This window comes from Pseudonocardia hierapolitana (assembly GCF_007994075.1).
Taxonomy (GTDB): Bacteria; Actinomycetota; Actinomycetes; order Mycobacteriales; family Pseudonocardiaceae; genus Pseudonocardia; species Pseudonocardia hierapolitana.
Genome location: NZ_VIWU01000001.1, coordinates 2,766,242 through 2,875,899, shown reverse-complemented (window position 1 = coordinate 2,875,899; position 109,658 = coordinate 2,766,242). Strand labels below are relative to the sequence as shown.

Genomic DNA, 109,658 nt, shown 5'->3' with positions numbered 1-109,658 from the left:
ACATCGCCCGGTTCATCGGGATCGACAGGATCAGCCAGTTGAAGTGCTCCGCCGCGAGCAGCGGGTCGGGTACGTGCAGCAGCCCGCGCTCCGCGAGCGCGCTGAACCAGTCCGCGAACGTGGCGTGCGCGCGTTCGGGACCCCGCGCGTACCAGGTGGCGGCCAGTTCCGGGAACCGGTCCGCCTCCCCGATGAGGATGCGCCGCATCCGCACCAGGTGCGGCTGCATGACCTCGACGACGTGCCTGCGGGCGAACTCGCGGAGGTCCCGCTCCAGGTCTCGGGTCCGGGGCAACGCGTCCACCAGGGACTGCGTGAGCGCCTCGGTCTCCGAGATGTCACCCGTGATGATCGCGGTGAACAGGCGTTCCTTGTCCACGAAGTGCTTGTAGACCGTCTGCTTCGACACCGCGGCGCGGGCGGCCACGTCGTCCATGCTCGTGCCCGCGTACCCGTTGCGCAGGAACAGCTCGCGGGCGGCGTCCAGGATCGCCTGGCGCTTGCGGGCCGAGCGTCCGAGCTCGGCTGTCTCCGTCACGCCGAAACCATACTGGACGGCTCAGTACTCGGCCCAGTACTGTACCGTCCAGTACTAGCGCGGGGAGGACGAGATGAGGGTGACGTCGAGCGACGGAACCGCGATCGCCTACGAGCGCGCCGGTGCCGGTCCGGCGCTCGTGCTGGTCGATCCGGCACTCGGCTACCGCGGGTTCGACAACGTCCGAGGCCTCGGGGAGCGGCTCAGCGCCGACTTCACGGTGTACGGCTACGAGCGCCGCGGCCGCGGGGACAGCGGCGACACCCCGCCCTACGCGGTCGAGCGCGAGGTCGAGGACCTCGCCGCCGTCATCGCCGAAGCAGGCGGGCGGGCCTGCGTCTACGGCTTCTCATCGGGGGCGCTGCTCGCTCTGCAGGCCGCGGCCGCGGGCGTCCCGATCCGGAAGCTGGTGCTGATGGAACCGCCGATCGGCACCGACGACGACCCGGCCGACGCCGCGTTCACCGCCGAGATGACCGAGCTCGTGGCCACCGGCCGTCGCAGGGAGGCCGTGGAGCGTTTCCTGGCAGGCGTCGGCGTCCCGGCCGAGGTGCTCGCCGGGATGGCGCCGTCGATGCCGGCGCTCGACGCCGTCGCGCACACGATCGTCTACGACTGCCTGATCTCCGACGCGACCACGACCGACCTGCTGGCGAAGGTGCCCACACCCACCCTGGTCCTCGACAGCCAGGGCAGTGGCGACGACCTGACGGGCTGGGCCGCGAGCGTCGCCGCAGCCCTGCCCGACGCCCGGCACCGCAGCCTGCCGGGTGGATGGCACGGCGTGCCGGTCGAGGTCCTCGCACCCGTCGTGGCGGAGTTCTGCCGCTCCTAGCTGGGGAACATGCCGCTGGTGACGTTCACGAACGTGCCGGTGATCGCCCCGGCACCGTCCGACGCCAGGAACGCGGCCGTTGCGGAGAGCTGGGCGAGGGTGGGGGAGCGGCGGGTCATCCGCATCCCGTCCAGGTGCTGGAGGAGACCCTGGAATGCCGCGTCGTCCATCGCGGGCCCGCCGGTGACCGCGGCGAGCTTCTCCGGGGAGAGCGTCTCCGGGAGCCCAGCCGTCCAGATCCCGACGACGCGGACGCCCCTCGGCCCGATCTCCGCGGCCAGGTTCCGGACGAGCGTGTCGGTGGCCGCGTCGGCCGGGCCGGTGCCGCCCATCATCGGGCTGCCGACCGCGGAGCCGCTGTCCAGCGCGAGGATGACCCCCGAGCCCTGCTCCACCATGTGCCGGGCGGCCGCCCGTGTCGAGATGAAGTTCGCGGTGGCCCGCGTGACGATCGGGCGGCTGAAGTCGGCCGTGGTCATGTCGATCAGCGGGATCCCCTGGACGTCTCCCGCTCCGACCAGGTTGAACGAGATGTCGATGCTGCCCGCCGTCTCCACGACCGAGCGGGCGTGGTCGTCGACGGCCTGCTCGTCGAGTGCGTCGAGCACGGAGACGTCGGCCCGCCCGCCCGCCCCGGTGATCTCCTTCGCGACCCGCTCCAGGCTCTCCCGGGTGCGTCCCACGAGGAAGACGCGGGCGCCCTCCCGGGCGAACCCGGCGGCGACGGCCGACCCGATCGACCCTCCGGCCCCGTAGACGACGGCGTTGCGGTTCTCCAGCAGCATGATGCGGTCCCTTCGGTTCGTGATGAGCGGAACGCTAGGGATCGGCGCGCGTCCGGGAATCCGCATCGGCATCAGTACTCGTCACGCCGGTGGCTGCGTGCCGGGGAGCCAACCCTGGCCGTCGCAGGTCTCGCACTTCCGCAACTGGGTGAGCGTTCCTGCGCCGGCCACGCCCAGGTACGCGCGCCCGCAGCAGGTGGCGCCGTGACCCGAGCAGCCCGGGCAGACGGTCCGGCCCGACTGCAGGATCCCGATCACGCGCCGGGCGCTCTCCTCGTCGGGGGCCTGCCCGTACGCGAAGCCGCCACCGGGCACCTCGGCCTGCCAGAACACGCCCTCGCTGCCCCACGGCGTGCGGGGTCCGCGGCGGCGGTCGACGCCCAGGTAGCGGGGCCACGCGGTGCGGCCCGGCGGCTCGGCGCACGGAGGCTCGGCGCTACGGGTGTGCACCCAGGCGGCCTTCGGCCGGTCCTCGTCGTACCTGATCGACTCCCCGCAGTACTCGCAGTCCATACCGCTCCTCCTTGAGACCGTCAATCCCGCCAAGCCCGACAATACACTGGATGCCGCCAGTCCCGTCTAGCCCGCCATAGCCGTCAGCACCCCTCAATCCCGTCTGACCAGGGCTTACGTTGGCGGGGTGAACGACGAGCCGCGCCTGGTGCCAACGTCGGTCCTCGCGCGTGTGCTCGGGCTCTCCGATCGGACGATCCAGCGATACCGCCAGCTCGGAGTGCTGAAGCCGGACGTGGTGTCGCCCGGCGGGCACGCGAGGTGGAACGTCGAGAAGGTGCGCCAGAAGCTGCGGGAGCTCGCCGAGCAGGGCCGCGACGAAGCGTGACCCCGCGCAAGGTCGGTGCGAGCAGCACGAGGCCGCTCCACCGGCGACACGGGCGTGCTTCTCGCAGGAGCTGATACGCGAGCCGGCCGCCGCGGTGCGCTTCCCGGAATGATCTGAGGGCCGTCAGGGCTAGGGTGCGGGCATGCTGCGGGGGCGGCGCGCCGAGCAGGAGCGCATCGACGCCCTCCTGGCCGCGGCGCGAGACGGGATCAGCGGCGCGCTGGTGGTCAGGGGAGAGCCGGGGATCGGCAAGACGGCCCTGCTGGAGCACGCGGCACAGCGGGCCGAGGGCATGCGGCTGCTGCACGGCTCCGGGATCGAGTCCGAGGCCGAGCTGCCCTTCGCCGGCCTGCACCTGCTCCTGCGCCCCGCCGCCGACGCGCTCGAGGCGCTCCCCGGCCCGCAGGGTCGGGCACTCGCCGGTGTGTTCGGCCTCGGAGAGGCGGGCGGTGGCGACCGGTTCCTGATCGGCGCCGCCGTGCTGTCCCTGCTGGCCCACCTGGCCGAGGAACGGCCCCTGCTGTGCCTCGTGGACGACGCCCAGTGGCTGGACCGGCCGTCGGCGGAGGCGCTGCTGTTCGCCGCGCGGCGGCTGGACCGCGAGGGTGTGGTCGTGCTCTTCGCGGTGCGCGAGCACTCCGGCGAGTTCGCGCCGGCCGGTGTCCCCGAGCTCCCGCTCGCCGGGCTCGACCCGGACAGCGCCGGGGAGCTGCTCGACGACCTCGGCGCGGCGCTGCCGGTCGACCAGCGGGAACGGCTCATCGCCGAGACCCACGGCAACCCGCTCGCGCTGCGGGAGCTGCCCCCGTTGATCGCGGCGCGGGGCGCCCACCTCGGCGTGATCCCGCTGACGAGCCGCGTGCTCGACGCCTTCCACCACCAGGTCAGGGCGCTCCCGGCGGCGAGCGGGCAGATGCTGCTCGTCGCCGCGGCCGACGACACCGGGGACGTGCCCACCCTCCTGCGGGCGGCAGGCGGCCTCGCTCTCGGCGTCGCGGACCTGCAGCCGGCCGAGACCAGCGGGCTCGTGTCCGTCACGGCCGAGGGGCTGGCGTTCCGGCACCCCCTGATCCGCGCGGCCGTCTACCACGGCGCCCCGCTGGCCCAGCGGGTCGCGGTGCACGCCGCGCTCGCGGAGGCGCACGCCGACGACGCCGACCGGCGGGCATGGCACCTCGCGCTGGCCGCCACCGGCGCGGACGAGCGGGTGGCCGCCGACCTCGAACGCGCGGCGGATCGCGCGCAGGCCCGCGGTGGCCACGGTGCCGCTGCCGTCACCTTCGAGCGCGCGGCGGCGTTGAGCGCCGACCGGGACGCCGCGACGCGGCGGATCGTGCTGGCCTGCGAGGCAGGCGTGCACGGCGGCCGGTCGGAGTGGGCACGGGGCCGGGCGGAGCGCGCCGCCCGGGACGTCGCGGATCCGATCGTCCTCGCCCGGCTGGCGGCGGTGCGGGCGAGCGCCGACTTCGCGCAGGGGGAGCTGCGCCGCGCGCACGGGCTGCTCACCGACGCCGCGCTGCGGATCGCGGCGGACGACCCCGAGCGCGCGTTCTGGATGCTCATGCAGGCGCTGCACGCGGCGTGGGCGGCGCCCACCGACGAGGAGCTGATCGCCGCGACCGTCGACCGGTTCGACGCACCGGGCCTCGATCCCGAGGGCCCGCTGATGGGTGTGGCGTGGCTCGCGAGGTGGGCCACCGCGCTCGTGCTGGACCGTGATCCGGCCGGCTTCCCGGCCCTGGACACCGTGCTCTCCCGCGCCCGGGAAGCGGGTGCGGCGGCTGGTCCGCGCGCCCTCCTGGAGGTGGCCAGCCGGGCGTTCGTCGCGGCACGCGACGAGGAGTGCGCCGACATCGCGACCACGCTCGTGACGCGGGCGCGCGAGCGCGGCACGGTGCACGCGTTGCCGGGCGGGCTGGGCATCGCCACCCTCGCGCAGGTCGTGCTCGGTCGCCACCGCGAGGCGTGGATCAGCGGCACCGAGGCCATGGCGATCGCCAGGGACACCGGCCAGCCGCTCTGGACGAGCTACGCCGCGGGCGCTCTGGCCTATTTGGCGGCGGTGGAGGGGAACGAGCAGCGGTGCCGCGAGCACGCCGAGCTCGCGGCTCTCGGCGGCGGCACGTCCGCGAGCGCGATGTCGGGAGTGGCGTGGGCGGAGGCGGGGCTGGCGCTGCTCGACCTCGGGAGCGGCCGCGTCCAGGGCTGCCTCGACCGGCTGCAGGCGATGGCGCACGGCCCGAGCCGGCATCTCGCCGCGGTCGTCCGGAGCGTGCCGACCGAGATCGAGGCCGCCGTCCGCTTGGGCCGGCCCGCCGACGCGGTGGAGCCGCTGGAGCTGTTCACCCGCTGGGCCGCCATCCTGCGGCGGCCGTGGATCGACGCGCTGCTCGCCCGGTGCCATGCCCTGACGGCGCCGGACACCGATGCCGAACAGCACTTCGAGCGTGCGCTGGCCCTGCACACCACCGCGAGCAGGCCGTTCGAGCACGCGCGCACCGCGCTGCTCTACGGCGAGTGGCTGCGGCGGGCCAAGCGCAAGACCGACGCCCGCGTGCAGCTCGCGGCCGCACTCGCGGCGTTCGAGGAGATCGGGTCGCAGCCGTGGGCGGCGCGGGCACGGGCGGAGCTGGGCGCGTCCGGGGCGCGCACGCCGCAGGCAGCGCCGTCGCCTGCCTTCGGCGGGCTCACGCCCCAGGAGCTGCAGATCACCCAGCTCGCCGCGCAGGGGCTGTCCAACCGCGACATCGCCGCGCAGCTCATCCTCAGCCCGCGCACGGTGGCCTACCACCTCTACAAGGCCTATCCGAAGCTCGGGATCAGCTCCAGGGTAGAGCTCGCGCATCTCGCACGCTGAACTGTATGAGGCCTCCGAAGGAGGCTTGCGGGCCGCCGCCGTCTTGCGGGGGAGGCGCGCAGGGAGCGAGGAACGAGCGACCGAGCACCGGAGGAGCAAGATGGTGGCTAGAGGGCCCGCAAGCCCGCCGGAGCGAAGCGGAGGCAATCGAGCACAGCTGACCCGCACCAGCGCGAAGGCAGGCCTCTTCACGGAGTCGGTGATCCGGGAGACGTTCCGGCTGGCCGCCCAGCACGGCGCGATCAACCTGGGGCAGGGCTACCCCGACTTCCCGTGCCCGCAGGAGCTCAAGGACGCGGCGTGCGCCGCGATCCTCGCCGACGACAACCAGTACCCGATGACGTTCGGCACGCCCCCGCTGCGCGCGGCCATCTCCGAGAAGACCGCGCGGACCTACCCGGGCTGGACGATCGACCCCGAGACGGAGCTGTGCGTGACCTGCGGGGCCACCGAGGCGCTGGTGGCGGTGGCGTTCGCGCTGCTCGACCCCGGGGACGAGGTGGTCATGTTCGAGCCGTGGTACGAGAACTACCAGCCGGACGCCATCCTCGCCGGTGCCGTGCCGCGCACCGTGCGGGTGCACGCGCCCGATTGGACCTTCGACGAAGCCGAGCTGCGCGCGGCGTTCGGCCCGCGCACGAAGGCGGTGTTCCTCTGCCACCCCAACAACCCGACCGGCAAGGTCTACTCGGCCGAGGAACTCGCGCTGCTGGCGGAGCTGTGCCAGCGCTGGGACGCCGTGCTCGTCGTCGACTCGATCTACGAGCACATCCCCTCGGCGCGGGCGGGTACCTGCCGCCCGCGCTCGTACCGGGGCTGGAGGATCGCACGGTCACGGTCAACGCGCTGTCGAAGACCTACGCCGTCACCGGCTGGCGCGTCGGCTGGACCGTGGCGCCGCCCGACCTCACCGCGGCGATCCGCAAGGTGCACGACTTCCTCACGATCGCCGCGCCTGCGCCGATGCAGGCCGCGGGCGTCGCGGCGTTGGGGCTGCCCGACGGCTACTACGCCGATCTCGCCGCCCGCTACCTGGCGCGGCGTGACCTGCTGTGCGAGGCGCTGGAGAGCATCGGGTTCGGCCTGCGCCGCCCGGACGGGTCGTACTACGTGCTGTGCGACATGTCCCCGCTCGATCCGGGCGGCGACGGTGTGGCCTTCGCCCGCCGGCTCATCACCGAGGTCGGGGTGTCGTGCGTGCCCGCGGTGTCGTTCTGGCGGCCGGAGAACGCGGCCGCCGGGCGCAGCATGATCCGCTTCGCCTTCCCGAAGCGGCCCGAGACCTTGCACGCCGCGGTCGATCGCTTGAAAAGTCTCAAATAGTGGTTCAATGACACGATTGAAGGTATGGATGCCCGTTCCGTGACCAGGTACATCTGCGAGGAGTTCGACCACGTCGTCGCCGTCGAGAACGAGGGCGACACCTTCTTCACCTACGACCCGAGCGGCCGCCCGCCCGAGGGGACGTGGCAGCCTTTCGCCACGGTCGTCACGAGCGACCGCCACGACCGGGTCTCGAAGCTGGACCGCGACGGGGCGTTCCGGCTCAACGTCGGGCTCCGGAAGGCGACCTACACGAGCCTGTTCGGCGCCCCGCCCCGCAGGCGGGATGACGACTGGGTGCTCGACACCGGGTTCGACTACGCCACTGAGGACCGGTTGATGCCGCACCCGCACTACGGATCCCAGTACTGGGTGTGCATCGTGAACCCCAGCGAGGCGGGCCTCGAGGAGGTCAAGCCCTTGCTGGCGGAGGCCCACGCCTTCGCCGCACGCAAGGCGAAGGGACGATGAGCCCTATCCGCGTCCGCGCGGCATCGCCTTGCGCAGCAGCTCGACCGTCGCGGAGAAGGTGTCCCGCACGGCCGCGGCGGTCGTCGCCGGATCCCCGCCCGCGTCGATCGTCACCGGCCCGTTCGGGATCGCGGTGCGGGTGGTCGGGAGGTCCGGCACACCGCCGACGAGGTGGCCCGCCCCCGGGAAGTCGAGCAGCGCCGAGCCGTAGGGGTTGCCGGCCTTGGTGATCGACTCGAGGGCGCGCTGCGCCTGCGTCGTGGACGGCCACACCCCGTCGGCGTCCCCCGAGGTGAAGAGCACCGGGGCGGTGATCTGCTCGACGGGGATGCGGGCGACCGCCAGCCGCCAGCGCGAGGCCGCGGCGACGGCCCGCTCGTACGCGTCCGCTGAGCGGACGGGATGGCTCGGATCCGCGGACGAGGCGCCGCGGGCGGGCGACGCGCGCAGGAAGGGCACGTCGGCGCCGGCCCGGGTCCACGAGGACATCTGCGTGCCGGTGGTGCCGTTCCCGGGCCAGACCAGGTCCGACGGCACGTGCGCCACCACCGCCGCGAACCGGGACGGCTCCGTCGAGGCGAGCACGAGCGCGTACTCGGCGCCCTTGGCCGTGCCGACCAGGCCGACCCGGTCCCCGGCCACCTCCGGCCGTTCGGCGAGCCACCGGGCGGCGGTGAGCCCGTACTCGAGCGGGATGCGGTTGAGCGTGTCCGGCAGGCCCGGCACGCCGAAGTAGGCGAGCCCGAACACCACGTAGCCCTCCGACGCGAGCAGCGCGGCGTACGCCGGGTCGGGCCGTCCGCCCTCGGCGCCGCCGAGCAGCAGCACCCCGGGCCACACCCCCGCTCCCGGCGGCAGGTAGAGGTCACCCACCAGTCCCGCCTCGGCGACGGGCAGCACCCGGCCGGACGGCTCGCGCACCACGCGGCGCAACGTCGTGCGCGCCACGGTGGCCCCCGCCCGGTCGACGCCGAGCAGGACGACCACGTCGTCGGCGTCCATCAGCGGGTACGGCGCCTGCTTCTGATCCGGCAGGCGCATCGACCAGAACAGCCCGTGCGGGTCCACGCCCGTATAGGTGCCGCCCGTCGATGCCGCGGTCGAGACGTCGACCTGGCCCACGCCGTCGGTGACGAACTCGCCGGACGACTCCCACAGCTGGCCCTGCCGGTCGTAGGTCCGTGCCCAGATGCGGACCTGATCGCCTGCGGGCAGCCCGTCGACCGTCACCTGAACAGGTATCCCTATGCTGACGCCGTCGGGTCTTGCGGTGATCTGCGGGCCGGTCTCGGTAACGTCCGCGGAGCAGCCGGCAGTCAGCAGCGCGACTGCGCATGCCATGCCGATCCATGTCCGCATGCCTCGGATGCTAGGAGCGAAGATCCGATTCCACCGGGAAGCTCCCCCGGTCGGGCGACATGCCTACGGCGACGGCTGCGGGATCGTGCACTCGATGGTCGGGTTGAGTCCGACGTAGTTCAGCGGCCCCGTGACGATCGTGACGAGCACCGTGCCGAGCTCGGCGCAGTTGACCTGCTCGTCGCCGGAAAAGTAGCCGCGCTGATACGCGGCGAACGCTCCGATGACCAGCCAGATGACGACGATGACCGAGCTGATCCGCATGGTGTCCCTCTCGCCGTGGGATCCGGACTCTATGTGAGTTGGATCTCGTCGTAATCACGATCGTGTGTCCCTCGGACGTTTGCTAGCGTCGCGATCACTCCGCCGGTGGTCCCGACGGAACGACGCCGCAGAACGGGACCACTCGCCGACCCGGCGAGGAGGGGCGGCTGACGATCACGCCTACCCTCCGTCGGAGTTCTCATGAAGATCGGTATCGGCCTGCCCGTCGACGACCCGGACGTGCTGCACGAGTGGGCCGTCCACGCCGACGCCGGCCCGTTCAGCACGCTCGGCCTGCTCGACCGACTGGTCTGGCACAACCCCGAGCCCCTCGTCACGCTGGCCGCTCTCGCCGGCGTCACGAGCCGCATCCGGTTGCAGACCGAGGTGCTGCTCGCCCCGCTGCGCGGCACGGCGCTGCTGGCGAAGCAGGTCGCCACGCTGGACCGCCTGAGCCGCGGTCGCTTCACGCTCGGCCTCGGCATCGGCGGACGCGCCGACGATCATGCTGCCGCGGGCGTCGACCTGCGCAACCGTGGCCGCCGGCTCGACGAGCAGCTCGTGCGGATGCGGGAGCTGTGGACCGGGGCGACGCCCATCGGCCCGGCCCTCGCCTCGCCGGGTGGTCCGGAGCTGCTGTTCGGCGCGTTCCGCCCGGCCGCGCTCGCCCGCGTGGCCCGGTTCGGGGACGGCCTGCTCTGTGCCGCCCCGCCTTCATTGGCCGGTGACCTGTTCCGCGCGGTCGAGCGCGACTGGGCCGAACACGGGAGGCCCGGCCGGCCGCGGCTCGTCGCCCAGGTGAACGTCGCGCTGGGACCGGACTGCGTCGCCGACGACGCCCGCACCGCCATGGGCGCCTACTACGGCTTCACCGGCACCGCCGATCGCATGCTGGCCGGCCTGCTGACCACGCCGGAGCGGGTGCGCGACGAGGTGCGCGCCTACGCCGACCTCGGGGCCGACGAGGTCGTCCTCTACTGCTGGGCGACCGACGTCACGCAGGTCGACCGGATGGCGGATCTGGTGTCCTGATCACGGGAGCGGCGTGCGATCCTTGACGGGCACGTGGTCGCTTCCCCCGGCCGCGATTTCGGTCGCTGGAAGGGGAAGCCGTGTACAAGCCGTGGTCGTCGAGCGTGAGCACGCCGCCTCCGCCGCTGGACCGGCCGGTGTGGGTCCACCTCGACCGCCTCTACGGCCCTCCCGATTCACCCGGCCCGATCGCCGACCCCGTCCCCGGTGGTCTCCTCGTCGCCACCGGGAGGGTGCCCGGGCTGCTCAAGCGGTGGGCCCGCGCGGCCGACGGTCGCTGGTTCGGCAGGGTCAACTTCGCCGTCTGCGACGCCTACGGCGCCGTGGTGGCCGAGCACCTTGCCGTGCTCGTGCCCGCCTCGGCCCTCTCCCCGCGCGAAGGGGAGCAGCGCCGGTGAGGGCCTCGTCCCAGTACGACGGTGATCAAGGGGAGATGGTCGCGGTTCGATCTTCGGGAGCAGCCATCTGCCCTTGATCGACGTCGACAACCGCGTTGTCTCACCGGGCTTGGCGAGCCCCGGCTCAGGGCCCGGTGTCACCGCGCCGCCGCCCGGCGCTCGATCGCCGCACCGACCTTACGCATCAAATCCGAGAAGTCTCGGTACACGTCGAGGTCGGTCGCGTAGAACATCGCCCAGCCGTCGTCCTGCAGGAAGTTGTGGCGACGGCGGTCGGCGCGCAGGTTCTCCGGCCCGGCATGCCCTTCCTCGCCGTCGTACTCGAGGCCGACCTTGACCTCCTCCCAGGCCAGGTCCAGCCAGCGGCGCGCGCGGCCGCCGGGGCCGAGGACAGGGAACTGAGGTGTGGGCGGTGGCAGCCCGGCGTCGTGGCAGCGCAGGCGCAGCCGCGACTCCTGCGGCGACTCCGGGGCAGGATCGGCCAGCGGCACGAGCTCCCGCGCCTGTTGGACGCCCCGGAGCCCGGAATGCCGCTCCAGCTCCGCGGACAGCGAGCCCTGCGTGCACACACCTGCGGCGATGGCGGCATCGAGCACGGGTAGGACGTCGATGCGCGGAAGGGTCCGCGCCAAGTCGATCGCCGTGCGATCGGCCGTGGTCGCGAGCGCACCGCACCTGAGTCGCATGACATCGCCCACCGCGAGGGCGAGCTGGTGTGGCCAGAGGTTAGTCCGGCGCGCACGCCTCGTCCGGTCGGACGGCAACGTGGGTGGCGGTGTCGTCGAGCACGCCGAAACCGTGCAGCTCGGCGGCCGTGTGCAGGCAGGCCGGCACCTCGCGCCCGATGCTGAGCCCGGCCGCCGAAAGCCGGAGTATCGGGCTCGGCCGCCCCGACTTCACGCGGTACGTGCCCGTGAACACTGCCTCCCAGCGACCCGAACTGACCAACGCCCGCAACTCGCCGCGGCTGTAACAGCTCATGGCCTGCGCGGTGCTGAACGCCCCGTGCTGCGCTGCGGCGATGTCGCGAAGCGGTTGGCGCACACCCCGAGCCTGAGCCCTCGGCCGCGCGAATTCCCCGGACCTTCACGATCTGTGGACAACGAGCGGCCGAGGTGGACAACTGCGCGCTGTCAAACGTCGATCAAGGGGAGATGGTGGCTCCGGAAGATCGAAACGCCACCATTTGCCCTTGATCACGCTCGTCGGTCCTCGTCGGTCAGGAGTGCATCCAGCCGCCGTCCACCACCCAGTGCTGCCCGGTGCACGAGCGGCTGTCGTCAGCGGCGAGCCACAGCACGAGCCGTGCGACGTCGGCAGGCTCGAGCCGCTGCGGAACGGCCTGGGCCGTTGCCCGGTGGGCGTCGGCCTCCGCGGTCAGCCAGTTCTCCACCTGCCGGGGCGTCATGATCCACCCGGGCAGCACGCAGTTGACCCGGACGCCGTCGGGCCCGAACTCGCGCGACAGCGACCGGGTGAGCCCTTCGACGCCCGCCTTCGCGGTCATGTAGACGGTGAGGTCGAGCAGGTCCACGTGGGCGCTGATCGAACCCATGTTGATGATCGAGCCGCGCCCGGCGGCCCGCATCGCGGGCGCGACCGCCTGCGCCGCGAAGAACTGGTGGTCGAGGTTCACGCGCATGCGCTCGTCCCAGTAGGACGGCTCGATGTCGCCGACGGGGTGGCGGGTGTCGCTGCCGGCGTTGTTCACGAGCACCTGCACGTCGCCCAGCTCGGCGGCGATCTCGGCGATCACCCGGCGGTAGGCGTCGAGGTCGCGGATGTCGCACTCGCGGAAGAGCGGCCGGGGGTGGCCGCGCTCCGCCACGGCAGCCACGAGCTTCTCGCCCGCGTCGACCGCCACGTCGACGAACCCGACGCGCGCGCCCTGGGCGGCGAACTGGGTGACGAACTCGGCGCCGAGGCCGCTCGCGCCACCGCTGATCAGCACGACCGCGTCGCGCAGGCTGGGGTAGGTGGCGTAATGGGACTCGCTGGTCATGAGGGCAGTACTACCGCGCGGCCGGTGGAGCCCGCACGGAGGGCGCGATAGGCGTCGTCGACGCCGTCGAGGGTGTAGCGCTCGCCGAGCAGCACGTCCAGCGGCAGCCGGCCCGCCCGGTACAGGCCCAGGATCCGGGGGAGGTCCACGGGCGGGTTCGCCGACCCGTACAGGCTCCCGATCAGGCGCTTCTGCTGCTGCACCAGCTCGTTGATCGGTATCGAGGCCGTGGCGTCCACCGCGCCGAGGCCGACCGCGATGACGGTGCCGCCGGGGCGCAGCACGGCGAACGCCTGGCGCACCGTCTGCGGCAGGCCCACCGCGTCGACGGCCACCTCGGCACCGCCACCGGTCAGGTCCTGGACCGTGGCCACCACCTCGTCGGGCGACAGGCCGGAGGCGTCGATCGTGTGGGCGGCGCCGAGGCGGCGGGCTAGCTCCAGCTTGTCCGCGGCGACGTCGACCACCACCGGGACCGCGCCGACGAGTACGGCACCCATCAGCGCGGACAGACCCACCCCGCCGGCACCGACCACGACCAGCGGCTTCCCCGCGACCTGGCCCGCCACGTTGACGACCGCGCCGACACCCGTGATGACGGCGCAACCGGTCACGGCGGCGATCGCGGGCTCGATGCCCTCGGGCACCTTGACGACCGCGCGTTGCGACACCACCGCGCGCTCCGCGAAGCAGGAGACGCCGAGGAAGTGGTGCAGCGGGCCGCCGTCGAGGCGCAGCCGGGACGTGCCGTCGAGCAGTCCACCGCTGCGCGCCTGCACCCGCCCGAACACGCACATCACCGGGCGTCCGGTGGCGCAGTACTCGCAGTGCCCGCACCGCGGGCGCCAGGTGAACGCCACCCGATCACCCACCGCCACGGCGTCGACGCCGTCCCCGACCTCTTCGACCACGCCGCTGCCCTCGTGGCCGAGGACGATCGGCAGCGGGCAGGGGATGGCGCCGTCCATGTAGTGCAGCTCGGTGTGGCAGACCCCGGCGGCCTCGACCCGTACGAGAACCTCGCCCGCGTGCGGGGCCTCCAGGTCGACGGACTCCACGCGCAGTCCCTCACCCGGCGTCCGCAGCACCGCGGCCCGTACCTGTGGCATCAGGCCCACACCTCCTTCGAGACGCGCGCGTCCTGCCCGGTGCGGGCGCTCTCGCCGATGGCGAGCGAGATGGCGTGGTCCTGGCACCCCTGCGCGAGCGGGTACGGCGGCGGGCCCTCGCCGCGGGCCCACGCACCGGTGGCCTCGAGGATGGCGGCGACGCCGATGTCGTCCTCCGACAGGCGCGTTCCGCGGAACGGGTTGCGGTACAGCACGCGGCCGTCGAGGGAGACGTGGTCGAGCTCGTTGCCCTCGAGGTTGAGGTCGATCCCCGTGCGCCGGTGGACGAGGTGCGACTCGACCGGCGTCGCCGGCTCGACCAGCCGCACGAGGCGGTCGTCCACCAGCTCGCCGTTGGTCCCGCGCACCGCGATGCGCCGGGCGAGCAGCGGGTTCCACCACTGGTTCTCGGTGAAGTCGTAGAGACCGTGGCGCCCGCCGAAGTCGAGGGTGGCGATCGTTCTCGTCCGCGGTTCCGGGGCGGCGTCGGGCCGCCACCCGTCGAACCCGAGCGGGTCGGCCAGCGGCGCGGTGAAGTCGCGCGCGGAGACGACGACGTCGTCCATGTCGATGCCCAGCAACCCCCGCACGAGCGAGACGGCGTGGTAGAGGTGCGTGGAGCAGACGTGCACGGCCGTCGGCTCCCCGATCGCTCCGGCGCGCACCGCGGCCAGGCGGGCCGCGTGGCCGGGCATCAGCAGGTACTGCTCGGCCACCTGCACGAGACCGCTGCCGCCCACGTCGGACCACAGCGCCCGCAGACCGTCGAGGTCGGGGGCGGGCGGCGTCTCGACCAGCACCGGCACCCCGAGCGCCACCGCCGCGCGGGCGACGTCGGGCATCTGGGGCCACGGCACGGCCGCGGCCACGAAGTCGGGGCGCTCGCCTGCGAGGAGCTCGTCCAGCGTGCGGAAGGCGCGGACCCCGGGTTCGACCCGCTCCGGATCGCGGCTGACGATGCCGACCGCGCGCAGGCGGTCGGGCGCCGCCGCGGCGATCCGGAGAAAGAAGCGGCATCGCCGGCCACTTCCCACCACTGCGAACGTCGTCGGCGCCATGCATCAACAGTCGTTCATGATCCGGCGGGCGCGCAAGGCTCGATCGTGAGCGCGAGGTCACCACAGTGGAGGAAGTGCGCTCACCTTCTGTTGTGATCTGCGCAACAGAAGGTAGTCGGACAACTTGGAGTAACCCGGACGGCGCAGCCTCGTTTGATCAATTACGCGGACCGTGACCGAATGACTCCGTTGTCATCCGGTCTGGGCCGTCCCTGTCGGATCAGCTCTGTTTGGGTGACATGTCACAGCCAACCGCGCCGCCAGAAGCGGCGCCGTCCCGAGGCGCGGGCCCCGGTCCGTCCCGGCGCGGGATCCTCTTCGGGGCGATCGCCGGGGTCGTCGTCGCGATCGCCGTCGCGTTGGGCTTCACCTTCTTCGGCGGCGATGGGTCCAGTACCGACCCCTCCTCCGTCGCCGCGGGTGAAGTTCCTGCCGGCGAGATCCCCGTGAGCAGTACGTACACCGAACTGACCGGCGCGCCGGCCGACCCCGACCCGATGGGGACCACCAACGGCCTGGTCGTGCACCCGATCCGGGAGACGCCGGTGCGCGACGCTCCCGACGGGCGCCCGATCGCGCGCATGGAGACCACGCAGTTCGGCGACACATGGCTCCCCGTGATCGCCGAGCAGCCCGGCTGGGTGCAGGTGCTCCTGCCCTCCAAGCCCTCCAGCACGACCGGCTGGATCCGGGCCGACGACCTGGAACGGGCCGTCACGCCCTACGTCATCCGGGTGCACCTGGGCGCCAAGAAGCTCCAGCTCGTGCAGGACGACAAGGTCGTGGACGAGTGGTCGGTGGGGATCGGGACTCCCGAGACCCCCACGCCGACCGGCCGCACGTTCCTGCTGGGCGCATTCACCAACCCGAACGAGACCTACTCGTCGGTGTTCCTCCCGCTCGGGGTGCACAGCCCCACGCTCGACAGCTTCGGTGGCGGCCCGGGAACGGTCGCCATCCACGCATGGCCCGATGCGAGCTCCTTCGGCAACGCCGTCAGCAACGGCTGCATCCGGGTCCCGAACGACGCTTTGCAGAAGCTCGCCAAGGTCCCGCTTGGCACGCTCGTGATCATCGATGAGGAATGAGGGGTTAGCACCACAGTGAAGACGAAGAAGCTCGCCGGTGCGGCAGCGGTCGGGGCCGTCACCGCGGTGACGACCCTGCTGCTCGGCGCGACGCCCGCATTCGCGCAGGACTCGGACTCGAAGGGCGACAGCGCGTTCGCCCTCTCGGCGTCGGGCCTTCTGGACATCAACCCGATCTCGCAGGTGAAGTCCGTGGACGGCAAGCTGGTCCACGACGAGCTCCTGTCGATCGGTGACGTCGCCGGGGAGTACGAGGACGACCTCGCCCTCGGGCTGCTGACCTCGGAGGCGGAGTCCCACCGCGCTGAGACCGTGGTCAAGGAGGTCAACCTCCTCAACATCCTGAAGGCCGACGTGATCCGCACCTGGTGCGACAACGGCGAGGGTGGCCTTCAGATCATCAACGGCTCGGTCCTGGGCCAGAAGCTCCCCGACACCTCGGTGCCCGGCAAGGACCTCGATGTCTCGCCGCTGGTGAAGCTGTCGCTGAACGACCAGAAGCGCAACACCGACGGCTCGCTCTCGGTCACGGGCATCAAGCTGACCGTGCTCCCCGCCCCCGAGGTCGCGGACAAGGAGGAGAAGCTCTCCACCCAGGAGAAGGCTGCCCTCCCGATCCTCGGTGACCTGCTGGGCAAGGAGCTGCCCGTCAACACCGACACCGTCGGCGGCCTCGTCGGCGAGCTGGGCGGCCTCGCCACCGGCGGTGACCTCCAGACGATCACCGTCGGCAACGCGACCTGCCAGGAGGGCGGCGCCGCCTCCGGCAGCGACGACAGCGCCGACGACGGCAAGTCCTCGAACGACGACGACGCCAACGGCGACGACGACGGCAAGAGCGACAACGGCGACGACAACGACGGCAAGGGTGGCAAGGACGACGACTCGGACGTCAAGAGCGCCGGCGCGGCTCCGGCCCCGTCCGTCGTGAAGGCGGCCCTGCCGGTCACCGGCTGACACGCACCACCTGGAACATCCCCGCGACGGGCGGGAGCCGATCAGGCTCCCGCCCGTTGTCGTTTGTTGGTCCTACTCCCCTTGCAGGAGGGCACGCCGGTGCGGGGTAGGGGATGGGTGAAGTGACGGCGTCTCGCCTCGCCGGGCCGCAGGCCTAGGTGCTGCCTTCGGGGAGCCGCCACCGCATCGCGATGCACGTGCCCGCGGGCAGACGCTGCACGTCGACGTGCTCCGCCAGGCCCGCGATGAGCACCAGGCCGCGCCCGCGCCAGCCGGGATCGCGCGGCGCCTTCCAGCTCCCGTGATCGCGCACGACGACCCGGATCTCGCCGTGTTCGCAGGCCGCGTCGAGTTCGGCGTCACCGTCGCCGTCCGGGTATGCGTGATCGGCGATGTTCGCCAGCGCCTCGTGCGTGGCCAGCACGATGTCGTCGACGGCGTCGGCGGGCATGCCGAGCCGCCCGGCCCAACTCGCCACCTGTGCGCGAACATCCCGCAGGCATTGCGGAAGTGACAGCGCCGGGAGCCTCAGTCTCAGCGGCCCCGGGCCGCGGGCGAGCGCAGGCATCCCATACTCCCCGATCGCAGTTCTGCAGGCAGATGGCGTGGAGGTACCCCCTGTGGCGGGGGGCGAATCCGGACGGACCGGACCGGATCGGGTATGGATCCGAACATCGCTGCGTTGGTGGGTGGTGTGGATCGACGTGGGAGCGTCCCCGACCGGACGTGGCTGATCGCCATAGCGGCCGCCATGTGGGGCACCGACGGGTTGTTGCGGCAACCGCTCGCAGGCCAGCTGCCGGCCGCCACCGTGGTGTTCTGGGAGCACCTGCTGATCGTCGTGGTCCTGCTGCCGTTCGTGCCGTCGGCGGTGCGGGCGTTCCGGGCGGCCGGCGCACGGGAGCGCGTGGCGCTCGTGCTGATCGGCGCAGGCGCCTCGGCGGTGGCGACGGCGCTGTTCACCCAGGCGTTCCGCTACGGCGACCCGGTCACCCCGCTCGTCCTGCAGAAGCTCCAGCCGGTCATCGCCGTCGTCGCGGCCGCGCTGCTGCTGGGCGAGCGCATGCGCCGCGGCTACTGGCTGTTCGCCGTGCCCGCGCTCGCCGGGGCGTGGCTGATGGCCTTCCCGAACCCCCTCTCGGCGGCGCCGCAGGCGGTCACCGCTGCACTGCTCGCCGTGGCCGCGGCTGCGCTGTGGGCCGTCGGCACCGTGCTCGGGCGCATGGTCAGCGTGCGGATCGCCAGCCGTGACGTCACGGTGCTGCGGTTCGCCATCGGCCTCCCGGCCAGTGCTGTCGTGCTGCTGGCGCAGGGTGCTCCGGTCGCGGTGACGGGGGCACAGCTCGGCCCGCTCGTGCTGCTCGCGCTGGTGCCCGGCCTCCTCGGGCTCACCCTCTACTACATCGGGCTGCGGTCCACCGCCGCCGCTCGTGCGACGCTCGCCGAGCTCGCGTTCCCGGTGACGGCCGCGCTGATCGGCGTGGGGTTGCTCGGCACGCACCTGGAGCCCAGCCAGTGGTTCGGGTTGCTCGTCGTGGTGGCCTCCGTCACGGCTCTGGGCCTGCGGGAGCGCTCCCCGAAGCCCGTTGTTCGGGTGGACGTCGCCGCGGCCTGAGTCTCAGACGCCTCCGGTGCGGAACGCGTCGAGGACGCGGCGCTCCCGCTTCGTCGGCCGCCCCGCACCCCGGTCGCGGCGGGCCACCGGCACCATGGCCTCCGGCGGGGGAGCCGGGGTCCGGTCGATGTAGCAGGTGGCCGCGTCGGCGGCGCCGACCCGTTTCTGGATCACGCGCACGACCTCGACCACCCGGGTCCGGTCGTGGACCCGGGCCCGCACCTCGTCGCCCGGGTGCACCGGCGTGGCCGGTTTCGCGGGGCGGTCGTTCACGCGCACGTGTCCGCCCCGGCACGCCGCCGCGGCGTCCGGCCGGGTCTTGGTCAGCCGGACCGCCCACAGCCAGCGGTCCAGTCGCGTCGACTCCACGCCCTCGATGATGGCCTATCCCGTGACGCTGAACGCCACCCGCCGAGCTCCTCCGCCCCGCCCCCGGTGAGCGCTGGGATGCGTACGGAGAACCGTGCCGTCCCGGGTCGAGGATGTGGTTGCCGCCTTTCGCGGCTCGATGACCGGGGTCAGTGGGCTGCTTTGAAGGCCTCCAGCACCGACGTCGAGATCCGGCCGCGTTCGGAGACCTTCAGCCCCTGCTTCTGCGCCCAGTCCCGGATCGCCTGGTTCTGCTCCCGGTCGGTTCGGGGAGCCGGTCGGGCTGCGGTGTCGGGTGCGGGGCTGTTGCGGCGGCGCCCGCCGGTGCGCCGGCCCGCTGAGATGTAGGGGGCGAACACCTCGCGCAGCTCCCTGCTGTTCGAGGCCGACAGGTCGATCGCGTACGACTTCCCGTCGACGGTGAACTCCACCTGCTCATCGGCGTTGCCGCCGTCCAAGTCGTCCACGAGGGTCACGGTCGTCTGCGTTGCCATTGCGTCCTCCAAGGGCGAATCGTTCTGATTCCGGCCACACCGCCGTGAATATCCGACAGTAGTCGCGGTGTTCACCCCGGCCGCGCCCGCCACCACATCACGTCGCCATCGTCGATGCGGCCACGACGGGTTTCTTGCCGACGCGCCATTGCCCGACGTCTGCCCGCGAGCTCCCCCGATCGGCGCGTGCACGGATCGGGCCGCACGATCGGGGCCGGGACGCCGTTGATCGCCCCGCCATCGTGGTCGGCCGTGAACAGCTCCAGCTGCTTGCTCGACTCCGTGGTGACCCAGGTCCAGAACGTACGTCGAGGAACGGCCGACTCGTGCGAGGTCGGTCGCACCCGGCCCGGTCCAGCGATGGCCGCGATACGGAAGTGCGCCCTGGAAACATTTTCCTCGTCGGTGCTCGGCAGTGGGTACGCGCGAACGGCTTGTCCATCGGCTGGCTGTGTCCGGCGCTTCGAGTGAATCGGTCGGAACAAAGGAGAACCATGAAGAGCGCACGGACCCGGATCGCGTCGCGTTGGTCGCTGCGGCGATCGTCCTGGGCATGACGAGCGGCATGGCAGCGGCGGGCGAGCCCTCGAGCACGGAAGACAAGATCTGGGGCGTGGCCGTCGATCCCTCGGTGAACTGGCCCGAGTAGCGAGGAGGATTATCCGCGGGCAGGTGCACCTGGTCCTGTGTCGTCGGCGACCGCCTTCGGCGCGAGCCCTGGCTCGGTGTTGGCCCCGCTGACGACGACGGCGACGCGTTCGCCGGGCGCGATGCGGTAGGCGCCGGTGCGGACTGCCGCGACCGCGACCGCGGCGGCCGGCTCGGCGACCAGCCGGAGCTCGTCCCAGAGTGCCCGCTGGGCGTCCCTGATCGACTCGTCATCGACGAGGACGACGTCGTGGACGTGCGCCTGGGTGATGGGGAAGACCAGCTCGCCGATGCGCCGCGGCGCCAGCGCGTCGGCGGCGATGCTGCCGGTCGGGGCATCGACCGGGGCGCCGTGGGCGCGGGCCCGGGTCAGCGTGGGCGCGCCGGTCGGCTCGACACCGACCACGCGGACCGTGCCGGCGAGGTATGCGGCGATGCCGGCGATCAGGCCGCCTCCGCCGACCGGCACCAGCACGGTGTCGACAGCGGGTGCCTGCTCGGCGAGCTCCAGCCCGAGGGTGGCCTGGCCCAGGATCGTCTCGCGCTGGTCGAATGCGTGGACCGGCAGAGCGCCGGACCGGGACGCGCTCTCCTCGGCTGCGGCGAGTGCGTCGGAGTAGCGCTCGCCGGTGACCACGAGCTCCGCGCCGAGCTGCCGGATCCGTGCGATCTTCGCCGGGGCGGAGACGGTCGGCACGAAGATCTGTGCGGGAACGCCCAGCTCGTGGGCCGCGAAGGCGACCGCGACGCCGTGGTTGCCGCCGGACGCGGCGACCACTCCCGCCGACGGCACGTCACGGGCCAGTAGGTTCGCGAACGCGCCGCGTGCCTTGAACGAGCCCGAGCGCTGGAGCTGCTCGAGCTTGAGCGTCACCGGTGCGCCCCCTGACTGGGCGACGGCGGCGAGTGCCTGCAGGTCCACCTGCACCACGGGTGTCCGGCGCACGTGGGGCCTGATGATCTCGTGGACCCGCCGGACGTCGGCTGGGCTGATGGCGACGGCGGTGGCCCCGTGCGTCATGACGGCCCGTCGGTGCGGAGCACGGCCACGGCTTCGACCTCGACCGCCGACCCGGCGGGCAGAGCGCTGACCCCCACCGCCGCACGGGCGTGGGCTCCCGCGGCACCGAGCACGTCGGCGAAGAGCCGCGATGCACCGTCGGCGACCTGCGGCTGCTCGGTGAAACCCGGTGTGCATGCGATGAACACGGTGACCTTGACCAGCCTCTGGACGGCGTCCAGGCTGCCGGCGGCCGATCGGAGCTGGGCGAGCACGTTCATCCCGCACAGTCGCGCGGCCTCCTGGCCGGCGGCCACGTCGACGTCGTCCCCGAGCCGGCCGGTGACGACGAGACCGTCGCGGGTGGCGATCTGGCCGCTGACGTACACCGTGGTCCCGATCCGGACGACCGGTTCGAACGCGGCCACCGCAGCTGGTGGGGCAGGCAGCTCCAGCCCGAGCCGGGCCAATCGACCCTCCGCTGTTGCGGGCGCACTCATCCGTTGTCTCCTCGTGTTCGGTCCCAGGCGGGGACGGTGATGGTGATCTGCTCGATGCGTGGCGCCGCGATGCGGACGTCATCCCTCGTGCCCGAGGCGATGGCCTGGCGGCGGTCCTCGGCCGGCGCCTTGATCGGGTCCACGTCGATCACGAAGCCACTATGGCAATTAACTAACTGCCTGTCTAGCGTGCCTTCTCGCTCGGCTCAATCGGTGCGGCCGGCGATCAGCCGATCGGCGGCCCAGCGTCCGTTGAAGGCGGCCGAGTCGGACCACGGGAGGCCGAGGTAGTCGCCGGCCAACAGCACGGGGCTGCCGAAGGGCAGCCGATCCCGGTAGTGCTGTACCGCCGTGGCGTGCCCGACTTCGATGTAGGGCAGGGCCTCCTGCCAGCGGGACACGTGGCTTTCGGTGACGCGGCCGGCCAACCCGGGCAGCAAGGGTGTCGCGGCGTCAACGGCCGCGGTGCGGATCGCCGCGTCGTCGGCCGCCATCAGCCGCCGCGCGGCGTCCTGCCCGAACATGACGGTGAGCACCTCGCCGGCGGCCGTGGCGTCAGCCCGCGAGTAGACGGCGATCGCCGCCAGCGGGGACGACGAGTTCGGCGTGACCAGGGCACCGTAGGCTCCGCCCAGTTCGTCGTCCGCCAGCGGTTCTTCCAAGGCCAGCCCGACCAGCAACTCGCAGCTGTAGGGGGTGCGCAGGACCGCGGTCTCGTCCGGCGTCGGGTCGACCAGCATGCTGGTGGCCGGGCGCGCCGGGGTTGCGATCACGGCTGCGGCCGCCTCCCGGGGACCGCGGGAGGTGGCGAGGGCGACGTTGCTGCCGGGGGAACCCGAACGCTCGACGCGCTCGACGCGGATGTCGTACTCGACGTCCAGCGTCGCCGCCAGGGCCGTGGTCAGAGAACCCAACCCGCCGCGCAGGGTGAAGGCCTTGGGGCCGAGGGCTGAGTACGCCAGAAAGCTCCCGAGCAGAACGGCGCTGTTGTCGGCCAGATCCTGGAAGAAGAGGCCGTTGACCGCTGGGAGCAGCAGCCGACGGGTCAGGCCGGAGCCGAAACGCGCCCGCGCCCAGTGCAGCCCGCTGAGGGCGTCCAGATCGCTCCACCGGACGAGGTCGTTCTTGGGGCGGGCGGCCAGCTCGCGGGTGGACCACAGCCCCCGCGCCACCGGGGCGATATCCCGGACGCGCACCACGCCTCCCGTCAGGAAGGACCACGGACGGTCGGTGTCGAACAGCCACGACCGACCGTCAGCCACCACCATGGACCGCCCGGAGACCTTGACGACCTGCCGGGACAGCCCGGCTGCTTCCACCAGCTCGGGAATGATCTCGTAGCCGGTGGACAGGAACTGCGCTCCCTGCTCCATCAGGCCCCCGCCCACCGGTCGGGTGAGCATCCGCCCACCCGGTTCGCTCGCGGCCTCGAGCACCCTCACCTGGACCCCGGCGGCGGCCAGCCGGTGCGCTGCGGTCAGGCCGGCGATACCCGCACCGACAACGATCACCTCGTCGGAACGACTTCTCATACTTCCAGTCGATCAGAAACGAAGGCCTGCGCCGCGTCCCAGCCGTGCACGGCGATCTCCACCACTCCGATGTCGGCGAGCACCGTGCCGCACACCGGATCGACGCCCACGGCGACCGGCCGGTCGCCGTGCCGCTCGTCCCACGCCGCCAGCAGCAGCCCTCTGCACGTCGAACGTCTGCAGCACGTCGGCGTCGCTCGGACCGGCCGGGGCCGGCTCGGGGAAACGCAACCGTGGTCGACCGCCTCGCGCAGGGTGGCCGCCCGGCCTATCCCGCGAAGCTGAACGCCACCTCGCCGAGCTCCCCGAAGTCGGCGCGCACCTCGTCCCCCGGCCCGACGGGCACGGGGGCCGTGGTCGTGCCGGTGGTCACGAGCTCGCCCGCGCGCAACCCGCGGCCGTGCCGGCGCAGGTCCTCGGCGATCCAGACGAGCGCGTTGCGCGGATCGCCCAGCACGTTGCCGCCGCTGCCCGTCGCGGCCCGCTCGCCGTTGATCCACACGGCCGTTCCCCATCTGGACAGGTCGTGCTCGGCCCACCCGGGCACCTCGGGGCCGAGCACGAACCGGCCCGCGCAGGCGCAGTCGGCCAGCAGCTGCGGGGCGCCGACCGTCTCGTAGCGCTCGAACCGCGAGTCGGGTATCTCGACGGCCAGGTGCAGGCCGTCGACCGCGGCGAGGACCTCGTCGCGCCCGGCGCCGGGCGCGACGTCGGCGCCCATGAGGTAGGCGAACTCGGCCTCGACCACACGCATGTGCATGTCGTCGCTGGACAGCAGGTCGCCGGGGTCGTGGCGGAACCGCTCGAACAGCGGGCCGGGCAACGGGCCGCTCACGCCGATGTGGGCCTGTCCCGCAGCGGTGGTCGCCGCGATCTTCCAGCCGTAGGACCGCCCGGCGCGCCCGCCGATCGCGAGCTGCGTGGCGAACCCCTCCGCGTCGTCCCGTGGCCGGATCTCGTCGGGGAGCGCGGCGATCCGCACGCCTGAGGTCCAGGCCCTCCACAGGACGTCGGCTGCGCGACCGGCGCGGTTCTCATCGGACATGTCAGTCATCCTGCCCGCCCCGCCGGAGGCGTAGCTGGTCCACCACGACGCGCACCCGCGGGTCGTCGCGCAGCTCCTCGAGCGTGACGGGCAGGGGGAGCCGCCAGTTCGGGTACTCGTCGATCGTGCCCGGCAGGTTCGGCTGGCGCACCTCGCCGACCACGTCGTAGGGGGAGACGAGCACGAGCCGCGAACGGCTGCGCGCCAGCAGCGCGTGCAGGGCGACGACGAGCTGGTCCTCGCCGGGATCCGGCCCGTCGACCAGGCCCTGCTCGCGGAGCAGCTCGATCAGCTCCAGGCGGTCGACGGTCGCCTTCGCCTCCTCTGCCGGCACGTCGTCGAGCAGTCCCAGCTCGGCGCGCGCCCTGACGTGCTCGCCGCGCAGGAATCCGGTGGCGGTGGGGAGGTCGTGGGTCGAGACGGTCGCCACCGACTCCTCCGGCCACTCCTGCGGGGCAAGCAGCGGCCGGCCGGGCGCGTCCAGGTCCCGGGTGAACCACAGCACCGACGAGCCCAGCATGTTCCGCTCCGCGAGGCCCTCGGTGACCTCCGGCTCGACGGTGCCGAGGTCCTCGCCGATCACGAGTGCCCCGGCGAGATGGGCTTCGAGGGTCAGCACGGCGAGCATGACGTCGGCGTCGTAGTGCACGTAGGTGCCCCGGTCCGGCCCTTCGCCCGGCGGTACCCACCACAGCCGCCACAGCCCCGCGACGTGGTCGATGCGCAGCCCGTCGGCCTGGCGGAGCAGGGCGCGCAGGAGGTCGCGGTAGGCGGCGTAGCCGGTTGCGTCGAGCCGGTCGGGGCGCCACGGCGGCAGACCCCAGTCCTGGCCCTGCTGGCTGAACGCGTCCGGTGGGGCGCCCACCCGCACCCCCTGTGCGAGCACGTCCTGCAGCGCCCAGCCGTCGGCGCCCTCCGGATCGCACCCGACGGCGAGGTCGTGCACCACCCGCACGCCGACGGCCCTTGCCGCGTCGCGGGCTGCCGCGAGCTGGTCCTGCACCTGCAGCTGCACCCACGCGTGGAACGCGACCCGCGGGGCCAGCTCCGCCTTCGCGGCCGCGACGTCCGGGCCGTCGGGCCTGCGCAGGCCATGGGGCCACCGGCTCCAGCGCGCGCCGTACCGCTCGGCGAGGGCGCAGTAGGTCGCGAACTCCTCCAGATCGGCTCCGATGCCGCGAGGCTCCGGCCTGCCCTCGGAGCGCCACAGCAGCTCGAGTGCCGCGCGCTTCGCGGCCCACACGCGGTCGTGCTCGATCAGCCCGCCCGCGAGCTCCGGCCGGAGCGCGTCGACCTCCGCGCGGGTCACCGCGTCGGCGCGGGCGTATGCCGTGAGGTCGGTGATCCGCAGCGCGAGCGGTGTGCCGAACCGCCTGCTCGACGGGGTGTAGGGCGACGGCTGCACCGGAGGCACGGGGGTGATCGCGTGCAGCGGGTTGAGCAGCACCGCTCCGGCACCGTGCTCGGCGCCGGTCCAGGCCGTGAACTCGCGCAGGTCGCGGAGGTCCCCGATGCCCCACGAACCCGCCGACCGCAACGCGTAGAGCTGCAGCATCCAGCCCCAGCCGCGCGACGGTTCCGGGAGCGCAGGCGGCGCCACGACGACGGTCACCTCCTGCTCGCCCAGCTCGAGGCGGTACCAGCCCGGCTCGAGCCCCGCCGGGATCTCGGTGACCTCGCGCCGCCCGCCGCCGGTGTCGACCAGCACACCGGGCTCGGGAAGGGGGCGGGACCGGTCCGTGCGGGCCGCGATGGTGCCGGGCAGGCGCCCGCCCGCCGCCCGTTCCCGCACGGCGGCCAGCGCGCCGCGTCGCGCTTCCGGGCTGCCGGCGTCGACGTCGAGCAGGCCCAGCACCCGGACCACGACCTCCGGATCCACCCGGACCGGGCGGCGGTCGCCGTCCCGATAGCTCGTGGCGACACCGTGCGCGGCCGCCAGTTCCATCAGCTCGCTGTCCACATCGCTTCCCTTCCCCGGGTACCGCCAAGCATGCCGGGATCTGCCGACGATCACGCTGTGGCCCGTGACCTGCGGCAACACGCTCCCTTACGCTCACTACCCAGATCAGGAACAGGTGCTAGGTTCCCTGCGGCGGGCTCCCGCAGAGCAGGGCGGTTCACCGCCGTCCCAGCTGCTGGACACCCGCAACCGGGCGAAGGCGGATGCGGAGCGGAGAGCGCCGGGACATGACAGAGCGTGCGGGCGGATCAACCACGCGGCATCCCGCGGGCGGGGGAGTCCGATGAACACGCTCGTTCTGATCGGGCTGGCGCTGGTCGTCGCAGGGTTCGCCCTGCTCGCCGTGCGGTTCGCGCCGAGGGTGCGCAGGCAGATCGCCGCGTCGGCCGCGCAGCCACGCACGGTGGCCGATCTCGTCCGGCTCCGGGAGCAGGCGACCGTCCGGCCCGCGCGGCCCACTCCACGTGCCACAGCGTCACCGCGAGCGGCCGCTGCCCCGGTCACGCCCCCGCAGGAGGCCCGGCCCGTTGCCCCTGCGCCTCGGGTCGCGCCGGTTGCTGCGGCAGCACCGGCCCCGCGTGCGCCTGCCCCGCGTTCGCCGGAGCCGCGTGCGCCGGAGCCGCAGGCCCCCGCGTTCGTGCCGCCGCCACCGAGGCCCACACCCGTTGCGGGCAGGGTCCGGCGGGAGTCGGCTGAGCCGCCCGCGCCCTCTCTCGACGGCGACAACACGCCGTGGCAGCGCGGCGCCCGCATGGCCGTCGGGCTCGGAGGCGGCCAGCCCTGGCGGGAGCCACCTGCGCCGCCTGCGCCGCTGCGGATCGTCCCGGCCGCGGAGCCGCCTGCGCCGGAGCCGCCCGCCGAGCCGGAGTCGGCCACACCGGTGCAGATCGTCCCGGCCGAGGCCGAATCGCAGGTGGACGTCCCGGAGGAGCCGAGCGAGGCGCCTGCCGAGGACACCTCGGCCGACGACGCGCCGGTCCGGCTCGTGCCGAGGGAGGCCGGTTCGGTGGAACAGGAGGCTCCGCACGAGCCCAGCGAGCCGGTTGCGCAGCCGCATGCCGGTCGGATCGAGCCGGGAGTGGACGACGCCGCGGGCACGCCCCGTTCCGGGGAAGCTGCCGAGACCGGGGCGGCGTCGGCCGAGGAAGTGCGCGCCCAGTCCGTGCCGGTGTCGCCCGAGCCTGCCCCTCGGCCGGAGGCCGTCTGGATCGAGCCGGGAGCGGGCACGCCCCGTTCCGGGGAAGCTGCCGAGATCGGTACGTCGGGCGAGGAGACGCCCGTCGAATCCGTGCCGGCGGAGGTGAGCCCCGGGGAACAGCCGGTGGCACCGGAGCCGGTCGCGCAGCCGCAGGCCGTCTGGATCGAGCCGGGAGCGACCGGTGCCTCCGAGCGTGAGACCGCCGAGCCCGCCGAGTCGGCGCCCACCGAGGGGGAGATCCCGCTCCCGGACGGATGGGACGACGTGGAAGGCGAGGATCTGCCGGCAGGCGCCGTGCCGGACCGGTTCGCCGAGGAGCGAACCTCCGCTCCGGAGGCGCAGGTGGAGCGCCGCCGCAGCAGGCAGACGCCCGACGAACGGGCCGCCGAGCAGGCCGCCGCCGATCTCGCCCTGTTGCGGACCTTCGGGTTCGCCGATCCGGGCCTGCGCCCGGACAGCGCCCCCGTGGTCGAGATGGAACGTCCCGACGAGGAGGAGCCGCGGGTCGCGGCAGGTGACGCGCAGCCCGTGCGCTACCGGGTGGTCCGCCGCGACGGCTCGGTGGTCGGCGGCGCCACGGTCACGCTGCTCGACGACCGTGGCGGCGATGTGGCCGCCGGTGCGGCCGACGCCGAGGGGCGGGGCGAGCTGGTGGCTCCGTCGCCGGGCGGTTACGTGCTGGTCTCGACCGCGGCGGGGCACCAGCCGGGCGCCGTGGCGATCACGGTGAACGGCTCGGTGACCGAGACCGACATCCTCGTCGCGCGCTCGTCCTCCGTGTCGGGGTCCGTCGTCGGCGAGGACGGCCCGATCGTCGGCGCTCGGGTCACGCTCGTGCAGGACGGGGAGGCTGTCGACGCGGTCGACACCGGTGCCGACGGCACGTACCGGATCAGCGACATCGGTGCGGGCGAGTACGGACTGTCGGTGGCGGCAGCCGGGTGCGAGCCGGTGGCAACGCTGCTCGACGTGGCGGATGAGGCCGACGTGCGGCACGACGTCGTGCTCGAGCCGGCGAGCCCGGTGGCCGACAGCAACCTGGTCGAGGACGACGCCATGAGCGGCCTGCGCTGACGGGCCACCCGGCGGGAGCGGGGCGCGCGGTGGTGCACGTCGAGGGCCGGCTGCCCGGCGTCGGTGGTGTGGAGCTGTTCTGGCAGGGCTGGCTCCCCGCGGGCGATCCGCGCGGCGTGGTGCTGCTCTGCCACGGTCTCGGCGAGCACACGGGGCGTTACGGCAACGTGGTCGATGCGCTCGTCCCAGCGGGCTGGGCGGTGTACGGCGTGGACCACCGGGGTCACGGACGCTCCGGCGGCCGGCGCGCCCACCTGCGCCGCTACGCCGACTGGCTGGCCGACCTCGACGCCTTCCGCCGCACGGTCGTCGCCCGTCACGCCGGCCTGCCCGTGTTCCTGCTCGGCCACAGCATGGGCGGGCAGATCGCGCTGGCCTACGCGCTCGACCACCAGGGCGACCTCGCCGGGCTCGTCCTGTCCGCGCCCGCGCTCGCCAACAGCACGGTGCCGCGGGCTGCGGTCGGCGTGCTGCGGGCCGTCGCGAAGGTCGCGCCGATGCTCCGTCCGGCCGGCATCGACGCCTCGAAGATCAGCAAGGACCCTGCCGTGTACGCGGCGTACCGGACCGATCCGCTGGTGCACCACGGCCGCCCGACCCTCGGCCTCTCCGCGGCGATCGTCGGGCAGTTCGAGGTGCTGCCCGAGCGGGCGCGCGACCTGCGGCTGCCCGTGCTCATGCAGCACGGCGTGCTGGACGCGATCGTCGACCCGTCCGGGTTCCGTCGACTGGAGGCCGCCTGCGGGTCCCCCGACCTCACCGTCCGCTGGTACGAGGGGCTCTGGCACGAGATCTACAACGAACCCGAGCGCGACGGCCCGCTCGGCGACCTGCGGGACTGGCTGGCCGCGCACATCTGACGAACGAGAATGATCACGTGCCGGCTTGCCCGGACATTACGGAGCCGATCCCGCGCGCTGGGAGCGCACTGGAAGTCCCCGCGCGCGATGTGTTCATATACGCGCATGCCGCCCGCCGCAGTCCTCGGAGAGATCTGGGGTTCACGTCGCGCGGACGCCTTCGACCAGTGCTGTTGCGCGAGCTGACCTTCCCCGTCCGCTCGAAGCCGCCATCACTGGAGTACTCCCGTGCTGCTGCACGCCCCCACCCCGCTCGCCCTCGGTGATCTCACCGCCCTGACCCGCGACGTCGCCGCCGAGGTGCGCGCAGGGCGCCATCCCGTCCAGGTCGACCCGGAGCGCCGCTGGTACCGCCTGCTGCGCACCGACGACTACGTGGACGTGTGGCTGATCAGCTGGGCCACCGAGCAGACCGCCGAGCTCCACGACCACGCAGGCTCGCTCGGGGCACTCACGGTCGTGTCCGGCAGCCTCGTCGAGCAGCGGTGGGTGGGGCACGGCCTGCGTGAACGGCGGGTGAGCGCCGGGCGCAGCCTCGGATTCCCGCTCGGGCACGTGCACGACGTCGGCAACACCGAGCCGACACCCGCGGTGTCGGTGCACGCGTACTCTCCTCCGCTGACCGCGATGTCGTACTACACCGTCGAGCCGGGTGCGCGGTTGCGCCGGACGCGCAGCGTGCTCGTGGAGCCCGGTTCGTCGGAGGGAGTGGGATGACCACCGTGAACGACCTGCTCGCGGCGGCGCGAGCCCGGCTCGACCGGCCGGACCCGCAACGCGCGGCGGAGATGGTGCGGGACGGTGCGATCCTCGTCGACACGCGGCCCGGCTGGCAGCGCGAGCAGGAGGGCGAGCTGCCGGGGGCGTTGGTGATCGAGCGCAACCACCTCGAGTGGCGGCTCGACCCGGCCTCCGACGCCCGCATCCCGGAGGCGGTGGACCACGACGTCACGTGGATCGTCGTGTGCTCCGAGGGCTACAGCTCCAGCCTCGCCGCCGCCTCCCTCCAGGATCTCGGGCTGCGCAACGCCACGGACCTCGACGGCGGGTTCCGCGCCTGGAAGGCGTCCTTCGGCCGGTAGCAGGTCCGAACCGGCCTGGAGGATCCTTGCGTTCCGTACCCGACCACGAGCTCGAGGCGGACATGAGCGGGGCCTGCCCGAGAGCGAACCGGGTTCTGCATGATCAGGTCGACCCCATGCGTGCATCGGGTTCGCTCCGGGACGCCTCGTCGCCAGCCACCGGCTGGACTCCGGTGGTCCGCTGTATCGGTTGGCTATGGCTGTGGTGACAGCCGTGGGCAACCGACACGTGCGATCTTGGCGCTGATGATCTGCGGTGGCGGGTGCTCATTGTGGTGGGAGCAGCCATGGGCAACCGACAGTTCGGATCATGGGCACCCCCGGCCAACGAGGCCGTGGCCCAGCCCGGCCGCTTCGCCGGGCCTGAGCGCGGTCATCCCATCGGTCCCATCGAGTCGGCCCCGTCAGGCAAAGGTTCCGGTGGGCGCGCCGTCCCCGGCCCGGGCCACGCGGCGCTCGCCCACCATCTGGGTCTCTCGCGTGGTCCCGCGGTTCGCGTCGCACCCCTCACCTGTGCGGGGTGGCCGGGTTGGGTTCACCACCGACCTCCGGGGTTGCGTGGGCTGCCGTCCCCGGCCTGGGGGCACGCCCGTTCACGACGAGATCGTCACTGCCGGGTGTCACGCAACCGGCGGTGGTCCCGATCCCTCCCGTCCAGCCCTCCCCTGCAGCGGCACGGTGAGGTCACCGCCGGATCCGGGCCGCGGCCCAGCCCTCGTGAGCAGCGGAAACGGGACATCGGCTGCACCGGGAGGCTGTTGCCTGATCGGCGCGAGGAGCCTTCAGCGATCAAGGCGAGATGGTGGCTAGTTGATCTTCGGGAGCGACCATTTGCCCTTGATCCCCACTCTCCGACCCGGCTGACCCCTGGTTTCGGTTGCTATGGTCGTCAGTGCAGCCAGGGGAACCGGTGAGGCGGACCATCGCGACCAGGTGCCCGGGGTCGAGCGCAGTTCGATATCGCAACACCTCAAGGCGCAGCTCACGTCCCGATCCGGCCGGTCTTGCCCCCGTCGTCCTGGGAATCCCGGTGGTGGGAACGGGACCACCGCCAGTCGCGTGGCACTCGACCGCAGCGGTCTCGTCCCCGATCGGGCGTGCCCCCGGGTCGGGAACGGCCGCCCGCGCAACCCCGGGGTCAGTAGTGAATCCAACCCGACCACCCGCACAGGTGAGGGCTCGAGGCGAACCGGATCGACACGACAGCAGCCCCGGGCCGGGTACGTGAGGGCCATCTGGCCCGAGCCGGGAACGGCGCGCCCACGAGACGGATCAGTCACACCGCGGGAGCGGAACGCACCCGCACCCGGCCGTGATCAGCGGTTCGGCGCGCAACCGGGGTCAGATCCGGCGACCGCGCACCGATCGGCCGATCACGACGATGCCCGCCGAGGCGGGAAGCCCTCCACGCGCACAACGATCGACAGCCGGAGCACCGCTCAGGCCCGGAACAGCTCGACGAGCCGGCCGAGCTCGGGGACGCTCCCGGCGGCGTCGAGCGCCTCCTTGAGGGTGGCGTCGTGCACCGGGCGGGCACGTTCGAGCAGCTCCCGGCCCTGCTCGGTGATCTGGCTGTAGATCCCGCGCCGGTCGTCCGCGCACAGGTAGCGGCTGAGCAGGCCGCGGTTCTCCAGGCGGTTGACCAGCCGCGTGGTGGCGCTGTGGGAGAGCGCGGCGGCGCGCGCGAGCTGCTGCATCCTCATGTGCCACCCGTCCTGGCGGGCGAGCGTGTCGAGCACCGTGTACTCGACCACGGAGAGGCCGAACTCGGCCTGCAGCGCCTTCTCGAGCGCCTCCTCCAGCCGGCCGTGCAGCGCGGCGAGCGTGCGCCAGCCCTGCGCACGCACCTCGACGGCGTCGTCGGCGATCGGCATCCCGGCACCTCCTCATGCGCGGCCCAGCATACCTGCTTGCCGCAATAGGCGGCGTGTGCAACTGTTGTAGACGCGCTCTATCGGCGTGCGCTCAAATCAGGAGGACCGTCCATGCCCCTCGCTCTGCTGGCACTCGCCATCAGCGCCTTCGCCATCGGGACCACGGAGTTCGTCCCGACCGGCCTGCTCCCCGAGATCGCCGCCGAGTTCGGTGTCGACATCCCCGCCGCGGGCCTGCTGATCTCCGGCTACGCGCTCGGGGTCTTCGTGGGGGCGCCGCTGCTCACCGCTGCGGCGACCCCGCTGCGGCGCAAGCCCGTCCTGCTCGCCCTGCTCGCGTTGTTCGTCATCGGCAACATCGGTTCCGCGCTCGCCCCCGACTACGGGCTGATGATGGTCAGCCGGATCGTCGCCTCGCTGTGCCACGGCGCGTTCTTCGGCGTCGGGTCCGTGGTGGCCGCCGGGCTCGTCGCCCCGAACCGCCGCGCGGCCGCGATCGCGGCCATGTTCACCGGCCTGACCGTGTCGAACGTGCTCGGCGTGCCGCTCGGCACGCTGCTGGGCCAGTCGTTCGGCTGGCGCAGCACGTTCTGGGTCGTGGCAGCGCTCGGCGTGGTCGGGGCGCTCGGCGTGCTCGCCCTCGTGCCCGACAACCCCGCCGACCCGGCCGCGAACCTGCGGGCCGAGCTCTCGGCGTTCCGCCGGCCCCAGGTGTGGTTGGCCCTGGGGATGACCGCGCTCGGTTTCGGCGGCGTGTTCGCCTCGTTCACCTACGTCGCGCCGCTGATGGTCGACGTCGCGGGCTTCCCGTCGAGCGCGCTCACCTGGCTCGTGCTCCTGTTCGGGGCCGGGCTCGTTGTCGGCAACATCGTCGGCGCCCGGATCGCCGACCGTGCCCTGATGCCGTCGATCATCGGGACGATCGGGGCGCTCGCCGTCGTCCTCGCGCTGTTCACCGTGACCGTGCACTCGCCGATCCCCGCCGCGATCACCCTGTTCCTCGTGGGCGCCAGCGCGTTCGCGACGGTGCCGGGGCTGCAGGCGAGGGTGCTCGACGCCGCCGGCACCGCGGGCACCATGGCGTCCGCCGCCAACATCGGCGCCTTCAACCTCGGAAACGCCGTCGGGGCCTGGCTCGGCGGCGTGGTCATCGACGCCGGGTTCGGGTTCCCCGCCGCCAACGCCGTCGGCGCTGCGATGGCCGCCGCAGGCCTCGCCGTCGCCATCGCCGCCGTGACGCTCGACCGTCGCCGCACCCCCGTCACCGTCTAGGAGGACTCCCATGTCCAGAACCGCACTCGTGGTCGGCGCCCGCGGCGTCATCGGCGGCACGCTCGCCGAGCACCTCGCAGGCCTGCCCGACTGGAACGTCGTCGGCCTGTCCCGGCGCGGCGGACCCGCGGACGGTCCGGTGCGCCACGTGGCCGCCGACCTGTTCGACCCGGCCTCAGTCCGGGACGCCCTGCGGGCCCATCCCGGCATCACCCACGTCTTCTACGCCGCCTACCAGGACCGGCCGACGTGGTCGGAACTCGTGGAACCCAACGTCGCGATGCTGCGCACCGTGCTGGACGTCGCCGCCGACATGGCCCCCGACCTGCAGCACGTCAGCCTGATGCAGGGCTACAAGGTCTACGGCGCCCACCTGGGACCGTTCTCCACCCCGGCCAAGGAGAGCGACCCGCCGCACATGCCGCCGGAGTTCAACGTCGACCAGCAGCACCTCGTGGAGGAGCGCGCGGCCGCCGGTGGCTGGACGTGGTCGGCGATCCGGCCATCCGTGGTGGTGGGGTTCGGGCTCGGCAACCCGATGAACCTCGGCGTCGTCCTCGCGGTGTACGCGTCGATCAGCAAGGAGCTGGGCGTGCCGCTGCGGTTCCCCGGCAAGCCGGGCGCGTACGACGCGCTGCTGGAGCTGACCGACGCCGGGCTGCTCGCCGAGGCCACGGTGTGGGCGGCCACCGACCCGCGCTGCGCGAACGAGGCGTTCAACATCGCCAACGGGGACCTCTTCCGCTGGAACCGGATGTGGCCGGTGGTCGCGGACGCGTTCGGGCTGGAGGTGGCCCCGCCGCTGCCGATGTCCCTGCAGGACGTGATGGCGGACAAGGAGCCGGTGTGGGACGCGATGGTCGCGCGTCACGGGCTCGCCCCCACCCCATACGCGGACGTGTCGTCGTGGGCGTTCGGCGACTTCGTCCTGTCCTGGGACTACGACATGTTCGCCGACACGTCGAAATCCCGCCGGTTCGGCTTCCACCGCTACGTCGACACCGAGGCCATGCTGCTCGGCCTCTTCGACGATCTGCGGAAGCGGCGGATCATCCCGGGGTAGCGTGCGCCCCCGGGACGACCAGGGGAGGACGCAGATGGGTGATCAGGATGTGTCGGTCGCCGGCAGCATCGCGACGGACAGCAGCCTCGCGGTGGCGGGGAGCGTGGCCACCGCGGGCAGTGTGGCCGTGGCCGGGAGCGTCGCCACGGCGGGGAGCGTCGCGGTCGCCGGAAGCGTGGCGACGTCCGGGAGCGCCGCCGTGGCGGGGAGCGTGGCCACGGCGGGCAGCGTCGGGATCATGGGCTCCGTGCTGACGCTGCTGAGCGTGGCGCTCGTGGCGTGCATCGCGTGCCTGGGCTGCGTCGGATGCCGTCGCTGTGTGGCGTGCATCGGGTGCGTCGACTGCGTCGGCTGTATCGGCTGCGTCGGGTGCGTCGGGCTCCGCGGCGCGGTGGGGCAGGTAGGCGTGCGCGCCTAGGAGGACGCCGGCTCGCCGCCGAGGAGCGCCAGCAGCCGTTCGGTCAGCACGACGTCGTGCGGCAGGCGCCTCAGGTCCCGGGCGTCGACCGCGACACCGTGCTCCTCGAGGATCCGGGCGAGGTGGGCCCAGTGCCCGGTCTGCTCCTGCTCCCAGGTGCGGCCCTCGGGGGGCTCGTCCGGTCCGACGACGACGCGCGCCGTCTCCTCGACGTCCTCGGCCGATGCGGCGCTCCACCGTTGGGTCGAGCCCCAGCCCCGGTCGTCCAGCAGCAGGAGCCGGCGGCCGTCCGTGAGGACGGCTTCATGACGCGCCCGCACCGACACGTGTTCGTCCGGAGCCCGGTCGTCGACGTACGCGGTCGTGAGGAGCCGTTCCACGGCAGTCATCGCGGCCATTCTGCAGCGCTCACCGAGGGGTGCGCGCCGGGGCGAGCGAGCCGAGCCGGTCGAGCACGTCCTGCAGGACGGCCGCGCCGGTGGCGAAGTTCAACCGCAGGTAGCGGCGGCCCTCCTCGCCGAACCGCGGTCCTCCGGCGAGCAGCACGCGGGCGCGGGTGAGCACCTCGTCGACCGGGTCGTCGCCCAGCCCGAGCGCGTCGGCGGCGAACCAGTACAGGTAGGTGGCCTCCGGCATCGGATCCGGGTCCGACGTCCACGACGCGATAGCCCCGGCCACCGTCCGCCGGTTGCGGTCGAGCACGCGCCGGAGGCGCTCCTGCCAGTCCCTGCCGTGCCGCCACGCGGCGACGGCGGCCACCACGGCGAGGGTCGAGACCGCGCCGTACAGCTCGGTCGGCTCCGCGTCGCGCAGGGCGAGCAGCCGGCGCGGCCCGAAGTGGGCCACCGAGCAGCGCAGGCCGGCCAGGTTGAAGGCCTTGCTCGCCGAGGTGAGCGTCACCGTGCGGGCCGCCGCGTCGGCGTCGAGCGAGGCGAACGGTACGTGCTCGTGCCGCGGGAAGGCGAGCTCGGCGTGGATCTCGTCGCTGACGACGAGCAGGTCGTGGCGGCGGGCGATCGCGGCGATCTCGCCGAGCTCGTCGCGGGTGAGCACCCTGCCGGTCGGGTTGTGCGGGTTGACCAGCAGCAGCGCCCGGCAGTCGTGCGCGGCGACGGCGTCGGCCAGGCCCGCGGTGTTCACCGCCCAGCCCGCAGGCCTGCGCAGGAGCGGCACGTCCACCCGCTTGCGGCCCATCGCACCCACGCTGTGGTGGAACGGCGGGTAGGTCGGGGTGTGCACGGCGACCGCGTCGCCGGGCGCCGTGGCGAGGTGCAGCAGCACCTGCACGGCCTGCACGACGTCGGTGTGCTCGCGCAGGTCGGCGACGTCGACCCGCCATCCGTAGCGCTCGCGCATCCGGTCGGCGAACGCGACGCGCAGCGGGTGCACGTCCTCCCACTGCGGGTAGCCGAGGTCTCCGCGGCGCACCGTGCGCTCGATGGCGTCTGCGATCACCGGCGCGACCGGGTAGTCCATGTCGGCCACCCCACGCCGGGAGGACGTCGGGGTCCACGCGCCACTTCGCCCCCGGCCGCTGCCGCAGTTCCTCGATGCTCAGCTCGTCGAACAGCGGGTCGAGCATGACGCCAATCTAATGCCCGTGCACCACTGCCGCGCTTCGTGATCATGGCGCGCGGCCCGCTGGGCGGGGGCTGCGCGCATGATCCGCGGTATCGGTTGTCCGTGGTTGTGGCCACAGCAATGGACGCCCGCTGGTTCGGATCATGCCGCTGGCGCCGGGTCGGTCTGGTGGGGTGGGGCTGCGGTGGGACGCGCCGTTCCCGGCTCTGGCCACCTGGTGCTCGCTCGCCGTCCAGGCTTCTGTCGTGTTCGGGCCTGTTCTCCTCGGCCCCGACACGTGGGTGGGAGGTCGGTGGTGAACCCGACCCCGCCACCCCGCACACCTGAGGTGCGGGGCGAACCGGATCGGCACGACAGCCCCAGGCCGGCGTGAGGCTGGGCGGCCCGAGTCGGGAACGGCGCGCCCACGAAAGGGTTCGTCCCGAGCGGCACGCCGTCGCGTTCCGCTGAACGCACCCGAGCCGGCCGTGATCAGGGTTCGGCGCGAATGCGGCCGGATTCCGCCGCTGCCCACCCGACCTGCCGATCACGAGACCACCAGAGGCCGGGGCGGGAGGCCAAGGATCCACAGCTCGGGGTGCCCGGCGCGGCTACTGCACGGCAGAAGCGATCGCGTCGGCGTTCCGGTCGTACCACGCGATGGCCCGTTCCTGGCGCTCCTGCGCCTCGGGCGTCCAGTACTCCGCGAAGCCGGGGACGCCCCGTTCGGCGCCGTCCCGCACGATCTCGCGCATCCACGCGTGCGAGTCGCGCAGCGCGGGGAGGAACGCCGCCCGGCCGGCGTCGTCCAGGCCGTACGCGTCCAGGAGGATCCGGGTGCGCTCCAGCTCGCGGCCGCGGCGGGTGTCGGTGGTGTCGACCGGGTCGCGCAGCGGCGCCCAGAGCCGGGCCGCGGCCGCGACGTCCCAGACGGGGGAGCCCGGCCCCGCCAGGTCGAAGTCGATGAGCGCGACGGCTCGGCCGTCCCGGAAGACCACGTTGTCGAGGTTCGGGTCGTTGTGGGCGATGCCGCGGCCGTCGAACGGGGCCGGTGCCGGGTGCGACCAGCGGTACGGCGCCGGGTCGAAGGCAGCCGTCGCGTCGTGGAAGCGGCGCAGCAGCCGGCCGACGCTGCGCAGGGCGTCATCGGTGAGCCCCCAGGCCGGGGCCGGTGCGGTGACGGCCCGGCCGGGCACGTAGCTGAGCACCTCCCGGCCGGAGTCGTCGATGCCGAGCACGCGCGGGGCGCCGTCGAACCCGACGTCCTCGAGATGGCGCAGCAGCGCGTGGGTGGCGCTGCTCGTGGGGCGCAGCGGCCGCCGGACGGTGTCGCCGACCCGGTGCACCTGACCGCGGTTGGCCGTGCCGCCCAGCAGCGGCACCTCCACCGTCAGGACCCCGCTCTCATGTCGCAGCCGCGGCGATCAGCGACTCGGCCAGCGTCGAGTGCGTCACCAGGCTGTTCACCATCCCACCCCGCACCGCGGCGAGCACGGCTCGCACCTTGGCCCCTCCATACACGATCGCGATCACCTCGGGCACGGCCTGCATCTGGTCGGCCGTGATGCCGATCATCCGCTCGGTGAGCTCGGAGCGCACGGGGTTGCCATCGGCGTCGACGAGCACGCCGGAGATCTCGGCGCACACCCCGCGGCGGGCGAGCTCCTGCCGTTCGGTCTCGCCGGTGGCGTCGTAGAGCGTGGACTGTTCCGGCTCCCACGCCCCGACCCCCGCGACGGCGCAGGTGACCGACCCGATGCGGGAGAACGCCTGTGCGACCTCGGGCTGGCGGCGCAGGGCCTGGGCGGTGGCGGCGTCGGGCACCGCCATCGGGGCGTAGAAGAAGTAGGCAGGGCCGCCGGCCACGCGGGCGACGTCGCGGACCACCTCGATCGAGCTGTCGTCGACGCCCGGCCGGGCGAGCGCCCCGGTGAGCTGCACGACGGGCACGGGGGCGAGCCGCTGCAACGCGTTGGCCATGGCGCTCACCGAACGGGCCCACGACAGGCCGAGCACGTCGTCCGGTGTGACGATCTCGGTGAGCAGCTCGGCTGCGGCGGCCCCCAGGTGGGCGCGCATGGTGGCCGGCACGTCGTCGGGGGTGTCGGTGACGACGCAGTGCTGCAGGCCGAGCGCCGACATGAGCCGGTCGGACAGCTCCACGTCGACCGAGCCCGGGTGACCGATCTCGATGCGGACGAGCCCGCTGTTGCGCGCGTCGTCCAGCAGCCGGGCGACCTTGAACCGGCTGAGCGCGAACTCCTGGGCGATCTCGACCTTGGACCGGCCGTCGAGGTAGTACCGGCGCGCGACCGACGCCGTCAGCACGAGCTGGGCCGGCCCGCGCGGGCTGCCGTCGATCGCCACTGCCGCCTCCTCGCTCATATGAGCGGAACTTCGCCCATTCTTCCACAGGCCATTGAGTTGAGGTTGGGTCGTTGCCACACTTCTGATCGTGTGATCGCGGTTGTGCTCATCTGAGCACCGATGCCGGAGGGACGCAATGAGGCGAAAGAGCATGCGGACCGTGCTGCTCTCCCTCGTCGTGCTGCTGACGAGCACCGCCTGCGCGGGGTGGGGCGGCAGCGTCGGGGGCGGTGGGGCGAACAGCATCAACGTGCTCATGGTCAACAACCCGCAGATGGTGGACCTGCAGCGGTTGACGGCCGAGCACTTCACGAGAGCGACCGGCATCGCCGTCAACTTCACGGTGCTGCCCGAGAACGACGTGCGCGACAAGATCAGCCAGGAGTTCTCCAGCCAGGCCGGTCAGTACGACGTCGCGTCGCTGTCCAACTTCGAGATCCCGATCTACGCCCGCAGCGGCTGGATCGCGCCGATGGACTCCTACATCGCGGCCGACCCGGCCTTCGACCAGGCGGACATCCTCCCGCCGATGACCGAGTCCCTGAAGGGCCCGGACGGCCAGATCTACGGCCAGCCCTTCTACGGCGAGTCCTCGTTCCTCATGTACCGCGCCGACGTGCTGCAGGCCGCTGGGATCCCGATGCCGGAGCAGCCCACGTGGCAGCAGGTGGCCGACATCGCCGCCCGCCTCGACGGCGTCCAGCCCGGCATGGCCGGGATCTGCCTGCGCGGCCAGCCCGGCTGGGGCCAGGTCTTCGCACCGCTGACGACGGTGGTCAACACGTTCGGCGGCACCTGGTTCACCATCGACTGGCAGGCGGGCGTGAACTCGCCCGAGTTCACGAAGGCGGTGCAGTTCTACGTCGACCTGGTGCGCGAGCACGGCGAGGCGGGCGCACCGCAGGCCGGCTTCACGGAGTGCCTGAACAACATGGTCCAGGGCAACGCCGCCATGTGGTACGACGCCACGTCCGCGGCGGGCTCGCTGGAGGCCGCCGACTCGCCGGTCCGCGGCAAGATCGGCTACGCGCCCGCGCCGGTGGTCGAGACCGACAGCTCGGGGTGGCTGTACGCCTGGTCCTGGGGGATCCAGGCGGCCAGCGAGAAGAAGGACGCCGCGTGGAAGTTCGTCTCGTGGGCGTCGAGCAAGGAGTACGAGCAGCTGGTCGGCGAGCAGGTCGGCTGGTCGGACGTGCCGGCGGGCAAGCGGGCGTCCACCTACGAGAACCCGCAGTACGTCGCCGAGGCGGGTGCCTTCGCCGAGCAGACGAAGCACGCCATCGAGACCGCCGACCCGCGCAACCCCGGCGTGCAGCCGAGGCCCGCGATCGGCATCCAGTTCGTCGGGATCCCGGAGTTCCCCGACCTCGGGACGCAGGTGTCGCAGGAAGTGAGCTCGGCGATCGCCGGGCTGGTGACGGTCGATCAGGCGCTGGAGCGGGGCCAGCAGCTGGCCGACGACGTGGCGGAGCGGTACCGGTCTCGGGCGGAGGGCAACTCATGAGCACCGAAGTGCAGCCGCGCACGGGCCCCGCGTGGGATCGCTCGGCGGAGGAGAAGGCGGCGTTGCGCCGCGCGGGCGACTGGGCCCGCCGCGCCCCGCTGCTGCCCGCGCTGATCTTCCTGATCATCGTGACCCAGCTGCCGTTCGTGATCACGTTGGTCATCTCGTTCATGAACTGGAACGCCTACTACCCCGACGAGCGCGGTTTCACCGGGTTCGACAACTACCGGCGCGTGCTCACCGACGTCAACACCCGGGACTCGATCATCACGACGATCCAGCTCACCGTGTCGGTGGTGCTGGTCAGCCTCGTGCTCGGCCTGCTCATCGCCCTGCTGCTGGACCGCGCGTTCCGCGGCCGCGGGGTCGTCCGCACGATGATGATCACCCCGTTCCTCGTGGTGCCGGTGGCCGCGGCGCTGGTGTGGAAGCACGCGCTCTACAACCCGGAGTACGGCCTGTTCAACGGCGTGCTCACGTGGATCTTCGGGGAGAACGCCCCGCAGCCGGACTGGATCTCGACGATGCCGCTCACCGCGATCGTCGTCTCACTGGTCTGGCAGTGGACGCCGTTCATGATGCTGATCATCCTCGCCGGGCTGCAGAGCAAGCCGCTGGACGTGATCGAGGCAGCCAGGATCGACGGCTGTTCCAGCTGGCAGATCTTCCGGTACATGACCCTGCCGCACCTGCGCCAGTACCTGGAGCTCGGAGCGCTCCTCGGATCGATCTACATCGTGCAGAACTTCGACGCCGTGTTCACGATCACCTCGGGTGGTCTGGGTACGGCGAACCTGCCGTACACGATCTACCAGATCTTCTACAACGCGCAGGACTACGGCCGGGCCTCCGCGGCGGGCGTGGTCGTCGTGATCGGCACGATCATCATCGCCACGTTCGCGCTGCGCACCGTGTCGTCGCTGTTCCGTGAGGAGGGGGCCCGATGACCACCACACTCGAGGCGCCGCCGCGTACCGCGCCGCCGGCGGCGTCGGCACCGCGACCCAACCGGACGGGAACGCTGCTCAGCGTCCTGGCCTGGCTCGTCGGCATCCTGTTCATCATCCCGGTGCTGTGGATGCTGCTCACGTCGTTCCACAGCGAGGCCGACGCCGCCACGAACCCGCCGTCGTTGTTCGCGCCGCTCACGCTGGAGGGCTACGCGAACTTCTTCGGCGCGCAGACCGGCGCGAGCCCGTGGCCGCCGTTGCTCAACTCGCTGACCGCGAGCGTGCTGTCCACGGCACTGGTGCTGCTGCTCTCGATCCCCGCGGCGTACGCGCTGTCGATCCGGCCGGTGCGCAAGTGGACCGACGTGCTGTTCTTCTTCCTGTCCACGAAGATGCTGCCGGTGGTGGCGGGCCTGCTGCCCGTCTACCTGATCGCGCAGGGCATCGGGATGCTCGACAACATCTGGTTGCTGATCATCCTGTACACGTCGATGAACCTGCCGATCGCGGTGTGGATGATGCGCTCGTTCCTCGCCGAGGTGCCGGTGGAGGTGCTCGAGGCGGCGTCGATCGACGGCTGCAACCTCACCCGCACCCTGCGCACGGTGGTCGCGCCGATGGTGCTGCCCGGCATCGCGGCCACGTCGCTGATCTGCTTCATCTTCAGCTGGAACGAGCTGCTGTTCGCGCGCGTGCTCACCGCGACCGTCGCGCAGACCGCGCCCGTGTTCCTCACCGGATTCGTCACCAGTCAGGGCCTGTTCCTGGCCACGGTGTGCGCGGCATCGGTGGTGGTGTCGCTCCCGGTGCTGATCGCCGGGTTCGCGGCGCAGGACAAGCTCGTGCAAGGGCTCTCGCTGGGGGCCATCAAGTGAGAGTGCGGTGATCGTGCCGGGTCCGTCGGGGGGTGACGGGCCCGGCGCGATCCGCGCGGTCACGCCGCCGTGCGCCGGGCTCACTCGTCGTCGGCAGGGGGGTCGGGCATCCGCCAGGCCACCACCAGCGACGGGAGCGCCGCCACCGTGGTCATGAGCGCGGCGGTCAGCAGCGTCAGGGCGGCGCTCGGGATCCCGGCGTGCTGCTCCGGCAGGGCCGACACGACGGCGAAGTAGACGGCGAAGAGCAGCATCAGCGTCAGCCGGTGCGCCCTGGCGTGGGCGTGGAGCCGTTCCTTCGCCTGCCGCTCGTCCAGCAGGTGTTCGGGCAGCCCGACGGTGCCGCGCGTGCTCACCGACAGCGTGCCCCAGATCCACGCGCCGGCGAGGCCGACGACGGCGAGGATCACGAAGCACGTGACCATCGCGGTGGTGCTGGGCGCCAGCAGCCAGGACACCGCCGTGTTCACCCACAGCAGCCCCAGCGCGCAGGCGCCTGCGACGACCAGCCGCCGCCTGCCGCGCTGGTCGGCGTACTTGGCCGGGACCTCTCCGTGGACCCTGGCCAGCATCTTCACGTCTCGCTGGTTGCGAGGCTCCATGGCGTGCTCCTCCTAGCTGTTCGTGCTGCCCAGGCGGGGGAACGGCGCCAGCGAGAACACGACCTCGACCGGCACCTCGAAGTAGGCGGCGATGCGCAGCGCCAGGTGCAGGCTGGGTCGGTACTCACCGCGCTCCAGGTAGCCGACGGTCTGGTAGTGGACGCCGAGCGCCTCGGCCAGCTCGCGCCGCGACACCCCCCGCTCGGCCCGAAGCACGGCGATGCGGTTGTGGACGAACTCCTTCTCGGTCGTCACCCTGCTCCCCTCTGCGGTACCTCTGCGATTGAAAATAGCAGATCTATTACATCTCGCTAGAGGGCTGCGATGTGATCGCTCTAACTGGACACGACGTCCAGATAAGGGTAGAACTGGACACATCGTCCACTTCTACTTCTGGAGGCTGCCGTGCCCGGCCTGCTGCACCTCGACGCCAGCGCCCGCTCCACCTCGTTCTCCCGCCGGCTCGGCGCCCGCTTCGCCGACGGCTGGCGCGCTGCCCACCCCGGCGCGCCCTACGTCCACCGCGACCTCGCGGCCGACCCCGTCCCGTTCATCGACGAGGCGTGGACCGAGCTGTGCGACGAGCTGATGCGACGGCGGATCACCGACCCGCACCGCTACCACGAGGTCGTCGAGACCCCGGCGCAGAAGGCGGCCTGGGCGGTGCTGGCGCCGCTGCTCGACGAGCTGCTCGCCGCGGACGTCGTCCTCGTCGCGACGCCGATGTACAACTTCTCGGTCCCCGCGGCGCTCAAGGCATGGATCGACCAGGTGACGTTCCCGCGGATGTCGCTGGCCGGCACGCGGTTCGTCGTGGTCTGCGCGCGCGGCGGCACCTACCTGCCCGGCACGCCGCGCGCGGCCGTCGAGCACGCCACCAGCTACCTGCGCGACTTCTTCGACGGCCACTTCGCCGTCACCGACGTGGACGTCGTGGCCGCCGAACTGGTCAACTCCCTCGTCGACCCGGTGCTCGCGGACCGCAGGTCCGAGCACGAGGCGTCGGTGGCGTCAGCGGAGGCCGAGGTCGACCGGCTCGTCGCGGCGTTCGCCGCGGCGGCGGCGTGAGGCGGGCATGGCCACCCTGGAACGCACCGCGGAAGGACGGAAACGCGTGAACGGCTGGCTGTGGCTGCTCGCCGCCGGGGTCGTCGAGATCGCGTGGGCGCAGAGCATCCCGCCCACGAAGGGGCTCACCCGGTTCTGGCCGAGCGTGGTGTGCATCGCGTTGTGCGTCGCGATCATCTGGCTGCTCGCGCGTGCCACGCTCGCCGGCGTGCCGGTCAGCACGGCGTACATCGTGTTCACCGGGATGGGGGCGGCCGGCGCGGTGCTGCTCGGTCTCGCCGTGCACCACGACCCCGTCACGCCGGTGCGCCTCGGCGCCCTCGTACTGATCACGGGCGGCGTGCTGCTGGCCCATGCGGCTCACTAACCTTGGCCGATGGCAGCCGTCGACCCGCCGCGTGTGGGCGCCCCGCCCGCTGAGCGCGCCGACGCCGCCCGCAACCGGGCCCGGGTGCTCGCCGCAGCCGCGGAGCTCTTCCGCAGCCGGGAGGATCCGCGCGCCGTCACGATGGACGACGTCGCCCGCGCCGCCGGGGTCGGGCGAGCCACGCTCTACCGCCGCTATCCGGACGTCGGCTCGATCGCGGAGGCGTTGCTCGGCGAGCACGAGCGGGAGTTGCAGGAGCAGCTGCTGCGCGGCGTCCCTCCGCTCGGTCCCGGCGCCCCGCCCGCCGAGCGGCTGGCGGCGTTCTACGCCGCGATGGTCGAGCACCTCGACCGGCACCTCCCGCTGCTGCTCGCGATCGACGCGGGGGCGGCGCGGTTCGCGGTGGGTTCCTACGGGTTCTGGCGGGCACACGTGCGGTCGCTGCTCGTGGAGGCGTGCACCCCGGACCCGGATGCGCTGGTGGACGTGCTCCTCGCGCCGCTCGCGGCCGAGGTGTTCCGCTACCAGCGCGCGAGCGGGGTGACGCCCGCGCAGGTCGCGGACGCCCTCGGCCGCCTCGCCCGCCAGGTGCTGGCGGACCCCTGACCCGGTCGGCTCCAGGCTCAACCCCGTGCGGTGACCAGCGGGAGGCCCGGGCCGGAGAGCTCGGCGAAGGCGTCCCGCCGGCCGCAGACCGCGAGCAGCAACGAGATCGCGGGACCTTCCACCACCGGACCGGCGCCGAGGGTGAAGTCGGCGTCGGTGGCGCGGATCTCGACCCCGGCCACCCGCGCCTTGCCGCCGCCGAAGGCCGCGTCGGTGCGCGCCTGCAGGGTGATCGCGCGAACGACCTCGGCGACCGGGTACTCGCGACGCAACCCCAGCGGGCGGCGGATGTCCTCGCCGTGGACGAACGCCTCCACCAGCCGGGACTCGAGGGGTGCGGGCGGGGTGGACGTGCGGCCGATCACCGCGCGGAACGAGGTGAGGGTATCGGCGGGGTCCTCGGCCCGTTTCTCCCGAACGCCGTTGGCGGTGAACGCGTGGAAGTCGAACCGGGCCGCCACGAACTTGCGCAGGAACCGCCACCTCGTCGTCTTCGCGGTCGCGACCAGGTGGGCCAGCACGTCGTGAACGCTCCACTCCGAGCACAGCGACCGGGTGGCCCACTGCGCAGGCGTGAGCCGCGCGAGGTCGTCGGCGAGTGCGGCGCGTTCAGCGTGGACGGTCGACCAGACGTCGGTCATGTGGCCTCCTTCTCTTGATGCGAGAGGTGGGGCGCCGCGACCACGGGCGGATTCACCGGGGTGTGACGCAGATCGCAGGGCCCGGTTGCGCGGGCGCGCCGTTGCCGAGGTCGTCGCAGCGGCCGCCCGAGGCGACCAGGCGTGCGCGGCCACCGCATGCCTCGGACCGACAGTGCGGCCGGCCGGCCTCCGATCGCGGAAGCACTAGCCTCCGCTCGTGACGATCCTGGAACTGCGGCAGTACACCCTGCACCCCGGCCGCCGTGACGAGCTGATCGAGCTGTTCGAGCGGGAGTTCGTCGAGTCCCAGGAAGAGCTGGGCGCCCAGATCGTCGGCACGTTCCGCGACGTGCGCGACCCGGACCGGTTCGTGTGGGTCCGCGGGTTCTCCGACATGCCGGCCCGCAGGGCGGCGCTCGCCGGGTTCTACGGCGGGCCGGTGTGGAAGCGGCACCGCGACGCGGCGAACGCCACGATGGTCGACTTCGACGACGTGTTGCTGCTGGAGCCGGTGGGTTCGGGGTTCCCGGATGCCCCGCGGGTGGCCGTCGGAGCGGGCCGGGCCGGCCCCTCGCGCGTCCTCGTCGTGGTCCGCACGGGCGACGGCGTGGAAGCGGCCGCCGACGACGCCGAGTCGCTGCTCGGTGTGCGGCCCGTGGTCGCGCGCACCGCCCCGTACGCCAACGACTTCCCGGCGCTGCCGGTCCGCGACGAGCAGGCGGTGGTCTGGTTCGCGTCGTTCCCCGCCGCCGATGCGCTCGGGGCTGCGCGGGAGCGGCTCGACACCGACCCGTCCTGGCAGGCGGCCGCGAAGTCGGTGCAGGTGCTCGAGCTGGAGCCCACGGCGCGCTCGGCGCTCCGCTGAGTGCGCGCTACTCGCCCACCCGCACGTCGACCCCCGGCCCGAGCGGGATGCCGAACGCGTAGAAGATAGTGAGCACCAGCACCCACGCCACCCAGAACGGCACGACGAACGGCACCATCTTCGCGATCACCGTGCCCAGTCCCGCGGCAGGCTCGTAGCGCCGCACGAACGTCAGCAGCACGATCATGTACGGGTTGAGGGGCGTCATGACCTGCGTGGCCGCGTCGCCCACCCGGAAGGCACCCTGCACGAAGGCGGGCTCGTAGCCCAGCAGCAGGAACATCGGTACGAACACGCTCGCCATCAGCGTCCAGAGGCTGGATCCGGACACGATGAACAGGTTCAGCAGCGACGCGAGCACCACGAACCCGAGGATCGCCGGGTAGCCGGTGAGCCCGATCGCCTCCAGCAGCTGCGCGCCGGAGATGGCCAGCCAGGCGCCGATGTTGGTCCAGGCGAAGAGCGCGATGAACTGGCCGAGGACGAACGCCAGGACGATGAACCCGGAGAGGTCCCTCAGCGCGCGGGCCATCAGCAGCGGCACGTCCGCCCCGCGCCGGATCGTGCCGGCGAACATGCCGTAGAAGAGCGCGGGCACGAAGAACGCCAGGAACACCAGCGTGACCACCGAGTCCAGCAGCGGCGACTTCGGCAGGTAGCCGCCGGTCTCGTTCCGCAGCGGGGAGTCCGGTACGAGCACCAGCGCGAGCACCGCCACCACGAGCACGAGCAGCGCGACGCCCGCGGCGCGCAGCCCGCGGCGCTCGGCGGTGGTGACGGTGGCACTCGTCGGCTCGGCGGTCGGGTCGTTCTCGTCGCCCCTGGCCGGAGCGTCGTCGCGCTCCACCTCCCTGTCCGGGAAGCCGGAGCGCACCAGCCCCGGCTCCACCACCCGGTCGATGATCAGGCCCGCCAGCAGGCTCAGGACGATCGAGGAGACCGCGTTGTAGAAGTAGTTCGAGATCGGGGTGACGGGCGTGCCGGTGACGGGCAGGGTCGCGGCCACCCCGTTGGTGATCCCGGCGAGCAGCGCGTCCAGGCTGGTCACCAGCAGCGATGTCGAGTAGCCCGCGCCGACGGCGGCGAAGCCGCCGATCAGCCCGGCCACCGGGTGCCGGCCGGCCGCCTTGAACACGATCGCGGCGAGCGGCGGGATGATGATGAACGCCGAGTCGGCCATGACGCTGCCGCTGACGCCGATGAACCCGAGCGCGTAGGGCAGCAGCCAATGCGGTGCGCGCGAGAACGCGAGCCGGATGAGCGCCGCGAGCATCCCGCACCGCTCCGCGAGCCCGACCGCCAGCATGATCGTCACGACCGTGCGCAGCGGTGGGAAACCGATGAAGTTCTCCGCCAGGCCAGTGAAGAAGAACTCCAGCCCTGCGCCGCTGAACGCGCCGCGCACCGGCGTGACCTCGTCCTCGCCGGGGATCGTGACGGCCACCCCGAACGCCGCCATCACCGAGGACAGCACCGCGACCACGAGCGTGAGCAGCACGAACAGCATGAACGGCTCGGGCAGCCGGTTGCCGGCGCGTTCGATCCGGTCCAGGAAGCGGTCGAGGCGGCCGGGTGGGGCGGACTGGCTGGCGGTGGTCACGCGGCCTCCTCGAAGCTGGCTCAGTCGAAGAACGTCGGTACGTCCAGTGGGCCGCCTGCCGCGGCGAACTCGGCGTGGACGGCCTCGCGCAGGGAGGGGTCGGCCAGGTAGTCGACGGCCGTGAGCGCGAGGCCGACGGCGCCGTCGCGTACGGCGAGGTCACCCGCGGGCCCGCCTGCGGCCTCCGCGAAGGCCGTGGTGTGCAGGGCGACGGTCGGGTCGGACACGGCGATCATCGGGTGGATGGCGGGCATCCGGTAGCTGAGGTTGCCCAGGTCGGTGGAGCCGGTGAGGAAGTCGGGCACCACACCGGGCGGCAGGGACCTGCGTCCCACCGGCTCCTGGTTCACCGCCCACCGCGCGGCCAGCGCGTGGTTGAAGCGGATCGGCAGGTACGGCGGCAGCGGGTCCCAATGCAACTCGACGCCGCAGCCGGTCATCGCCGCCGCGCCGTGCGCGATCTCCGTCATCCGGACGGCCAGGTCCCGCAGCGTCTCGGGCGCCGCCGAGCGGACGTAGTACAGCAGCGCCGCGCGTTCGGGAACCACGTTGGGTCGTGCGCCGCCGTCGGTGAAGATCCCGTGCAGCCGGTCGCTGCTGGGCAGGTGCTGGCGCAGCGCCGCGATGCCCTGGTAGGCCGCCACCGCCGCGTCGAGCGCGTTGCGGCCCATGAACGGCTGCGCGGCGGCGTGCGACGCGACCCCGTGGAAGACCATCTCGACCTGGCGGCGGCCGAGGAACGGGTGCAGCGCGAGGTCGTGCGTGAACGGGTGGAGCATGATCACGGCGTCGACGTCGTCGAAGACGCCGGCGCGGGCCATCTTCTCCTTGCCGCCGCCGCCCTCCTCGGCCGGCGTGCCGATCAGCGACAGGCGCCCGCCGACCTGCTCCTGCACCCGGGCCGCGGCGAGGAACCCGCCGACCGCGGTGGCGCAGATGATGTTGTGGCCGCACGCGTGGCCGATCCCGGGCAGCGCGTCGTACTCGGCGAGCACGCCGATGTGCGGGCCGTCGGTGCCGCGGGTGGCGATGAGCGCGGTGTCCAGGCCGCCGACCCCGATCTCGGCGGTGTGGCCGTGCCGCTCCAGCAGGGCGGCCACCGCCCGTGCCGACCGGTGCTCGGCGTAGGCCTCCTCGGGGTGGGCGTGCAGATCGTGGCTGAGTGCGACGAGGTCGTCGCCGTACTCCCGCGCCGCGGCGAGCACGGCGGACCGGACCTCCCCCGGCGCCCCGGCGTGTTCGGACATGATCGGCTCGGCCTCGCGGACGGCCAGCTCGGTGGCCGCGTTGAGCGAGCGCAGGTAGCTGTCGTCCGGTGGCGACGGCCTGGCGGGGTCGGGCTCGCGCATGATCGGCACCCTAACGCGTGAGTGGCGGATCGGCGCCCTGCGGAGATCGCGGTCGTCTATGGCAGATTCTATAGTGAAGGGTATGGCGACGACGTCCATGCAGATCGATAGCGGAGTCCGCGACGAGCTCGCGGAGCTTGCCGCCCGGGACTTCCAGGGAGTGCCGCTGGGTGAGGTCGTCCGCCAGCTCGTTCGGGAACACAAGATCAATCAGATCGTTCGCCGATACGAAGAGCTCCGTGCCGACCCCGACGAATGGGCGAGCTATCAGGCCGAGCTCGACGAGGCCGATGGAACCGTGGGTGACGGCCTCCCCGACGCTGCGGGCGAGTACTCGGAACCCGACCGGTGAGTCGGTCTCCGCGGCTGGCTCCCTGGCAGGTGTGGTGGGTGGATTTCGGCAACCCGATCGGACACGAGCAAGGTGGCCTCCGGCCGGCGATCGTGGTCAGCTCGACCACGCACTGCCGCTTCCCGATCGACATGGCGCTCGTCGTCCCCCTGACCACCAGAGACCGCGGTCTCGAACACCACGTGCGCATCGCTTCTCCGGAGTCCGGGCTGCGCAGCCCGAGCTGGGCACGCACCGAGGACGTCCGGGCCGTGTCCACGAAGCGATTCACCCGGCCTGCCCCGATCGGAACGGCATCTGCCGGGGAGATCGCGGCGCTCAGCGGATGGCTGCGCGAGATGGTCGCGTTCTGACGGCCAGAGCCACTCAGACGGTTCAACGAACGTTGAACCTTCCCTGCCCGATCATGCGGGTATGACACGCTCGCTCGGCCCCACCGACTTCGCTGCGCCCATCCACGACCGCTGGTTCGCCGACTACGTGACCGGTGCGCAGTACGAGTACGGCCACCTCGACGTCGATGAGGAGGAGATCCTCCGCTTCGCGAAGGAGTTCGACCCGCAGCCCATCCACACCGACCCCGGGTTCGCGCTGCACGGCCCGTTCGGCGGGATCATCGCCAGCGGCTGGCACACGGCCGGGCTCGCGATGCGGCTGCTCGCCGACCACTACCTCTCGCGCGCAGCCAGTCTCGCCTCACCCGGTGTCGACGAGCTGCGCTGGCAGGTGCCGCTGCGGCCCGGCGACCGCGTTCACCTGCGCGCGACGGTGCTCGACACGCGCCTGTCCCGTTCGAAGCCGGACCGGGGCATGGTCGTCACGCAGGTCGAGCTGCTGAACCAGGACGGTGGTGTGCCCATCGCCTTCCGCGCGATGAACCTCCTCGCCGTCAGGCCAGGTCGTCGATCGCCCGCTGGATCCGCTTGATCGAAACCGGGTAGCGGGTGCGCATCGGGTGGGCGTAGAGGCCCACCCGCAGCTCCTCGATCATCCAGCGGATCTCGCGCAGCTCCGGCCCCGGATCGACGCCCGGGGGGAGCGCGGCCAGCTCGGCGGCGTACTCGTCGGCCACCGCGCGGACCTGCGCGGTCCACTCGGCGTCGCGGGCCGGGTCGGCGCGCAGCTTCTCGATCCGCCGCTCCACGGCCTCCACGTAGCGCGCGACGTCGGCGAGCCGGGTGGCGCCTGCCGCCGTCGCGAAGCCGGGACCGACGAGGGCGTTCACCTGGGCGGTGATGTCGGCGACGCCGGCGGCCAGCACGGGGGCACGCAGGTCGGACAGCTGCGCCTGCACCCGGTGCCAGACCACCAGCACCCCGCGCACGGCGTGCAGCACCTGCAGGGTGGTGGCGGCGAGGCGATCGGCGAAGAGCTTGCGCAGCCGGACGTAGGACCGCTCGTCCCATGCCGGGCCACCGGCCGCCGCGATCAGGTGGTCGGCGGCCGCCGTGACGCAGTCGTCGAGCAGCGCGGCCACCGAGCCGTGCGGGTTGCGGGAGAGCGCGAGCTTCGCGGCGTTGTCCAGGTCGCGCTGCACCTGCCGCACCGGTGACGGTGTCTCCAGCAGCAGGAGGCGCCGGACGCCCCGGTGGTGGGCCGCGTCGCGCTCGGCCGCGGTGGGGAACACCCGGACGTCCACGCTCGTGCCGCGGTCGATCACCCCCGGGTAGCCGGTGACGGTGTGGGCGCCCCGCCGGATCGGGTGCTCGCGCGGCAGCGTGCCGAACGACCAGGTTCTGGCGCCCGTCGTCTCGATGTCGACGCCCGCCGCGGCGAGTTCCTCGCGCACCTTCGGCGCGAGCTCGCGCCGCAACGCCTCCAGGTCGGCGCCCCGCGCGACCTCGTGGCCTGCCTCGTCCACCACCCGGAACGTCACCGTGAGGTGCTGGGGGAGCCGCTCCAGCTCCCACGCCTCGCGCGGGATCTCGACGCCGCGCATCCGGCCGAGCTCGCGCTCCAGCCCGTCGAGCAGCGGCTCCCGCCCGGCCTGCAGGCGCGCGAGCACCGCCCTCGCGTGATCGGGAGCGGGCGAGTACAGCCGGCGCAGCTGCTTGGGCAGTGTGCGGATCAGCGCGGTGACCAGCTCCTCGCGCAGCCCGGGCACCTGCCAGGTGAACGGGGTGGGATCGATCTGGTGCAGCGCGGCCACCGGTACGTCGACGGTGACACCGTCGCTGCGGGCGCCGGGCTCGAACGCGTAGGACAGCGGCAGCGTGAGCCCGCCCGCCTCGACGTGGTCGGGGTATGCCGAGCGGTCGACCCCCGCCGCCTGCGCCGTGCGCAGCATCTCCTCGGTGAAGTCGAGCAGGTCGGGCGTGCGCCGCGACTCCTTCTTCCACCACGAGTCGAAGTGCCGGCCGGAGACGACGTGTGCCGGGATGCGCTCCTCGTAGAACGCGACGAGCGTCTCCTCGTCGACCACGAGGTCGCGCCGCCGCGCGCGGTGCTCCAGCTCCTCGACGTCCTCCAGGAGCTCGCGGTTGGCGTGGAAGAAGCGGTGGCGGGTGTCCCAGTCGCCCTCGACGAGGGCGTGCCGGATGAACAGCTCGCGCGAGGTCTCCGGGTCGATCCGGCCGAAGTCGACCTTCCGGCCGACGACGATCGGGATCCCGTACAGCGTGACGCGCTCGGTGGCGACGACGGCGGCCCGTTTGCGCGACCAGTGCGGCTCGGAGTACGTGCGCTTGACCAGGTGCTCGGCCAGCGGCTCGAGCCACTCCGGCTGGATCCGGGCTGCGGTGCGCGCGAACAGCCGCGACGTCTCCACGAGCTCGGCCGCCATCACCCAGCGCGGGGGCTTCTTGGCCAGCGGTGAGCCGGGGAAGATCATGAAACGGGCGCCGCGGGCACCGAGGAACTCGCGACCGGTGCTCCGCCGATCCTTGTTGCGGTCGCCTCGCTCGGGACCGTCGTCGCGCAGCCCGACCTGCGAGAGCAGCCCGGACAGCACCGACATGTGGATCCGGTCGGCTTGTAGGGGATGGAAGCCGGCAGAGCTTGCGGAGTCGGCGGGGCGGGTAGATACAGCGTCGACGTCGCCCGGGGTGAGGCCCGCGTTGCGCGCCGCCTGCCGCAGCTGGGCGTGCAGGTCCTGCCACTCGCGGATGCGCAGGTAGTGCAGGAACTCGTCGCGCAGCAACCGCCGGAACCTGTTCCCGGACAGCTCCTCGCGCTTCTCGGCGACGTAGCGCCAGAGGTTGACGAACGCCAGGAAGTCCGAGCCGGCGGCGTCGAGGGTCGAGCCGCCCGCGGTCCATTCCCCGCTGAACCGGGCGTGCTTCGCGTCGGCGGCCTGGCGCTGCTCGGCCGGCCGCTCGCGCGGGTCCTGCACCGACAGCGCGGCGGTGATGACGAGCACCTCGCGCAGGCAGCCGTTGCGGTCGGCCTCGACGAGCATCCGGCCCAGCCGCGGGTCAACCGGCAGGGCGGAGAGCGCGCGACCCACCGGAGTGAGCTCGCGGCCGTCGAGCGCGCCCAGCTCCTGCAGCAGCGCGATGCCGTCGGCGACGGCGCGCGGATCCGGCCGCTCGACGAAGGGGAAGTCGGTGAGCTCGCCGAGGTCGAGCGAGATCATCTGCAGCACGACGGACGCGAGGTTGGTGCGCAGGATCTCCGGGTCGGTGAACTCCGGGCGCGCGTCGAAGTCGTCCTCGCTGTAGAGGCGGATGCAGATGCCGTCGGCCACACGGCCGCAGCGTCCGGCGCGCTGGTTGGCGCTGGCCTGGGAGATCTTCTCGATCGGCAGCCGCTGCACCTTCAACCGCCGCGAGTAGCGGGAGATGCGGGCGGTGCCCGTGTCGATCACGTAGTGGATGCCGGGGACCGTCAGCGAGGTCTCGGCGACGTTCGTCGCGAGCACCACCCGGCGCCCCGGATGGGGCGCGAACACGCGGTGCTGCTCGGCCGTCGACAGCCGCGCGTAGAGCGGGAGGATCTCGGTGTTGCGGAAGTCCCGCTTGGTCAGCGCCTCGGCGGTGTCGCGGATCTCGCGCTCGCCGGGCAGGAACACGAGGATGTCGCCGTCGCCCTCGCGCTGGAGCTCGGCCACGGCGTCGCCGATGGCGTCGAGCTGGTCGCGGTCGGGGTCGTGGTCGGGATCGTCCAGGTCGACGATGGGGCGGTACCGGACCTCGACCGGGTAGCTGCGCCCTGAGACCTCGACGACCGGCGCGTCGAAGTGCTTCGCGAACCGGTCCACGTCGATCGTGGCCGAGGTGATGATCACCTTGAGATCCGGCCGGCGGGGGAGCAGCTGGGTGAGGTAGCCCAGGATGAAGTCGATGTTGAGGCTGCGCTCGTGGGCCTCGTCGATGATCAGGGTGTCGTACTGCCGGAGCATCTTGTCGCCCGCGAGCTCGGCGAGCAGGATGCCGTCGGTCATGAGCTTGACCAGTGTTTTCTCGCCGACGTGGTCGGTGAAGCGCACCTTCCAGCCGACGGTGTCACCCAGCTCGGTGCCCAGCTCCTCGGCGATGCGGGCCGCCACCGTGCGTGCGGCGAGCCTGCGCGGCTGGGTGTGCCCGATCAGCCCGCGCACCCCGCGGCCCAGCTCGAGGCAGATCTTCGGCAGCTGCGTGGTCTTCCCGGAGCCGGTCTCGCCGGCGACGATCACGACCTGGTGGTCGCGGATCGCGGCGGCGATGTCCTCGCGGCGGGTGCTGACCGGCAGCGCCTCCGGGTAGCGGATGGTGAACTCGGCACCCCGCCGAGCGACCATCCGCCGCTCGGCCGCCTCCACCGCCTCGACGATCCCGGCCGCGGCGCGGGCGCGCGCGGCGGTGTCGCGGGTGCGGCGCACCGTCTCGAGGCGGCGGCCGATGCGGTGCTCGTCCTGGAGCGAGAGGGCGGGGATGCGTTCGGCGAGCGCGTCCAGCTCCGCGTCGTCGACCGGCCGGACGTCGGCTGCGGGTACGGCCACACCCTCGCGGGAGCGCGGCCTGCGCCTGCGCGGACGGCGGGTACGAGGCGGGCGCCCGCCGTCGCGGGAGGAGACGGCGGGCGCGGACGTATGATCCGACTGTTGGTCCGACGGCTGGTCGGCCGGCTCGGGGCGCGCGTCAGCGGCTCGGGCCGCGGGAGAGGACATCGGTGCGAAAGTCTGCCTAGGTAGGGGTTCAGACCGAGCGTAGGGCGGGCACGAGCTCGTCCGCGACCGGGTTGTCGGCCGCGGGGTGCTCGACGAGCGCCAGCACGCGGTTGGCGAGGAAGCGGGCCGTGCGCGTGGTGGTGCCGCCCCGCGTGATCTCGCTGACCTCGATCACCCCACGGGCCTGCGTGATGGCGACCTTCCGGCCTGCGCGCGTGGCCTCGATCTCGTACGTGCGTGTGGTGCCGCTCCCGGCGTCGATGACGATCTCTACTCGGTCGCCCTTCATGGCGATCGCCGCCCTTGCAATCGGAGGTGTCCGCCTTCTACAACGAGGCGCTCCCGTCATGAATTCCCAGTTCAGCGACCCGAAGCACGCGATCCGCGTACGAGTTGGTTCGCGCATGGTCGTGGCTTGCGACCACCACGGCGCACCCGCCGTCGGCCACCTCGCGCAGCAGCCGGACCACGCCCGCCGCGACCGTGGGATCGAGCGCAGCCGTCGGTTCGTCGGCGACGATCAGCGCGGCCTTCCCGGCCAGCGCCCTGGCGATCGCGACCCGCTGCCGCTGGCCGCCCGACAGCTGCGCGGGCCGCGCGTCGACGTGGCGCTCGTCCAGGCCGACGGCGGCGAACAGCCGCTCGACGTCCGCCCTGGTCACGCCCGCCTCGGCGACCGACCGCCACACCGGCCAGCGCGGGTCCAGGCTCGCCGACACGTCCTGGAAGATCGGCATCACGTACCCCGGCCGGGGCCGGCGTGGCCGCCGCCCCTGCCAGACGTCGACGCCGCCGAGCCGGACGGTGCCCGACGCCGGCCGGTGCAGTCCGGCCAGCGCCCGCAACAAGGTCGTCTTCCCCTGCCCGGACGGCCCGCAGATCCCGACCACCTCGCCGGGCCGGACGTCGAGATCCACGTCGACCAGCACGGGTGGGCGGCCCGGATGGCCCAGCGTCACGCGCTCGAGGCGTGCCGCCGGGGCCCTCGTTGCAGCAAGGCCACCTACCTGCAACGACGCTTCTTGCAACGACGCTTCTTGCAACGACGCTTCTTGCAACGACGCTGCGTGCAGGTGGCCTTGCTGCAACCGGTCGGGGAGCGCGGCCAGCAATGCTCGCGTGTGCTCGTGGTGGGCGTGGGCGGCCAGCGTCTGGACGCCGCCGCGATCGATGCGGATGCGCTCCACCACGCGGCCGCGCAGCAGGACGTGGACCTCGTCGGCGTGGCGGGTCAGCAGGGCGAGGTCGTGGCCCGCGACCAGCGCAGAGCGGGCGGTGCCGACCAGGGCGGCCATCGCGGCCTCGGCGTGCTCGGCGTCGAGCGCCGAGGTCGGTTCGTCGGCGAGCACGAGCGCGGGTTCGTGCGCCGTGGCGGCCACGAGGTCGGCCCGCTGCAGCATCCCGCCCGACCAGGTGTGCGGGCGGCGGCGCAGCCCGTCAGGAGCGACGCCCAACCCGGCCAGCCGCCGGGCGATGCGGCCCCGCGGCGGACGCAGCCCGTGCACCCGCCAGGCCTCCGCGACGTGGTGCCCGACCGTCCAGACCGGGTCGCAGGAGCCGAACGGGTCCTGCGCCACGTAGCCGATCTCGACGCCCCGCCGCAGGCCGCCGGGCCGGATCGTGCCGGACACCGTGGCCGACGGCGGCAGGACGCCGAGCACCGCGTCGAGCAGGGTGCTCTTGCCCGAGCCCGACTCGCCGATCAGCGCGACGACCGCACCGTCGGCGACCGTGAGGTCGACGTCGTGCAAGGCCACGACGTCCCCGTAGCGCACCGAGAGGCCCTCGATGGCGAGCATCAGGGCGCCTCCCGGCCGATCGCGTCGCCGAGCAGGGACGCACACGCCACGCTGAGCACGATCAGCGTGCCCGGCACGATCACGAGCCACGGCGCCGTCCCGGCGACCGTCGTGCTCTCGGCCACCATCTGTCCCCACTCGGCGGTGGGCGGCGCCACCCCGAGCCCGAGGAACGACAGCCCCGCCAGCCCGAGCACGACCTCGCCGAGGCCGAGCGTGGCCACCGCGGCGACACCGGACGTCGTCGCCGGCACGACGTGGCGCAGCGCGGCCAGCGGACGCGGCACCCCGGCGAGCTCGGCCGCAACGACGTACGGCCGGTGCATCAGGCCCGCGGCGAACGTGCGGGCGTAGCGGGCCTGCGGGGCCCAGCCGGCGAGCGCCATCGCGACCACGAGGTTCGCCAGTCCCGGACCGAGCACGCCCACCACGGCGAGGGCGAGCACCAGCTGGGGGATCGCCAGCACCACATCGACGATTCGGGAGAGCACGGCGTCGACAACGCCCCAGGCCAGCGCGGCGGTCACCCCCACCACGAGCCCCACCGCTGCGGAGACGACCGTGACGAGCAGGGCGGCGCCGAGCGAGGTGTGCACCCCGGCCGCGGCCCTGGCCAGCACGTCCCGCCCGGCCTGGTCGGTGCCGAGCAGGTGGGACCCGCTCGGGGCGGCCAGCCGGTTCGCGTAGTCGGTGGCGTCCGGGTCGGGGCCCAGCCACGGCACGACGATCGCCAGCACGGCGAGACCGGCGAGCAGCACGGCTCCCGTGCAGAATTCGGCGCGCTCGGTCATCGGCGGCCCGGTTCGATCGCGGCGGCCGCGAGGTCGGCGACCATGCTCGCGACGACGTAGGCCAGCACGCCGAGCAGCACCGTGCCCTGCACCACCGGGACGTCGCGCGCGACGATCGCGTCGATCAGGTACGGCCCGATGCCCGGCCACGTGAAGACGGTCTCCACCACCGCGGCGCCTGCGAGCAGCGAGCCGATGGTCATCCCGATCGCGGCGAGCAGGGGCGGGCTCGCCCCGGGCAGGACGTGCACGAGCAGCACACGCAGCCGGCCGGCCCCGCGCGCCCGGGCCACGTGGACGTGCCGCCGCGTGCCGACGTCGAGCATCGCGCCGCGCAGCACCCGCGCCCACACCGCGGCCGCGGCGAGCGCGAGCGGGATCGCGGGCAGCACGGCCCCGCCCCACGACCCGTCGGCGAGCACCCGCCCGATGCCGAGACGCAGCACCACGACCTCCAGCAGCAGGGTGCCGACCACGAAGCTCGGGGCCGACGCGCCGAGGAACATCAGGCCGCGCCCGCCGAGATCCGGGAGGCGGTTCCGCCCGGCCACCGCCGTGAGCGCCAGCGGGATCGCGAGCAGGAGTGCCAGCCCCAGCGCGACGGCGGCGAGCCGCAGCGTGGCCGGGAGTCGCTCGGCGAGCTCGGCGGTGACCGGGGCGCCGGTGCGCCAGGACGTGCCGAGGTCACCCCGAGCCGCCGACACCAGCCAGCGCGCCAGGCGCGCCGGTGTGGGCTCGTCCAGGCCGAGCTCGGTGTGCAGGGCGGCCACCTGGGCGGGCGTCGGGCTGCTCACCCCGTTGGCGACGAGCACGCGGCGGGCCGGGTCCCCGGGAGCCAGCAGCTGCAGCGACCACACGAGCGCCGCTGCCGCGACGAGCGTGAGCGCCGCCTGCGCGATGCGGAGGCTAGGTCTGCGCACTGATGTGGTGGAGCACCGACGACGGCAGGTAGCCCGCGAAGGTCTCGGCGACGATCGCCGGTGACGAGCGCTGCGCGACGATCACGACGTACCGGTTGGCCGCGATGATCTGCTGAGCGCGTTCGAGCAGCGGACGGCGCGCCGCCTCGTCCGGCGTGGCCTCCATCTCTGCGACCAGCGTGTCCAGCTCCGGGTCGGCCACGCCGCCGAAGTTGCGCTGCGCGCCGGAGGTCAGGAACGACCGCAGCGGGCCGATCGGGTCGTAGGTGTAGCCGAGGGTGCCGTCGAAGCTCAGCCCGACGTCCCAGCCGGCCGGGTCGCGCATGGCCGCGTAGTTGTCGTCCACGCTCGCGATCGTGACCTCCATCCCCAGCGGGCGCAGCTGCGACTGGATCGCGACGGCGACGGTGCGGGTGTCGGGCTGGGAACCGTAGGTCAGCACCGTGACGGCGAGCCGGACCCCGTCCCGCTGCCGGATGCCGTCCGGGCCGGGCGCCCAGCCTGCGGCGTCGAGCACGCGGGCGGCCTCGGCGGCGTCGGTGCGCTGCGTCGGGAGCGCGTAGTCGACGACGTCGGGGAAGAGGCCGTCCGGCGCGCGGTACGGGACGCCGAGGACGTCCTCGGCGAGCTGGCGGTAGTCGACGCCGAGCGCGAACGCCTGCCGGGCGGCCAGATCGTTCATCGGGGCCTTGCGCAGGTTCGGGATGGCACGCAGGTGCTGCAGGGGCTGGGCCGCCACGGCGACCGACGGGCCGCTGCCGTTCGTGAACTGGGCCAGCGCCTCCGTCGGCGGGTAGAGGGCGATGTCGGCCTCGCCGCTGCGCACGGCGAGCACGCGCGCCTGCGGATCCGGCACGAACCGGATGCGGGCTTCGTCCAGCCGGACCTCGCCGCCCCAGTAGTTCGGGTTGCGTTCGAGCACCAGCTCCTCCGCGGAGAGGCTCCGCACGCGGAACGGCCCGGTGTAGATGTCGCCGGAAGGTTCGGTGGCGGCTGCGTCGAAGACCGAGATGCCCTGCTCGTCGGCGAGCAGGTGGGGGAGGTTCGCCACCGGTCTGGCGGTGGTCAGGCGCAGCGTCCGGTCGTCGAGCACCTGCACGTCGGCGCCGGGGAGCGACTCCCCGACGCGGGCGTTCTCCGCGAGATGACGGTCGACGACCGCAGCGAGCCCGGCCGCCGTGAGCGGGTTCCCGTTGGCGAACCGGATGTTCGGCCGCAGGCGCAGCTGCCACGACGTGGGCGATTCGGGCTCGAGGGACTCCAGGAGCCACGGCTCCACCCGTCCGTCGTCGGTGGCCCGCATGAGCAGCTCGCCGTAGCCCCACTCCGGGGACCAGAGGCCCTGCTTGATCGGATCGAGACTGCGGACGGTGTAGGGCGTGACGACCCGGACGACCGCGTCCTCCGGCGGCGGGCTCTCCGGCGTTCCGCAGGCGGCGAGGAACAGGGGAACGGCGAGCAGGGACAGCCAGCGGCGGGGCACGGACTGGGACTGCACTACAGTCGACAATGATTGTCAAGAGAGGTTGGTGGGCGGCGCTGTCGGGGGCAGCGCCGCCCTGGCAGCCGCGTCGACGGCGGCGGGATACGCCGGACGCGGCAAGTCGATGGGGGAGGAGCTGTCCGAGCCGGGCGCCGGTCGCCTCACGGCGCGTGGCACGCCTCGTAGGGCGGCAGAAGGGTGGGACCCGGGGACACGGGTCGCCCGGCATCGGACAGTTCTTCCAACCCTCTCGGGCCGGGATCTGTTCCCGCCCCGCGAGGGGTGTCCGGACCGGGCGCTGGTCGCCTCGCGGCGAGTGGCACGACACGGCTCCAGCCGAACGGTATTCCGTGAAGGCTCTGATATGTGAGACCCGGGGACACAGGTCGCCCGGCCCGGACAGGCTGTACAACGGGCGACCCCGGTGGATGATTCCCGATCGGGCGGCCGGATCCCGGCATGACGGTGGTCACGTCCGCGTGGCGGAGACGGCCGGAGGGCCACGGCTGCCCACGCACCCAGCCTGTTGGGCCTCGGTGGGTGGGGCGATCGCCCATGATCATCAGTTGGGTGCATCGCCGGCGGTATCCGGCCGCGAACCGCCCGTCCGGTGATCATGCCCGCGACGGCCTGGGACCTCCGGATGTGATCGCCCGTTGGGTGCAGCAGCGGCCGTATCAGGCCGTCGATGCACCAGGCTGGCGATCAGCCCACGCCGTCCCGGCCTTGATCACCGGTTCGGTGCGAGGCCGGCCGGATACGGCCGAATCCGCGCCAGGCCGATGATCACGTCCGGGTGGGCCGTCCGTCGGGTAGAGCTGCCGCGAAGCTGGGCCCCGAGCGGACCGGGCGCCTGCTCGCCGAGCTGTACGGCCGGGACCGCTCTCCTGGCATCGCATCGCCGAGCTCGTCGGCCTCTCGATGACCACGGTCTACAGCTGGGCACGCCCCTACCTGCCGCCCGATCCCGGCGAGGAGCGCTCACCGCGCCAGGGGCGCACCAAGAACTGATTCCGACGAACGGCGCGTTCGTCGGATAGGTACCGACGAACGCGCCGTTCGTCGGAATCACAAGGCCGCGAGGACCCCGTCCGTGTACGGGGGCCACGCGTCGAACGACCACCGGCCGAAGTCCCGGTCGGTCAGGACCACGCATGCCGCCCGGGCGTCGGGGTCGACCCACAGGAACGTGCCGGACTGGCCGAAGTGCCCGAAGGTGCGCGGCGAGCTGTTGGCGCCGGTCCAGTGGGGCGACTTCCCGTCGCGGATCTCGAAGCCCAGCCCCCAGTCGTTGGGCTTCTGCCGGCCGTAGCCGGGCAGGATGCCGTCGACGCCCGGGAATGCGACGGTGGTGGCTTCGTCGAGGGTGTCGCGGTGCACGAGGGTGGGGGAGAGCAGCTCGGTGGCGAACCGGGTGAGGTCGGCGGCCGTCGACACCGCTCCTGCCGCGGGCGAACCCTCCAGCCGCGTGTGCGCCATGCCGAGCGGGGCGAGAACCGCTTCGTGCAGGTAGCGGTCGAACGGCATCCCGGCTGCCTCGGCGATGGTCTCGCCCAGCACCTCGAACCCGACGTTGGAGTAGATCCGCTTCGTGCCCGGCTTCGCCTGCTGCACGCCGTCGGAGAACGACAGGCCGGAGGTGTGGGCGGCGAGGTGGCGGACGGTCGAGCCCTCGGGGCCGGCCGGCGTGTCCCATTCCACGGCGCCCTCCTCGACCGCGACGAGCACCGCGTACGCGGCGAGGGGCTTGGTCACGGACGCGAGCTTGAACTCCCGATCGGTGTCGCCCGCGGTGGCGCGCACCCCGGACGGCCCGACCACCGCAGCGGCGACGTGGTCCACCGGCCAGTCGAGCACGGCGCCGACGGCCGTCCGCAGCTCAGGCATCGCCGTACACCGGGATGGCGGCACCGCTGATCGGGGCGGCGTCGGGGCCGCAGAGGAACGCGATCACCTTCGCGATCGCCTCCGGTGCGACCGCCCGCTCGACCTGCTTCGGGGTCATCCAGGCGCGGTTGGCCGGCGTGTCGATCGTGGAGGGGAGCACCGCGTTGACCCGGATGTGGTCGGCCCGCAGCTCCTCGGCCAGCAGCGTGGTGAGCCGGACGACCGCGGCCTTGCTCGTGGCGTGGGCCACCGTGGCCGCGCCGGTCACCGCCGTGCGCGAGCCGACCGTGACGATCGCGCCCCCGCCCCGCGCGGCGAGCCGCGGCGCCACCGCCTGCGCCGCCCACAGGGCGGAGCCGAAGTTGGAGCGCCACAGCCCGTCGAGCTGCTCCTCGTCGACCTCGGCGAGGTTGCCCGGCACGAAACCGCCTGCGAGCGCGACGAGCGCGTCCGGGGTGACGGGCAGCGCGTCCACCTCGGCGAAGGCGGCGTGCACGGCGGGGCGGACGGCGAGGTCGACCGCGACGGCGTGCACACCGTCCTGCGCCCCCAGCGCATCGAGCCGTTCGCCGGGCCGATCCAGTGCCACCACCGGACGGCCTGCGGCGCGGAACTCCGCCACCACGGCGTGCCCGAGGGCGCCTGCCGCACCCGTCACGATCACTGCGTTTACCCGCCCCGCCGGCTGCCGTCCCCCGGTGTCCACCCGGCCATCCTGCCCCTGCCCTGGAATGCTCGCGCGGGTGGCACGGGTCTGGATCGGGACGTCGGGGTGGCGCTACCCACCGTGGCGGGGCACGTTCTACCCGCAGGGCCTGGCCCAGCGCCGCGAGCTGGAGTACCTGTCGCGGCAGGTGAGCAGCATCGAGATCAACGGCTCGTTCTACTCGCTGCAGCGCCCCGAGTCCTACCGCGCCTGGGTCGCCGAGACACCCGACGGGTTCCTCTTCTCGGTGAAGGGTGGGCGGTTCATCACCCACCTCAAGCAGCTGCGCGACATCGAGACGCCGCTGGCCAACTTCTTCGCCTCCGGCGTCCTGGCGCTCGGCCCGAAGCTCGGACCGGTGCTGTGGCAGCTGCCGCCGCGCATGCCGTTCGACCCCGCGCGCATCGAGCCCTTCCTCGCGATGCTGCCGCGCAGCACCGGGGCCGCCGCCGAGCTCGCGAAACGGCACGACGAGCGGCTCGAGGGCCGCGCGCACACCGAGACCGACGCCGACCGGCCGCTGCGGCACGCGCTCGAGGTGCGACACCCGACGTTCTGCCGGACCGGGTTCGTGGAGCTGCTGCGGGAGCAGGACGTGGCGCTCGTGGTGGCCGACACGGCGGGCACGTGGCCGCACCTGGAGGACGTGACCGCCGACTTCGTCTACGTCCGGCTGCACGGCGACACCGAGCTCTACACCAGCGGCTACACCGCCGAGGCCCTCGACGCCTGGGCGGCGAAGGTGCGGGCCTGGCGTGCGGGGGACGCACCGACCGGTGAGTTCACGGTGGCTCCCGCCGGGCCCGTCGAGCCGACCGGCCGGGACGTCTTCGTGTACTTCGACAACGACGCCAAGGTGCACGCGCCGTTCGACGCCATCGCACTGGAGCGGCGCCTCGCCGCATGACCGGCGGCGCGCGCGGGTATTGGGGGCGGATGCAGAGCGAGGGCCGGGATCAGGTTGCGGACGAGATCTCGGAGGAGGCTCGTCGCCGTGGCCTCACCGTCGCCGTGGCCGAGTCGCTGACCGGCGGCATGGTGGCCACCGCGCTCGCCGCGGCCTACGCGGCCAGCGCGTGGTTCCGCGGATCGCTCGTGGCCTACTCCAGCGAGGTCAAGCACGCCGTGCTGGACGTCCCCGACGGGCCGGTCGTGAGCGCCGAAGCCGCCCAGGCGATGGCGTCCGGGGTCCGCCGGCTGCTCGCTGCGGACGTCGCCGTGGCCGTGACCGGCTCGGGCGGACCGTCGGCGCAGGACGGGCAGGAGCCGGGCACCGTCTACGTGGCCGTCGACGACGGGTCCGGCATCCGCGTGCAACGCCTCGACCTCGACGGTGAACCGAGCGAGATCTGCGCCCGCTCCGCGGAGTGCACCCTGCGCCTGCTGCTGGACGGCATGCGCGGTTAGGACGTCGCCTACGTGCATGGAGGGCTTCCCCCCGGCCTCCGGTCGCGCACAACGCGGATGACGGGCGACTCGCGCGGGAGTTGGGGAACAACCCGTTCGCTCTCACCACCCTGCTAGCTCTGCACGTGGCCGACTCCCACGGCATGTGCGCCGCGTACACCCGGCCCGGCACCGGCTACCGGCATACCCCGCGGCCGTGCCCTGACGGCGCGTTGGCGTTGCCGGCCCGCGACAACATCCGGGCGCGGGTCACCGCACGGCGGCTCATGGCCGTTAACGGCGCCGCCACCGGCACCGACGGGGACAAGCGATGAACGCCCACCGGCGGCTCCCCCCTCATCAGCGTCCCCCGACAGGAGTGCGATGAACTACCCACAGCACGGCGGCCCCCCGCACGGCCAGCACCCCGCAGCAGGGGCACGGCCAGCCGCACTACCCGCAGGGATGCGCCGACTGGGTGAAGGCCGACCGATGAACCGCGACGACGCGGCGCAGAGCGAGAGCGCCGAGACCGAGGCGGAACGACGGTCGGCCGAATACGTCCGCCGCGTAGTGGACGACGCGCCACCGTCGGGCGGGGCGCAGCGCAGCAAGATTGCCGCCCTGTTCGCTCCGGCCGTGCGCGAGCTGATGCGGGAAGCGCGGGAACGGGAAGGCCGGTCGTGAACGCCGAAGCGCACGCCGTCCTCGCAGTTCTCATCCTCGCCGCATTGGTGGGGTGTGGGACCACGACGATCGCGGGTCGACCCGCACCGGCGGAACCGGTCGTCACGTCCACCCCTGCACCGGCGACGACCGCGGCACCCGCCACCACCGCCGCGCCGTCCGAGTAGGGATCGGCCTCGAGTCAGCACAAAAGGTCGTGTTCGCGGCGACCACCCATCTGTGCCCGCGCTGACCGAGCTTGCGGCGCCCTGGCGCGCGCGGCCAGGGCCGAACGGGCCCGGCGGTGCCGTCCACCATGGTCACGGAATCCGGCACTGGTGCTAGGAAGTCGCGAGGGGTGCAACGGTGGCGCGGTGGGCGATCAGCATCCGCCTGCCGACCACCATGAGGACGCCGGCGAGCAGCATCGCGGCCGCGCTGGCCAGCCACGCCACCGGGAACGACGCGTGCGCGGCGATGAACCCGAACGCGATCGGCCCGACGAACCCGCCGCCGTACACCCCGACCTGCACGATCGACGTGGCCGCCGCGGGCGCCTCCGGGTGCAGCCGCACGACCGCGAACTGCAGCAGGCCCGGCCACGACCAGCCGAGCCCGAAGGCGAGCACGGTGCCGGTCACGAGCGCGAGCGAGCCCGGCACCGCCAGCAGGACGACCCCGCCGGCGCCGAGCATGAGGCTCCCGGCGACGACCGCGATGTGCCCGCCCGGCCTCCGGTCGGCGAGCCATCCGTTGACCAGCCGCAACGTCAGGCCGACGATGCTGCCCATCGTCAGCGTGAGCCCGGCGAGGCCGGCGTCGATGCCGCGGTCGACGGCCGCCGCCACCAGGAAGATCCCGAGCGCCGTCGCGGCGCCCGCGCCGAACCCGGCTGCCACCCCGATGACGCTCAGCGCTCCGGTCGCCCGGTCGCCCCGCGCCGCGGAGGCCCGCTCCCGGCCGTCCGAACCGCGCGGCGTCAGCAGGAGCGCGCCCAGGGCGAGCCCCGTCCCGATCACGTACGCCCACCGCCAGCCGATCGTCAGCGCGATCGCCGGCACGGCCGCGCCCGACAGCAGCGTCGCGATCGGGATCGCGGCCTGCTTGATGCCGAAGGAGAGCCCGAGCCGCGTGGCCGGCACGTGCCGGGCGAGCGTCAGGTTCGACGAGAGCTGGCCGAGCACGTTGCACCACGCGCAGCACAGCAGCAGGGCCACCAGCGTCGGGTAGGAGCGGGCGAACGCCGCGATCGCCGACATCGCGCACGCGACACCGATTACCGCGATCCGGCTCGTCGGGCCGGAGCCGTACCGCTCGACCAGCCATCCGCACGGCAGCGAGGCCAGCGCGCTGATCCCGAAGTACAGCGCGACGACGAGCCCGAGGCCCGCCGGGTCGAACCCCAGTTCGGCGGAGATCTGCACGGTCAGCGCGCCGGTCAGGAACACCGGCAGCACGGACGCCGTCGTCGTCGTGACGGCGCCGACGGCCGCTCGTACGGGACGAGCCATATGAGCAATGCTAAGCGGTGTCCGGGGTCCCGGCCGGTGTGAGCAAGGCGACCCCGCGACTCGCGTGCACCGAGACCGCGACTCGGGGGGCGCTCAGCCGCGGATGCGGGCCGTGTGCCCCGCCCACTCCTTCTCGCGCAGCTCGAACTTCTGCACCTTGCCCGTGGACGTCTTCGGCAGCTGCTCCACCAGCTCGACGGTCTTCGGCGCCTTGAACCGCGCGATGCGGCTCTTCACGTGCTCGATCAGCTCGTCCGGGGTGGCGGTCTGGCCCTCGGCGAGCACCACGAACGCCTTGGGGCGCTCGCCCCACTGCTCGTCCGGCACGCCGATGACGGCCGCCTCCAGCACCGCCGGGTGGGACACCACGGCCTGCTCGACCTCGATCGTCGAGATGTTCTCGCCGCCGGAGATGATCACGTCCTTGGCGCGGTCGCGCAGCTCCACGTAGCCGTCCGGGTGCAGGACGCCGAGGTCGCCCGAGTGGAACCAGCCGCCTGCGAACGCCTTCTCGGTGGCGGCCGGGTCGTCGAAGTAGCCGAGCATCACGTTGTTGCCGCGCATCACGACCTCGCCCATCGTGGTGCCGTCGGCGGGGACGTCGTTCATCCGCTCGTCCACCACGCGCACCTTGTCGGCGCAGACCATCCCGACGCCCTGGCGGGCCTGCATCCTCGCCCGCTCCTCGGGTGGGAGGTCGTCCCACGAGCGCTGGTACTGGTTCACCGAGTACGGCCCGTAGGTCTCGGTGAGCCCGTAGACGTGCACGATCCGGAAGCCCATCCGCTCGGCGTGGCCGATGGTCGTGGGGCTGGGCGGGGCGCCCGCCGTCGTGATCGTGATCGGGTGCTCCAGATCGCCCGCCTCCGGAGCACGCAGGATCGTGGTGACGACGGTGGGCGCGCCGTTGAGGTGCGTCACGCCGTGCTCCCGGATGAGCCGCCAGACGACGTCGCCGCGCACCTCGCGCAGGCACACGTGCGTGCCGCCCATGGCGGTGAGCGCCCACGGGGTGCACCAGCCGTTGCAGTGGAACATCGGCAGCGTCCAGAGGTAGACGCTGTCGAACGTGTGCCCCGAGTGCACGACCTCGCCGAAGGAGTTCAGGTACGCGCCGCGGTGCGAGTACTGCACGCCCTTCGGCCGCCCCGTCGTCCCCGACGTGTAGTTGATCGAGATGCAGGCGTTCTCGTCCGCGACCTCCCAGGCCAGCGGCTCGTCGTTGCCCCGGGCGAGCAGGTCGTCGTAGGTGACACCGCTGCCGGTGCCGTCGCCCGGGTTGGCCGGGTCGACGATCGTGACGATCTCCTCGACCGTCTCGAGCCGGCGTGAGAGCGACGCCACCGTCGGGTAGAGCGCCGCGTCGACGACCAGGAGCTTCGCCCCGGAGTGGTCGAGGATGTAGCGCACCTCCTCGGTGGCGAGCCGCGTGTTGATCGCGACGAGCACGGCGCCCGCGAGCGGCACGGCGAAGTGGGCCACCAGCATCTCGGGGACGTTGGGGAGCAGGTAGGCCACCCGGTCGCCCGGGCCGATCCCGGAACCGCGCAGCGCGTGGGCCACCCGCGTGACCTCAGCGGCGAACTGCGCGTAGGTCTGCCTGCGGTCGCCGTAGACGATCGCGGTCTTGTCGGGGAAGACCTCTGCCGAGCGCTGCAGGAACGCCAGCGGGGTGAGTGGGGTGTGCCAGACGGCGGTCATCTCGCCTCCTTGCGCGGGGTGCCCCGATCCTCGGTGCTCCCGGGCGGCTCGACAACCACCGAACCCGGTTCCGGCCCCGGCGATACCGATCCCCGTGACGTCGATCGTGCCGTGGCAGTGATCAGCCGTACGCCATCACGGCGGCGGTCGCGCTGGCGTGCTGCTCGTGGCGACCGCCACCGGGCGTCCCGCTGCCCCGGCTAACCCTCGTCCTCGACGAGGCTGATGGCCGCGCGCGGACACGCGGCAACGGCCTGCTCGAGCCGCGGCCGGAGCTCCTCCGGAGGGTTCTCGTCGAGGATGTAGAGGAAGTCGTCCTCCCGCACCTCGAACACCTCGGGGACGATGCCCATGCAGACGGCGTTGGACTCGCAGAGATCGAAGTCGACGGCGACCTTCATCGCTCCATCGTCCACCGCCGCCGCAGGGGCGGATACTCAGGCGACCCTCACCAGCCGCGCGTACGCCACGACGTTGTCGTGGTAGTGGCCCGTCCCGGTGTCGAACGCGCCGCCGCAGGTGATGAGCCGCAGCTCGGGGCCTGCGGTGTTGCCGTAGACGCGTTCGGTCGGGAACCGCGCCTTCGCGAAGCGCTCCACGAGGTAGGTCGAGAACACCGCCGTCGAGCCGTCGGCGCGGACGACGGTCACCTCGTCTCCCGGCTCCAGCTCGCCCAGGCGCTGGAAGACCCCGGGCACGCCCTCGTAGTCGACGTGCCCCGCGATGACGGCCGGTCCGGGGGACCCCGGAGTGGGGGCGAGGGTGAACCAGCCGGCCGTGAGGGCGTCCGGGGGCACCTCGAGGGCACCGGCCGCACGCCGCGAGCAGGGCGACGGCGGCCCCCACGAGCACGGCTCGCAGACGGGCGCCGGTCACGACAGGGCAGGCCCGCCGGTGGCCACTCCGCCCTCCGGGTACACCGCGACCTGCTGGTCCTCGGTGTCGAAGTGGTCCTCGCAGGCGATGTCGTCGTCATCCGCGTCGAGCCGCTCGGGGCCGTCCCCCGCGCTCTCCTCGAACGCGGCCTGCGCGTCGGCCTGGGAGTCGAAGTCGGCGCAGTCCCGGTCGCCGCTGCCGCCGACCGCGTCGCCCTTCTCGTCGTCGTCCCCGTCGGCGTCGTCCTCCTCGGGGGCGGCCGCCGGAGTGGTTTCGGGCGTGGGGTCGTCGTCAGCGGCGCCGCTGGACCGGAGGGCCGGGATCGACTCGCACAGGTCCTCGACCCGGAGCCGCTCGGGCGCGGCGACCGCGTCCAGGGCGGCCTCGGCGTCCTGGAGGCCCAGGTCGGCGCAGCTCGGGCGGTCGAGACCCTCGGAGGCCAGCGCGGTGCCGGCCATCGTCACGACTAGTGCGCCGCTGGCTGCGGCGGCGATCAGGGACAGCCGGGTGCGTCGGGTAACGGACATGAGAGCGGGTCCTCTCGCTGTACTGCGGGGAGCGGCCGCCGTTGGGGAGCGTCGGCCTGCACGTTTAGCTCCGCAGCAGCACTATCCGTTACTGGCCGACTACGAATTGCTCCATCCCGCCCCGTCCTGTCCGGCGAACAGCGCCCCCCGCTACTCGCGACGCAGCACCGGGCGGAGCGCGTCGAGCACCTCGGCGCTCTCGATCGTGGACGGCACCGGCTCGTCGACGCCGTCCGCGATACCGCGCATCGTCTTGCGGAGGATCTTGCCGGAGCGGGTCTTGGGCAGGGCGGCCACGACCGCGACGTCCTTGAGGCTCGCCACGGCCCCGACCTGGTCGCGCACCAGCTGCACGAGCTCGGCCGCAACCTCGTCCTCGTCACGCTCGACACCGGCCTTGAGCACCACGAACCCCCGTGGGACCTGTCCCTTCAGCGGGTCGGCCACCCCGATCACGGCGCATTCGGCGACGTCGGGGTGCGAGGCGAGGACCTCTTCCATCCCGCCGGTGGACAGGCGGTGCCCGGCCACGTTGATCACGTCGTCGGTGCGGCCCATGACGTAGAGGTAGCCGTCCTCGTCGAGGTGCCCGCCGTCGCCGGTGAGGTAGAAGCCGTCGAAGGCGGACATGTAGGACGCCACGAAGCGGTCGTCGTCGTTCCACAACGTGGGCAGCGAGCCGGGCGGCATCGGCAGCCTCACGACGATGGCGCCATCGGCACCCGGTGGCATCGGGGCGCCGGAAGGGTCGAGGACCTGCACGTCCCATCCCGGCAGCGGCTTGGTCGGTGAGCCGGGCTTGATCGGCAGGAGCTCGATGCCCGCGGGGTTCGCGACGATCGGCCAGCCGGTCTCGGTCTGCCACCAGTGGTCGATCACCGGGATGCGGAGCAGCTGCGACGCCCAGCGCTGGGTCTCCGGATCGAGGCGCTCGCCGGCGAGGAAGAGGTACTGCAGCGACGAGATGTCGTGCTTGCGCGTGAACTCGCCGTCCGGGTCCTCCTTCTTGATCGCCCGGAACGCGGTGGGCGCGGTGAAGAGGCTCTTCACGCCGTACTCGGCGACCACCCGCCAGAACTGGCCCGCGTCGGGCGTGCCCACCGGCTTGCCCTCGTAGAGCACGGTGGTGGCCCCGGTGAGCAGGGGCGCGTAGACGATGTAGGAGTGCCCGACGACCCAGCCGACGTCGGACGCCGTGAAGATCGTCTCGCCCGCGTCGACGGCGTACACGTTGGGCATCGACCAGCGCAGCGCCACCGCGTGACCGCCGCCGTCGCGCACCACGCCCTTCGGCTTCCCCGTGGTGCCGGACGTGTAGAGGATGTAGAGCGGGTCGGTGGACTTGACGGGCACGCAGTCGGCGGGCGTGGCCGACGCCATCGCCTCGGCCCAGTCGACGTCGTCGGGGCCCATGGCGGCCTCGGCCTGCGGGCGCTGCAGGATCACGCGCTTCGCAGGCTTGCGCTCCGCGAGCTCGATCGCGTCGTCGAGCAGCGGCTTGTACTCGATCACGCGCTTGCCCTCGATCCCGCAGGACGCCGAGACGATCACCGACGGCGCCGCGTCGTCGATGCGCACGGCCAGCTCCTTCGGCGCGAACCCGCCGAAGACCACCGAGTGCACGGCGCCGATCCGCGCGCAGGCGAGCATGGCGATCGCGGCCTCGGGCACCATCGGCATGTAGATCACCACGCGGTCGCCGCGGCCGACGCCGAGGCCGGCGAGCACACCCGCGAAGCGCGCCACCTCGTCGCGCAGCCGGGCGTAGGTGTAGGTGCGCCGGGTGCCCGTGACGGGGGAGTCGTAGATCAACGCCGCCTGCTCGCCGCGGCCCGCGTCGACGTGCCGGTCGAGGGCGTTGTGGCAGACGTTCAGCTCGCCGTCGGGGAACCAGCGGTAGAACGGCGGGCGGGATGCGTCCAGCGCGCGGGTGGGCGCCACGTGCCAGTCGATCGCCTGCGCCGCACCGAGCCAGAATCCCTCCGGATCTTCCGTGCTGGCGCGGAAGACGTCCTCGTATCCACCCATCCGCCGGCCTCCTCGCCCTCGGGGTCCCTGGCCGTGACACTAGGCCGTGTCCGGAGCGGATCGCAGGCCTGCGCGAAGGCCACCTGGCCGGGTGGTGAGATCCCCCTCCATCGGGTACGCGGAGTGCTGCGGGATGAGCGCAACGTAGCGTGACCACCCGTTCGGCCGACTACCTGCGGGGTGTCGCGCTCGTTCCACGTTGCGTAGCTGAGCAATCACGGCAGGCGACGGATGGAGGGACGCGGTGATCGGGTTCGGACGCAGGTGGGGCGGCGGCTGGCTGCCTTCCGCGCTCGCCGTGCTGGTGGCGCTCACCGGCTCGATCGGCCTCGCGGTCGCCACCGACGAGTCGTACCTGCCCGTCTCCGCCAAGGCCGGCGCCTGCCGGCCCACCTGGGTCACCGGCTGGCAGGCCGCAGCCCAGCCGGGTCCGTCCCGGCCCGGTCTGGGCGGTGCCACGGTGCGGATGGTCGTGCACCCGCAGGTGACCGGCTCGAAGGTGCGGCTGCGGCTGTCGAACGTCTACGGCGCCACCCCGCTCGCCGTCGGAGCCGTCACCGCCGCCCGGTCCGACGGGGCGGCCGGCCTGATCCTCGGGACGGCGCGGCCGGTCCCGTTCGGCGGTCGGCAGGCCGTCGTGATCCCACCGGGTGCCGAGGTCGTGAGCGACGCCGTCCCGCTGGTGGCGGAGGCGGGCAGCCCGCTCGCGGTGAGCGTGTTCCTGCCGGTGGTGCCGCAGGTGCTCACCCAACACCCGGTGATGCAGGCCGCGTACCTGTCCGGTCCCGGTGACGTCACGTTCGGCGACGCAGGCGCGTTCGGGGCGCAGATGCCGTCCTCGGTGGTGCTCACCGGAATCGACGTGTACGCGCCGCGCCCGCAGAACTCCGTGGTCGCGGTCGGCGACTCGATCACCGATGGCATGGGCGCCGCGCCCGGGGAGAGCTGGCCGGACGTTCTCGGCACGCAGCTCGTCGACGCAGGCGGGGCGACCACGATGGCCGTTCTGGGCGCCGGCATCTCCGGGAACCGCCTCCTCGCCGACACCGGGCCGCAACAGGGCGATGTCCCGCTCGCCCGGTTCGACCGCGACGTGGCCGCGGCCGGCGGCGCCACCGACGTCGTGCTGAGCATCGGCACGAACGACATCGCGGCGGGCCGCAGTGCCGCCGACATCGCCGCCGGGCTGCAGCGTTTCGCGGAGCGCGCCAGGGCCGCGGGGAAGCGGGTGTTCCTCACCACGGTGACGCCCTCCGCAGCCGGAGCGCACGGCACTCCGGCCGCCGTGGCCGCGCGTCGAGAGCTGAACGCGTGGGTGCGCGAGCACGGGCCCGCGTACGCCGACGGCGTCTTCGACTTCGCCGCCGCGGTGGCCGATCCCGCGGACCCCGACCGGCTCGCGCAGCCGTTCGACGCGGGCGACGGCCTGCACCTGTCCGCCGCGGGCTACCGCGCGCTGGCCGCCGCCGTCGATCCCGCGCTGTTCACCGGCAGCCCGTGCCTGGCGGGCAACCCGCCTGCTCGGGTGCTCGTTTCGAACCGCTGACGACGGCCCCGTCGTACGCTTGCGCGTCGCGCGGTGATCATGATCAGGTCGACACCGCTGCCGACGCGGGCGCCGTGGTGCAACCGCTCGGGATGCGGGGCCCGGCCGCGACCGGGCCGTCCCGGCTCCACGCGCTGCTGGGCGACCGGGTTCGGGGAGGTGTGATGGGGCGCGGTGCGAGCCGCCGGACGGTGCTGGTCACGGCTCTCGGCGGAGGCGTTGCCGCGGTCGCGGGTGCGATCGGGCTGGCCGCGCTCTCCGCGTCACGACCGCCGTCCGCGCCGCGGGTCCCGCACCTGCGCTGGAGCGCGCCGTTCGGAGAAGCCGACGAGCCGGTGGGGGCGTGGGCGGCTGACGACACGACGCTCTACGCGTGCCGTGATCAGGATGTGGTGCGCGCGCTGGACGGCGCCACGGGTGCTGTCCGGTGGACCGCCGCCACCCACGCCTGGTACGTGGTCCCCAGCGACGGCGTTCTGGTCTTCGCCCACGCCGAGGCCGTCGGCGCGCTCGATGCGGCCACCGGGCGCCCTGTCTGGGAGATGCGTCGCGCGAGCTCGGTGAACCATGCGATCGACGTCAGCCACGGGACGGTCGTGGCTGTGGCGCAGGAAGGTGTTCCCACCGACCCGCTCGGGTTCCCGATGAAGGTCGTCGCGCTCGACGCCGCGACGGGTGCGCGGCTCTGGACGAGCGAGCAGTACGAGTTCGTGGGGACCCTGCGCGTCGGGGCGGGAGCCGGTGCCGCGTACTACTGCCAGGACGAGCGGCTCGTCGCGCGCGAGATACGAACCGGAGCGGTGCGCTGGACCGCGCCCGTCATCGGAATCAACGCCGAGGTGCTCGGAGCCACCGAGGACTTCGTCGTCGTGCGGGACAACGGTCTGGTCGTGATCGACGCCGCCACCGGCCGTCGGTGCTGGGGGGCGAACTGGCAGGTGTCGTCGGTGGCCTTCGCCGGCGGGTTGCTCGTGGCCCAGACGATGGTGGGTACCAGCAGGGCCAGGCTTTCCGCCGTCCACGGCGTCGATCCGGCGTCCGGGACGCTGGTCTGGACGGTGCTCCCGTCCGGCGAGCCCGCCTCGCCCGCCGTCAGCACGGACGGGTTCGTGTACCTGTCGGTCCGCGACGGGGCCACGTCCGCGTACGGCGCGGCCACCGGCGAACTGCTCTGGCGTCACGACGCCGGCACCCCGGTCGCAGCACGTGGACGCGACGTCTACCTCCTCGCAGGCGGCGAGCTGCACGCACTCACAGGCCCCTGACACGGGCGGGGAGCGCCCGGGTACATCGGCTCAGCGGCGGCCCAGCCTCGGGAGGAAACGGCGCTTCGGCTGCTCGTCGTCGTCCTCGACGAGGGGGAGCGGTCCGGTGGGAGTGTCCTCGCGGTTGAGCCGATCGATCACCCATTCCACGGCGAGCGCACCGGGCGAGACACCCCGGTCGGCGGCGATCCGGCGCAGCTGCTCGATGCGCAGCGCCGGCAGCCGGAGCTGGAACACCTGCGCAGACCCGAACCGGCCGGTGAGTTCCGTGGGGTGCTCCTCGCTCGCACCGCTCAGCGCGGCGAGGTAGGAGTCGAGCTCGCGGTCCGGCTCCGGTGACTCGGGCTCGGGGCCCCGACGTTCCGGCGCGGGCGCGCGATGGCGGGAGCGAGGCCGTTCGGAGGGCGGCATGGCAGGCAGCCTACGCGCGGCAGATGTGCCCAGCGTGATCCTCTGTCCGGACCCTCACCCGCTAAGAGGGGTGCACCGGACGCCCCGTCTTAGGTAACGTGCCGGTCACGGCCACGGGGGTGGCTGCGGGGCGTTCCGATCCGGGGTGGGGTACCCGGGACGGGTGATGGCAACCGGTTTCCGGTGGACGGCGCGGTCCGCGGGATGGGCGCCCCCGGCATGGCCGACGAGAGCTGGCGACCGCACGGGGAGGCGTCGATGACCATCGGTAGCGCACGTACGGAACTCGGGGGGGACCGGCTCACATCGAGCGGGTCGATCCCCAACCAGCGCACTGCGGCCGACGCGTACCGCGTGTCCGAGGAGCAGCTGCACCGGGCGCGGATGGTGGTGGCTCGCAACTCGGCCGACTCCGAGGACCTCCGCCAGCTCCTCGACATGCTCGGGCTGATCTCGGCCAACCCGGACCTCCCGCCGCCCGTCACGCGCTGAGCGCCGGCCGCCCGGAGCGCTCCCACCTGCACGGGAGCCGCTCCGGGCGGATGGTGCACCCCCCGGGTTCTGGGAGGCGACCGGCTTGTCCTATGCTTGTTCCGCTCCCAACGGACAGCCGTTGCGGGCGGGGACCTCGGTCCAAGCCCCCATCGTCTAGCGGCCTAGGACTCCGCCCTTTCAAGGCGGCAGCGCGGGTTCGAATCCCGTTGGGGGTACTGTTCGACAGCGGTACAACTGAACAAGCAAGGCCCAGTGGCGCAGTTGGTTAGCGCGTCGCCCTGTCACGGCGAAGGTCGCGGGTTCGAGTCCCGTCTGGGTCGCTTTACTTCCCGGTGTGCAAACACCGGGTCTCGGCCAGGTAGCTCAGTTGGTACGAGCGACCGCCTGAAAAGCGGTAGGTCGGCGGTTCGACCCCGCCCCTGGCCACCATCCCTGGCTTCGCATGTTCGCTGCGCTTCGCCGCAGCTTCCCCATCGGGCTGGTGGGCCGTCTTCTGGGGGTCAAACCCCCAGACCCCCACCCCGGGTGGGCTCCGCCCCTGGGACGCCCCGCCGCTGGGCGCGTCGATACCTCGGCCGCCGGTGGGTGCCGTCCCGGACCACCCCGAGACTGGCTCGCGCACCCGTGTCGGCTCCGGCATCCCGTGACCTTTGGCGCACCCGTGTCGGCTCGCGCACCCCGTGGCCTCTGGCGCACCCCGCGTCGGCTCGCGCACCCCGTGTGCTCTGACGCACCCCGTCGACGGGGTGCGTGGGCCGACGAGGGGAGCGAGGGCGGAGAAGGGGTGCGCGAGTTCCGCGGGCGCGCCCGCCCGAGCACTCCGCGGCGGCTTGATCAGCAGTTCGGCGCGTTCCCGGCCGAATGCGGCCGTGCTCGCACCCAGCCGGTGATCATGGCCGTGCAGCCGCCTCCGAGGAAGGGCGCGTGCAGGGGCTTGATCAGCAGTTCGGCGCGTTCCCGGCCGAATGCGGCCGTGCTCGCACCAACCCGGTGATCATGCCGTGCAGCCGCCTCCGGGGGAGGGTGCGTAGAGCGGCTTGATCAGCAGCTCGGCGCGCACCCAGCCGGTGATCATGGCCGCGCAACCGCCTCCGGGGAGGGGCGCGTGCGGGGGCTTGATCAGCAGTTCGGCGCGTTGCCGGCCAAATGTGGCCGTGCTCGCACCCTGCCGGTGATCATGGTCGTGCAGCCGCCTCCGGGGAGGGGCGCGTGCAGAGCCTTGATCAGCAGCTCGGCGCGTTGGCGGCCGGATACCGCCGTCGTCGCGCCAACCCGGTGATCATGGCCGTGTAGCCGCCTCCCGGAAGGGACGCGTGCAGTGGCTTGATCAGCAGCTCGGCACGCTTGCGGCCGAATATCGCCGTCCTCGCACCGAAGCGCTGATCATGCCCGGGAAGCCGCCTCCGGTGGCGCCGCGCGCCCAGAGGGCAGGCCCCTGGCCTGCCCGCGCAGCCTGCCCGAGGGGTCGCAGAGGCTCGCCTGTCAAGGGTCGCGCAGCGATCGCGAAGCGACGCCGGAGGCGCCCTTGACAGGTGAGGGGCGGCCCCGCACGATGCGCGGCGCCACCGGAGGCCCACCGACCTGCGCGGGCGCTGGAGGCCCACCGACCTGCGCGGGCGCTGGAGGCCTACCGAGCGCGGGCGCTGGAGGCCCGCCGACCTGCGCGCCGCGACCCGGTCCCCCGCCACCCGGCCCGCCGACATGCGCGCCGCCACGCGACCCGTCGACCTGCGCGGCGCACCGGAGGCGAGGCCCGCCGCCGACCTGTGCCGCGCCACCGACCGCCGACCTGCTCGGGCATGTCCGACACACATTTGAGCGCTCGTCGCGGCCATGTTATGACCGGCGTCACAGCGCCGGGGTGGGCTCAGACGCCTCGGTTAGTCTCGCCTCAGTGCTGGGTGTCGCCCTCGGGTCCCCGCCGCGGGAACACACCGCATACCCGTTATGGGCGGTTGCGCCGCCCGAAGGGGCGGTGCATGGCGAGTGCCCGATGACGTAGGGTCGCCATCCGGCTACCATCCGCCCGGATGGGGGACAATCGAATGCGATGACCGCCCGGTGAAAGGTTTCAGGGGGATGCGAGTGCCGCGACGCGGGGTGGCCCGGTGGGCCGTCTGGACCCTGCCGGTCCCGGTCCTCGCCGTGATCCTCGCCGTCGAGCTGCTGGCGGTCGGCACCCTCGCCACCTCCGTCCCACGTGACATCGCCCTGCTCCCGCACAACTGGGCACTCGTCGTGGCTGTCCTCGTCGCGGCCGGGGTGCTCAGCACCGAGGCCTCGCTGGGCGTCGAACGCATGCGGCACCGCTCGGACGAGACGCCGCACATCGACCTCAGCTCCGTCTGGACGTTCGCGGCCGCCGCGCTGTTGCCGGGGGCCGCCGCCAGCCTCGTCGTGCTCGGGATCTACGGGCACCTCTACACGCGGGTGTGGCGGGGCGGGATACCTCCGCACCGCGCCATCTACAGCACCGCCACCGTGGTGCTCGCCGTGCAGGCCGCCTCGGCCGTCACCGGGTTGGTGGAGCGCACGTCCCTGTTCCAGAGCCTGCCGGGCCTGGCGGCGGTGGTGCTCGCGCTGCTCGCCTACGCGGCCGTCAACATGGTGCTGGTCGTCGCCGTCATCGTGTTGAGCGGCCCGAACCGCGACCTCGCCACCTTCCTCCACGTCCTCACCCGCGGCGACGAGGCCGTGCTGGAGTTCGCCACGCTGTCCATGGGGGCGCTCGCCGCCGGGGCCATGGGCGCGCTCGGCCCGGCCTACGCGGTGCTGGTGCTGCCCCCGCTGATCGTCCTGCATCGCACCGTCCTGGTGCGGCAGCTCGAGGAGGCCGCGAGCGTCGACGGCAAGACCGGCCTGCTGAACGCAGCGGCGTGGCACGTGCGGGCCGTCCGCGTGCTGCGCAGGGCCGAGCGCACCGGTGGCCGCGCCGGCCTGCTCGTCCTCGACCTCGACCACTTCAAGATGGTCAACGACCAGTACGGCCACCTCGTGGGCGACCACGTCCTCGCGGCGGTCGCCGCCGCCGTCCGCGCCGAAGTGCGCGACGAGGACCTCGTCGGGCGGTTCGGCGGCGAGGAGTTCGTGGTGCTCCTCCCGAGCACCGACGCCGAGGACGGGCGGGTCGCCGCCGTCGCCGTCGCCGAGCGCATCCGCAGGCGGGTGGCCGACATCCAGGTCGACGTGCCCGACGCGCGCGGCGGGGTGGTGGTCGACAACCTCACGGTCTCGATCGGCGGCGCCTCGTTCCCCGCCGACGGCGCCGACCTCGCCCAGCTGCTCGAGGTGGCCGACGCGGCCATGTACGCGGCGAAGCGAGCGGGACGCAACACGGTGCGCATGGGCCTGCACGCCGTCCCGAGCGGCGCCGTGCGGCCCGTCCCGCCCCACCACTCCTGAGGCGGAGCGGATACGGGTGCTCCGGCACCCGTATTCGCTCACGACCTGCAGATGGCTCAGCCGTCGCTGGGCACGGCCGTGCCGCTCTCCTCGGGCTCCTCCGTCGGCTCGACGGTGGTGGACTCGGTCGGCTCGCTCTGGGGGACGGCCGCGGCCGGCGCGCCGAGCGGCAGCGGAAGCGCGCCCGCACCTGGAAGCGCGCCGGCACCCGGGAGCGGGGGCAGTGAGGGCGTGGGCAGCGGATCGGGTAGCTGGGGGACGCCCGGCACGGCGGGGTCGCCCGGCCCCGCGGCGCCGGGGAGCGCTGGGACGCCCGGAAGGGGCGGCGGGGCGGGCAGCGACGGCGTCGGCACCGGCAACGGCGGCTGCGGGAGCTGCGCCGGAGCCTCCGGTCCGGCGAGCACGGCGGCGGGCACGCTCGGGACGGAGAGCGTGGCGGACAACGCCGGTGCAACCGTTCCCCCCGGCGCGGCGGCGGGAAGCGCGGGTGCCGGCGGAGGTGCCTGCAGGAGCCCGCCGAGCAGGTCGCCGACGGCGGACAGGACGTTGTCGAGCGGTGCCTGCGGCACCGTCGGGACAGCGGGTACGGGCTGCGTTGCGGCGGTGCCCATCCCGACGGCGTCGGGTGGCAGCGGCTCGGCGGCATGGGCCGTAGAGGTCCCGAGCCCGGCGACGAGCACCCCGGCGGTCATGGCGGTGATCGACAGGGTCCTTGCGTTCCGACTCCGCATCGGAGCCTCCCCAGATCGGACGGACAGAACGCCCGGAATGATGCGTCTGGGGCTGGTGTGACACCAGAGGAAGATCCTGGACGTGGCGGGGTACCGGAACGATCGGTGATCACGGATGCCGGATCAGGTGTCCCCGGTGGGGGTTGGCCGGTCGCCGACCGGCGTGGACATCTCACGGAACGCGCATTGCAAGATCGACACGCCGAGCGGTTTCATCGCTCGTTCGCCTGGGATACGTGCCGGGGGCGCACCGGCCGGTCGGGTGTCACACCGTGTGCAGGAATCGGCCGGCTCGGTGACGCAGGGTCAGCGGGTCAGTCGCGCCAGCCGACGCGTCGTCGGCCATCGCACGGAGTGCGCCCAGCCGAGCCGCTCGAAGAACCAGATGATCCGGGCCGAGATGTCCACCTGACCGCGCTTGACGCCGTGGCGGGCGCATGTGGGATCGGCGTGGTGGAGGTTGTGCCACGACTCGCCGAACGAGAGCACCGCGAGCCACCAGACGTTCGCGGAGCGGTCGCGCGCGGCGAACGGCCGGTCACCGAACATGTGGCAGATCGAGTTGATCGACCACGTCACGTGGTGCAGCACGGCCACCCGCACCAGGCCGGCCCAGAACAGGGCGGTGAGCGCGCCCCACCAGGAGAGCGAGACGAGACCGCCGATCAGCGCCGGGACCAGGAGGCTGGCGAGCGTCAGCGGGAGGAAGAGCCGGTCGACGGCCACGATGTCGCGGTCGGCGAGCAGGTCGGGGGCGAAGCGGCGGGCGTTGGTGCGATCGCGGCCAAGGATCCAGCCCATGTGCGAGTGCCAGAACCCGCGGATCATCGCGGCCGGCCCGGTGCCGAACAGCCACGGCGAGTGCGGGTCGCCTTCCTTGTCGGAGAAGGCGTGGTGGCGGCGGTGGTCGGCGACCCAGCCGATCACACCGCCCTGGAAGGCGGTACTGCCGATCACCGCGAGCGCGATGCGCAGCGGCCGCTTCGCCTTGAACGAGCTGTGCGTGAAGTGCCGGTGGAACCCGACCGTGACGCCGAGCCCGGTGAGGTAGTAGAAGAACACGGCGAGCACGACGTCCAGCCAGCTCAGACCCCATCCCCAGGCCAGCGGGACCGCCGCGGCCAGCGCGAGCAGTGGCACGACCATGAACGCGACGACGAGAGCCTGCTCGGTGACGGTCTTGCGGCCCTCGACGAGCGGGGCGACGGCGGGCCGGTGCTGCGCGGCAGCGGTCATGGGACTCCCTCTGTCTCCGAGTGGATAGATCACGGTACGGCAACGACGGGCTCCCGCGGAGGGCTCGACCTGCCACTCCGACCTCGAATCCTGCATTCGGAGCACGCCGCCGTGGTAGGTTCTCCGGCGGTTGCAGTCGTGTCTTCCTCGATCGTTGTGAAGCGTCCGTGGAGAGTGACGGTGGGCTTCGCAGGCGTTCGAGGGCATCCTCTTCGTCCGGCGATGGTCCCGTGCAGCCCCCGGCCGGCACACAGTCGGCAGGGTCCGCTACACGTATGGAGAACAGGTATGCCCCAGGGCACCGTCAAGTGGTTCAACGCCGAAAAGGGCTTCGGCTTCATCGCCACGGACGACAACGGTCCGGACGTCTTCGTCCACTACTCGGCCATCCAGTCGGACGGCTTCCGCACGCTCGAGGAGAACCAGCGCGTCTCCTTCGAAGCGAGCCAGGGCGCGAAGGGTCCGCAGGCCGACACGGTCCGCCCGATCTGAGCTAGCCCAGACCTGCACGACCGGTGCCGGCGTCCCCCAGGGGCGCCGGCATCGCTGTGTTTCCGGCACCCCTGTTCCGGCACTGCTGTGGTTGCCAGGGTGTTGCCGCCCCTGCCGCTGGGCGTCGACGACCGGTTTTCGTCCGTCTGACGGTGTCGACACCGGCCGTCGGTCCTCGGTCGCCAACCGGTCGCCTGCCGTTCACCGGCGGTGAGTGAGTGCATCCTCAGCGGTGATCCCCGCTCGTCTCGGCACTCGGTGCGATCGTCGCTCTCCGCTCCACTACCCGTTCCCGGCGCGTCATGCTCGGTGTTGTGCCTCACAGGAATGCGGCACGAAGCACAGCGAGACGAGTGGCACGGAGGTCATCAGATGTCGGGCTGGGACAGCTACCGCGCGGTGTACGGCGCGGAGCTCCGCGCGGCAGCGCACGAATTCGATGACCACGGCTGGCCGGTGGTGGCGGCATCGCCCACCGCGCTGCTGCTCGTCACCGGCACCGCGCTGGACGTCTTCGAGGTTCCGGCCGCCGTCGGCCGTCAGGTCTGCGCCCACATGCGCGGCACCGGCTCCGTGGTGCCGATCGCCGCAACGCCCACGGGCGCGTGGTGGTTCCCCGTCACTCCCGGCGCGGTGCTCCCCGCGGAGCTCCGTGGCGTCGACGGCGTCGTCCTGCACACCGCGGGGGCAGCCGTGCTGGCGCCACCGTCCGAGGTCCAGGACGGCTGGGTGCACTGGCGCGTCGCCCCCTCGCTCACCGGCTACCGGGTCCCGGAAGCCGAGACGATCCTCTACGCCGCCGCGGATGCGCTGCGGTGGCGTGCCGACCGGACTGCGCACCCGGGCGCCCAGCGGCCCGCCGGAGCATTGGCGGTCGGGATGCGGTCCTCACTCGATGTGATGTAGGACCGCCAGCCGGCGACCGGTTCGCCCCTGTTGACGCGGCTCGTCGCGCCGCGCCGGGGACACCGGGGCCGCCGGTGGTGCGGCGCCCGAGGGGGCACTCCTCCCACGAAGCGCGGCCGCACCACGAACGTGGCCGGGGTCGGTGGAGTACCACCGACCCCGGCCAGAGCCATCCCGGGCACTATGGGTTGGTGCACACCTCGCAGTCCTCCCGCGCGGACGCGGCGCCCAAGCGAGCGGTCGTCGAGGTCGGGCTCGGCTTCGGGCGGATGGACGCCGCAGCGCGAGCTCAGGACCTGCGCAAGATGAAGGCGCTGGCCACCGGCCTGCTCCTCGTCGCAACGGTGATCTTCCTGCTGGCGCGCTGGTGGGAGGTGAACGACGGCCCGACCTGGGTGGGCTACGTCCGTGCGATGGCCGAGGCCGGCATGGTCGGTGCACTCGCCGACTGGTTCGCCGTCACCGCCCTGTTCCGGCGCCCGCTGGGGCTGCCCATCCCGCACACGGCGATCATCCCCACGAAGAAGGACGCGCTCGGTGAGAACCTCGGCGACTTCGTCGGGGAGAACTTCCTCAGTGAGGACGTGGTGCGCGACAAGCTGGCGCGCGTCGAGGTCTCCTCCCGGGTCGGCGCGTGGATCGGCCAGGAGGCCAACGCCGACCGCGTCACCGCCGAGCTCGCCACCGCGGCCCGCGGCGTCGTCACCGTCCTGCGCGACGACGCCGTGCAGGAGGTCATCGAGCAGGTCCTGGTCCGCAAGCTGATGGAACGCCCGGTCGGGCCGCCCCTGGGCAAGGTGCTGCAGGGCGTGCTCGCCGACGGCGCCCACCACCGCATGGTCGACCTGGTGTGCGATCGGGCCTACGACTGGGTCACGGCCAACCACGACACGGTGCTGCGGATCGTGCACGACCGGGCCCCCGCGTGGTCGCCGCGGTTCGTCGACGACCTGATCGCCGATCGGGTCTTCCTCGAGGTGCAGAACTTCGCGTGGGCGGTGAAGACCGACCCGGAGCACCCGCTGCGCAAGGCCGTCGACACGTTCCTCGTCGAGTTCGCCGCTGACCTGCAGAACGACGCGGAGACCATCGAGCGTGCCGAGCGGATCAAGCACCAGATCGTCGGCCATCCAGACGTCCAGCACTTCATCGGCCAGGCATGGGGCACCGTGAAGGGGCTCATCCTCGACGCGGCCGCCGACCCGTCCAGTGCCCTGCGCACCCGCGTGCGCGACGGACTCGTGGCGCTCGGCACCCGGCTCACCACCGACGCCGAGATGCGGGCGAAGGTCGACGGTTGGCTCGCCGAGGCCGCCGGCTACGTGGTGCGGCACTACCGCGGCGAGATCACCACGCTGATCACCGACACCGTCGAGCGCTGGGACGCGGAGGAGACCTCTCGGAAGGTCGAGCTGCAGGTGGGGCGCGACCTGCAGTTCATCCGCATCAACGGCACGGTCGTCGGCTCGCTGGCCGGGCTCGTCATCTACACGGTGGGGCAGCTGGCGTTCGGCGGCTGAAACCCCGAATGGGTGTGGGCAGCGTCATTCACCTGCGCAAGCAGGGTGCTTGCAAGAGCTAGCACTGCGGCGTAGCTTCGGTGGGGACGCACGGAGGTGAGCGCGAGTGGCAGCGACGGAGCAGCCCTCCCGGCCGGGCGACGGCCCCGGAGAACGCGTCGGGCACGCGGTCGAGCAGGTGGGCCACGTGGTCGAGCAAGCGGGGCACGCCGTCGGCCAGGCCGTCGACGACATCGGCGCCTACATCCGCAGCCAGCGGGAGGGCGCGCAGGTGTCGCTGCGTCAGCTCGCACGCGCCGCCGGCGTCAGCAACCCCTACCTCAGCCAGGTCGAGCGGGGGCTGCGCAAGCCGTCCGCCGAGATCCTCCAGCAGATCGCGAAGGGTCTGCGGATCTCCGCGGAGGCCCTGTACGTGAAGGCCGGGATCCTCGAAGAGAAGCCCGCGAGCGCCGTCACCGACGCCGTGCTCGCCGATCCGGGCCTGACGGAGCGCCAGAAGCAGGTGCTCCTGGACATCTACCAGTCATTCAGGCGGGAGCACGACTCGTCGCCACCAGAGGAGTGATCACCATGGCCGTGGACCTTCCGACCACCGCCGACGTTCGCAAGGCCCGCCACGACGCGGCCAAGGCCGCCGCGGAGCGCGCCGAGGCCGCGCGCACGCCGCTGTTCGCCGTCCTGGGCGCAGGGGAGCGGGCCGTCAGCGCCGTCTCCAAGGCCGTCGTCGCCGCCCGCACCCAGGCCGAGGGCGTGCAGCACCGGGTCGCCGAGCTGCCGCAGCACCTGAACGGCGAGGAGCTGCGCAAGACCGTCGCCGAGCTGCGTGAGCAGGCCGGCAAGGCGTACGCCGGGTTCGCCGAGCAGGGCGAGCAGACGTGGGGCCGCATCCGCAAGCAGCCGCAGGTCAAGGAGGCCCTCGCGCGCCTCGAGGCCTACACCGGCAAGCTCGACTCCCGGGTCGACGACATCGTCGACGACGCGCGCGACGCCACCGAGAAGGCCCTCGCCGCCGTCAGCACGCAGACCCGGTCCACCGGGGAGCGGATCGCCAAGGCCACGCAGCGCTTCAGCGGTCGCACCGCCTCGACGGTCACCGAGACGAGCAAGGACGCCTCGAAGACCGTCGCCCAGGCCGGCGCCGAGGCCGCCGAGACGATCTCGGAGGCAGGCACCGAGGCCGCGCGCGAGACGCGCAGCACCACCCGTCGGGCCGCCAACCGGACGGCCCCGAAGCCGGAGACCGCGTCGGGTGTGAGCAAGCCGGCCGCCCGCCGGACCAACTCGGCGAACGGTTCGAAGTCCAGCAGCTGACGCTGCGTACCGCCCGCGCCCCCGAGGACTCCCGTGCCTCGGGGGCGCCGGTGTGCTCATCTGCGCTTGTCAGTGGCCGGGTGTCAGCGACCGCTGAACCGTCCCGGGGATGTGCCTCGGCCGTGATCACACGTAGTCTGGTCGTGTGAGCCTGCTGTATAACCTCGACAACTGGGTGCTGTGGGCCATCTGGCTACTCGCCATCCCGGTCGGCGGATACGCCTTCGTCCATGCTCTGATGCAGCGTGCCGACGCGTTCACCGCGGCCGACAAGCTCACCAAGCCCGCGTGGCTCGGCATCACCGGAGCCAGCGCGCTGGTGCTCATCGTCTTCCAGCGTGGTCCGCTCGGAAGCGGAGCCCTGTTCTGGCTGGCTGCGCTCGTCGCGGTGCTGGTCTACATCGTCGACGTCAAGCCGGCCGTGGTCGGCGTGCAAGGTGGTGGGCAGCGCTGGTGACCGACTGGTCCGTCCTCGGCACGCTGCAGGCAGTCCCCGCACTCGATCGGCCCGACCTCCTCGGTGACCCGGTCGCCCATGCGCTGAAGGCGCTCGACCCGCCCGACGCCGCGCTCGTCGGCGTCGCGGAGATCGACCCCGGCCTCGCCGACACCGCGCAGTTCTGCGCCGCGTACTCCTCGCCGCTCGACCGATCGGCCAACTGCGTCGTCGTGGCGGGCCGCCGCGGCGAGGACACCCGCTACGCGGCCTGCCTGGTGCTCGCCACCACGCGCGCCGACGTCAACGGGCTGGTCCGCAAGCGGCTGAACGCCCGCAAGGCCTCGTTCGCCCCGATGGACGACGCCGTGGAGCTCACCGGCATGGAATACGGCGGGATCACGGCGATCGGCCTGCCCGAGGGCTGGCCGCTCCTCGTCGACTCCGCGGTCGCGGCCGCCCCCGCCGTCGTGATCGGCAGCGGCGTCCGGGGCTCCAAGCTCGCCCTGCCCGGCGAGCTGGCGGCCCGGCTGCCCGGCGCCGAGGTCATCGAGGGCCTCGGCCGGTAGGAACGCGCGCGCCGTCCTCGCAGGGGTCGGTGGGCTCTGCGACGACCCGGTCGGCGCGGTCATGGCGCCAGTGGCGTGGTCAGCTTTCGGGGGCCGGCGGGGCGGTCGCGGAGAGGGCGCGCAGATCGTCGAAGGCGTGGAGGAGGTGCGCGTCCAAGCTCTGTGAGGGGTCGTCGATCCACGCTTCGGCGGCGTGGTGGAAGGCGGCCCACCCGGTTCGAGCGGCCAGGCCGGCCAGCCGCTCGGGGACATCGCGCTGCCGCAGCGCCCCGGCGACGGCGTCGATGAGCGAGGCGTGCTTGGCCAACTCGCGTTCGCGCAGCGCTGGTGTCGCGGCGATGACCTCGAGGCGTGGTTCGGAGAACGGCCGGTTGTCCTCGAGGATCCGCCCGGCTCTCCGGAAGGCCCAGAGCAGGATCTCGAGCGGCTGCGGGCCGCCGGGCGCTTCGGCCACCGCCTGCATCAGCGCGCCGCGCAGGTCGGCCTCACCGTCGAAGAGCACCTCCCGCTTGTCCGGGAAGTGCCGGAAGAACGTGCGCTCGTTGACGCCGGCCCGAGCGGCGATCTCGGCCGTGGTGGTCTGGTCGAACCCGCGCCCGGGCGAGCGGGCGTGCCTCGGCTCCGCCGCGCACGGGGTCCGCGCGAGCGTCGTCCGGCTCGCTCCCACCGTCCACGGGCCCGCGGACCACGGCTTCATCGGCATGCTCGTCACCGCCGCACGGAGGACCGGAGTGTCGGCCTACGTCGGCGACGGCGCCAACCGGTGGCCCGCGGTACACCGGTTCGACGCGGCGACCCTCTTCCGCCTGGCCTTGGAGAAGGCTCCTGCGGGCAGCGTGCTGCACGGGGTGGCCGAACGCGGCGTCACTCTGAGGAGCGTCGCGGAGACGATCGCCCGGGCCCTCGATCTGCCCGCGGTCTCGCTCACCCCCGACGAGGCCGCCGGGCACTTCGCGAGCCCGTTCATGGCCGCCGTCTACGGCTACGACGCGCCCGCCTCCAGCTCCTACACGCGGGAGCTGCTCGGCTGGTCGCCCACCCACCCGACGCTGCTCGACGACCTGGAGCACGGTGACTACCTCGCCGCGCACCCGTCAGGCGTACGGGGTGAGGCCTCCGCGTAGCAGCCGGAACGCGTGGTCGGCCTCGGCCAGCGCGACGGGGGTCAGTGCGGCGGCGCTCCGCCCCGCGGTGATCCGGCGCTGGTTGGCGTCGGCGAGTTCTCGCAGGACCGTGAAGATCTGGCCTGCGGCCAGGCGGGCGGTGAGCTCCGGATGGGGCGCGCCGCCGGTGCTCTCGAGCAGGGCGGACGCGAGCGCCTCCACGCTGCGGGCGTGGTAGCGCAGCAGTGCCGTGCTGGTCAGCGCGCTGCTGCGGGCCGGGCGCGGGCTGCTCCTCGACCTCGACGCTCCGCTCGCTCCGCCGGACGAGATCGTCGACGGCGTCGACCTGGTGGCCGTCCGGGTCGTCGACGCCGTGGTCGGTACCGACGTGGACGCGGCGCGGCGGGTGCTGGTGCGGCCCGACGGTTACGTCTGCTGGGCGGGCCGCGAGTCGGGAGATCGGCCGGACGAGGCGCTGACCAGGTGGTTCGCGGGAAGTGTGCGGGTGGTGCCTGCGTTGTCCCGGTGAGGGCCGAACGGTTGAGCCCAACGCGCTCAGGGTTCCTGCGTTCACTGACAGCGGAAGTACTTGAACGCTGGAATGGCGACAACGGTGTAAGCGTTGGACAGGACATGACAGAGACGCTGAAGCTGCCGGTGCTTCCGCTCGCCGACTCGGTGCTGTTGCCCGGCATGGTGGTTCCCGTCCGGCTCGACGAGCCGGAGATCCAGGCAGCGGTCGATGCAGCGAGCAGCGTCGACCGCAAGGTTCTCGTCGTCCCACGCCTCGACGGCAAGTACACCGCCGTCGGCACCGTCGCCGTCCTCGAGCAGGTGGGACGCCTGCCCAGCGGGGAGCGGGCGGCCGTGGTGCGCGGTGAGGGCCGGGCCCAGATCGGTTCCGGTGTCACCGGGCCTGGCGCGGCGCTGTGGGTGGAGGCCACCCCGGTGCCCGAGCAGCCCGTGACGGGCCGGATGACCGAGCTCGCCAAGGAGTACAAGGCCCTCGTCATCGGGATCCTGCAGGAGCGGGGTGCGTGGCAGGTCGTCGACTCGGTGCAGCAGATCACCGACCCCGGCCAGCTCGCCGACACCGCGGGCTGGGCCTCGTACCTCGACCTGGAGCAGAAGTCGCAGCTGCTCGCCGAGTCCGACGTGGTCAAGCGGCTCGAGCTGCTGCTGGAGTGGACGAAGGCGCACGTCGCCGAGCAGGAGGTCTCGGAGAAGATCGCGCAGGACGTCCGCGAGGGCATGGAGAAGACCCAGCGCGAGTTCCTGCTGCGCCAGCAGCTCGCCGCGATCCGCAAGGAGCTGGGCGAGCTCGACCCGAACGGAGGCGACGACTCCGCCGACTACCGCACGCGCGTGGAGAACGCCGACCTGCCCGAGCACGTGCGCAAGGCCGCGCTGGTGGAGGTCGGCAAGCTGGAGCGGGCCTCGGACCAGAGCCCGGAGTCGGGCTGGATCCGCACGTGGCTCGACACGATCCTCGACATGCCGTGGACCACGCGCACCGAGGACACCGACAACCTCGTCGCCGCCCGCGCCGTCCTGGACGCCGACCACGCCGGCCTCGACGACGTCAAGGAGCGGTTGATCGAGTTCCTCGCGGTGCGCGCGCGGCGCGACCGCAAGGGCATGGAGAAGGTCGGCGGCCGCGGTTCGGGTGCGGTGCTGGCGTTGGTCGGCCCGCCCGGCGTCGGCAAGACGTCGCTCGGCGAGTCGGTCGCGCGGGCGCTGGGCCGCAAGTTCGTCCGGGTGGCGTTGGGCGGCGTGCGGGACGAGGCCGAGATCCGCGGTCACCGGCGCACCTACGTCGGCGCGCTGCCCGGTCGGATCGTGCGGGCCATCCGCGAGGCGGGCGCGATGAACCCGGTCGTGCTGCTCGACGAGATCGACAAGGTCGGCAGCGACTTCCGCGGTGACCCGACGGCGGCGCTGCTGGAGGTCCTCGACCCCGCGCAGAACCACACGTTCCGCGACCACTACCTCGAGGTCGACCTCGACCTGTCCGACGTGCTGTTCCTCGCGACGGCCAACGTCGGCGAGGCCATCCCCGGACCGCTCGCCGACCGGATGGAGTGGGTGCAGCTCGACGGCTACACCGAGCAGGAGAAGGTCGCCATCGCCCGGGACCACCTGCTGCCGCGGCAGATCGAGAAGGCAGGCCTGGAGCTCTCGGACGTCGAGTTCACCGACGTTGCCCTGTCGATGATCGCCGCCGAGTACACCCGCGAGGCCGGTGTGCGGCAGCTGGAGCGGGGTCTGGCCAAGGTCCTGCGCAAGGTCGCCGTCAAGCTCGACTCGGGGGCCGAGGCGCCGGTCCACGTCGACGCCGACGCGCTGGTCGGCTACCTGGGACGACCGAAGTTCACGCCGGAGTCGGCCGAGCGGACGTCCGTGCCCGGCGTCGCCACCGGGCTCGCCGTCACCGGGACCGGTGGGGACGTGCTCTTCATCGAGGCCACGGCCATGGAGGGCGACCCGGGCCTCACCCTGACCGGTCAGCTGGGCGACGTGATGAAGGAGTCCGTCTCGATCGCGCTGTCCTACCTGCGGTCGAAGGGGCTCGCCGGTGACCTGGCCACGCGCAAGCTGCACGTCCACGTGCCGGCGGGCGCGGTCCCGAAGGACGGGCCGAGCGCGGGCATCACGATGACCACGGCGTTGGCGTCGCTCGCGAGCGGCCGGCCGGTGAAGTCGTCGGTGGGCATGACAGGTGAGGTCACGCTGCAGGGCAAGGTGCTGCCGATCGGCGGCGTCAAGCAGAAGCTGCTGGCCGCCCACCGCGCCGGGCTGACCGACGTGATCATCCCGAAGCGCAACGAGCCCGACCTCGACGACCTGCCGGAGTCGGTGCGCGGGGAGCTGCGGGTGCACCCGGTGTCCGACGTGGCCGAGGTGCTGGAGCTGGCCCTGGAGCCGGTGCCGCTGACCGCGGCGGCGTAGAGCCCTCGACCTCCGAACGGGTGGTCCCTCTCTCCGGGACCACCCGTTCGGCGTTTCCGGGGCCGTAACCCTGCCCTCGCCGCCGGCGAGTCCTTCCCTCATCGCCGCGCGGAGGGAGCCTGTCATGGCGGCAACGAGGAACCTGGACGGCCTGCGATCGACGTTGACGGGCGCCGTGATCACGCCCGGCGACCCGGGGTACGACACGGCGCGTGCGCTGTGGAACGGCAGCTTCGACCGCCGTCCGGCGGTGGTCGTGTGCTGCCGGTCGTCGGCGGACGTCGCGGCCGCGATCGGCTTCGCAGAGGCCAACGGGCTGGAGATCTCGGTGCGCGGCGGCGCCCACTCCTTCAGCGGTGCGTCGGCGGGCGACGAGGGGCTGACGATCCACCTGGGGGCGATGAGCTCCGTCCGGGTCGACCCGGACGACAGGCGGGCACGGGTCAGAGGGGGTGCCACGTGGGGCGACGTCGACGCAGCCACGCAGGAGCACGGGCTCGCCGTGACCGGCGGTGTGCTCAGCGACACCGGAGTGGGTGGTCTCACCCTCGGCGGCGGGATGGGCTGGCTCGCCAACCGCCACGGCCTCTCGATCGACAACCTCGAGTCGGCCGAGGTCGTGCTCGCCGACGGGAGCGTCGTCCGGGTGTCCGAGTCCGATGAGCCCGATCTCTTCTGGGCTCTGCGCGGCGGCGGCGGGAACCTCGGCGTGGTCACCGAGTTCGAGTTCCGGTTGCACCCGGTCGGCCCCGAGGTGCAGTTCGGTCTGTTGTTCTGGGAGATCGAGCGGGGCGTCGACGGACTGCGCGCCTGCCGGGAAGCTGCGCAGAGCCTGCCCTCCGACTTCGGCATCCTGATCGGCGGTGCCCTCAGCGCCCCGGAGGCGCCGTTCGTCCCCGAGGAGCACCACGGGAAGATCGGCCACGCGCTCCTCGTGGCCGGCTACGGCTCCGCCGAGGAGCACGCGGACGCGATCGCCGCCGTCCGCGAGATGTGCCCGCCCTTGTTCGAGTTCCTCACGCCGATCCCGTACGCGGCGATGCAGCAGCTGTTCGACGCAGAGCTCCGCCCAGGGATCCGGATGTACGACAAGGGCCTCTACCTCGCCGAGCTGACCGACGACGCGATCACGGTGATGACCGAGAAAGCGACCGGGAAGTCCGACCCGCTGTCGTTCATGCCGATGTTCGCGCTGCACGGCGCGGTCGCCGAGGTGGGCGACGACGCCACCGCGTACGGCGGGCTGCGCACGCCCAACTTCGTCGTCGACGTCTCGGGGGCGAGCTACGACCCGGACCGGTTCATCGCCGACCGCGAGTGGGCCCGCTCGACGTGGGACGCACTGCGTCCGCTCGCCGGGAACGCGGGGAGCTACGTCAACTTCATCTCCGAGCTGGATGACGACGATCGGGTCCGCGCTTCGTACGGACCGGCGAAGTACGGCCGGCTCGCGCAGATCAAGGGTCACTACGACCCCGGCAACGTGTTCCACCGGAACGCGAACATCAAGCCCGCCTGAGGGTCGTGGCCGGCGCCGCCACGCCGGTAACCCTTCCTGTCATGGGGACGAGTCCTTCCGATACTCATCGGTGGGCCGTGAGCCGCGCCGGCGGCCCACGCCATGAGGGCTCCGTCGAGCCTGCTCCTGCGCTGAGTGATGTTCCCGGCGATGAGGCCAGAGGAGGAGCGACTCATGACCCAGACACTCGGTGGCGGGGTCGAGGACCTTCGCGCTGTCATGTCCGGCACCGTCATCGTCCCCGCGGACCTGGGCTACGAGGACGCGCGGAGGGTGTGGAACGCGGACATCGACCGGAGGCCGGCGGTGATCGCGCACTGTGCCGGCGCGGCCGACGTGGCTGCCGCCCTCCGGCTGGCCCAGGCGGAGGGACTGGAGATCGCCGTCCGCGGCGGAGCGCACAGCATGTCCGGGCAGAGCGTGGTCGACGACGGGATCATGATCGACCTCAGCGGGATGCGGCAGGTGGCCGTCGACCCCGAGGCGCGGCGGGCCCGGGTGGGCGGGGGCGCCCTCCTGTCCGACCTCGACGCGGCCACCCAGGCGCACGGGCTCGCCGTGCCCGTGGGCGCGATCGGCCACACCGGGATCGGCGGGCTCACCCTCGGTGGCGGTATGGGCTGGCTGAGCCGGCAGGCCGGGTTGACGATCGACAACCTCGTCTCGGCCGAGGTCGTCCTCGCGGACGGCCGCATCGTCCGGGCGTCGGACGACGAGCACGCGGACCTCTTCTGGGCGATTCGTGGCGGGGGCGGCAACTTCGGTGTCGTGACCGAGTTCGAGTTCCGGCTGCACGAGGTCGGCCCGATGATCGAGTTCGGGCTGCTCTTCTGGGGCATCGAGCAGGGCGCGGACGCATTGCGGCTCCTGCGTGACGTCGTTCCCGAGCTGCCGCGGTCGATGAACGTGATCATCACCGCGATGAGCGCGCCGCCGGCGCCGTTCGTGCCGGCGCAGCACCACTTCGCGCCGGGGTTCGGGCTGCTGCTCGCCGGCTTCGACGGCGCCGAGGAGCACGCCGCGGTCGTGGAACGGCTGCGCGCCGCGCTGCCACCGCTCTTCGACCACGTGGCGCCCATGCCGTACGTGGCGCTGCAGCAGCTGCTCGACGAGGCCAATGCATGGGGCCTGTACAACTACGAGAAGTCGACGCTCGTCGAGGACCTCGGCGACGGCGTGATCGACGTGCTCACCGAGCACCTGATGCGCCGCAGCTCGCCGCAGTCGATCGTCTTCATCTACCGGCTGGACAACGCGTACTGCGAGGTCGGCGAGGACGACACGGCATTCGGCGGGACTCGCCACCCGCAGTACGCCCTGTTCGGCATCGGAGTGGCACCGAGCTCGGAGGTGCTGGTGGCCGAGCGTCGGTGGTCGCGGTCGTTGTGGGACGCACTGGCCCCGTTCAGCCTGGGCGCCGGTTCCTACGTCAACGCGATGACCGAGTACGAGGAGCACCGCGTGCGCGCCGCGTACGGGGAGGCGAAGTTCGAGCGGCTCGCGCGGATCAAGGGTGTCTACGACCCGGGCAACGTGTTCCACCGCAACATCAACATCCAACCCGCCTGACCGCTTTCTGTATCAGGCAACCGGGCTCGCTCCTCGTCTCCGTACAGACCATCAGGGGAGTGGGATGACGGACACGATGAGTAGTGGAGTCGACGCGCTCCGTGCTGCGATGGACGGAGAAGTGCTGCAGCCGGGCGATCCGGAGTACGACCGGGGGGCGTTGATCTGGAACGGCGCGATCGATCGGTCGCCCGCGGTCGTCGCGCGGTGCACGTCGGCAGCCGACGTCGCCGAGGCACTCCGCTGGGGGCAGGCGAACGGCCTCGGGATCGCCGTACGGGGTGGTGGCCACAACGTCGCGGGTGCGGCCGTGCTCGAGGGCGGGCTGACGATCGATCTCGGTCCGCTGACCGACGTCGTGGTCGACCCGGTCGCCCGGCGGGCGCGGTGCGGTGGCGGGGCGAACCTAGCGGCGCTGGACGCGGCGTGCCAGGAGCACGGCCTCGCCGTTCCGGCAGGCACCGTGAGCCACACCGGCGTCGCAGGCCTGACCCTCGGCGGCGGCTTCGGCTGGCTGAGCCCGATGGCCGGGCTGACCATCGACAACCTGATCTCGGCCGAGGTCGTCCTCGTCGACGGGCGCGTCGTGCGGGCGAGCGCGCACGAGTACCGGGACCTGTTCTGGGCGCTCCGCGGAGGCGGTGGCAACTTCGGCGTGGTCACCGAGTTCGAGTTCCAGCTGCACCCCGTGGGCCCGCTGGTCCACCTCGGGATGTTCTTCTTCGAGCTGGACCGGGCCGAGGAGGCGATCCGGCTCGGCCGGAAGTTCTTCGCCGACAGCCACCGCAACGCCGGCGGCACCATGATCGGCGTGAACGCGCCGCCGGCGCCGTTCGTCCCGGAGGAGGCGCACTTCGCGCCCGGCGTCGCGCTGGTGGTGGCCGGGTTCGGCACGGCCGACGAGCACGCGGCCCTGATCGCGCCGCTGCGGGAGGCGGGGCCGCTGTTCGAGTTCGTGACGCCCATGCCCTACGTCGCGTTGCAGCAGATGCTCGACGAGGGCGCGCCGTGGGGCGTGCACGCGTACACCAAGGGCCTCTACCTGGACGAGCTGCCCGACGAGGCGATCGACGTGGTCGCGGCGGCGCTCCGGGAGAAGCCGTCGCCGATGTCGCAGCTGCTGATGTTCCCGCTCGGCGGCGCCTTCGGCGACGTTCCCGACGAGGCCACGGCCTTCGGTGGGCGCCGCTCGGCGAAGTTCGCGGTGGTGGTCGACGCCATCGTGCCCGACCCGGTGATGTTCGATCGTGAGCGGGAGTGGGCGCGTTCCACCTGGGACGGGTTGCGGCCGTTCGCCGACGACGCGAGCACCTACGTGAACATGATGACCGAGTTCGACGACGACCGGGTCCGCGCGTCGTACGGCGCGAAGTACGAGCGGCTGGCGCTGATCAAGACCGTGTACGACCCGCGCAACGTCCTGCGGGCGAACGCGAACATCAAGCCCGCCTGACTGGTCGACGGCCCCGTCCGACCCTCCCCGGACGGGGGGGCCGCGCTGCTCAGCGGCAGCAGGCGCAGACCGTGGGCGCCGGCGCCGCCGCTGCCGCCGGGTCCTCCGCCGCGGTGAGCACGTCGTCGAGCATCTGCTCGCGGGCAGCGCCGTCGAGGAGGCAGCCGCGCACCACCACAGCGTCGATCCGCGTCGTGTTGGTGATGTCCCGCAGCGGGTCGGCGTCGAGCAGCACCAGGTCGGCGACCTTCCCCGGTGCGATCGTGCCCTGCTCGTCCTCGAGACCGAGGTAGCGCGCGGGCTCCAGGGTGGCGGCCCGCAGCGCCTGCGCCGGGGTGAGACCGGCGCGCACCAGCAGCTCGAGCTCCTCGTGCAGCGCGAAGCCGGGCACCAGGGACGGCGTGCCGGTGTCGGTGCCTGCCAGCAGCGGCACGCCCGCCTCGGCCAACCGGGGCACGAGGTCCATCCGCCGCTCGAACAGCTCGCGGCGCTCGACGTTCTGCGCGGGCGTGCGCCCCTGCATGTAGATCTGCTGCAGCTGCACCTTCATGACCTCGGCGTACGCCGTCGGCAGGTAGCGGGCGCGGGGATCGTCGACCCGCACCGTGGACGGGGTGTCCGCGACGCGGTGCTGCACCAGCGTCGGCGTGACGAACGTGCCGTTCACGGCGAGGCGGTCGAGGATCCGGGCGGCCTTGCGCCGGTCCGTGCTGCGCGCGGCCGCGTACTCGGCCTCGTGCATCTTGACGTACCAGCCGCCGTACTCGCCGCCTGCGATCGGGACGGCGGCCACGTCGCGGCGCAGCCGAGCCTCCTCGCGCGACGTCGCGTACCAGAACTGCCAGAGGTGTTCGATGCTGCGGATCCCGGCGTCGCTCGCGTCGGGGAGCGGCACGAAGTCCGAGCAGTGCCCGAGGAACGGCATGCCGAGCGCGCGGGTCTCGTCGGCGATCGCGTGGAAGGCCTCGGGGCTCAACCTCGTGTAGACCTTGATGAAGTCGGCGCCCGCCGCCTGCTGCTCGCGAACGGCGGCCCGGGCCTGCGCGGCGTCGGCGACGGAGATGTACGGGGGGCCGATGCCCTCCCACAGCGAGGGTGCCCCGTCGACGAGCACCCTGGTCGCCTGCGAGCGCGGACCGAACGCCGTGCCCGCCACCACGCGGTCCCGGTAGGTGACCGCGTCCGGGTTGCCGCCCATCTCCCGCACGGTCGTGACCCCGTTGACCAGGTACAGCGGCGGGAAGGTCCGCTCGAGCGGCACGCTGTGGACGTGCATGTCCGCGAGGCCGGGCACGAGGAACTTCCCGGTGCCGTCGACGACGGTCGCCCCGGGTGGGACCCGCACCCGGGCAGCCGGTCCCACCTCCGTGATCCGCTCGCCCCGCACCAGCACCGTGGACCTCGGCCGCAGGCGCCCGCCGTCCACGTCGACGACCGTCACGCCCGCGATCGCGATCACGCCGTCCGCCGGAGGAGGCGCGGGTCGGGGGAGTGGGGGTGCCGGTGGTTCCGCCGCGCACCCGACGGCGCCGATCGCGCCCCACGCCAACCCGGTGGCCAGCACCGACCTCCGGCTGATCCTGCCCTGCATGCCGCACCTCGCATCCGTCCGACGACGGAGGAGATCGTCATTCGGGAGGGGCGTCCCGGGCGGTGGTGCGATCCGGTGCCTGCGGGGTGGGGATTTCCCCCGTGAACAGTTTCGGACCGCCCGCCGCGATGCCGGTGACGATGCACGCGAGCCCGAACCGGAAGTCCTCCGCGGTGCTCCCGTCGGACGGCTCCTGGTAGCGGCCCTGCGCGAACAGCTCGGCCACGAGCGGGAGGTCGTAGTCGGGGAGCAGCTGCGCAACGGCGCCGACGAGCGGGGCGCCCGCCGGGAGCGGTGGCTCGCGGGAAGCGAGGTCGCGCTCGGCCCGGACGCCTGCGCGGACGAAACCGTCGAGCAGCGCGGCGACCCTCAGCTTCTCCGGCGTGCCGAACGGGGCGGGCTCCAGCGCCTCGAGCAGCGCCTCGAACCAGGTGAGCGCGTTCGGGGTCACCGGCAGCCGGACCGGACCGTCGACGAGCCACGGGTGCTCGAGGTACCGCGCGCGCAGCGCCGTCGCCCACGCGATCACCGCAGCGTCCCAGGGCACCGGGGTGCGCCGGCGCGGGCCGGGCACGCCGAGCGCGTGCTCCCTGGCGAGCACGTGCAGCTCCTCGCGGGAGCCGAGGTGGCGGTAGAGGGCGTTCGGGGTGACGCCGAGCCGGCCCGCCACCCGGGTGAGCGAGACGGCCTCGACCCCCTCGGCGTCGCCCAGCTCGACGGCCGTCTCGACGATGCGCCGCAGCGTGAGGGACGCCTTCGGCCCGCGCGTCGGGGCCGGACGGGAGACACCCCACGCCCTGCGCAGCGGTTCGGGCAGCCCCGCGCCGCCCCCCGTCACGGACATGAACCCGAGCGTATGCACGCGGGAATCACGGAGTCCGTCCCGGCCTTCTGTCCGGCATGACGTTCGCACTTCCCGACACCGAGTTCGGCGCCCGCGCGGCCCGGCACCTGACGGAGGACGTCGTCGCGTGGCTCACGCTCGTCGACGCATCGGGCACTCCGCAGCCTGCGCCCGTCTGGTTCCTGTGGGACGACTCGTCGATCCTCGTCTACAGCCACGGCGAGGCGAAGCGGCTCGCGCACCTGCGGGCCAACCCGCGCGTCGCGCTGCATTTCGACGGCAACGGCACCGGCAGCGACATCGTCGTGCTGACCGGTGAGGCGGAGATCGTGCCGGACGAGCCGCCCGTGTCGCAGAACCCCGGGTACCTGGCCAAGTACGGCGATCGGATCACGGCGGGGTGGCAGACGGCGGAGAAATTCGCGTCGATCTACTCGGCGCCGGTGCGCATCCGTCCGAAGCGGCTGCGCGGGCACTGAGTCCGCTCAGGGGAAGACCACCGTCTTGTTGCCGTGCACCAGCACGCGGTCCTCCAGGTGCCAGCGCAACCCGCGGGCGAGGACGAGGCGCTCGATGTCGCGGCCGCGACGGACCATGTCGCCGGCGGTGTCGCTGTGGTCGACGCGGATGACGTCCTGTTCGATGATCGGGCCGGCATCGAGTTCCGGCGTGACGTAGTGGCAGGTGGCGCCGATCAGCTTGACGCCGCGGGCGTAGGCCTGGTGGTAGGGCCGCGCGCCGACGAACGACGGCAGGAAGCTGTGGTGGATGTTGATCGCCCGCCCCGCCCACGACCGGCAAAGTTCCGGCGGCAGGATCTGCATGAACCGGGCGAGCACCACGGCGTGCGGGTCGTGCCGGTCCACCAGCTCGCCCACCTCGGCGAACGCCTCCGCCCTCGAGGCCGCCCGTGCCTCCGGGTCGCCGCCCGGCGGCGGGAACGGCACGTGGTGGAAGGGCACGCCGTGGGCGCGCACGATCGGGCCGAGCCGGTCGTGGTTGCCGATCACGGCGGAGAGGTGCACCGGGAGCTCCCCGGCGGCGACGCGGCCGAGGATGTCGTGCATGCAGTGCGCTTCCTCGCTCACCAGCATGACGATGCGCTTCGGCTCGCGGGTGTCGGTGACCGTCCACGTCGTCTCCCCGCCCAGCTCGGCGGCCACCGCGGCGAAGCGCTCCCGCAGCTCCTGCACACCGAACGGCAGCGATTCCGCACGCACCACCTGGCGCGTGAAGAACCACCCGGTGCCGGGGTCGGAGTGATAGCCGGCCTCCACGATCCAGCCGCCTGCGTCGGCCAGGAAGCCCGCGATGCGGGCGACGATCCCCGTGGTGTCGGGGCAGGTCAGCGTGATGACGTACCGGTGTTCGGCCGCGGGGTCCACGAGACGATGGTCCCCCGCCGTCATCGGCCGTTCTCGGAAAGCCACACTTGCGTGAACGCGGTCTCCGCGGCGAGCAGCCGCTTCACCTGCTCACCGACAACGCCCTCGATCTTCCCGCCGATGAGGGGCACCGAGACCCGCACGTCCGCGCGCACGTTCAGCTCGCTCCCGCCGTCGGGCAGGTCCCGCAGGCGCATGCCGCCGGTGGCGGACGCCGGTGCGTTCATGATCGTCACCTCGACGTCGCCCACGTAACGGCCGCTGTCCTGCCTGGTCCACCGCTCGTTGCGCTCGATCGTGACGTCACCGGCCAGCACGCTCCGCACCACCGACGGCAGGTCCTTGGCGTCGAGGCCGAGGCGTAGCCGGTACCGTGCGCCCTGGACGTCGGCCGAGTGCTCCAGGAGGGCCGCACCCGGGCCGCCGATCCGCTCCAGGCGGGCACGCAGGTAGTCGGGGTCGACCATCGTGGCGTAGACCTCGTCCGCGCTGTGCGGAGAGACGGACCGGAAGTCGATCTGCCGGGACATGAGCGGAGGCTACCGGCTCGGGGGTCGTGGTCCTGCCTTACCGTTGGCTCCCGTGCCCGTACCCGACGTGCTCCCGCCGCCGACGCAGCGGCTCGCGCCGCTGACGACCCTGCGGCTGGGCGGCCCCGCCGGGCGGCTCGTCGAGGCCACATCGGCCGAGGCGGTCGTGCAGGCCATTCGGGACGCCGACGCCGCGGGAGAGCCGCTGCTGCTGCTCGGCGGGGGTTCCAACGTCGTCGTCGCCGACGAGGGTTGGCCCGGCACGGTCGTGCACGTGGCGAACACCGGGTGGGTCGTCGAGCGGCAGCCCGACGGGTCGGTGCTGCTCACGGTGGAGGCGGGCACCGACTGGGACGAGGTGGTCGCCGGCTGCGTCGCCGACGGGCTGGGCGGGCTGGAGTGCCTGTCCGGGATCCCGGGGCGTACGGGGGCCACACCCGTCCAGAACGTCGGCGCGTACGGCGTGGAGGTCGCCGACCTGCTCGTCGACGTCGACCTGTACGACCGGCGGAGCGGCGCCGTGCGCCCGCACGTGCCCGCCGCGGAGTTGGGCCTCGCCTACCGCACGAGCGTGCTGAAGGGCCGCGACGACGCCGTCGTGCTGCGGGTTCGGTTCGCGCTGCCCGGCACGGGCGCCAGCGCACCTGTCCGGTATCCCGAGCTCGCGCGCGCGTTGGGCGTCGAGTCGGGGGCGCAGGTGCCTGCGGCGATGGCGCGGGAGGCCGTGCTCGGCCTGCGCCGCCGCAAGGGCATGGTGCTCGACGCGGACGACCACGACACGTGGAGCGCGGGCTCGTTCTTCACCAACCCCGTGCTGCCCGAGGGCGACGTGCCGCCGGACGCGCCCCGCTTCCCTGCCGGGCCGGGCACGGTCAAGGTGCCCGCGGCGTGGCTCATCGAGCAGGCCGGCTTCCGGCGCGGCCATCCCGGTCCGGGCGGCCGGGTGGCGCTCTCGAGCAAGCACGTGCTCGCGCTCACCAACCGCGGTGGGGGTACCACCGCCGAGTTGCTCGCGCTCGCCCGCGAGGTGCGTGACGGCGTGCGGTCACAGTGGGGAGTGACACTGTCCCCCGAACCGGTTCTCGTGAGATGCGCGACCTGAGCCGCGCGTAATCTGACTTGGGGCCCGCTGCCGGACAACCGCCGGCCTCTTCGGCGCGTCTGTAGCAGCGGGGAGCTCTGGCAAGGGGGACTCGGATTTGCGCAGGATCCTGCTCGCACTGGCCGTCGTGCTGGTCGGGTCGCTCGGCGTGGTGACGATCGCCACGGCCGACGAGTCGGGCCAGGTCGGGGAGACGGTCGTACCGCCCGTTCTGGAACCGCCCGCCACGCTCGCGTACTCGCCGGGCGCGGACGCCTCGGGCGTCGACCCGCGGGCGTCGGCCACGGTGTCGGTCAAGGACGGCACGCTCGACGAGGTCACGCTGACCGGCCCGGACGGCAAGGCGGTCGAGGGGGAGCCGAACGCCGAGCGCACCGAGTGGAGCAGCACCGCGGAGCTGTCCTACGGCATCACCTACACGTGGAGCGGCAGCGCCACCGGCCGCGACGGCGCCAAGGTGCCGCTGCAGGGCTCGTTCACCACTCTCAAGCCCCAGAAGACCGTCCGCGGCACGATCAACATCGGAGACGGGCGCACGGTCGGGGTCGCCGCGCCGATCCGGATCCAGTTCAACGACCACGTCGACGACCGCGCCGCCGTCGAGCGGGCGCTGTCCGTCGAGACGTCGGTCCCCGTCGAGGGATCGTGGGGATGGCTGCCCGACGAGGGCGGCGGTTCCCGGGTGGACTGGCGGCCACGCGAGTACTGGCCGGCCTACACGAAGGTGACGGTCACCGCGGACCTGTTCGGCGTGCCCTACGGCGGAGGAAGGTACGGAGCCACGGACGTCACCAGCTCGTTCGAGATCGGGCGGTCGCAGATCGTCAAGGCCGACGCCGCCAGCCACCGCGTCGTCGTCGTCCGCGACGGCAAGCAGGTGTTCGACTTCCCGGCCAGCTTCGGGCTCGACTCCGACCCGCGGCGCAACACCCGCACCGGCGTCCACGTCGTCACCGAGAAGTTCCCGGAGCGGCGGATGGTGAGCCAGCAGTTCGACTACGACGTGAACATGAAGTGGGCCGTCCGGATCAGCAACAACGGCGAGTTCCTCCACGCCCAGCCCGCGACCGTGTCGCAACAGGGATCGGCGAACGTCAGCCACGGCTGCATCAACCTCTCCCCCGACAACGCCAAGGCGTTCTACGACACCGCGATCTACGGCGACCCGGTAGAGGTCACCGGCACCAACGTCCAGATGTCCGCGCGCGACGGCGACATCTGGGACTGGACGTTGTCCTGGGACGAGTGGAAGGCCCTGTCGGCGCTGGACGGCTGAGGGGTAGTCCCCGCGATGTCCGGGTATGCGCGGGCATGCGCCCCGAGGAGCTGAGCGACCAGGTCGAGAGCCGTTCCGTACCGCTCCCGGAGGAGGAGCGGGCCGCCGACGGCGGGGAGGATCGCCGCGCCGAGGCGCGGGAGATCCTGCGCGACTCCGAGCAGCGGATCGGTGAGGCGGCGACGGGCGAGCGCCCGGCGGACGCGGCGAAGGAGAACCGTCCGACGGAGGAGACCGCAGGCCCCTGACCCGTTCCGACGAACGGCGCGTTGGTCGGAACTTATCCGGCGAACGCGCCGCTCGTCGGAATCACTTCGCCCGGAGCAGGGCCGCCGCGTCGCGGACCGTGGTGCGGATGCGGTACAGGCTCGTGCTCGCGACGATGTAGACCGTGCGGCCGTCGTCGCCGCCGAAGCACACGTTCGCGATCTTCTCCGGCACCGGGATCCGCAGCAGCTGCGTGCCGGCGGGGTCGAACACCTGCACGGAGTCGTGGCTGGAGGTCCAGACGTTGCCGTGCTCGTCGACCCGGAAGCCGTCCGGCACCCCCGGCGAGACCTCGACGAACTCGCGGCCGTTCTTGCACAGCCGCCCGTCGAACACGTCGTAGACGTGGATCGAGTGGCCGCCGGGCCGGGCCGGGTCGCGCTCGCCGGTCGGCGGGGAAGCGCCGGAGTCGGCCACGTAGAGCAGCGACTCGTCGGGGGAGAAGGCCAGGCCGTTCGGCGTCTCCACGTCGATGACGGCCGGGACGACGGAGCCGTCGCGCGGGTCGAAGCGGAAGACGTAGTTGTCGCCGTACTCGAGCTCGCCGGTGTGGCCCTCGGTGGGCTTCATGATCCCGTAGGGCGGATCGGTGAACCAGATCGTGCCGTCGCTCTTCACGACCACGTCGTTGGGCGAGTTGAGCCGCGCTTCGCCCCAATGGTCGACGACGTTCTCGACGACGCCGTCGCGGTCGCGCTCCACCCTCCGCCTGCCGTGCGAGCACTGGATCACCGAGCCGTCCAGGTCGAGCGTGCGGCCGTTGGTGAACTCGACGTTCTCCTGGTAGACGCTCAGCTCCCCGCTCGCCTCCGAGAACTGCAGGATGCGGTTGTTGGGGATGTCGCTGTAGCGCACGGCGCGGTCGGCCCCGATCCAGACCGGTCCCTCCGCCCAGATCGAACCGGTGGCCACCTTCTCCAGTTCGGCTCCGGCCTCGAGCAGGTCGCTCACTTCGGCACCTCCGCGGTCGCTGTCGTCGTCACGGTTTCGGTCATCCGGGCCAGCGGGAGCAGCCCGAGCAGGCAGATCACGGCGAGTACGACGTAGTGCACGGTGAACCCGCCCGCGTCGATGATCCAGCCTGCCACCGGGCCGGCGAGCACGCCGGACACCCCGAGCGCGATGCCGATCATGATCCCCATCGCGGTGCCGGCCGCGCGCGGCACCGAGTCGATGAGCAGCGCGTACACCACGGGGAACGGAGCGTTGCGGAACAGGCCCCACGCGAGCAGCACGATCCACGCGCTCGCCGGGCTCGTGATGAAGACCATCGCCAGCATGCTCGCGGCCCACCCGATCACCAGGAACCGGATGGCGAACTTGCGTCCGGCGTGGTCGGACCACGCGCCCCACACGACCTGGCCGATCCAGCCCGTCAGGCCGGAGGCTCCCGCGAGCAGGGCGGCGAGGCCGAGATCGATGCCCTGGTCCACGAGCTGCCCCGTCAGGAACGTGACCGCGGCGGTCTCCGCCCACAGGAACAGGAAGATCAGCACGACCGACCAGCGCACGTTCGGGCTGGCCAGCGCATCCTTCACGGGTGCGAGACCGAGGCCCTTCGGGCGGGTGGAGAGCTCGGGCAGCGGCTTGGTGTACCCGTGGGCGTCGATCCAGTCGTAGACCTTCTGCTGGTTGCGCCGAGTGCCGATGAACGCCTGCAGCGCGATGATCGGGATCCCGAGCAGCGGGATGAGCAGGAACGCCTCCTGCCAGCCCGCGAAGCCGAGCACGGCCGCGATCAGCGCACCGGTGAGGAACTGGCCGAGCGGGAAGCCGGTGTGGTGCACACCCACCGCGAAGCCGCGGTACTCCTTCGGCCACCACTCGCTCACCAGCGCGACGTTCACCGGCTCCGAGCCGCCGCGGCTGATCCCCATCGGGATGCGCAGCAGCAGGAACGCCGCGAAGCTGCCGGCCAGGCCGAACGTCAGCGCGCCGCCGAGGATCCCGATGAGCATCGCGACGTTCCAGGTCCAGCTGCGCCGGTACCCGGTGCCGATGCGGTCGGACAGCCAGCCGAACAGCAGAGCTCCGACGATGAGGCCGCCGAAGAACATCGAGTTCACGAGCCCGGCCTGCGCGTTGTTCAGCTCGAACTCGTCCTGGATCGCCGGCAGCACGGCGGGCAGGATGCCGCCGTCCACCGCCGTCATCAGGATGGCGCCGGTGGTGACGGCGAGGGTTGCCCAGGACAGCGGGTGTGCGCGGGGCACCCAGGATCGGGCGGGCGTGGCCGGCGGCGTGTCGGACATGGCGACCTCGGTGGCGCGTCGGGGAGCGGGGAGCGCTGTGATCAGCGCGGCCATCCTCCGCCCGAGATCATCCGGCCGTCAACCACTCATCAGATGTTTCGGTGGGCGCGGGTGGCGCTCGCCTGTGCCCGCGGCTTCAGCACGATCTGGTCGAGGTTCACGTTCGACGGCCGGGTGGCGGCGAACGCGATCACGTCGGCCACGTCGTCCGGGGTGAGCGGCGTGAGCCCGCGGTAGACGCCCGCTGCCCGCTCCTCGTCGCCCTCGAAGCGGACCAGCGAGAACTCGGTCTCCACCATCCCGGGCAGCACCTCGGTGAGCCGCACCGGCTGCCCGAGAAGCTCGCCGCGCAGCGTCCGGTGCAGCACCGACTGCGCGTGCTTCGCGCCCGTGTAACCCGCGCCGTTGTCGTAGATCTCGACGGCCGCGATCGAGGTGACCGTGATGATGTGCCCGTCCTCGGAGGCCAGCAGCGCCGGGAGGAGGGCCTTCGTGACGCGCAGCGTGCCCATCACGTTCGCCTCGAACATCCAGCGCCACGCGTCCTCGTCGGCCTCGGCCACCGGTTCGAGGCCCTTCGCGCCACCCGCGTTGTTGACCAGCAGCCGGCAGTCCGGGACCGCGGCGGCGAACGCGGCCACCGACTCGCCGTCCGTGACGTCCAGCCGGATCGCGGTGCCGTCGATCTCGGCGGCGATCTCGGCGCAGCGATCGACCCGGCGTGCTCCGAGTACGACGTGGAAGCCGGCTTTGGCCAGCGCGCGGGCGGTGGCGGCGCCGATGCCGGAGCTCGCGCCGGTGACGACGGCGGTGGGGCGAACGGTCATGACCGAAACCCTATGCGGCGCCCACCGGCCCCGACTCGCGCGCACCCACGCCGCGACTCGCGGGTGGGGTGGGCTACTCGAGGCCGTCCTGAGCCGTGCGGGCGCCACGGCGGGCCGCGGCCCGCTGCCAGGCGAAGATGCCGTATCCCACGGCACCGAGGAACGCGCCCGCGAGGCACGCGGTGAACCAGATGTCGAGCGGTCGCAGGCCCAGGAGCGCGGCCACGAGGAGTACGACGGCGGCGACCAGCCACAACGCGCTGCCCACCACCGCGACGAGCGCCGGCCGGGAGAGCCGGGGCGGCAGCGGTGGGGGCGATATCACGCGGCTCAGCGTACGTGGGGTGCGGACGTAACACGGGGCCCTTACCCTGCGCGCGTGATCGAACGCCTCTTCCGCGTCCACGAGCGCGGCTCCACGGTCGGCCGCGAGCTGCGCGGCGGCATCGTGACGTTCGTGACGATGGCCTACATCGTCGTGCTGAACCCGCTGATCATCGGCAGCTTCGCGCCGGACGGGCCCGGCGCCAAACCGGACGCGCTGGGCAACGTCCTCTCGGTGCCGCAGGTCGCGGCCGTCACCGCCCTCGTGGCGGGGGTGATGACGCTGCTCTTCGGGCTGATCGTGAATTACCCGTTCGCGATCGCGACCGGCCTCGGGCTCAACGCGTTCGTCGCGTTCACGCTCGCGCCGCAGATGAGCTGGCCGGAGGCGATGGGCCTGGTCGTGGTCGAGGGCCTCGTGGTGGTGGTGCTCGCGGCCACGGGCTTCCGCACGGCGGTCTTCAACATCGTGCCGCCCTCGCTCAAGGCGGCGATCGCGGTCGGGATCGGCCTCTTCATCGCCTTCATCGGGTTGGTGGACGCCGGGTTCGTCCGGCGGGTTCCCGACGCGGCGGGCACCACGGTCCCGGTCGGGCTGGGCATCGACAACTCGATCGCGTCGTGGCCCACCTTCGTGTTCGTCGTCGGGCTGCTCGTGACCGGTACCCTCGTGGCGCGCGGCGTTCGCGGCGGGATCCTCATCGGCGTGGCCGTCACCACGGTCGTCGCGATCGTCGTGGAGGCGGTCGCGCAGGTCGGACCGTCGGCCGGCACGAACCCCTACGGGTGGAACCTCTCGGTGCCTGCGCTGCCGGACAGCATCGTCGGGGTGCCGGACCTCTCGCTCGTCGGCGCGTTCTCGTTCGGCGCGTTCAGCCACGTCGACCTGCTCACCGTGGTGCTGCTGGTGTTCACCCTCGTGCTCGCCGACTTCTTCGACACGATGGGCACGATCACCGGGCTCGGCCGCCAGGCCGGGTTCATCACCGAGGACGGGCGGCTGCCGAGGGTCGGGCGCGCGCTGGTCGTCGACGCGGCCGGGGCGGTGGCGGGCGGGGCGGCGTCGTCCTCGTCCAACACGGTGTTCGTCGAGTCGGCGGCCGGGATCGCCGAGGGGGCGCGCACCGGCCTCGCCAGCGTGCTCACCGGCGTGCTGTTCCTGCTGGCGATGTTCTTCACCCCGCTCTACGAGGTCGTGCCGATCGAGGCCGCCGCGCCCGCGCTGGTGATCGTCGGCGCCTTGCTCGTCCGGCAGATCACCGAGATCGATCTCACCGACTTCCGCGTGGCGCTCCCCGCGTTCCTGACGATCGCGGTGATGCCCTTCACGTACTCGATCGCCAACGGCATCGGGGCGGGGTTCATCTCCTACGTCGTGCTGACCGCGGCGACCGGGCGCGCCCGGGACGTGCACTGGCTGATGTGGGTGGTGGCTGCCGCGTTCGTGGGGTACTTCGCCGTGGGCCCGCTGCAGGGGATCTTCGCCTGATGATCCGGGGGTTGCGCGACCAAGAGAGGGTAGGCTAACCTCAACTCGTCGCTTCGTGGTGGGAGCGGCGCGTCAGTTCGGGAAACCAGTGAGCCCCGGCCAGCCGGCCGGGGCTCACTGGCGTTCACGGCATGGCGTTCGGGCTACGTCGCGCCGGCTGCCACGGGTTCGCCCTCGAGCGCGTCGTCGTCCGGCTCGACGGGATGGTCCCGCGGGCGCGTCGGCTGTGGCACCAGCGGCCCCGCCGCGGGGAGCCCACGCCACAGCGCGGTGGTGACGGGCCGGGAGACCAGCGGTGGGACGGCGCGCTGCAGCTGCCCCGAACCGACGAGGGCGGACACGATCCGGTGCAGCGCCGCGGCGTAGGCGCGCACGTCGGCCGGGAGACGCTCGGGTGGGTAGGCGAGCACCGCAGCCGCCTCCGCACGCGCGTCGCCCGCGAACCAGCGGCGCACGTGGGGCAGCACCGCCACCGCAGCGAACTGCCCGGCCGGCAGCGAGGGAATCGGGATGCCCCGTGCGATCCCGGCGAGCACGAGCACCGGCCGGGGCCCGGACGGAGCGCAGGCGAGCGTGGCGGCCTGCCGCAGGGACTGCTCGTCGGAGCGGCAGACCAGCACGTCGGCCTCGCCCGCGCTACCGGGGGCGAGCAGGCCTGCGTCGATGGCGTGGAGGGCGGCGGCGAGGGTGCTGGTGCCGCTCCCGCGGGTCACGCCGGCGATCACGGGGCGGCGCACGCGACTCATCGACGGCCTCCGGGGATCTCGGCCAGCGGGTCGTCCTCGGCGAGGGTGTGCTCGCCGCCGCTGCCCGCGGTCGGCGGAGCCTGCGGGGGCGGTACGTCCTCGCCGATGGTCTCCTCCCATGCGTCGACGGCCAGGCGGCCGCTCTCCCACACCACAGGCACGGACAGCCGGACCCAGCGCGCCGCCATGCTGCGCCACCCGCGGCCGGTGGGCGCGGGCGCCACGGCGGGGACGCCGATCTGCGCCGGGTCCGGGCCGGATGCTCGCCTCTCGTGCCCGCCGACCGCCCGGTACGGCGTGACCCGCACCCTGACGTCGACGAGCACGCGCCCATCGCCGTCGGCGCGCACGCGGCCCGGGAGCGCGAAGTCCGCGCGCTGCCGGCCCTCGCCGTTCCACCCGATGCGGGCCGGGTCGCCGCCCGGCACGGCCAGGTACCCGTGCAGCACCCGGCCGCGGCGGGCAGGGTCCTCCTCGTCCCAGGACAGGTAGTCGACCGCGAACGCGCCGGCCAGCGCGGCGGCCTCGGCCGGGTCCGGGCTCGGCGCGGGGTGGGGGAGCCAGGCCGGGCGCGGCGCCGGCACGGCGGGTAAGCCGCGGGGGTCGGTGGGTGGTTCGGCCGCGATCGGGCCGGCCCATGCGGACGGTCCGCTCGCCGGCCATGCCGCGACGCCCCACGCCGTGCCCGGGTACGCCGTGAGCGACTCAGGGGGCCGCTCGCCCGCCGGTGCGCCGGGGGCCGGCTCCGGGGCGCGGCCGAAGAGCCGGAACGGGGCCACGGCGGTCACCGGCCGGGCGGGACGGCGGAGCCGTCCGGGCGGGTGGGGTCGGGATCGGACATGGTTCCCCCATCGGTCGGGCGCGGCACGTCGATGACGGTAGGAGCGCCGACGGCCGTCATGGGGCGGATCGGGCGCAGCGGTTTGCGATAGTGAACGCCGCCCCACCCGGCGAGTCCGACATCCCGACGCGCCGAATCCGGCGTTTCGACACGACCCCGGGAACGCGAGTCCGACATCCCGACGCGCCGAGTCCGGCGTTTCGACACGACCCCGGAACGCGAGTCCGACGTCCTGACACGCCGAGTCGAGCGTCTCGACACGTGCGGCAACGCCGGACTCGCCGTGCTCGGACGTCGGACTCGCCGTGCTCGGACGTCGGACTCGCCGTGTCTGGACGTCGGACTCGCCGTGTGGGGATGTCGGACTCGCTGTGCTGGTGCGCCCGACTCGCCGTGTGCGGATGTCGGACTCGCCGGGATCACGCGTCGATCGGCCAGGAGTGCACCGGCTCGTTGGCCGCCGACCGCTCCAGGTAGCGCGTGAGCATGCCGTGCAGGGCGGCCGGCCGGTCGGCGCCGCGCTCCTCGAGCGCGGCGACCATGTCGAGCTGCCAGCCCGCGCCCGTGCGGCGGGTGACGCAGCGCTGCTCGATGATCGACAGGAAGCGGTCGGTGACGTCGGTCTCGACACCCCAGCGCGCGAGCCCGTCGGCGGCCTGGGGGAGGAGCTTGCGCAACACCAGCTCGTCGGGGCGGATCCAGCCGGTGCCGGGCCAGTACAGGGGACCGTCGAGGCCGTGCCGGGCGGCGGTGATGAAGTTCTCCTCGGCGGCCTCGAACGACATCATGCTCCACAGCGGCCGCTCCGCCTCGACGAGCGTGCGCAGCAGGCCGTAGAAGAACAGCGCGTTGGCCACCATGTCCACGACGGTGGGACCGGCAGGCAGCACCCGGTTCTCCACGCGCACGTGCGGCACGCCGTCCGCGATGTCGTAGACCGGGCGGTTCCACCGCCAGATCGTGCCGTTGTGCAGGCGCAGCTCGTCGAGCCCCGGCACCGTCCCGGCCTCCAGGTCGCTCATGGGGTCGGTGTCCTCCGTGACCGGCATGAGCGCAGGGAAGTAGCGGGCGTTCTCGGAGAACAGGTCGAGGATCGAGGTGATCCAGCGCTCGCCGAACCACACGCGCGGCCGCACGCCCTGGTTGCGCAGCTCCGGCGTGCGCACGTCGCAGGACTGCTCGAACAGCGGGATCCGGGTCTCGGACCACAGCCGCGAGCCGAGCAGGAACGGCGAGTTCGCGCCGACGGCGAGCTGCACGCCCGCGAGGCACTGCGCGGCGTTCCAGTAGCCCGCGAACGAGTCCGGGTGCACCTGCAGGTGCAGCTGCATCGACGTGCAGGCCGCCTCCGGGGCGATGGAGTCGAAGTCGGCGTACAGGTGTTCCGGCTCCACGCCGTGGCGGCCCGACGGGTCGTCACCGGCGATGTCGAGGCGGATCGGCTCGCCGCGGGCGTTCAGCATCTGCTCGTTGAGCGTGGCGTAGCGCGGGTCGGGCGAGAGCGCCTCGACCACGAGGTGGTGGCGCTCCAACGTGGGCAGGATGCCGATCACGGCGAGCTGCGCGCCGCAGTCCACCGCCTTGGCGCGGGCCACGGCGAGCTCGTCGAGCAGGTGGCGCTCCAGGTGACGCCACTCGTCGCCCGGCAGGGGGCGCGGCGGCAGGTTCAGCTCCAGGTTCCACCGCCCGAGCTCGGACTGGAACTGCGACGAGCCGATCGCGTCGAGCACGTCCGCTCCGGCGAGCGAGGGGGCGAGATCCTTGCCCACGAGGTTGAGCTCCACCTCGAGCCCGGTCATCGGCTCGTCGCGCGCGAACGGGTGCTCCCGCAGCATGATCGCGAGCGCGTCGAGGCAGCGCTGCACCTTGGTCCGGTAGCGCTGGCGATCCCGTCGACTGAACGTCCGTCGGTCGACGTCCTGGCCCATGCGTGCGCTGCCTCCCGACCCCGGGCGTGCCCGGAGCTTCGCTCGATGCTCGCGGGCGAGCGGGGCCGCGGCGGCGGCCGCGTCGCGCGCGGGCTGTCCACCTTGGCACCCGTGGTGATCCCTGCGCTACGGCCGACCGGATGACCGCTGCAGCCCGACCGGCGCAGCCTGCGACTATTTGCCTTCGTGGCGACCATCACTCGCGTCGAGGACCCGGCCGATCCCCGGGTGGACGACTTCCGCGACCTCACCACTGCCGACCGCCGTCCGGACCGGCCCGGCGGGCGGGGACTGGTGATCGCGGAGGGGGTCGTGGTCGTTCGCCGGATGATCGACTCGCCGTACCCGG

Annotated in this window: 113 protein-coding genes, 3 tRNA genes and 2 pseudogenes (2 of these 118 running past the window's edge); 58 read left to right on the top strand and 60 right to left on the bottom strand. The window is 72.8% G+C overall.

The window, feature by feature from the left end; translation table 11 throughout:
* Positions 1 to 538: the 5' portion of a TetR/AcrR family transcriptional regulator gene (locus FHX44_RS13730; RefSeq protein WP_147256168.1), read on the bottom strand. The gene continues 95 nt to the left of window position 1, outside the view; only the first 538 of its 633 coding nucleotides appear in the window; its start codon is at positions 536 to 538; the stop codon falls past the left edge of the window.
* A gap of 73 nt (positions 539 to 611) precedes the next feature.
* Between FHX44_RS13730 and FHX44_RS13725 the strand changes: the two genes are divergently transcribed.
* A complete protein-coding gene (locus FHX44_RS13725) occupies positions 612 to 1,373 on the top strand; it encodes an alpha/beta fold hydrolase (protein WP_147256167.1) in 762 nt (253 codons plus the stop codon).
* Here the strand turns inward: FHX44_RS13725 and FHX44_RS13720 are convergent.
* Together FHX44_RS13720 and FHX44_RS13715 are read right to left on the bottom strand one after the other, a co-directional pair.
* Positions 1,370 to 2,158, bottom strand: a complete 789-nt coding sequence (locus FHX44_RS13720; protein ID WP_147256165.1) for an SDR family NAD(P)-dependent oxidoreductase — start codon at positions 2,156 to 2,158, stop codon at positions 1,370 to 1,372. The two genes, FHX44_RS13725 and FHX44_RS13720, sit on opposite strands and share 4 nt — an antisense overlap.
* Positions 2,159 to 2,239: 81 nt before the next feature.
* Positions 2,240 to 2,671, bottom strand: coding sequence for a hypothetical protein (locus tag FHX44_RS13715; protein ID WP_147256163.1), 432 nt, complete (start codon positions 2,669 to 2,671; stop codon positions 2,240 to 2,242).
* A 127-nt stretch (positions 2,672 to 2,798) separates the two neighbouring features.
* On the opposite strand from FHX44_RS13715, the gene FHX44_RS13710 reads away from it, so the two are divergent.
* The 5 genes and pseudogenes from FHX44_RS13710 (at position 2,799) to FHX44_RS13695 (ending at position 7,650) form a co-directional block, all read left to right on the top strand.
* Complete coding sequence (locus FHX44_RS13710) at positions 2,799 to 2,999, top strand: MerR family transcriptional regulator (protein ID WP_147256162.1); 201 nt, start codon at positions 2,799 to 2,801, stop codon at positions 2,997 to 2,999.
* Positions 3,000 to 3,141: 142 nt separating this feature from the next.
* The gene (locus tag FHX44_RS13705) at positions 3,142 to 5,856 is read left to right on the top strand and encodes a helix-turn-helix transcriptional regulator (RefSeq protein WP_147256160.1); all 2,715 of its coding nucleotides are present in this window, start codon (positions 3,142 to 3,144) and stop codon (positions 5,854 to 5,856) included.
* A gap of 100 nt (positions 5,857 to 5,956) precedes the next feature.
* Positions 5,957 to 6,568, top strand: a pseudogene (locus FHX44_RS44190) (aminotransferase class I/II-fold pyridoxal phosphate-dependent enzyme); the annotation flags it as partial.
* An 8-nt stretch (positions 6,569 to 6,576) separates the two neighbouring features.
* The gene (locus FHX44_RS42765) at positions 6,577 to 7,179 is read left to right on the top strand and encodes a pyridoxal phosphate-dependent aminotransferase (RefSeq protein WP_212612463.1); all 603 of its coding nucleotides are present in this window, start codon (positions 6,577 to 6,579) and stop codon (positions 7,177 to 7,179) included.
* A gap of 24 nt (positions 7,180 to 7,203) precedes the next feature.
* Entirely contained in the window at positions 7,204 to 7,650 is a 447-nt protein-coding gene (locus FHX44_RS13695) for a DUF6194 family protein (protein ID WP_147256158.1), read from the top strand.
* 3 nt (positions 7,651 to 7,653) lie between these two features.
* On the opposite strand, the gene FHX44_RS13690 is transcribed toward FHX44_RS13695, so the two are convergent.
* Complete coding sequence (locus FHX44_RS13690) at positions 7,654 to 8,880, bottom strand: acyl-CoA thioesterase/bile acid-CoA:amino acid N-acyltransferase family protein (RefSeq protein WP_170308897.1); 1,227 nt, start codon at positions 8,878 to 8,880, stop codon at positions 7,654 to 7,656.
* Between the two features lie 192 nt (positions 8,881 to 9,072).
* The gene (locus FHX44_RS13685; protein WP_147256154.1) at positions 9,073 to 9,273 is read right to left on the bottom strand and encodes a hypothetical protein; all 201 of its coding nucleotides are present in this window, start codon (positions 9,271 to 9,273) and stop codon (positions 9,073 to 9,075) included.
* Positions 9,274 to 9,474: 201 nt separating this feature from the next.
* Here FHX44_RS13685 and FHX44_RS13680 point away from each other — a divergent pair, with 201 nt between their 5' ends.
* Both FHX44_RS13680 and FHX44_RS13675 read left to right on the top strand, forming a co-directional pair.
* Positions 9,475 to 10,305, top strand: a complete 831-nt coding sequence (locus tag FHX44_RS13680; RefSeq protein ID WP_147256153.1) for an LLM class flavin-dependent oxidoreductase — start codon at positions 9,475 to 9,477, stop codon at positions 10,303 to 10,305.
* A 104-nt stretch (positions 10,306 to 10,409) separates the two neighbouring features.
* Positions 10,410 to 10,703 (top strand): hypothetical protein, encoded by a 294-nt coding sequence (locus tag FHX44_RS13675; protein WP_147256152.1) that lies wholly within the window; start codon positions 10,410 to 10,412, stop codon positions 10,701 to 10,703.
* Positions 10,704 to 10,840: 137 nt separating this feature from the next.
* On the opposite strand, the gene FHX44_RS13670 is transcribed toward FHX44_RS13675, so the two are convergent.
* The 5 genes from FHX44_RS13670 to FHX44_RS13650 form a co-directional block, all read right to left on the bottom strand.
* The gene (locus FHX44_RS13670; protein ID WP_147256151.1) at positions 10,841 to 11,389 is read right to left on the bottom strand and encodes a hypothetical protein; all 549 of its coding nucleotides are present in this window, start codon (positions 11,387 to 11,389) and stop codon (positions 10,841 to 10,843) included.
* Between the two features lie 40 nt (positions 11,390 to 11,429).
* Positions 11,430 to 11,747 carry a type IV toxin-antitoxin system AbiEi family antitoxin domain-containing protein gene (locus tag FHX44_RS13665; RefSeq protein ID WP_147256150.1) on the bottom strand — a complete coding sequence of 106 codons (318 nt, stop codon included), beginning with the start codon at positions 11,745 to 11,747 and terminating at the stop codon, positions 11,430 to 11,432.
* Between the two features lie 175 nt (positions 11,748 to 11,922).
* Positions 11,923 to 12,705, bottom strand: a complete 783-nt coding sequence (locus FHX44_RS13660) for an SDR family NAD(P)-dependent oxidoreductase (protein ID WP_147256149.1) — start codon at positions 12,703 to 12,705, stop codon at positions 11,923 to 11,925.
* Positions 12,702 to 13,814: an alcohol dehydrogenase catalytic domain-containing protein gene (locus FHX44_RS13655; protein WP_147256148.1), complete on the bottom strand. Its 1,113-nt coding sequence runs from the start codon at positions 13,812 to 13,814 to the stop codon at positions 12,702 to 12,704. Before FHX44_RS13655 ends, FHX44_RS13660 begins: the two co-directional genes overlap by 4 nt.
* Positions 13,814 to 14,872, bottom strand: a complete 1,059-nt coding sequence (locus FHX44_RS13650) for a Gfo/Idh/MocA family protein (RefSeq protein WP_147256147.1) — start codon at positions 14,870 to 14,872, stop codon at positions 13,814 to 13,816. The genes FHX44_RS13655 and FHX44_RS13650 overlap by 1 nt, the downstream gene beginning before the upstream one ends.
* Positions 14,873 to 15,111: 239 nt before the next feature.
* On the opposite strand from FHX44_RS13650, the gene FHX44_RS13645 reads away from it, so the two are divergent.
* Both FHX44_RS13645 and FHX44_RS13640 read left to right on the top strand, forming a co-directional pair.
* Positions 15,112 to 15,960, top strand: coding sequence for a L,D-transpeptidase (locus FHX44_RS13645; RefSeq protein WP_147256145.1), 849 nt, complete (start codon positions 15,112 to 15,114; stop codon positions 15,958 to 15,960).
* A 15-nt stretch (positions 15,961 to 15,975) separates the two neighbouring features.
* Positions 15,976 to 16,917: a hypothetical protein gene (locus tag FHX44_RS13640; protein WP_147256144.1), complete on the top strand. Its 942-nt coding sequence runs from the start codon at positions 15,976 to 15,978 to the stop codon at positions 16,915 to 16,917.
* A gap of 154 nt (positions 16,918 to 17,071) precedes the next feature.
* Here FHX44_RS13640 and FHX44_RS13635 read toward each other — a convergent pair whose 3' ends face one another.
* Positions 17,072 to 17,485, bottom strand: a complete 414-nt coding sequence (locus tag FHX44_RS13635; RefSeq protein WP_147256143.1) for an ATP-binding protein — start codon at positions 17,483 to 17,485, stop codon at positions 17,072 to 17,074.
* 126 nt (positions 17,486 to 17,611) lie between these two features.
* On the opposite strand from FHX44_RS13635, the gene FHX44_RS13630 reads away from it, so the two are divergent.
* Entirely contained in the window at positions 17,612 to 18,532 is a 921-nt protein-coding gene (locus tag FHX44_RS13630) for a DMT family transporter (RefSeq protein ID WP_281287890.1), read from the top strand.
* A gap of 3 nt (positions 18,533 to 18,535) precedes the next feature.
* Here FHX44_RS13630 and FHX44_RS13625 read toward each other — a convergent pair whose 3' ends face one another.
* Positions 18,536 to 18,901, bottom strand: a complete 366-nt coding sequence (locus tag FHX44_RS13625) for an RNA-binding S4 domain-containing protein (protein ID WP_170308895.1) — start codon at positions 18,899 to 18,901, stop codon at positions 18,536 to 18,538.
* 149 nt (positions 18,902 to 19,050) lie between these two features.
* Entirely contained in the window at positions 19,051 to 19,395 is a 345-nt protein-coding gene (locus FHX44_RS13620; protein ID WP_147256140.1) for a histone-like nucleoid-structuring protein Lsr2, read from the bottom strand.
* Between the two features lie 415 nt (positions 19,396 to 19,810).
* Here FHX44_RS13620 and FHX44_RS13615 point away from each other — a divergent pair, with 415 nt between their 5' ends.
* Positions 19,811 to 20,044 (top strand): hypothetical protein, encoded by a 234-nt coding sequence (locus tag FHX44_RS13615; protein WP_147256139.1) that lies wholly within the window; start codon positions 19,811 to 19,813, stop codon positions 20,042 to 20,044.
* 9 nt (positions 20,045 to 20,053) lie between these two features.
* Here the strand turns inward: FHX44_RS13615 and FHX44_RS13610 are convergent, their stop codons facing one another.
* From FHX44_RS13610 to malQ, 6 genes are all read right to left on the bottom strand, one after another.
* The gene (locus FHX44_RS13610) at positions 20,054 to 21,064 is read right to left on the bottom strand and encodes a threonine/serine dehydratase (RefSeq protein ID WP_147256138.1); all 1,011 of its coding nucleotides are present in this window, start codon (positions 21,062 to 21,064) and stop codon (positions 20,054 to 20,056) included.
* Entirely contained in the window at positions 21,061 to 21,543 is a 483-nt protein-coding gene (locus FHX44_RS13605; protein ID WP_147256137.1) for a RidA family protein, read from the bottom strand. The genes FHX44_RS13610 and FHX44_RS13605 overlap by 4 nt, the downstream gene beginning before the upstream one ends.
* Positions 21,540 to 21,695 carry a hypothetical protein gene (locus tag FHX44_RS42130; RefSeq protein ID WP_170308894.1) on the bottom strand — a complete coding sequence of 52 codons (156 nt, stop codon included), beginning with the start codon at positions 21,693 to 21,695 and terminating at the stop codon, positions 21,540 to 21,542. The genes FHX44_RS13605 and FHX44_RS42130 overlap by 4 nt, the downstream gene beginning before the upstream one ends.
* Before the next feature lie 54 nt (positions 21,696 to 21,749).
* Positions 21,750 to 23,075, bottom strand: coding sequence for a protoporphyrinogen/coproporphyrinogen oxidase (locus FHX44_RS13600; protein ID WP_147256136.1), 1,326 nt, complete (start codon positions 23,073 to 23,075; stop codon positions 21,750 to 21,752).
* Between the two features lie 268 nt (positions 23,076 to 23,343).
* Entirely contained in the window at positions 23,344 to 24,120 is a 777-nt protein-coding gene (locus tag FHX44_RS13595; protein ID WP_147256135.1) for a 2-keto-4-pentenoate hydratase, read from the bottom strand.
* Position 24,121: 1 nt separating this feature from the next.
* The gene (malQ, locus tag FHX44_RS13590; protein WP_147261153.1) at positions 24,122 to 26,065 is read right to left on the bottom strand and encodes a 4-alpha-glucanotransferase; all 1,944 of its coding nucleotides are present in this window, start codon (positions 26,063 to 26,065) and stop codon (positions 24,122 to 24,124) included.
* Positions 26,066 to 26,363: 298 nt separating this feature from the next.
* Here malQ and FHX44_RS13585 point away from each other — a divergent pair, with 298 nt between their 5' ends.
* The 4 genes from FHX44_RS13585 (at position 26,364) to FHX44_RS13570 (ending at position 30,294) form a co-directional block, all read left to right on the top strand.
* Positions 26,364 to 28,352 (top strand): carboxypeptidase-like regulatory domain-containing protein, encoded by a 1,989-nt coding sequence (locus FHX44_RS13585; protein WP_147256134.1) that lies wholly within the window; start codon positions 26,364 to 26,366, stop codon positions 28,350 to 28,352.
* 29 nt (positions 28,353 to 28,381) lie between these two features.
* Positions 28,382 to 29,212 (top strand): alpha/beta hydrolase, encoded by an 831-nt coding sequence (locus FHX44_RS13580; protein ID WP_147256133.1) that lies wholly within the window; start codon positions 28,382 to 28,384, stop codon positions 29,210 to 29,212.
* A gap of 228 nt (positions 29,213 to 29,440) precedes the next feature.
* Positions 29,441 to 29,929, top strand: a complete 489-nt coding sequence (locus FHX44_RS13575) for a cysteine dioxygenase (RefSeq protein ID WP_147256132.1) — start codon at positions 29,441 to 29,443, stop codon at positions 29,927 to 29,929.
* Positions 29,926 to 30,294 carry a rhodanese-like domain-containing protein gene (locus FHX44_RS13570; RefSeq protein WP_147256131.1) on the top strand — a complete coding sequence of 123 codons (369 nt, stop codon included), beginning with the start codon at positions 29,926 to 29,928 and terminating at the stop codon, positions 30,292 to 30,294. The genes FHX44_RS13575 and FHX44_RS13570 overlap by 4 nt, the downstream gene beginning before the upstream one ends.
* 1,439 nt (positions 30,295 to 31,733) lie before the next feature.
* Here the strand turns inward: FHX44_RS13570 and FHX44_RS13565 are convergent.
* On the bottom strand, positions 31,734 to 32,168 hold the full coding sequence (locus tag FHX44_RS13565; protein WP_147256130.1) for a MarR family winged helix-turn-helix transcriptional regulator: 435 nt from the start codon (positions 32,166 to 32,168) through the stop codon (positions 31,734 to 31,736).
* Between the two features lie 111 nt (positions 32,169 to 32,279).
* On the opposite strand from FHX44_RS13565, the gene FHX44_RS13560 reads away from it, so the two are divergent.
* Both FHX44_RS13560 and FHX44_RS13555 read left to right on the top strand, forming a co-directional pair.
* The gene (locus FHX44_RS13560) at positions 32,280 to 33,440 is read left to right on the top strand and encodes an MFS transporter (RefSeq protein WP_147256129.1); all 1,161 of its coding nucleotides are present in this window, start codon (positions 32,280 to 32,282) and stop codon (positions 33,438 to 33,440) included.
* A gap of 10 nt (positions 33,441 to 33,450) precedes the next feature.
* Positions 33,451 to 34,503, top strand: a complete 1,053-nt coding sequence (locus FHX44_RS13555) for an SDR family oxidoreductase (RefSeq protein WP_147256128.1) — start codon at positions 33,451 to 33,453, stop codon at positions 34,501 to 34,503.
* 42 nt (positions 34,504 to 34,545) lie between these two features.
* Here FHX44_RS13555 and FHX44_RS42125 read toward each other — a convergent pair whose 3' ends face one another.
* From FHX44_RS42125 to FHX44_RS13530, 5 genes are all read right to left on the bottom strand, one after another.
* Positions 34,546 to 34,743, bottom strand: coding sequence for a hypothetical protein (locus FHX44_RS42125; protein WP_170308893.1), 198 nt, complete (start codon positions 34,741 to 34,743; stop codon positions 34,546 to 34,548).
* Positions 34,744 to 34,917: 174 nt separating this feature from the next.
* Positions 34,918 to 35,310 (bottom strand): hypothetical protein, encoded by a 393-nt coding sequence (locus tag FHX44_RS13545; RefSeq protein WP_147256127.1) that lies wholly within the window; start codon positions 35,308 to 35,310, stop codon positions 34,918 to 34,920.
* 19 nt (positions 35,311 to 35,329) lie between these two features.
* The gene (locus tag FHX44_RS13540) at positions 35,330 to 36,397 is read right to left on the bottom strand and encodes a MalY/PatB family protein (protein ID WP_246170356.1); all 1,068 of its coding nucleotides are present in this window, start codon (positions 36,395 to 36,397) and stop codon (positions 35,330 to 35,332) included.
* 695 nt (positions 36,398 to 37,092) lie between these two features.
* Positions 37,093 to 37,869: a phosphotransferase enzyme family protein gene (locus FHX44_RS13535; protein ID WP_212612461.1), complete on the bottom strand. Its 777-nt coding sequence runs from the start codon at positions 37,867 to 37,869 to the stop codon at positions 37,093 to 37,095.
* 16 nt (positions 37,870 to 37,885) lie between these two features.
* Positions 37,886 to 38,848: a sugar-binding transcriptional regulator gene (locus FHX44_RS13530; RefSeq protein WP_212612460.1), complete on the bottom strand. Its 963-nt coding sequence runs from the start codon at positions 38,846 to 38,848 to the stop codon at positions 37,886 to 37,888.
* Positions 38,849 to 38,999: 151 nt separating this feature from the next.
* Between FHX44_RS13530 and FHX44_RS13525 the strand changes: the two genes are divergently transcribed.
* The 3 genes from FHX44_RS13525 to FHX44_RS13515 are packed head-to-tail and all read left to right on the top strand — an operon-like array spanning position 39,000 to position 42,177.
* Positions 39,000 to 40,352, top strand: a complete 1,353-nt coding sequence (locus FHX44_RS13525) for an ABC transporter substrate-binding protein (RefSeq protein WP_246170355.1) — start codon at positions 39,000 to 39,002, stop codon at positions 40,350 to 40,352.
* Positions 40,349 to 41,299 carry a carbohydrate ABC transporter permease gene (locus FHX44_RS13520; protein WP_147256123.1) on the top strand — a complete coding sequence of 317 codons (951 nt, stop codon included), beginning with the start codon at positions 40,349 to 40,351 and terminating at the stop codon, positions 41,297 to 41,299. The genes FHX44_RS13525 and FHX44_RS13520 overlap by 4 nt, the downstream gene beginning before the upstream one ends.
* A complete protein-coding gene (locus tag FHX44_RS13515; RefSeq protein WP_147256122.1) occupies positions 41,296 to 42,177 on the top strand; it encodes a carbohydrate ABC transporter permease in 882 nt (293 codons plus the stop codon). The genes FHX44_RS13520 and FHX44_RS13515 overlap by 4 nt, the downstream gene beginning before the upstream one ends.
* 80 nt (positions 42,178 to 42,257) lie before the next feature.
* On the opposite strand, the gene FHX44_RS13510 is transcribed toward FHX44_RS13515, so the two are convergent.
* Together FHX44_RS13510 and FHX44_RS13505 are read right to left on the bottom strand one after the other, a co-directional pair.
* Positions 42,258 to 42,779, bottom strand: a complete 522-nt coding sequence (locus tag FHX44_RS13510) for a hypothetical protein (RefSeq protein ID WP_147256121.1) — start codon at positions 42,777 to 42,779, stop codon at positions 42,258 to 42,260.
* Positions 42,780 to 42,791: 12 nt separating this feature from the next.
* Positions 42,792 to 43,034, bottom strand: coding sequence for a helix-turn-helix transcriptional regulator (locus FHX44_RS13505; protein WP_246170354.1), 243 nt, complete (start codon positions 43,032 to 43,034; stop codon positions 42,792 to 42,794).
* Positions 43,035 to 43,184: 150 nt separating this feature from the next.
* Between FHX44_RS13505 and FHX44_RS13500 the strand changes: the two genes are divergently transcribed.
* The 3 genes from FHX44_RS13500 to FHX44_RS13490 are packed head-to-tail and all read left to right on the top strand — an operon-like array spanning position 43,185 to position 44,820.
* Complete coding sequence (locus FHX44_RS13500; protein WP_212612459.1) at positions 43,185 to 43,847, top strand: FMN-dependent NADH-azoreductase; 663 nt, start codon at positions 43,185 to 43,187, stop codon at positions 43,845 to 43,847.
* Positions 43,848 to 43,893: 46 nt separating this feature from the next.
* A complete protein-coding gene (locus FHX44_RS13495) occupies positions 43,894 to 44,214 on the top strand; it encodes a DMT family transporter (protein WP_246170353.1) in 321 nt (106 codons plus the stop codon).
* Between the two features lie 9 nt (positions 44,215 to 44,223).
* Positions 44,224 to 44,820 (top strand): TetR/AcrR family transcriptional regulator, encoded by a 597-nt coding sequence (locus tag FHX44_RS13490; RefSeq protein ID WP_147256117.1) that lies wholly within the window; start codon positions 44,224 to 44,226, stop codon positions 44,818 to 44,820.
* Between the two features lie 17 nt (positions 44,821 to 44,837).
* Here FHX44_RS13490 and FHX44_RS13485 read toward each other — a convergent pair whose 3' ends face one another.
* Positions 44,838 to 45,461, bottom strand: coding sequence for a maleylpyruvate isomerase family mycothiol-dependent enzyme (locus tag FHX44_RS13485; RefSeq protein WP_147256116.1), 624 nt, complete (start codon positions 45,459 to 45,461; stop codon positions 44,838 to 44,840).
* A 217-nt stretch (positions 45,462 to 45,678) separates the two neighbouring features.
* On the opposite strand from FHX44_RS13485, the gene FHX44_RS13480 reads away from it, so the two are divergent.
* Complete coding sequence (locus FHX44_RS13480) at positions 45,679 to 46,326, top strand: NIPSNAP family protein (protein WP_212612458.1); 648 nt, start codon at positions 45,679 to 45,681, stop codon at positions 46,324 to 46,326.
* 7 nt (positions 46,327 to 46,333) lie between these two features.
* Here FHX44_RS13480 and FHX44_RS13475 read toward each other — a convergent pair whose 3' ends face one another.
* Positions 46,334 to 47,926, bottom strand: a complete 1,593-nt coding sequence (locus FHX44_RS13475; RefSeq protein WP_147256115.1) for an AbgT family transporter — start codon at positions 47,924 to 47,926, stop codon at positions 46,334 to 46,336.
* 20 nt (positions 47,927 to 47,946) lie between these two features.
* A complete protein-coding gene (locus FHX44_RS13470) occupies positions 47,947 to 49,275 on the bottom strand; it encodes a M20 family metallopeptidase (RefSeq protein ID WP_147256114.1) in 1,329 nt (442 codons plus the stop codon).
* Between the two features lie 82 nt (positions 49,276 to 49,357).
* Here FHX44_RS13470 and FHX44_RS13465 point away from each other — a divergent pair, with 82 nt between their 5' ends.
* From FHX44_RS13465 to FHX44_RS13455, 3 genes are all read left to right on the top strand, one after another.
* Positions 49,358 to 49,627: a hypothetical protein gene (locus FHX44_RS13465; RefSeq protein ID WP_212612457.1), complete on the top strand. Its 270-nt coding sequence runs from the start codon at positions 49,358 to 49,360 to the stop codon at positions 49,625 to 49,627.
* A complete protein-coding gene (locus FHX44_RS13460; RefSeq protein WP_147256113.1) occupies positions 49,624 to 49,980 on the top strand; it encodes a type II toxin-antitoxin system PemK/MazF family toxin in 357 nt (118 codons plus the stop codon). The genes FHX44_RS13465 and FHX44_RS13460 overlap by 4 nt, the downstream gene beginning before the upstream one ends.
* A 61-nt stretch (positions 49,981 to 50,041) precedes the next feature.
* Entirely contained in the window at positions 50,042 to 50,554 is a 513-nt protein-coding gene (locus tag FHX44_RS13455; protein ID WP_147256112.1) for a MaoC family dehydratase, read from the top strand.
* Here the strand turns inward: FHX44_RS13455 and hrpA are convergent.
* The 8 genes from hrpA to FHX44_RS13415 all read right to left on the bottom strand — a co-directional run bounded on the left by hrpA (position 50,517) and on the right by FHX44_RS13415 (position 62,251).
* The gene (hrpA, locus tag FHX44_RS13450) at positions 50,517 to 54,713 is read right to left on the bottom strand and encodes an ATP-dependent RNA helicase HrpA (RefSeq protein WP_147256111.1); all 4,197 of its coding nucleotides are present in this window, start codon (positions 54,711 to 54,713) and stop codon (positions 50,517 to 50,519) included. The two genes, FHX44_RS13455 and hrpA, sit on opposite strands and share 38 nt — an antisense overlap.
* A 28-nt stretch (positions 54,714 to 54,741) precedes the next feature.
* Positions 54,742 to 55,002: a hypothetical protein gene (locus tag FHX44_RS13445; RefSeq protein WP_147256110.1), complete on the bottom strand. Its 261-nt coding sequence runs from the start codon at positions 55,000 to 55,002 to the stop codon at positions 54,742 to 54,744.
* Positions 55,003 to 55,039: 37 nt separating this feature from the next.
* Positions 55,040 to 56,512, bottom strand: a complete 1,473-nt coding sequence (locus FHX44_RS13440; protein ID WP_147256109.1) for an ABC transporter ATP-binding protein — start codon at positions 56,510 to 56,512, stop codon at positions 55,040 to 55,042.
* Positions 56,512 to 57,303, bottom strand: a complete 792-nt coding sequence (locus FHX44_RS13435) for an ABC transporter permease (RefSeq protein WP_147256108.1) — start codon at positions 57,301 to 57,303, stop codon at positions 56,512 to 56,514. The genes FHX44_RS13440 and FHX44_RS13435 overlap by 1 nt, the downstream gene beginning before the upstream one ends.
* On the bottom strand, positions 57,300 to 58,223 hold the full coding sequence (locus tag FHX44_RS13430; protein WP_147256107.1) for an ABC transporter permease: 924 nt from the start codon (positions 58,221 to 58,223) through the stop codon (positions 57,300 to 57,302). Before FHX44_RS13430 ends, FHX44_RS13435 begins: the two co-directional genes overlap by 4 nt.
* Positions 58,210 to 59,721, bottom strand: a complete 1,512-nt coding sequence (locus FHX44_RS13425; RefSeq protein ID WP_147256106.1) for an ABC transporter substrate-binding protein — start codon at positions 59,719 to 59,721, stop codon at positions 58,210 to 58,212. The genes FHX44_RS13430 and FHX44_RS13425 overlap by 14 nt, the downstream gene beginning before the upstream one ends.
* Positions 59,722 to 60,774: 1,053 nt before the next feature.
* On the bottom strand, positions 60,775 to 61,593 hold the full coding sequence (locus tag FHX44_RS13420) for a serine hydrolase domain-containing protein (RefSeq protein WP_147256105.1): 819 nt from the start codon (positions 61,591 to 61,593) through the stop codon (positions 60,775 to 60,777).
* Entirely contained in the window at positions 61,586 to 62,251 is a 666-nt protein-coding gene (locus tag FHX44_RS13415) for an SDR family NAD(P)-dependent oxidoreductase (RefSeq protein ID WP_246170352.1), read from the bottom strand. Before FHX44_RS13415 ends, FHX44_RS13420 begins: the two co-directional genes overlap by 8 nt.
* A 73-nt stretch (positions 62,252 to 62,324) precedes the next feature.
* Here FHX44_RS13415 and FHX44_RS13410 point away from each other — a divergent pair, with 73 nt between their 5' ends.
* From FHX44_RS13410 to FHX44_RS13395, 4 genes are all read left to right on the top strand, one after another.
* The gene (locus FHX44_RS13410) at positions 62,325 to 63,206 is read left to right on the top strand and encodes a DUF72 domain-containing protein (protein ID WP_212612985.1); all 882 of its coding nucleotides are present in this window, start codon (positions 62,325 to 62,327) and stop codon (positions 63,204 to 63,206) included.
* Positions 63,203 to 63,706 (top strand): CinA family protein, encoded by a 504-nt coding sequence (locus FHX44_RS13405; protein ID WP_246170351.1) that lies wholly within the window; start codon positions 63,203 to 63,205, stop codon positions 63,704 to 63,706. The genes FHX44_RS13410 and FHX44_RS13405 overlap by 4 nt, the downstream gene beginning before the upstream one ends.
* 125 nt (positions 63,707 to 63,831) lie before the next feature.
* Positions 63,832 to 64,020, top strand: a complete 189-nt coding sequence (locus FHX44_RS13400) for a hypothetical protein (RefSeq protein ID WP_147256103.1) — start codon at positions 63,832 to 63,834, stop codon at positions 64,018 to 64,020.
* Positions 64,021 to 64,177: 157 nt separating this feature from the next.
* Positions 64,178 to 64,372 carry a hypothetical protein gene (locus FHX44_RS13395; protein WP_147256102.1) on the top strand — a complete coding sequence of 65 codons (195 nt, stop codon included), beginning with the start codon at positions 64,178 to 64,180 and terminating at the stop codon, positions 64,370 to 64,372.
* Positions 64,373 to 64,692: 320 nt separating this feature from the next.
* On the opposite strand, the gene FHX44_RS13390 is transcribed toward FHX44_RS13395, so the two are convergent.
* From FHX44_RS13390 to FHX44_RS13360, 6 genes and pseudogenes are all read right to left on the bottom strand, one after another.
* Positions 64,693 to 65,862, bottom strand: a complete 1,170-nt coding sequence (locus FHX44_RS13390) for an MFS transporter (RefSeq protein ID WP_147256101.1) — start codon at positions 65,860 to 65,862, stop codon at positions 64,693 to 64,695.
* 93 nt (positions 65,863 to 65,955) lie between these two features.
* On the bottom strand, positions 65,956 to 67,563 hold the full coding sequence (locus tag FHX44_RS13385) for an acyl--CoA ligase family protein (RefSeq protein ID WP_147256100.1): 1,608 nt from the start codon (positions 67,561 to 67,563) through the stop codon (positions 65,956 to 65,958).
* Positions 67,564 to 67,763: 200 nt separating this feature from the next.
* Positions 67,764 to 67,964, bottom strand: coding sequence for a ferredoxin (locus FHX44_RS13380; protein ID WP_147256099.1), 201 nt, complete (start codon positions 67,962 to 67,964; stop codon positions 67,764 to 67,766).
* A gap of 36 nt (positions 67,965 to 68,000) precedes the next feature.
* Positions 68,001 to 68,372, bottom strand: a pseudogene (locus tag FHX44_RS13375) (class F sortase); the annotation flags it as partial.
* A gap of 63 nt (positions 68,373 to 68,435) precedes the next feature.
* Entirely contained in the window at positions 68,436 to 68,966 is a 531-nt protein-coding gene (locus FHX44_RS42760) for a hypothetical protein (protein ID WP_212612455.1), read from the bottom strand.
* Between the two features lie 150 nt (positions 68,967 to 69,116).
* Positions 69,117 to 70,994, bottom strand: a complete 1,878-nt coding sequence (locus FHX44_RS13360; protein WP_147256097.1) for a propionyl-CoA synthetase — start codon at positions 70,992 to 70,994, stop codon at positions 69,117 to 69,119.
* A gap of 244 nt (positions 70,995 to 71,238) precedes the next feature.
* Here FHX44_RS13360 and FHX44_RS13355 point away from each other — a divergent pair, with 244 nt between their 5' ends.
* Complete coding sequence (locus FHX44_RS13355) at positions 71,239 to 72,540, top strand: GDSL-type esterase/lipase family protein (RefSeq protein ID WP_147256096.1); 1,302 nt, start codon at positions 71,239 to 71,241, stop codon at positions 72,538 to 72,540.
* Between the two features lie 74 nt (positions 72,541 to 72,614).
* Positions 72,615 to 73,805 carry a PQQ-like beta-propeller repeat protein gene (locus tag FHX44_RS13350; protein WP_147256095.1) on the top strand — a complete coding sequence of 397 codons (1,191 nt, stop codon included), beginning with the start codon at positions 72,615 to 72,617 and terminating at the stop codon, positions 73,803 to 73,805.
* 30 nt (positions 73,806 to 73,835) lie between these two features.
* On the opposite strand, the gene FHX44_RS13345 is transcribed toward FHX44_RS13350, so the two are convergent.
* Positions 73,836 to 74,216 carry a hypothetical protein gene (locus tag FHX44_RS13345; protein WP_147256094.1) on the bottom strand — a complete coding sequence of 127 codons (381 nt, stop codon included), beginning with the start codon at positions 74,214 to 74,216 and terminating at the stop codon, positions 73,836 to 73,838.
* A 258-nt stretch (positions 74,217 to 74,474) separates the two neighbouring features.
* On the opposite strand from FHX44_RS13345, the gene FHX44_RS13340 reads away from it, so the two are divergent.
* The 5 genes from FHX44_RS13340 to FHX44_RS13320 all read left to right on the top strand — a co-directional run bounded on the left by FHX44_RS13340 (position 74,475) and on the right by FHX44_RS13320 (position 78,113).
* Positions 74,475 to 74,708, top strand: coding sequence for a hypothetical protein (locus FHX44_RS13340; RefSeq protein ID WP_147256093.1), 234 nt, complete (start codon positions 74,475 to 74,477; stop codon positions 74,706 to 74,708).
* 145 nt (positions 74,709 to 74,853) lie between these two features.
* A tRNA-Glu gene (locus FHX44_RS13335) sits at positions 74,854 to 74,926 on the top strand.
* A gap of 31 nt (positions 74,927 to 74,957) precedes the next feature.
* Positions 74,958 to 75,031 (top strand) — tRNA-Asp (locus FHX44_RS13330).
* Positions 75,032 to 75,063: 32 nt separating this feature from the next.
* Positions 75,064 to 75,140 (top strand) — tRNA-Phe (locus FHX44_RS13325).
* Between the two features lie 1,650 nt (positions 75,141 to 76,790).
* Positions 76,791 to 78,113, top strand: coding sequence for a GGDEF domain-containing protein (locus FHX44_RS13320; RefSeq protein ID WP_147256092.1), 1,323 nt, complete (start codon positions 76,791 to 76,793; stop codon positions 78,111 to 78,113).
* 56 nt (positions 78,114 to 78,169) lie between these two features.
* On the opposite strand, the gene FHX44_RS13315 is transcribed toward FHX44_RS13320, so the two are convergent.
* Both FHX44_RS13315 and FHX44_RS13310 read right to left on the bottom strand, forming a co-directional pair.
* Positions 78,170 to 78,844, bottom strand: coding sequence for a hypothetical protein (locus FHX44_RS13315; protein ID WP_147256091.1), 675 nt, complete (start codon positions 78,842 to 78,844; stop codon positions 78,170 to 78,172).
* A 306-nt stretch (positions 78,845 to 79,150) separates the two neighbouring features.
* Positions 79,151 to 80,080 (bottom strand): acyl-CoA desaturase, encoded by a 930-nt coding sequence (locus FHX44_RS13310; protein ID WP_147256090.1) that lies wholly within the window; start codon positions 80,078 to 80,080, stop codon positions 79,151 to 79,153.
* A 288-nt stretch (positions 80,081 to 80,368) separates the two neighbouring features.
* Between FHX44_RS13310 and FHX44_RS13305 the strand changes: the two genes are divergently transcribed.
* The 7 genes from FHX44_RS13305 (at position 80,369) to FHX44_RS13275 (ending at position 85,314) form a co-directional block, all read left to right on the top strand.
* Positions 80,369 to 80,572, top strand: a complete 204-nt coding sequence (locus FHX44_RS13305; protein WP_142059975.1) for a cold-shock protein — start codon at positions 80,369 to 80,371, stop codon at positions 80,570 to 80,572.
* A 372-nt stretch (positions 80,573 to 80,944) separates the two neighbouring features.
* Entirely contained in the window at positions 80,945 to 81,478 is a 534-nt protein-coding gene (locus tag FHX44_RS13300) for a hypothetical protein (RefSeq protein ID WP_147256089.1), read from the top strand.
* Between the two features lie 269 nt (positions 81,479 to 81,747).
* Entirely contained in the window at positions 81,748 to 82,998 is a 1,251-nt protein-coding gene (locus FHX44_RS13295) for a DUF445 domain-containing protein (RefSeq protein ID WP_212612984.1), read from the top strand.
* A gap of 178 nt (positions 82,999 to 83,176) precedes the next feature.
* Positions 83,177 to 83,563 (top strand): helix-turn-helix domain-containing protein, encoded by a 387-nt coding sequence (locus FHX44_RS13290; protein ID WP_147261146.1) that lies wholly within the window; start codon positions 83,177 to 83,179, stop codon positions 83,561 to 83,563.
* 5 nt (positions 83,564 to 83,568) lie between these two features.
* Positions 83,569 to 84,309: a Tim44 domain-containing protein gene (locus tag FHX44_RS13285; protein WP_147256088.1), complete on the top strand. Its 741-nt coding sequence runs from the start codon at positions 83,569 to 83,571 to the stop codon at positions 84,307 to 84,309.
* A 145-nt stretch (positions 84,310 to 84,454) separates the two neighbouring features.
* On the top strand, positions 84,455 to 84,766 hold the full coding sequence (locus FHX44_RS13280; protein ID WP_147256087.1) for a DUF2516 family protein: 312 nt from the start codon (positions 84,455 to 84,457) through the stop codon (positions 84,764 to 84,766).
* A complete protein-coding gene (locus FHX44_RS13275; protein WP_212612454.1) occupies positions 84,763 to 85,314 on the top strand; it encodes a YbaK/EbsC family protein in 552 nt (183 codons plus the stop codon). The genes FHX44_RS13280 and FHX44_RS13275 overlap by 4 nt, the downstream gene beginning before the upstream one ends.
* Before the next feature lie 79 nt (positions 85,315 to 85,393).
* Here FHX44_RS13275 and FHX44_RS13270 read toward each other — a convergent pair whose 3' ends face one another.
* Positions 85,394 to 86,011 carry a TetR/AcrR family transcriptional regulator gene (locus tag FHX44_RS13270; protein WP_147256086.1) on the bottom strand — a complete coding sequence of 206 codons (618 nt, stop codon included), beginning with the start codon at positions 86,009 to 86,011 and terminating at the stop codon, positions 85,394 to 85,396.
* Positions 86,012 to 86,045: 34 nt separating this feature from the next.
* Here FHX44_RS13270 and FHX44_RS13265 point away from each other — a divergent pair, with 34 nt between their 5' ends.
* Complete coding sequence (locus FHX44_RS13265; protein ID WP_212612453.1) at positions 86,046 to 86,438, top strand: Rossmann-fold NAD(P)-binding domain-containing protein; 393 nt, start codon at positions 86,046 to 86,048, stop codon at positions 86,436 to 86,438.
* On the opposite strand, the gene FHX44_RS13260 is transcribed toward FHX44_RS13265, so the two are convergent.
* On the bottom strand, positions 86,409 to 86,639 hold the full coding sequence (locus FHX44_RS13260; protein ID WP_147256085.1) for a hypothetical protein: 231 nt from the start codon (positions 86,637 to 86,639) through the stop codon (positions 86,409 to 86,411). The genes FHX44_RS13265 and FHX44_RS13260 overlap by 30 nt on opposite strands.
* A 28-nt stretch (positions 86,640 to 86,667) precedes the next feature.
* Between FHX44_RS13260 and FHX44_RS13255 the strand changes: the two genes are divergently transcribed.
* The 5 genes from FHX44_RS13255 to FHX44_RS13235 all read left to right on the top strand — a co-directional run bounded on the left by FHX44_RS13255 (position 86,668) and on the right by FHX44_RS13235 (position 93,907).
* Positions 86,668 to 86,946 carry an aromatic-ring hydroxylase C-terminal domain-containing protein gene (locus FHX44_RS13255; RefSeq protein ID WP_147256084.1) on the top strand — a complete coding sequence of 93 codons (279 nt, stop codon included), beginning with the start codon at positions 86,668 to 86,670 and terminating at the stop codon, positions 86,944 to 86,946.
* A 104-nt stretch (positions 86,947 to 87,050) separates the two neighbouring features.
* Positions 87,051 to 89,366 carry an endopeptidase La gene (gene lon, locus FHX44_RS13250; RefSeq protein WP_147256083.1) on the top strand — a complete coding sequence of 772 codons (2,316 nt, stop codon included), beginning with the start codon at positions 87,051 to 87,053 and terminating at the stop codon, positions 89,364 to 89,366.
* Between the two features lie 124 nt (positions 89,367 to 89,490).
* On the top strand, positions 89,491 to 90,885 hold the full coding sequence (locus FHX44_RS13245; protein ID WP_147256082.1) for an FAD-binding oxidoreductase: 1,395 nt from the start codon (positions 89,491 to 89,493) through the stop codon (positions 90,883 to 90,885).
* 174 nt (positions 90,886 to 91,059) lie between these two features.
* Positions 91,060 to 92,454: an FAD-binding oxidoreductase gene (locus tag FHX44_RS13240; RefSeq protein WP_147256081.1), complete on the top strand. Its 1,395-nt coding sequence runs from the start codon at positions 91,060 to 91,062 to the stop codon at positions 92,452 to 92,454.
* A gap of 64 nt (positions 92,455 to 92,518) precedes the next feature.
* Entirely contained in the window at positions 92,519 to 93,907 is a 1,389-nt protein-coding gene (locus tag FHX44_RS13235) for an FAD-binding oxidoreductase (RefSeq protein ID WP_147256080.1), read from the top strand.
* A 49-nt stretch (positions 93,908 to 93,956) separates the two neighbouring features.
* Here the strand turns inward: FHX44_RS13235 and FHX44_RS13230 are convergent, their stop codons facing one another.
* Complete coding sequence (locus tag FHX44_RS13230) at positions 93,957 to 95,498, bottom strand: amidohydrolase family protein (RefSeq protein ID WP_147256079.1); 1,542 nt, start codon at positions 95,496 to 95,498, stop codon at positions 93,957 to 93,959.
* Positions 95,499 to 95,535: 37 nt separating this feature from the next.
* Entirely contained in the window at positions 95,536 to 96,342 is an 807-nt protein-coding gene (locus FHX44_RS13225; protein WP_147256078.1) for a TetR/AcrR family transcriptional regulator, read from the bottom strand.
* Positions 96,343 to 96,398: 56 nt separating this feature from the next.
* On the opposite strand from FHX44_RS13225, the gene FHX44_RS13220 reads away from it, so the two are divergent.
* Positions 96,399 to 96,821, top strand: coding sequence for a TIGR03667 family PPOX class F420-dependent oxidoreductase (locus tag FHX44_RS13220; protein WP_147256077.1), 423 nt, complete (start codon positions 96,399 to 96,401; stop codon positions 96,819 to 96,821).
* Between the two features lie 6 nt (positions 96,822 to 96,827).
* Here FHX44_RS13220 and purU read toward each other — a convergent pair whose 3' ends face one another.
* Both purU and FHX44_RS13210 read right to left on the bottom strand, forming a co-directional pair.
* Entirely contained in the window at positions 96,828 to 97,751 is a 924-nt protein-coding gene (gene purU, locus FHX44_RS13215) for a formyltetrahydrofolate deformylase (protein ID WP_147256076.1), read from the bottom strand.
* Complete coding sequence (locus FHX44_RS13210) at positions 97,748 to 98,257, bottom strand: DUF2505 domain-containing protein (protein WP_147256075.1); 510 nt, start codon at positions 98,255 to 98,257, stop codon at positions 97,748 to 97,750. Before FHX44_RS13210 ends, purU begins: the two co-directional genes overlap by 4 nt.
* Positions 98,258 to 98,309: 52 nt before the next feature.
* On the opposite strand from FHX44_RS13210, the gene FHX44_RS13205 reads away from it, so the two are divergent.
* The 3 genes from FHX44_RS13205 (at position 98,310) to FHX44_RS13195 (ending at position 100,883) form a co-directional block, all read left to right on the top strand.
* Positions 98,310 to 99,359 carry a UDP-N-acetylmuramate dehydrogenase gene (locus tag FHX44_RS13205; protein WP_246170350.1) on the top strand — a complete coding sequence of 350 codons (1,050 nt, stop codon included), beginning with the start codon at positions 98,310 to 98,312 and terminating at the stop codon, positions 99,357 to 99,359.
* Between the two features lie 97 nt (positions 99,360 to 99,456).
* A complete protein-coding gene (locus tag FHX44_RS13200; RefSeq protein ID WP_147256073.1) occupies positions 99,457 to 100,635 on the top strand; it encodes a L,D-transpeptidase in 1,179 nt (392 codons plus the stop codon).
* Between the two features lie 35 nt (positions 100,636 to 100,670).
* Positions 100,671 to 100,883 carry a hypothetical protein gene (locus tag FHX44_RS13195; RefSeq protein WP_147256072.1) on the top strand — a complete coding sequence of 71 codons (213 nt, stop codon included), beginning with the start codon at positions 100,671 to 100,673 and terminating at the stop codon, positions 100,881 to 100,883.
* 61 nt (positions 100,884 to 100,944) lie between these two features.
* Here FHX44_RS13195 and FHX44_RS13190 read toward each other — a convergent pair whose 3' ends face one another.
* From FHX44_RS13190 to FHX44_RS42755, 4 genes are all read right to left on the bottom strand, one after another.
* The gene (locus FHX44_RS13190) at positions 100,945 to 101,853 is read right to left on the bottom strand and encodes an SMP-30/gluconolactonase/LRE family protein (protein ID WP_147256071.1); all 909 of its coding nucleotides are present in this window, start codon (positions 101,851 to 101,853) and stop codon (positions 100,945 to 100,947) included.
* Positions 101,850 to 103,154, bottom strand: a complete 1,305-nt coding sequence (locus FHX44_RS13185; protein ID WP_212612452.1) for an MFS transporter — start codon at positions 103,152 to 103,154, stop codon at positions 101,850 to 101,852. The genes FHX44_RS13190 and FHX44_RS13185 overlap by 4 nt, the downstream gene beginning before the upstream one ends.
* Positions 103,155 to 103,243: 89 nt before the next feature.
* Positions 103,244 to 103,981, bottom strand: a complete 738-nt coding sequence (locus FHX44_RS13180) for an SDR family NAD(P)-dependent oxidoreductase (RefSeq protein ID WP_147256069.1) — start codon at positions 103,979 to 103,981, stop codon at positions 103,244 to 103,246.
* Between the two features lie 73 nt (positions 103,982 to 104,054).
* Positions 104,055 to 104,306: a DUF2530 domain-containing protein gene (locus tag FHX44_RS42755; RefSeq protein WP_212612451.1), complete on the bottom strand. Its 252-nt coding sequence runs from the start codon at positions 104,304 to 104,306 to the stop codon at positions 104,055 to 104,057.
* 54 nt (positions 104,307 to 104,360) lie between these two features.
* Between FHX44_RS42755 and FHX44_RS13170 the strand changes: the two genes are divergently transcribed.
* Positions 104,361 to 105,794 carry an NCS2 family permease gene (locus FHX44_RS13170; protein WP_147256068.1) on the top strand — a complete coding sequence of 478 codons (1,434 nt, stop codon included), beginning with the start codon at positions 104,361 to 104,363 and terminating at the stop codon, positions 105,792 to 105,794.
* A 143-nt stretch (positions 105,795 to 105,937) separates the two neighbouring features.
* Here the strand turns inward: FHX44_RS13170 and FHX44_RS13165 are convergent, their stop codons facing one another.
* The 3 genes from FHX44_RS13165 to FHX44_RS13155 form a co-directional block, all read right to left on the bottom strand.
* Positions 105,938 to 106,540, bottom strand: a complete 603-nt coding sequence (locus tag FHX44_RS13165; RefSeq protein WP_147256067.1) for a hypothetical protein — start codon at positions 106,538 to 106,540, stop codon at positions 105,938 to 105,940.
* On the bottom strand, positions 106,537 to 107,328 hold the full coding sequence (locus FHX44_RS13160) for a hypothetical protein (protein WP_147256066.1): 792 nt from the start codon (positions 107,326 to 107,328) through the stop codon (positions 106,537 to 106,539). Before FHX44_RS13160 ends, FHX44_RS13165 begins: the two co-directional genes overlap by 4 nt.
* Positions 107,329 to 107,800: 472 nt before the next feature.
* Positions 107,801 to 109,309 (bottom strand): glutamate-cysteine ligase family protein, encoded by a 1,509-nt coding sequence (locus FHX44_RS13155; RefSeq protein WP_147256065.1) that lies wholly within the window; start codon positions 109,307 to 109,309, stop codon positions 107,801 to 107,803.
* A 186-nt stretch (positions 109,310 to 109,495) separates the two neighbouring features.
* Here FHX44_RS13155 and FHX44_RS13150 point away from each other — a divergent pair, with 186 nt between their 5' ends.
* On the top strand, positions 109,496 to 109,658 hold the start of the coding sequence (locus FHX44_RS13150; protein ID WP_147256064.1) for a TrmH family RNA methyltransferase. The gene runs 647 nt beyond the window's last position; the window shows 163 of its 810 coding nt (coding positions 1-163); the start codon lies at positions 109,496 to 109,498; its stop codon lies off the right edge, out of view.

Excerpts from the sequence above, each read along its gene's own strand:
- FHX44_RS13725 (WP_147256167.1), top strand. The coding sequence starts at position 612 with ATGAGGGTGACGTCGAGCGACGGAACCGCGATCGCCTACGAGCGCGCC.
- FHX44_RS13720 (WP_147256165.1), bottom strand. The coding sequence starts at position 2,158 with ATGCTGCTGGAGAACCGCAACGCCGTCGTCTACGGGGCCGGAGGGTCG.
- FHX44_RS13715 (WP_147256163.1), bottom strand. The coding sequence starts at position 2,671 with ATGGACTGCGAGTACTGCGGGGAGTCGATCAGGTACGACGAGGACCGG.
- FHX44_RS13705 (WP_147256160.1), top strand. The coding sequence starts at position 3,142 with ATGCTGCGGGGGCGGCGCGCCGAGCAGGAGCGCATCGACGCCCTCCTG.
- FHX44_RS13695 (WP_147256158.1), top strand. The coding sequence starts at position 7,204 with ATGGATGCCCGTTCCGTGACCAGGTACATCTGCGAGGAGTTCGACCAC.
- FHX44_RS13685 (WP_147256154.1), bottom strand. The coding sequence starts at position 9,273 with ATGCGGATCAGCTCGGTCATCGTCGTCATCTGGCTGGTCATCGGAGCG.
- FHX44_RS13680 (WP_147256153.1), top strand. The coding sequence starts at position 9,475 with ATGAAGATCGGTATCGGCCTGCCCGTCGACGACCCGGACGTGCTGCAC.
- FHX44_RS13670 (WP_147256151.1), bottom strand. The coding sequence starts at position 11,389 with ATGCGACTCAGGTGCGGTGCGCTCGCGACCACGGCCGATCGCACGGCG.
- FHX44_RS13660 (WP_147256149.1), bottom strand. The coding sequence starts at position 12,705 with ATGACCAGCGAGTCCCATTACGCCACCTACCCCAGCCTGCGCGACGCG.
- FHX44_RS13655 (WP_147256148.1), bottom strand. The coding sequence starts at position 13,814 with ATGCCACAGGTACGGGCCGCGGTGCTGCGGACGCCGGGTGAGGGACTG.
- FHX44_RS13650 (WP_147256147.1), bottom strand. The coding sequence starts at position 14,872 with ATGGCGCCGACGACGTTCGCAGTGGTGGGAAGTGGCCGGCGATGCCGC.
- FHX44_RS13645 (WP_147256145.1), top strand. The coding sequence starts at position 15,112 with ATGTCACAGCCAACCGCGCCGCCAGAAGCGGCGCCGTCCCGAGGCGCG.
- FHX44_RS13635 (WP_147256143.1), bottom strand. The coding sequence starts at position 17,485 with ATGCCTGCGCTCGCCCGCGGCCCGGGGCCGCTGAGACTGAGGCTCCCG.
- FHX44_RS13620 (WP_147256140.1), bottom strand. The coding sequence starts at position 19,395 with ATGGCAACGCAGACGACCGTGACCCTCGTGGACGACTTGGACGGCGGC.
- FHX44_RS13610 (WP_147256138.1), bottom strand. The coding sequence starts at position 21,064 with ATGACGCACGGGGCCACCGCCGTCGCCATCAGCCCAGCCGACGTCCGG.
- FHX44_RS13605 (WP_147256137.1), bottom strand. The coding sequence starts at position 21,543 with ATGAGTGCGCCCGCAACAGCGGAGGGTCGATTGGCCCGGCTCGGGCTG.
- FHX44_RS13600 (WP_147256136.1), bottom strand. The coding sequence starts at position 23,075 with ATGAGAAGTCGTTCCGACGAGGTGATCGTTGTCGGTGCGGGTATCGCC.
- FHX44_RS13595 (WP_147256135.1), bottom strand. The coding sequence starts at position 24,120 with ATGTCCGATGAGAACCGCGCCGGTCGCGCAGCCGACGTCCTGTGGAGG.
- malQ (WP_147261153.1), bottom strand. The coding sequence starts at position 26,065 with ATGGAACTGGCGGCCGCGCACGGTGTCGCCACGAGCTATCGGGACGGC.
- FHX44_RS13585 (WP_147256134.1), top strand. The coding sequence starts at position 26,364 with ATGAACACGCTCGTTCTGATCGGGCTGGCGCTGGTCGTCGCAGGGTTC.
- FHX44_RS13570 (WP_147256131.1), top strand. The coding sequence starts at position 29,926 with ATGACCACCGTGAACGACCTGCTCGCGGCGGCGCGAGCCCGGCTCGAC.
- FHX44_RS13565 (WP_147256130.1), bottom strand. The coding sequence starts at position 32,168 with ATGCCGATCGCCGACGACGCCGTCGAGGTGCGTGCGCAGGGCTGGCGC.
- FHX44_RS13560 (WP_147256129.1), top strand. The coding sequence starts at position 32,280 with ATGCCCCTCGCTCTGCTGGCACTCGCCATCAGCGCCTTCGCCATCGGG.
- FHX44_RS13555 (WP_147256128.1), top strand. The coding sequence starts at position 33,451 with ATGTCCAGAACCGCACTCGTGGTCGGCGCCCGCGGCGTCATCGGCGGC.
- FHX44_RS42125 (WP_170308893.1), bottom strand. The coding sequence starts at position 34,743 with ATGATCCCGACGCTGCCCGCCGTGGCCACGCTCCCCGCCACGGCGGCG.
- FHX44_RS13545 (WP_147256127.1), bottom strand. The coding sequence starts at position 35,310 with ATGACTGCCGTGGAACGGCTCCTCACGACCGCGTACGTCGACGACCGG.
- FHX44_RS13540 (WP_246170356.1), bottom strand. The coding sequence starts at position 36,397 with ATGGACTACCCGGTCGCGCCGGTGATCGCAGACGCCATCGAGCGCACG.
- FHX44_RS13525 (WP_246170355.1), top strand. The coding sequence starts at position 39,000 with ATGCGGACCGTGCTGCTCTCCCTCGTCGTGCTGCTGACGAGCACCGCC.
- FHX44_RS13520 (WP_147256123.1), top strand. The coding sequence starts at position 40,349 with ATGAGCACCGAAGTGCAGCCGCGCACGGGCCCCGCGTGGGATCGCTCG.
- FHX44_RS13515 (WP_147256122.1), top strand. The coding sequence starts at position 41,296 with ATGACCACCACACTCGAGGCGCCGCCGCGTACCGCGCCGCCGGCGGCG.
- FHX44_RS13510 (WP_147256121.1), bottom strand. The coding sequence starts at position 42,779 with ATGGAGCCTCGCAACCAGCGAGACGTGAAGATGCTGGCCAGGGTCCAC.
- FHX44_RS13490 (WP_147256117.1), top strand. The coding sequence starts at position 44,224 with ATGGCAGCCGTCGACCCGCCGCGTGTGGGCGCCCCGCCCGCTGAGCGC.
- FHX44_RS13485 (WP_147256116.1), bottom strand. The coding sequence starts at position 45,461 with ATGACCGACGTCTGGTCGACCGTCCACGCTGAACGCGCCGCACTCGCC.
- FHX44_RS13470 (WP_147256114.1), bottom strand. The coding sequence starts at position 49,275 with ATGCGCGAGCCCGACCCCGCCAGGCCGTCGCCACCGGACGACAGCTAC.
- FHX44_RS13465 (WP_212612457.1), top strand. The coding sequence starts at position 49,358 with ATGGCGACGACGTCCATGCAGATCGATAGCGGAGTCCGCGACGAGCTC.
- FHX44_RS13455 (WP_147256112.1), top strand. The coding sequence starts at position 50,042 with ATGACACGCTCGCTCGGCCCCACCGACTTCGCTGCGCCCATCCACGAC.
- hrpA (WP_147256111.1), bottom strand. The coding sequence starts at position 54,713 with ATGTCCTCTCCCGCGGCCCGAGCCGCTGACGCGCGCCCCGAGCCGGCC.
- FHX44_RS13445 (WP_147256110.1), bottom strand. The coding sequence starts at position 55,002 with ATGAAGGGCGACCGAGTAGAGATCGTCATCGACGCCGGGAGCGGCACC.
- FHX44_RS13440 (WP_147256109.1), bottom strand. The coding sequence starts at position 56,512 with ATGCTCGCCATCGAGGGCCTCTCGGTGCGCTACGGGGACGTCGTGGCC.
- FHX44_RS13435 (WP_147256108.1), bottom strand. The coding sequence starts at position 57,303 with ATGACCGAGCGCGCCGAATTCTGCACGGGAGCCGTGCTGCTCGCCGGT.
- FHX44_RS13420 (WP_147256105.1), bottom strand. The coding sequence starts at position 61,593 with ATGCCTGAGCTGCGGACGGCCGTCGGCGCCGTGCTCGACTGGCCGGTG.
- FHX44_RS13410 (WP_212612985.1), top strand. The coding sequence starts at position 62,325 with ATGCTCGCGCGGGTGGCACGGGTCTGGATCGGGACGTCGGGGTGGCGC.
- FHX44_RS13405 (WP_246170351.1), top strand. The coding sequence starts at position 63,203 with ATGACCGGCGGCGCGCGCGGGTATTGGGGGCGGATGCAGAGCGAGGGC.
- FHX44_RS13395 (WP_147256102.1), top strand. The coding sequence starts at position 64,178 with ATGAACCGCGACGACGCGGCGCAGAGCGAGAGCGCCGAGACCGAGGCG.
- FHX44_RS13390 (WP_147256101.1), bottom strand. The coding sequence starts at position 65,862 with ATGGCTCGTCCCGTACGAGCGGCCGTCGGCGCCGTCACGACGACGACG.
- FHX44_RS13385 (WP_147256100.1), bottom strand. The coding sequence starts at position 67,563 with ATGACCGCCGTCTGGCACACCCCACTCACCCCGCTGGCGTTCCTGCAG.
- FHX44_RS13380 (WP_147256099.1), bottom strand. The coding sequence starts at position 67,964 with ATGAAGGTCGCCGTCGACTTCGATCTCTGCGAGTCCAACGCCGTCTGC.
- FHX44_RS42760 (WP_212612455.1), bottom strand. The coding sequence starts at position 68,966 with ATGTCCGTTACCCGACGCACCCGGCTGTCCCTGATCGCCGCCGCAGCC.
- FHX44_RS13360 (WP_147256097.1), bottom strand. The coding sequence starts at position 70,994 with ATGGGTGGATACGAGGACGTCTTCCGCGCCAGCACGGAAGATCCGGAG.
- FHX44_RS13345 (WP_147256094.1), bottom strand. The coding sequence starts at position 74,216 with ATGCCGCCCTCCGAACGGCCTCGCTCCCGCCATCGCGCGCCCGCGCCG.
- FHX44_RS13340 (WP_147256093.1), top strand. The coding sequence starts at position 74,475 with ATGACCATCGGTAGCGCACGTACGGAACTCGGGGGGGACCGGCTCACA.
- FHX44_RS13320 (WP_147256092.1), top strand. The coding sequence starts at position 76,791 with ATGCGAGTGCCGCGACGCGGGGTGGCCCGGTGGGCCGTCTGGACCCTG.
- FHX44_RS13315 (WP_147256091.1), bottom strand. The coding sequence starts at position 78,844 with ATGCGGAGTCGGAACGCAAGGACCCTGTCGATCACCGCCATGACCGCC.
- FHX44_RS13310 (WP_147256090.1), bottom strand. The coding sequence starts at position 80,080 with ATGACCGCTGCCGCGCAGCACCGGCCCGCCGTCGCCCCGCTCGTCGAG.
- FHX44_RS13305 (WP_142059975.1), top strand. The coding sequence starts at position 80,369 with ATGCCCCAGGGCACCGTCAAGTGGTTCAACGCCGAAAAGGGCTTCGGC.
- FHX44_RS13300 (WP_147256089.1), top strand. The coding sequence starts at position 80,945 with ATGTCGGGCTGGGACAGCTACCGCGCGGTGTACGGCGCGGAGCTCCGC.
- FHX44_RS13295 (WP_212612984.1), top strand. The coding sequence starts at position 81,748 with ATGGACGCCGCAGCGCGAGCTCAGGACCTGCGCAAGATGAAGGCGCTG.
- FHX44_RS13285 (WP_147256088.1), top strand. The coding sequence starts at position 83,569 with ATGGCCGTGGACCTTCCGACCACCGCCGACGTTCGCAAGGCCCGCCAC.
- FHX44_RS13270 (WP_147256086.1), bottom strand. The coding sequence starts at position 86,011 with ATGAAGCCGTGGTCCGCGGGCCCGTGGACGGTGGGAGCGAGCCGGACG.
- lon (WP_147256083.1), top strand. The coding sequence starts at position 87,051 with ATGACAGAGACGCTGAAGCTGCCGGTGCTTCCGCTCGCCGACTCGGTG.
- FHX44_RS13245 (WP_147256082.1), top strand. The coding sequence starts at position 89,491 with ATGGCGGCAACGAGGAACCTGGACGGCCTGCGATCGACGTTGACGGGC.
- FHX44_RS13240 (WP_147256081.1), top strand. The coding sequence starts at position 91,060 with ATGACCCAGACACTCGGTGGCGGGGTCGAGGACCTTCGCGCTGTCATG.
- FHX44_RS13235 (WP_147256080.1), top strand. The coding sequence starts at position 92,519 with ATGACGGACACGATGAGTAGTGGAGTCGACGCGCTCCGTGCTGCGATG.
- FHX44_RS13230 (WP_147256079.1), bottom strand. The coding sequence starts at position 95,498 with ATGCAGGGCAGGATCAGCCGGAGGTCGGTGCTGGCCACCGGGTTGGCG.
- FHX44_RS13225 (WP_147256078.1), bottom strand. The coding sequence starts at position 96,342 with ATGTCCGTGACGGGGGGCGGCGCGGGGCTGCCCGAACCGCTGCGCAGG.
- FHX44_RS13220 (WP_147256077.1), top strand. The coding sequence starts at position 96,399 with ATGACGTTCGCACTTCCCGACACCGAGTTCGGCGCCCGCGCGGCCCGG.
- purU (WP_147256076.1), bottom strand. The coding sequence starts at position 97,751 with ATGACGGCGGGGGACCATCGTCTCGTGGACCCCGCGGCCGAACACCGG.
- FHX44_RS13210 (WP_147256075.1), bottom strand. The coding sequence starts at position 98,257 with ATGTCCCGGCAGATCGACTTCCGGTCCGTCTCTCCGCACAGCGCGGAC.
- FHX44_RS13195 (WP_147256072.1), top strand. The coding sequence starts at position 100,671 with ATGCGCCCCGAGGAGCTGAGCGACCAGGTCGAGAGCCGTTCCGTACCG.
- FHX44_RS13185 (WP_212612452.1), bottom strand. The coding sequence starts at position 103,154 with ATGTCCGACACGCCGCCGGCCACGCCCGCCCGATCCTGGGTGCCCCGC.
- FHX44_RS13180 (WP_147256069.1), bottom strand. The coding sequence starts at position 103,981 with ATGACCGTTCGCCCCACCGCCGTCGTCACCGGCGCGAGCTCCGGCATC.
- FHX44_RS13165 (WP_147256067.1), bottom strand. The coding sequence starts at position 106,540 with ATGAGTCGCGTGCGCCGCCCCGTGATCGCCGGCGTGACCCGCGGGAGC.
- FHX44_RS13155 (WP_147256065.1), bottom strand. The coding sequence starts at position 109,309 with ATGGGCCAGGACGTCGACCGACGGACGTTCAGTCGACGGGATCGCCAG.